Genomic DNA, 92834 nt, shown 5'->3' with positions numbered 1-92834 from the left:
AGTTCGTCCAGCAGTTCCTTGGAAATCGTCATCGTCCTTGCTCCTCTCAGGAAGCATGAACCAAAACCAAGTTACACAGAAGATCGGACACTCTCAAATTTCACCACCACCTTATAGTGAACTTGGAAGTGAACAATCCACTTTATAGAGGACGACACTCAAACTATAAACTCATGAACAACTTAATAGCAGAGTATAAGTATGAAGTACGATGATTTCTCCGAAGCTTCACCAGGACAGCTTGTACCCACAGTCTATGGTGCGCGAGCTTTTGTACCAACCAAACTACCACCGAAAATTGACTTGGCTTCGGTTGCCCTTCGCCTTGCCGACGCATCCGGCAGCATTGGCGAGCTAAAAGGTGCCTGCAGACGACTAACAAACCCGTATATCATCATTAGACCACTCCAGCGCCTAGAAGCACAAACATCTTCGGCAATGGAAGGGACGCACACGACCGCTAACAAACTCGCGCTTGCCGAAGCTGGTGTAGACAGTGACAGAGACCCAGAAACGCGAGAAGTTACCAACTATATTCATGCACTACAAAACGCCATTTCTTCACTGGATGAGCTTCCAATAACGCATCGTACACTCAAGACAGCACACGAAACCCTTCTAAAAGATGCTGGAAGGGAGCGCGGTGAGGACAAGTTACCCGGAGAGTTCAAGCGCAATCAAAACATGATCGGTGGGCGAACGCTAGAAACTGCTCGTTTCATACCGGCGACTCCTGCGGCTACGCCTGACTGCATCAGCGATCTTGAAGCATTCATAAATGCAGAGCGCGATCCCAAGCTAGCACTGATAGATCTGGCCCTAGCCCATTACCAGTTCGAAACTATCCACCCATTTGCAGATGGTAACGGTCGTGTTGGCAGAATGCTGATATCTCTTATGGCTGTTTCTAAAGGTCTACTTGATATTCCCGCTCTATTTGTCAGCCCCGCTTTGGAAGGCGTCAAAGATGAATACATTGATCGAATGTATAGAGTAAGCGCGTTCGGTGAATGGACAGAGTGGTTAAACTTCTTTCTTGAGGCCGTAAGTAGGACGGCCCAACAAACCATCGGTACGATTGACCGCATCATTCAATTGCAAGACGACTACAAAGCGCGAGCAGCAGGAGCTTCGACATCAACCAATTTGTTAACCGCCATTGACATGCTCTTTGAAGTACCGGTCCTCAGACCAAAGAACTTAGTACAAAGGGCGGGGATCACTGATGCGGCGGCGAGAGGGATACTATCGAAACTCGTGGAATTAGACATATTGGTGGAAATCGATATTTACCCCAAAGCATGGCTAGCTCAAGAACTCATGAGCTTATCCGAGCCAAGTAGATAGAGTCGGCTAGTTATCCATCTTCAACGCGCTAATAAACGCCTCTTGCGGAATATCCACTTTCCCGAACTGGCGCATCCGCTTCTTCCCCGCCTTCTGCTTCTCCAGCAGCTTTTTCTTCCGCGACGCGTCGCCGCCGTAGCATTTGGCGGTCACGTCCTTGCGCATGGCGGCCAGCGTTTCGCGGGCGATGATGCGGCCCCCGATGGCGGCCTGGATCGGGATTTTGAACATGTGGCGCGGGATCAGGTCTTTGAGCTTCTCGACCATGGCGCGGCCACGGGCCTCGGCACGATCATGGTGGACCATGATGGACAGCGCGTCGACCGGCTCGTCATTTACCAAGATCTGCATCTTGACCAAGCGGTCCTCGCGGTAGCCGGTCATCTGGTAATCGAAGCTGGCGTAACCCTTTGTTACCGATTTCAGGCGATCATAGAAGTCGAATACAACTTCATTGAGCGGGAGGTCATAGACAACCATCGCGCGGCTGCCGGCATAGGTCAGGTCCAACTGGATGCCGCGGCGGTCCTGGCAGAGTTTCAGCACGTCGCCCAAGTATTCGTCCGGCACAAGGATCGTCGCCTTGATGCGCGGCTCCTCCAAGTGATCCACATGGGTCAGGTCGGGCATGTCGGCTGGGTTGTGCAGGTCGATCTTCTCGCCGTCGCGCATGTAGACGTGGTAAATAACCGAAGGTGCAGTGGTGATCAGGTCGATGTCATACTCGCGCTCGATCCGGTCGCGGATCACCTCGAGGTGCAGCAGGCCAAGGAAGCCGCAGCGGAAGCCGAAGCCAAGCGCGGCGGAGGTTTCCATTTCGTAGGAGAAGGACGCGTCGTTCAGGGCCAGCTTTTCGATGGCGTCGCGCAGGTCCTCGAACTCGGAACTGTCCACGGGGAACAGGCCACAGAATACCACGGGCTGCGACGGCTTGAAGCCGGGGAGTGCGTCTTCGGTGCCCTTCTTTTCGTGGGTGATGGTGTCGCCCACGCGGGTGTCGCGCACCTGCTTGATGGACGCGGTGAGGAAGCCAATTTCGCCGGGGCCAAGCTCGGGGATTTCGGTCAGGGCGGGTTTGAACACGCCGATACGGTCCACATGATGGGTGGAGCCGTTGGAGAGCATCTTGATCCGCTCGCCCTTTTTCAGCACGCCGTCGATGATGCGGACAAGGACGATGACGCCGAGATAGCTGTCATACCATGAGTCCACCAGCATCGCTTTCAGCGGCGCGTCGCGGGTGCCTTTGGGGGCCGGCAGGCGGGTGACGATGGCCTCCAATGTCTCGTGAATACCCTGCCCCGTTTTGGCGGACACGCGGATGGCGCCGGAGGCGTCGATGCCGATGACGTCCTCGATCTGCTCGGCCACGCGGTCGCAGTCCGACGCAGGCAGGTCGATCTTGTTCAGGACCGGCACAATGTCATGGTCCGCGTCGATGGCGTGGTAAACATTGGCCAGCGTCTGGGCCTCGACCCCTTGGGACGAGTCCACGACCAGCAGCGAGCCTTCGACGGCGCGCATGGAGCGGGAGACCTCGTAGGCGAAATCCACGTGACCGGGGGTGTCGATGAGGTTGAGGACATAGGCCTCGCCGTCATCGGCCACATAGTCGATCCGCACGGTCTGGGCCTTGATAGTGATGCCCCGCTCGCGCTCGATATCCATGCTGTCGAGCATCTGCTCTTTCATGTCGCGCGCGGCAACTGTGTTCGTCTCTTGGATGAGGCGATCAGCAAGGGTCGATTTACCGTGGTCAATATGCGCCACGATGGAGAAATTGCGGATTTTTGAAAGCTCGGTCATGGAGGAGGATATGATTTGCTTTGAGGGGTTGGTCAAGGTGCCTGTTACATAAGGCACGCTTTCGATGGCCCTGCTTTGACTGATGTTTGACGGGGTTTGGCAGGGCCCGCGAGGCAGATGCCCCTTCCGGTCCGGAATTGCCCAAAATACTGCCCGGCTGGCACCGTGTCAGAGGGGTGAAAACCGGCCAATACAGCCATGTCGATCCGGCTCGGAACGCCAAGCCGGATTAGCGCAGATCAGGCAGAATCACTCCCCCTTCAAATCATGGCAACAATGTGGCGGTGGTTGCCGTGACGGAAACAATGGTGCCTCCCCTAGCGGTTTAGCTCATGTATCACACCAGATATAGCCCGTAACATACTGAAAAATGGCGAAAACTTGACGACATCAAGGCATTAATGGACAGTTAACGTCTCTGTTCTGCTGCCCCTCCATAAGGATGTTTTCAATGTTCCGAATTGCCCTTGCCAGCCTCTGTCTCGTGACTGCCGCCCCTGCGTTCGCCGGTGACCAGTCGCTTTATCCGCATGTTCACACCAACACGCCGATCGTTGGCAGCTACACCAACCCGATCAACTACCGCCCCCACAACGCCACTGGCGACAACAAAGGGCGCGGTTTCGTTGAAGCCGAAATCGTGCGGTCGGGAGGCTATTCCGAAAGCAACACCAAGTATCTGGCGTCTACCCGGTCGGGTGCCGGCTCCATTCTGGAAAATGGCCCCGTGACCGAGGTTTTCGTCGAGAACCTGCCAGCGCTGAACGGCACCTACGCGCCACGTCGTGTTTTGCTGGGGTCGAACCTGCCCAGCAACTAAGCGATCAGGTCTTACAAAATGTGAACGCCGTGGTGATTGAATTTGCCACGGCGTTCGTCATATAGTCCCCGAAACAAACGAGCGCGAGACACATTGCGCCGTAGGTCATGGAGCGGGACTATGGGTTTCAAACTAGCAACACTTGCCATCGTGATGGGACTGACATCAGGGGCAGCACTCGCGGGTCCGATTGAACGCGCCTGCCTGAAAGCGGACCGAAAAGCCGCGTCACGCCCGTTGTGCAACTGCGTGCAGCAGGTAGCGGACCTGACGCTGGATAACAGCGATCAACGCCTTGCCGCCAGCTTCTTTGCCGATCCGCACCGCGCGCAGGTGATCCGCCAGTCGGACAACAACAGCCACGAGAAGTTCTGGAAACGCTACAAGCAGTTTGGCGCGAACGCCGAAAGCTACTGCCGCGCCGCCAGAAGCTGAGACACCAGCGCGTCTGCGCAAGTTTCCAGCATCGCGATGACCGGCTCGAACTTGCCAGTGTAATAGGGATCAGGCACCTCGACAGACACTTGTTCTCGCGCGAAGGACGACATCAGAACAACCGGAACCGTCGACCCTGACGGGCGCAGCGCTTCGATATCCTGACGATTGGTCTCGTCCATTGCGACGATCAGATCGAAGGCGTCGAAATCACCAGCCCCGATCTTTCGCGATATCTGGTTTTCGATGTTGTATCCCTTGAGCCGCGCCGCCACCACAGCCCGCGCATCGGCAGGATCGCCGACATGCCAACCGCCGGTTCCGGCGCTATCAAGTTCAAGTTCAAGTCCGGCGTTTTGCGCCTTCAACCGTACAATGCCTTCCGCCAACGGCGAACGACATATGTTGCCCAAACAGGCAAACAATATTTTATTCGTCACTACAATAGCTCCCCAGCTAAGCTTCTGTAGTGCGACAATTGTCAGTTCTGATCAAGTACCAAGCGGGAATTAATCCAAACAAGCGGAGAGTGGCAGCCCTTTGATCAGGGCTGCCTCCGGTTCTTTAGCTGTCGCTGGCGTTTCCGTGGCCCGCACCCTGTCCAGCGCCATTGCCCTTCTTGCCATGTTTCATCATGCCATGGCCTTTCATCGGCTTGCGCTCCAGATCAACCGGCACCATCACTTCCATGTCGCCGGCCTTCTCGAAGGTCAGCGTCACGGGAACCATGGCGCCCTGCTCCAACGACCCGTTCAGGCCCATCATCATCACGTGTTTGCCGCCGCGCTGCATCTCGATCATCTCGCCAGCCGCGACGGGGAAGCCTTCTTCGACATGGACCATCTTCATCACGCCGTCATTTTCCAAGTGGGTGTGCAGCTCCACGCGCTTGGCCGCCGGAGACGCGGCACCGATGAGCCGGTCATCGCTGTCGCTCATATTCATCAGCGTGATAAAAGCCGCGCCGGTCTTGGCGTTGGCACTGGCGCTACGTGCGTAGGAATCGGTGACCTTGAAGGCCATGTCGCCTGCGAAGGCGGCAGTGGAAAGCGTGGCGGCAAGCACGGCCGCAGAGATAAGTTTCAAAGACATGGGATATGCCCTTTCGATTGAATGAGTGTCTGTAGGTTTGAAAGTTTTAGGTCAGATCACCCAACAGGCGGGGCGCGGGCTTTCAGCGCGTCCTTGTCCATCCGGACATAGGACTGGCTGGCCTCGGTCAGCACCATCTCGATCTTTTGCGCAGACCCGAGCAGCACCAAAAGCGGCGCCGGCCCTTCGGCCAGCACAACCATTGTGCAATCGGGGCAAACCGGCGCGGGGTCGACCTGCTCGCCATTGGCATCAAGCAGGATCGTTTGCAGGCCGGAGCCGTTGCAGATCACCATCGCCTGCGTGCCTGCATCGCGATCGCGCATCACGGCCATGGCACCGGTGGTGGCAACCATGGTGAGCACAAGAAATGCTGCAAAGAGACGGCGAACGAAGATCATAAGGCTTTCAATACGATGCGTGAGCGACAGAGCCAATATGCCAAATCGCCCCTCACGCAACGTTGTCCCAGATCAAACGAAAACGGCCCCGCCCGTAGGGGCGAGGCCGCTTCGAAAGCGATGTGCGTTGGCCTTAAGCTTCTGCTTGGGCTTTCGCGATATCTTTTTTGACTTTGAGCGCCTTGGTGGACAGCTCGGCGTCTTTGGCTTTTGCCATGAACGCGTCGAGGCCACCACGGTGGTCAACTGTGCGCAGGGCAGCAGCAGAAATGCGGAACTTGAAGCCGCGACCAAGAGTCTCGGACATCAGGGTGACGTCGTTCAGGTTCGGCAGAAAGCGACGCTTGGTCCGGTTTTTAGCATGGCTGACATTGTTGCCAGACATCGGGCCTTTGGCGGTGAGATCACATACGCGCGACATGTGCGTTTCCTTCCGGGTCTTAAACAGATGAAGGCACCGCCCTTGCGATGCCCTGAATTCGGTCTGCGTGGAATAGGCGGAGATTCTTAGGGGGTCAAGTGGAGAATAGGTGTTTTGACGCGGGAAACACCCTGTTTCTGACGGTTGCGCGGCAAGAACCGCGACTCATCCGCCATAAAGCTGCATTTTATGGCCAGAACACCCTTCTAAGTCAGGCTGTCGAGCATTTTGGCAGCCGCACGATCAGGGGACAACGCGCCGTCAGCGACCTCTTGCGCAAGGGTTTTCATCGTCGCCGCTGCGGACTTGTCAGAACTGATCCGCGCCAAAAGCCCAGCGCGCACGGCCTCCTCGAACCAATGCACCCCTTGGGCCTTGCGGCGCGTATCCCAATGACTGTGCTCTTTGCGCCAGTCGCTGAGCGTCCGCATGTCCTGCCATGCTTCCTCCAGCCCTAGCCCCGTCAACGCCGACACGATCCGCGCTTTGGGAAAGCCTTCAGGGTCTTGCGCGCGCTTGCGCAAAAGTCGCAACGCACCGGTATAGTCGGCCTGCGTGCGCACCGCGGCGGGCTTCAGGTCGCCATCGGCCTTGTTCACTAGGATCAGGTCGGCGATTTCCATGATGCCACGTTTGACGCCCTGCAACTCGTCCCCGCCCGCGGGGGCCAGCAACAGGATGAACAGATCGGACATCTCCGCCACCATGGTCTCGGACTGGCCGACACCCACCGTTTCGATCAACACCACGTCGAAGCCAGCCGCCTCGCACAAGGTCACCGCCTCACGGGTGCGCCGCGCCACGCCACCCAGATGGGACTGCGACGGCGAGGGCCGGATAAAGGCATTCGGGTCGCGCGACAGCAGGTCCATACGGGTCTTATCACCAAGAATTGATCCGCCGGATCGGGTCGAACTTGGGTCCACCGCCAGCACCGCGACCCGAAGCCCCTGCCCCGTTAGATGCAGCCCGAACCCTTCGATAAAGGTCGATTTCCCCACACCCGGCGTGCCGGACAACCCGATGCGCAATGCCTGCGGCGCATCTACGCGCAAGGTATCAATAAGGGCCAAAGCCTCCGCCCGATGGTCGGCGCGACCGCTTTCCACAAGGGTGATTGCACGGGCCAAGGCCCGTCTGTCGCCGCCTCGTATCTTTGCGGCCATGTCTTCAATATGTTTCAAGGATGGGCGATCTTTCGCTTGTTTTCCCCGCAACTTGGGGTGTTATCCGGTGGTTTGAGGACCAATATGCCCTGAGAGGCATAAGTGATGCAACGAGGCTAGAATATGAAGCAGTTTTTGAAAATCTTGGGTGTTTGCGCCCTCCCCCTGGCAATGACCGCGCCCCAAATGGCTGCGGCTGACGGAACGACGGATGCCGTGTTCTCCGTCGCCATTCGCGGGATCACCGCTGGCACCCTGACGGTAAAAGGCGCTGAGAACGGCGGCGCGTATAATGCCTCCGGCGTCTTGCAAAGCGGCGGGCTCGTCGGGTTGGTGGCCAAGGTGAAATACACCGCCAGTTCCAGCGGACGGGTCAGTGGCAACAATTTCAGCCCCTCCCGCTATGACGAGAAGGCCGATACCGGCAAACGCAAATCCTCCGCCTCGATGACCTACAAGGGCGGCGTGCCGTCTGTGTCGGATTATGTGGCGGGGCCGAACGTGGTCAAACCGTCTACCCAAAAGGGCACCGTGGACCCGATGACGGCGCTCTATGCGGCATTTCGCGACGTCAACAAAGACGAGGTCTGCGAGCTGGACGTGAAGATGTATGACGGCAAGCGCCGCTCGCAGGTGAAGCTGGCCACCCCGCGCGCCGAAGGCGACATGATCAAATGCGACGGCGAGTACCGCCGCTTGGCCGGATTTTCGCCCGAAGACATGGCGGAAAAAGCACGCTTCCCGTTCAACTTGTTCTACGCCAAGACCGCCGATGGCCGTTACCGCGTGGAAAAGGTCGTGACCCACACGCTATATGGCAACGCGGTGATGAAGCGGAAATAGACCTTCGCGCCAAGGCGCTGTATGCGGGGGCATGAGCCTTCCGATTGAAGATGTAGTAGACGCCCTTGTCGGTCACATGACCGCTAATGACTCGGGCGGGGGCGTTTGCGTTTTACAGGCCCCGCCCGGCGCGGGGAAAACCACGCGGGTGCCACTGGCCTTACTAGAGGCGGGTGCGTTTGACGGGCGGCTGATCATGCTGGAGCCACGACGGCTGGCCACCCGCGCCGCCGCCGAACGCATGGCGCAAACCTTGGGCGAACCTGTGGGCCAAACCGTCGGCTACCGGATGCGCGGCGAGGCGAAAGTGTCGAAAGCCACGCGGATCGAAGTGGTGACCGAAGGCATCCTGACGCGGATGATCCAGAGCGACCCTGAACTGGCGGGCGTGGGCTGTGTGGTGTTCGACGAATTCCACGAGCGGTCCTTGAATGGCGACCTGGGATTGGCTTTGACGTGGGAAGCGCGCGGCGCTTTGCGGCCTGACCTGAAACTGATGGTCATGTCGGCCACCTTGGACGCGGAACCCGTGGCGGAATTGTTGGGCGGCGCACCCGTGGTCACCTCCGACGGGCGCGCACATTCGGTGGAGACGCGCTGGCTGGAACGACCGCTGCACAAGGACACGCGGTTCGAGACGGCAGCCGCCGACCTGGTGAACCACGCGGTGAATGAGACCACAGGCGGTGTCTTGGTGTTCCTCCCCGGCGAAGGCGAAATCCGGCGCGTGATGGGGATGCTCAATGTGCCGAACGGTGCCGTGGTGCGACCGCTGTTCGGCGCATTGCCGTTCAAAGAGCAACGCGCAGCGATTGCGCTAGAGGACGGCGTGCGCAAAATCGTACTGGCGACCTCGATTGCCGAAACCTCTTTAACCATCGAAGACGTGCGGGTCGTGGTGGACGCGGGCCGCGCGCGGCGGGCGCGGTTCGACCCCGGCTCCGGCATGTCGCGGCTGGTGACGGAGAAAGTATCGCGCGCCGAAGCCACCCAGCGCCAAGGCCGCGCGGGGCGGGTTCAGGCAGGCGTTTGCTACCGCATGTGGACGCGGGCCGAGGAAGGCGCGCTGCCTGCCTTCCCGCCTGCCGAAATCGAAGCCGCCGACCTGACGGGGCTGGCGCTGGAACTGGCAAACTGGGGCGCAGCACCGGAAGATCTGGCGTTCCTGACGCCACCGCCGGAGGGCGCATTTGCCGAAGCGAAAGCCTTATTGCAAATGCTCGGCGCACTGGACGCAGACCGGATCACCGACCACGGGCGCAGCTTGGCGGCAATGCCGTTGCATCCGCGTCTGGGCCATATGCTGGCAATGTCTGGTGAGCGCGGGCCTGCACTGGCGGCTCTGTTAGCGGAACGCGATCCTCTGGGGCGCAACTCGGGAACAGACATCGCAACACGCATGAAGTTGCTCAGCGGCGCAGTGCCACCGCACGCCAATCGCGGCGTCATCGAGCGAGTGCGTGCGGAGGCCAAACGCCTCAAGCGCTTCGCAGGCAGCACCGACCGCAGCTTGGGCGAGATGGCGGCCCTCGCCTACCCCGACCGCATCGGGTTGCGGCGTGCGGGTAAGGACGCGCGCTATGTTTTGTCAGGCGGCAAAGGCGCGATAATCGACGGGAGCGACGCCTTGGCAGGGCAACGGCTGATCGTGGCCCTTGATCTGGACGGCGACGCGCGGGAAGCCAAAGTCCGGCTGGCCTGTGCTTTAAGCGACGCGGAACTCCGCGACCTATATGCGGACCAAATCAAATGGGTCGACCTGTGCGAATGGTCCAAACGGGACCGCAAAGTGCTGGCCCGCAGGCAGGAATGCTTCGGGGCGTTGGTGCTCGACGACCGCGCATGGAAAGACGCCGACCCTGACCACCTCGCTCAAGCGATGCTGGACGGAATACGCCAACTGGGCCTCACCGCATTGAACTGGTCGAAGCCCGCCCGCTACCTACGGGCGCGGGTTCTGTATATGCGTGACGGCATGCCGGACTGGTCGGACGAAGGACTGTTGAACAGCCTAGAAGACTGGTTGCTGCCCTACCTGTCAGGCGTCCGCTCGGCGGAGGATTTGAAAGGCGTCAACGTCGCAGAAGCCCTGCGCGCGGCGCTGAACTGGGACCAGATGCAGGCGCTGGACGCAGGTGCACCCGCGAAGTTCACCACGCCTTTGGGGCGTGATCTGGCGCTGGACTATGCGCATGGAACCCCTGCCCTAGAGGTGCGCCTGCAAGAGATGTTCGGCGTCACGCAACACCCGCGCACGGGGCCAGACCGCTTGCCGCTGAAAATCACGCTCCTGTCGCCCGCCTCGAAGCCCGTTCAGGTCACGACCGATTTGCCGGGCTTCTGGGCGGGGTCTTACGCCGACGTCCGCAAGGATATGCGGGCGCGCTACCCGCGCCACCCGTGGCCCGAAGACCCGACTGTCGCAGACCCCACCTTGCGCGCCAAACCGCGCGGAACGTAAGCGGGCTGGACAGTTCGGCCCCTACCGCTAGTGTTTGAGGCGACCCAAATTCGGAGGCCCGCGTCATGACACTCGCCAACAGCAAATTCGGCACCGCCCAACCTGTAAAACGTCTTGAGGATTCGCGCTTCCTGACCGGCCATGGCCGCTATCTGGACGACACGGTGCCCAGCGGCGCGCTGTTCGGCTTCGTGTTCCGCTCCTCCGTCGCACATGCCGAAATCACCGAGCTGGATATCACCGAAGCGGAAGCCGCAGAGGGCGTGCATCTGGTCCTGACGGCTGACAGTTTCGTGGCAGCCGGCGGCACCAACAAGATGGGCGCGTCGATCATTTCCAACCGCGACGGCACCCAAGGCGCGGCCCCCGTGCGGCCCATTCTGGCGACGGGGCGCGTGCGTTTTGTGGGCGAGGCGATTGCGATGGTCGTGGCGGATACTCTGGAGCAGGCCAAGGACGCCGCCGAGCTGATCGGATTCGAGTATGACGATCTCCCCGTGCATATGGACGTCTCCGAAGGCGGCGCAGCGATCCACCCCGAGGCCCCCGGCAACGTCGCCTACGATTGGGGCATCGGCGACGCCGACAAAACCGACGCCGCGTTCAAAGCCGCAGCCTTCACCACCAAGGTCGAGATCGGTGACAACCGGATCATCGCCAACTCCATGGAGCCACGCGGCTGTTGGGCCGCGATCGAGGACGACCGTCTGCACATGGAATATTCCGGCCAAGGGGTCTGGGGGCTGAAAGGCTCGCTCTCGTCCACGCTGGGGATCGACAAGACAGACGTGCATGTGACCACGCCCGATGTGGGTGGCGGGTTCGGCATGAAGGCCTTCGACTACCCCGAATATTTCATGGTCGCCCAAGCCGCCCGCACCCTTGGCCGCCCCGTGCGCTGGCAGGCCGACCGCACGGAATCGATGCTGACCGACAACGCGGGCCGCGATCTGGTCTCCACGGCGGAGCTGGCCTTCGACAAGGACCACAAGATCACCGCCTACCGCGTCAACACCGTCAGCAACATGGGCGCGTATAATTCAACCTTCGCGCAGTTCATCCAAAGCGATCTCGCGTCCAAGGTTTTGATGGGCGGCTATGACGTGCAGGCGGCGTATTTTTCCAATCAGGGCATCTACACTAACACCACCCAAGTCGACGCCTATCGCGGCGCAGGCCGCCCCGAGGCGATCTATGTGCTGGAGCGCGCCATCGACTACGCCGCCCGCGAGTTGGGCATCGACGCGATGGAGCTGCGGCGCAAGAACTTCATTGCGGCGGACAAATTCCCCTACACCTCGGTCACCGGCGAACTCTATGACGTGGGCGACTTCCACAAGGTCCTGAACCGCACCGAGGTTGAGGCCGACATGGCAGGCTTCACCGCACGCAAAGCCACCTCAGCCAAGGCAGGCAAGCTGCGCGGGCTTGGGGTGTGTTACTACATCGAAAGCATTCTCGGCAGCCCCGACGAGACCGCCCATGTGGAGTTCGCAAACACAGGCCGCGTTAACCTTTACGTCGGCACCCAAAGCAACGGTCAGGGCCACGAGACCGTCTACGCCCAGATGTTGCACGAATATACCGGCATCGACATCGACCTGATCGACATCATCCAAGGCGACAGTGACCGGATCGCCAACGGCGGCGGCACGGGCGGCTCCCGCTCGGTCACCACGCAAGGCACCGCGAACAAGGCGGTGGCGGAGAAGACCATCGACACGTTCCGTCATTTCGTCGCGGAGCAGTTGGGTGCACACGAAGTCGCGTTCGAAGACGGGGCCTTCCGCGCCGAAAGTTCCAACACCGTGATGACCCTGATCGAGGCCGCAGACGCCGCCCGCAACGAGGGCCGCGACGACTTGCTGAACATCACGGCCAGCACGACCTTGCCGGGACGTTCCTACCCCAATGGCTGCCACGTGGCGGAGGTCGAGATCGACCCCGACACTGGCCTGACAGAGGTGGTCAAATACACCGTGGTCGACGATTTTGGCGTGCTGATGAACCCGATGATGGCCGAAGGCCAGGTCCATGGTGGCGTCGTGCAAGGCATTGGCCAAGCAATCAGCGAGCATGTGATCTACGACGAGGACGGCCAGCTTCTAACGGCGACCTTTATGGACTACGGCATGCCCCGCGCGGCGGACATGCCGATGATCGACTTCCACTCGGAGCCGGTGCCATCCACTGCCAACGTGCTTGGCATGAAAGGCTGCGGCGAGGCGGGAACCGTCGGGGCCTTGGCCGCCGTAGCCAACGCGGCGCTCGATGCGATGTGGGAGCGTGGCGTACGCCAAGCGGACATGCCGTTCACCCCGCAGCGTGTCTGGCAAATGCTGGGCAGCACATAAATGTGTGACGCGTCAGGCACCGCAATCGGCACCGTCCAGATCGAAAACGCCCGCACCCGCGTGACGGAATGGCGGTTCAAAAAATGCGGCGACAACACGGGCTGGCATCGGCACGACTATGATTATGTGGTGGTGCCACTGTTCGACGGCGCTTTGGAAATCAGGCTGCCGGATGGCGAGGTAATCACTGCGCCCATGCAGAACGGGGTTCCATACTTCCGCGAGTTGGGCATGGAGCATGACGTGCTCAGCGCCAATGACTTCGAATGCGCATTCATCGAGATCGAGTTTCTGGAAGCCCGCCGCAATGACACGTGACCCGAACGGCAAACCCGACCTAGACGCCGCCTACGCGCTGGAAACGCCAGACGATAACCGTAAGCTCTATGGCGATTGGGCCGAGACCTACGACAAAAGCTTTGCGCAAAACATGGACTACCAACTGCCCGCCCATGTGGCGCGGGTGTTTGCGGAGCTTGGTGGGACCGGTCCCGTACTGGATGTCGGCGCAGGCACAGGGCTGCTGGCCGAGGCTCTAAGCACATGCAGTGACGTCGTGATCGACGCGCTGGATCTATCCGCGGATATGCTGGCTGTGGCGGGTCAGAAGGGAATTTACCGCACTCTGATCGAAGCCGACCTGACCAAGACCCTGCCGATTGAGCCCGCACAATATAACGGCATCGTCAGCTCCGGCACCTTCACCCACGGGCATGTCGGGCCGGACGCTTTGGACAAGCTGATCGCCCTCGCGCGCCCTGATGCGCTGTTCGTTCTGTCGGTCAACGCGGAACATTTCGAGGCGCGCGGGTTCGCGGCAAAGTTCGAAGCGCTCGCACCCAAGATCACCGACTACCATATCCAAACTGTTTCGATCTACGGAGCGAGCGGAGACCGCGCCCACACACATGACAAAGGCCATCTGGCTGTGTTCCGTCGGGCGTAACATCCATGAATAATATGTGAAGCACCTTGACTGGAAGCCGTTCTCGGTTCCTCCTAGGGTTATTAAAAGGTTCCAATTGGAGTGAGTAACGTGCGCTGGTATAAGGGAATGGAAAGGCTTGGCGGATATGTCCGCCCCATGTCTGACCGTCTCAAATCCCTCGTAGGCTTCGGCCCGGAACCGCGTTCGGTTCACCCCAAGGCCACACGAGGGCCTGTCACCCACGTGATCATCCTCGACGGAACCATGTCCACCTTGGAAAGCGGCTTCGAGACCCACGCGGGCATGACCTTCCGGCTGTTGTCCGAAATGGCCCCGAACAAAGCGCTGTCGCTGAAATACGAAGCCGGCCTTCAGTGGCAGGGATTGCGCCGCGCGATAGACATTATGGCGGGCGTCGGCATTAACCGTCAGATCCGCAACGCGTATGGCTTCATCGCCTCGCGCTACCGTCCCGGTGACCGCATTTTCCTGTTCGGTTATTCGCGCGGGGCCTATGCCGTGCGCAGCCTTGCGGGCGTCATTGATCAGGTCGGCCTGCTGCGCGCCGACTGCGCCACCGAACGCAACGTGCGCCAAGCCTACCGCCATTACCGCAGAAGCCCGACCTCGAAGGCCTGCAAGGCGTTTCACGAACAGCATTGTCACAAGGAAGCCAATATCGAGATGATCGGCATCTGGGACACCGTCCGCGCCTTGGGCTTCCGCGCGCCGTTCCTGTGGCGGTTTTCTCCGGTGGAGCATGAATTCCACAACCACTCGCTTGGCTGTGCTGTCAAGCACGGCTTCCACGCGTTGGCCCTCAACGAAACCCGCCGCGTGTTCGAGCCGGTGATGTGGGAAAGCCGCGAAGGTTTTGAAGGCGTGTTGGAACAGGTCTGGTTCAAAGGCGCGCATGGCGATGTCGGCGGTCACCTGATGGGCTATGACAAGGCACGGCCTTTGGCCAATATCTCGCTCGTCTGGATGCTGGAGAAAGCCGAAACCTGCGGCCTGCCCCTGCCCGATGACTGGCGCGCACGCTTCCCGCGCGACGTCGAAGCCCCGTCCGTGGGCACGTGGCGGCACTGGGGCAAGCTGTTTTGGCAAAGACGCGCCCGCGTCGTCGGCCGCGACCCGTCGGAGCGGTTGCACCCAAGCGTCGTGAACAGCCCGCAAGGCTTTGTCCCCGCCAGCAAATCGCAAATCAAAGCCGCCTCGCGGGGCTAGAGCTCGGTGCGCACGCGCCACAACTCCGGAAACAGCTCCACCTCCAGCATGCGTTTGAGGTAGCTGACACCCCCCGTCCCGCCAGTCCCACGCTTGAAGCCGATCACGCGCTCCACCGTGGTGACATGGTTAAATCGCCAGCGGCGGAAATAGTCCTCGAAATCCACCAGCTTCTCGGCCAGCTCATAAAGCGCCCAATGCGCCTGCGGGTCGCGATACACCACCGCCCAAGCCGCCATCACCCCGTCGCTAAAAAAATGCGTGCCAGACACATCGCGCTCCAGCACCTCCTGCGGCACCGCAAGCCCCGCCCGCGCCAAAGCCCGCACCGCCTCGTCATAAAGCGATGGCTGCGCCAGTTCCGCCGTGATCTTCTCCATGATATCCGCACGGTGCGCATGCGGCTTGATCATCGCAGGGTTGCGGTTGCCCACGGCAAACTCGATCAACCGATACTGCCAAGACTGAAACCCCGACGACTGCCCCAGATCATCCCGAAACGCCGTATATTCGCTGGGCGTCATGGTCCGCAGCACGTCCCACGCGTTGTTCAGCTGCTCGAATATCTTCGCCACACGGCTCAGCATCTTGAACGCCGGTTGTAACTGATCGCCGCGAATGGCCGCCCGCGCAGCACCAATTTCATGCAAGGCCAGCCGCATCCACAATTCAGACGTCTGGTGCTGGATGATAAACAGCATCTCGTCATGCGTCTCCGTCAGGCACGCCTGCGCCCCCAACACCATGTCCAGCTTAAGGTAGTCGTTATACGACATCCGCCCGTCAAAACGCATCTGCGCGCCGTCCTCGGCGGGGTCATACGGCGTGTCCGTGGTCATGGCGGCGTGCTCCTGAATGTGACGATCACCGCATGGTATCGCCCCCCGCGCCCGACGCAACCAAAGCCGCCCGCGCCAAAACACCCGATCAGCCCTTTTCCACCCCGCCCCGTCGCGGTATGACCTCGGTAACTCCAAAAGGGGACCGATATCATGGCCATGGAAAAGACATTCAACGCAGCCGAAGCCGAAAGCCGGCTCTATGATGCTTGGGACAAGGCGGGCTGCTTCACCGCAGGTGCCAACGCCAAGCGCGCCGAAACCTTCAGCATCATGATTCCGCCCCCCAACGTCACCGGCGTCCTGCATATGGGTCACGCGTTCAACAACACGTTGCAGGACATCCTGATCCGCTGGAAGCGCATGCAAGGCTACGACACGCTCTGGCAGGCAGGCACGGACCACGCAGGCATCGCCACCCAGATGGTGGTGGAGCGTGAATTGGCCAAAGAGGGCAAGAAACGCACCGACATGACCCGCCCCGAATTTCTCGAACACGTCTGGGCGTGGAAGGAACAATCGGGCGGCACCATCCGTGACCAGCTCAAACGCCTCGGCGCGTCGTGTGATTGGTCGCGCGAAGCCTTCACCATGTCCGGCAACTTCCCCGACGCGGTGATCAAAGTCTTCGTCGAGATGTATAACAAAGGCCTGATCTATCGCGGCAAACGCCTCGTCAACTGGGACCCGCATTTCGAGACCGCGATCTCCGATCTGGAGGTCGAGAATATCGAAACCCCCGGTCATATGTGGCACTTCAAATACCCGCTGGCGGGCGGCGAAACCTATGAATATGTCGAGAAAGACGAGGACGGAAACGTCACCCTGCGCGAGACCCGCGACTACATCTCCATCGCCACGACCCGCCCCGAAACCATGCTGGGCGACGGCGCAGTTGCGGTTCACCCAACGGATGAGCGTTACGCGTCAATCGTTGGAAAACTCTGCGAAATTCCGGTTGGACCAAAAGAATATCGCCGCCAGATCCCGATCATCACCGACGAATATCCTGACAAGGATTTCGGCTCCGGTGCGGTGAAAATCACCGGCGCGCATGACTTCAATGACTATCAGGTCGCCAAACGTGCCGGCATCCCGATGTACAATCTGATGGACAGCAAGGGTGCCATGCGCTCCGACGGCAGGCTCTACGTGGATGAAGCCGCCACGGCCCAAGCGATTGCCAAGGGCGAGCAGGAGTTCGACGAGCGCATGGTCGCCGCGATGAACATGGTACCGGTCGCCTATCGCGGCTTGGACCGGTTCGAGGCGCGCAAAGCGGTGGTGCAAGACATCACCGACGAGGGGCTGGCCGTCATGGTCTCCGTCCCCGTGATCGACGAAGAAGACGGTCAGGAAAGCTCCAAGCTGGTCCCGTACGTCGAGAACAAGCCGATCATGCAGCCCTTCGGCGACCGCTCCAAGGTGGTGATCGAGCCGATGCTGACAGACCAATGGTTCGTCGAGACCGACAAAATCGTCGGCCCCGCACTGGACGCGGTGCGCAATGGCGACGTGAAGATCATGCCCGACAGCGGTGAGAAGGTCTATTTCCACTGGCTGGAAAACATCGAGCCTTGGTGCATTTCCCGCCAGCTTTGGTGGGGTCATCAAATCCCCGTCTGGTACGGCTTCGATTTGAACGCCGCAGGCTTCAAAGATGACGAAAGCGACGGCGATCTGGATTCGGTAGAGATTGGCCGTTTGCTGACCAACGACGCCATCGCCGCCAATCCTGACGTGCATCACTGCGCGACGGAATTCGGCGGTGTCACCGGCCAGTTCGAGGATATTCTGGCGAAACTGCCGACGCCCCTGAACCACGCCCGCCCCGTCGAAGTCGAGGACCGCGCCGAGGCGCTGCACCAATTCGCCGCCGGGCTGGCGGAATACAACGTCACGCAAGACCCGACCAAGCTGGTCTACCCGATCTGGCGCGACGCGGATGTTCTGGACACGTGGTTCTCGTCGGGCCTCTGGCCCATCGGCACGCTCGGCTGGCCCGAGCAGACGCCGGAACTGGCGAAGTATTTCCCGACCTCCACCTTGGTCACAGGGCAGGACATCCTGTTCTTCTGGGTCGCCCGCATGATGATGATGCAACTTGCGGTGGTGGACCAGATCCCGTTCGACACGGTCTACCTGCATGGCCTCGTGCGCGACGCCAAGGGCAAGAAGATGTCGAAATCCACCGGCAACGTGGTCGACCCGCTGGAGATCATCGACGAATACGGCGCCGACGCCCTGCGCTTCACCAACGCGGCCATGGCGTCGCTCGGCGGCGTGCTGAAAATGGACATGCAGCGCATCGCGGGCTACCGCAATTTCGGCACCAAACTGTGGAACGCCGTCCGCTTCGCCGAGATGAACGAGGCATACGGTTTGCCCGACACAAAGCCGACGCAAAGCCGACGCCCCGCAGACCTCGAATTTACGGTCAATAAATGGATCGTCGGCGAGACCGCCAAGGTCCGGATGGAGGTCGACCAAGCGCTGGAAAGCTACCGCTTCAACGACGCCGCCGACGCTCTTTACCGCTTCGTCTGGGGCAAGGTCTGCGATTGGTATGTGGAGTTCTCCAAGCCCCTCCTGCTCGACGGAACCGACGCCGAGAAGGTCGAGACCCGCGCGACAATGGCGTGGGTGCTGGACCAGTGCATGATCCTGCTGCACCCGATCATGCCGTTCATCACCGAAGAGCTTTGGGGCGTCACCGCCAAGCGCGACACGATGCTGGTCCATCAGGACTGGCCCACCTACGGCGCTGAATTGGTTGATAAAAATGCCGACGCGGAAATGAACTGGGTGATCGCCTTGATTGACACAGTCCGCTCCGCCCGCGGCGAAATGCACGTGCCCGCAGGCCTCAAGGTGCCGCTGGTTCAGGTCGATCTGGACGCCGCAGGCCGCACCGCCTTCGCCAATAACGAGGCCCTGATCCTCAAGCTCGCCCGCATCGAAGGCGTCACCGAAGGCGCGGTGCCAAAAGGCTCCGTCACCATCCCGGTCGCAGGCGGCAGCTTCGCCTTGCCGCTGGCAGGCATCATCGACATCGACGAGGAAAAAGCGCGGCTGGAGAAAACTTTAGGCAAACTGGCCAAGGAGTTAGGCGGTCTGCGAGGTCGCTTAAACAACCCCAAATTCGCCGAAAGCGCCCCCGCCGACGTGGTCGAAGAAGCCCGCGAAAACCTCACAGCGCGTGAGGAAGAAGAGGGCAAACTGAAAGCTGCTCTCGCAAGGTTGGCTGAATTGGGATGACGCCCCGTCTCCATTTGGTCTCAAATACTCAAACTCCATCGCCCGCAAAGTGCGTTGCGATTTGAGTATTTTTAACCAAATGGAAACAGGAATCGTGTTTCACTGAAGGTCCGGTACAGGCTGGAGAGCCGATGACCGGACCGGATGGAGACCGCCATGCGCGATCTTCGGAGCGTGGTCGGGGGCAACCCCGGCCGCCTCTTTCTAAGTTTTCTTGGACATGCCACGCATGACGGCGGCCATCTGGTCAGGCTTGCCGATCAGGGCGGCCTGCTCAACAGACTCTGCCATTAGAACGCTGGATGTCGTACCCGTTTGCGCTTCCGCGATCAGCCGTTTCGCGGCGCGAACGGCGCTTGGGCTTTGCGCGGCGATTTGCTTTGCCAGCTCCATCGCTCGGGCCAGCGGGTCTTCGGAGACCTCCGTGACCAGCCCGAAAGCAAGCGCCTGCTCTGCCTCCACGATCTCGGCTGTGTAGGTGAGCCTGCGTAACACATCGTCGCGCAGCACCTGTGGGAACAGCGTCATGCCGCCCATGTCGGGCACCAGACCCCACTTCATTTCCATGATCGACAGCTTGGTCTCGGGGGCAGCGACACGGATATCGGCCCCAATCGCCAATTGCATCCCGGCACCAAAGCAAACCCCATGAAGTGCTGCGATGACCGGTACCTCCAGCTTGCGCCACGCGAGAGAAAATTCCTGAAACCGGTTGGCATCCCCATGGGTGCGGCGGATAATGACCTCGTCCATGTCCTGCCCCAGAAGGCTGGAGAGAGACGTGATGTCAATCCCCGCACAAAACGCGCGCCCCTCTCCCGACAGCACTACGCAATTCACATCTGCACCGCGCAGAGCCTCGGCAGCTGCAAGAACCTCGTCCAGCATGTCCAGAGAAATGGCGTTCATCTTCTCGGGACGATTCAACGTGACCCGTGCGATGCCGTCGGCGATATCAGTTGTAACCAAGCTCATGGCGCAAAGCGTAGCCACAAGGTTTGGCGCAGGCCAGTGTTACCTAACGATACGCTCCACGGCGCGCATCATGCCCAGTGCCTTGTCATAGACAAGCTCCAGAAGGACCCGTGGTTTGCGGGCTTTGATAGCGATCGGCACCGCGCGGCTAGCACCGGTGGCCAGAGTTGCGGCCATGAAGCCGCGGCGTGTGAGGTGTGGCATGGATAATCCCTCCGTCCGTCTTAAATGGGGGTACGCGCGCCCACTTGCAAGCAATGCAAAAACACGGTCAAACTCTGACGCATGAATAGACCGCCCCTTACCCCGCTTACCGACAGCCTTCCTGCCTCCGTTCCATTCGTGGGGCCTGAAGCCCTGGAGCGGGCCAGCAGGACCGCCTTTAAAGCCCGTCTTGGAGCGAATGAGAGCGTTTTTGGCCCCTCGCCCAAAGCCATCGCGGCGATGAAGGTCGCCGCATCGGAGGTTTGGCAATATGGCGACCCCGAGAGCTATGACCTGCGCCAAGCGCTGGCGGCGCATCACAGCGTCGCGCCCGAAAACGTCATGGTTGGCGAGGGCATTGACGCTCTGTTGGGGTATCTGGTGCGGCTTTATGTGGAACGAGGGACGGCTGTCGTGACCTCGGAAGGGGCATATCCGACCTTTAACTACCATGTAGCGGGGTTCGGTGGCGATCTGCATATGGTCCCCTACCGCGACGACCATGAAGACCCTGACGCGCTGCTGGCGAAAGCCCGCGAGACCAGCGCGCGGCTGATCTATTTCGCCAATCCTGACAACCCAATGGGCAGCTGGCATGACTCAGTGGCGGTGCAACGGATGATCGACGCCGTGCCGGGCAATTGCCTGCTGATTCTGGACGAGGCCTATATCGAGCTCGCCCCCGACGGCACCGCGCCTGATCTGGACATGTCCAACCCCAACGTGATCCGCATGCGCACCTTCTCCAAGGGGCACGGCATGGCAGGTGCGCGGGTGGGCTATGCGTTGGGCGAAGCCGAAAACATCATTGCCTTCAACAAGATACGCAACCATTTCGGTATGTGCCGGATCAGCCAAGCGGGCGCTTTGGCGGCCTTGCGAGATCAGGACTACCTGTCCGACATCTGTGCCAAGGTGGCCGCGTCCCGTGACCGGATTGCGAAAATCGCGCGCGACAACGGGCTGACGCCCCTGCCCTCGGCCACCAATTTCGTCGCTGTGGATTGCGGCAAGGACGGTGACTATGCCCGCAAGGTGCTCGCCGGATTGCTGGATCAGGGCTTGTTCGTCAGGATGCCCTTCGTTGCCCCGCAAGACCGCGCCATCCGCATCAGTTGCGGCAGCGATCAGGACATGAAGCTGCTGGAAACCGCCCTGCCGAAAGCGCTGACCGCCGCCGGATAACGCAAACGCGACTGTTCTTTGCCAAAAGCCACGCTAGGCTAAGGGAGGAGAAAGGACGCGCCCATGTCACAGCCACCCGGTCGGGTCGAGGATTACACCAAGCCGTTTCTGGTCATGGCCTATGTGGTCCTGTTCTCAGGGCTGTTCATCCTCTGGGCCGCGTTCGGCTACGCGATATCGCTGCTCACCAGCCTGTTTTTGCATGTGATTTTGCAGAGAATTCCAAGGCGCGACTAGCTACTTCCCCGCGCAAATCCGAGCCGCCGCCGCCAAAGCCCCATCCCCATGTGGGATATTCAGCGCCTTCAGCCCAGCATCAATCGAGCCCAGCGTACCCATCAGCATATGCATATTCACATGGCCCATATGGCCGATGCGGAAGAAGCCGTCGGACATCGGGTCATCTTCGGTCGCCATGCCAAGGCCGATGCCCAGCGTGAGGCCAGCCTGTTCGATCAACCAGTTGCGCAAATCGGTGCCATGGGGGGCGCCGATCCGCAGTGACGTCACCGCGTTGCTGCGCGCCGCCGGATCAGTGATGTTCAACTCCAGCGGGCCACCTTGTCCCCAAACGTCACATGCCGCCCACAAGGCCCGCGCCAGCGTCGCGTGGCGGGCCAGCACATTCTCCAGACCTTCTTCATGGACGATCATGTCGAGTGCCACGCGCAAGCCGTAAAGATGGTGGGTTGGCGCTGTGCCACAGGACATCTGGTAATAGCCCTCGGGATTGGCCCGCGGATGCCAGTCCCAGTAGCCCGAAACCCGCTCCATCTTTTGGCGCATGGCGGCGGCCTTGTCGTTGAAGAACACAAAGCACATGCCGGGCGGCACCATCAGCCCTTTTTGGCTTCCGGTAACCACGACATCAATTCCCCACGCATCCATCTGCATGTCGTCGCAGCCAAGGCAAGCAATGCTATCGACGATCATCAAGGCCGGATGCCCCGCTGCGTCCATAGCCGTGCGAATAGCCGCGAGGTCGGACTTGGCAGAGCTGGCGGTGTCGGTTTGCACCACCAGAACGGCCTTGATCTCGTGGCCGCTGTCAGCCCGCAACGCGTCTTCGACCCCTTGCGGGTCAATCGGCGCACGGCGACCGAAATCAAGTTGCTCCACCACCAGCCCGCGTTTGCGCGCGGTCTCGGCCCATCCATTGGAAAACTGCGCGGCCCCCGGCACCAGAACCTTGTCACCAATCGCCAGCACATTGGCCAGCGACGCCTCCCACGCGGCATGGCCATTGCCGACATACATCGCGACATGGCCACTGGTCTTCGCCACGGCTTTCAGGTCGGGAACCAGCGAATAGGTCATGTCAATCAGCTCGCCCGTATAGATGTTCGGCGCGGGGCGGTGCATCGCCTGCAACACCCGCTCCGGCATTACGGAGGGACCGGGAATGGCCAGCGTATGACGACCATGGGACAGGTTGGGCAGATTGGACATGAATCAGGCCTTTTGGAAACCAGAGCAACGACTTGACCCCAAGAGGTAGAGCCGTCCGCAGGGGCCGTCAATTCGCTATCAGTTATGCAGCAGATCAGCCTTTGTGATAGCGCTTGGACAACTTTTCAGGATCAGCCCCGAAACTGTAGCGCGTCAAAGTGCCAAAATTACGCAGGCTTTGGCGCAGCCAGCCGTTGCGCTCATACCGCTCCGCACCTGTCGCGGCATAGGTATCCAGCAACCGGATACGGCCTTTCAAGGCCCGCGCCATGGCGACGTCTTCCATCAAGGGCTGATCAGGGTAGCCGCCAGAATAGTCGTATAACTCGCGCGACATCAGAAAGCCTTGGTCGCCGTAAGGCAGGTTCAGCGCAGCGCTGCGCAGGTTCGCCCAGGACGCCACGACTCGAGGGGCCAGACCCTTAGCGCGAAATCGCAAGCGGAACGCTGCCGCAAGATTAGGATGCTCTGCGCGGTGAACGGCGGCGGCCCCGACCCAATCGGGGGCCAGATGCGTGTCGGCGTGCAGAAACAACAACCACTCACCCCTCGCGGCTTCGGCCCCGCGGTGCAGCTGCCCGCCACGCCCCTTGGCGCCGCTCACCACGACCGCCCCCGCAGCTTCGGCAATCTCAAGCGTCGCGTCCGTGCTGCCTCCGTCCGAGACGATCAAGTCCCGGATCATTCCCCTCTCCAACCCCGGCATCAGGGCGTTCAGGGTCTCCGGCAGCTGGGCCGCCGCATTCAGGGTCGGGATCACGATGGAAAACGGTGCAGACATATCAGGGCTGTTATACCCACCCCCGCCTCCTATATGACAGGGCAAAGAATACACGGAGAACCAAATGCCAGACAGCACACGCATGTTGATCGAAGTTAGCGGCAGCGACCGCGAGGATTTCCTGCAAGGGCTGGTCACCAATGATCTGTCCAAACTGTCGGACGGCATCGTCTACGCGGCGCTGCTCACCCCGCAAGGCAAGTTTCAGGTGGATTTCTTTCTGGTCCCTTGGAAGGACGCGATCCTGATCGACGTCGCGGCCCCCTATGGCGACGCGCTGATGCGGCGGCTGACCTTCTACAAGCTGCGCGCCGATGTGAAGCTGCACGAATTGAAGGTCGATGTGACACGCGGTGTGGGCAACATGCCGGACGGGGCCTATCCCGATCCGCGCCACGAAGCCCTTGGCTGGCGCGCCTACGGGCCGGGCTTTGCGTTTGAAGAACAGGCCGATGTGGATTGGGACGCGATTCGCGTGGCGCATTGCATTCCCGAGATGGGCATAGAGTTGGTCGCCGATGATAGTTTCATTCTGGAAATGGGGTTCGAGCGGCTAAACGGCGTCGATTTTCGCAAAGGCTGCTATGTCGGTCAGGAAGTCACCGCGCGTATGAAGCACAAGACTGAGCTGCGCAAAGGTCTGGCCTTGGTCAACATCGACGGCGAAGCCCCTGTCGGCACGCCAATTGACGCCCATAACAAGGCGGTCGGCACGCTCTATACCCAATCCGGCGGGCGGGCGATTGCCTATCTGCGGTTTGATCGCGCTACCGAGGGCATGACAGCCGGCGATGTCCGTGTGGACTACGTGCGGGACTGACGCGGCGCCGCGCTTGCCACCGGACGCGGCCGCTATGAGTCTTGGATTTTCAGGATCCTGACGTGCTTTTTGACCTCTTCACGAACCTCGCCAAAGCTGCGCAAACCCCGCGCTTCCAGTATCGGCATCAATGCCACCAGAACCTGCGCGGTGGCCATCGCGTCACCCAGCGCCGTGTGCCGCAACTCTGGTGGAATTTCGACCGATAGCCGGTCGCAGATAGCATCCAACGTGTGCTCGGAAGACCCGCCGAACACCACTGCCGACAGATGCACGGTATCAAGGACCGGATTGTCGAACCGAGGCGCATCCTTAGCCGCGTCGCGATGCAAAAACGCCATATCAAACGGCGCGTTATGGGCGACAATCACGGCCCCTTGAGCAAAGCGGTGAAACGCTGCGCGCGCCTGGGGGAAAGCTGGCGCATCGGCGACCATCGCATCGTCGACATGATGCACCTTGGTCGAGCCTGGCGGGATCGGGCGGCCCGGATTAACCAAAGTCTCGAACCTCTCGGTCGCAACGATCTTGCCGTTCACAACACGCACCGCGCCCAATTGCACGACATCATCTTTGGCGGGGTCAAGGCCCGTCGTTTCGCTGTCAAACACCACGAAAGTCAAATCGCGCATCGCGGTGTCATTCGGATCGGTGGACTGCGTTTTCTCAAACAAGTCAAAGTCATAGACCAACGGGCGCTCGGCATGTGGCGCAAGCGGCTCCAGCATCAACGTGTAGCTTTCATCGGCTTCGAACAGGCGGATATGGCCGGAATAAATCGCGCCGCAATGGCCTTTGATCGCAATCTCGCGCCGAATGGCCCCATCGGCTTTCATCTGCGATAAGGTTTCAAGAAGCGACGGCTTCTCAAGGTAGTCAAAGACAGAGCCGTTCAGGCGAACCGGTGCTTCGCGCTCCATCAGTTCGGCCGCCTGCCCGTCATACAACACGATCTGGTGGTCGCGCGTCGCAACAATCACGGCGACGGGAATATCAGACAAGATACGCAACAGCTGCGCACGCTGATATTCCAGCCGCGCCGTTTTCTGCGCGACGGTCTCAGCGGTCGCCTTGCTGGCCTGTCCAAGCTTTTGCTGAATGGCCGAGGCCGCAGGGGCCAGATCGCCCAGATACTGCGCCGTGCGGGCGTCTATTTCAGCGACCACATCCGCATTGGCCCGCACGCGGAACTGCGCGGCCAGATGCTCGATCGGCTTGCTGACATTCTCGTCGAACAACCGCCAGACAAAGGTCGCCAGCGCCAGAAACCCGAACCCCGAGACAATAGCCACCGTCGCGAAAGCCGACATCGCGGACGGGTCGCCCAATTGCCGATACCCCAGCCAGACTGCGCCCAGAACCACTGCCAACCCGCCGAAGCCGATCAGACAGAAGAACAAGAAGATGCGCAGTCGGAGGCTGAGATGGGTCATGTCATGAGACCTCGCACGCGGCTTTCAAAACGGGATCATCCTGCTCGACCGACCGCCATTGGGCGTTCAAAACATCGCCATCCGCCCCGAACTCGATACCGTCCAACACATCGGCGCGTTTGCCATTGGCACAATCGAACAGCATCGGCACCTTGGCCGTCCGCGTCCAGCGGCCATAGAACACCAAATCAACGATCCGTTGATCAGGTTGCGCCGGATGGGTGCGTACCGACACCTGATCGACCGCAACAAAACGCGCCACGAAGGGTTTGATGTAGGTCCACGGGCGGTAGAACGTAGTTTCTTCTATGGTCTGAGCGACGACCATGCCTTGCGGCATATTCGCCGATGTCCGCGCGAACCATCCGTATTCGCTCGATATTGTCGCCAAAAGCATCGCAGCACCCGCAGCAACGGGCACCAGCCAATTGGGCAAGCGCCCTTTCAGTGTCCGGTTTATCGCCCACACAAGAAGGGCCGCAGCTGCGCCCGCCACGATCGTGCCGATGAGTTCAAAGAACATATGCCCCTCCCTTGTTTCGTTACCCTAGCACGCCGCGCCCCTGCATCAGAGCGGATTGCATCGTTTTGATGACCACAAACGCATCACGCAAATGGCTGCGCTCGAACGCCGACAACTCCGCCGGTGGCAGGAAGTTGTCCGGTGCCTTGCCGTGTTTGATTTGTGCCGCCTGATGTTCCAGACGGCTTTGCGCCACCAGATCATAGGCATCCAGCAAATCCTGCCCGCCACTTTGCGAGACAGCCTTCGCCGCAATAGCCCCCTCCAGCCGGGCGCGGGTGTTGACCACGTCCAGCTTACCTTGCAGCGCGTACATCCGGCCCAGATCAACCACAGGAACAACGCCGTTCAGCTTCATGTCGATGGTGTTGCGGTGCTCGCCGGACCGGATCGTCGCCAGCCCTTTCAACAACCCCAAGGGCGTTGCGTGCGTCAGCGCGTTGCTCGCCATATGGGCGGTAAAAATCGAATTGGCCGCAGCCGCCTCAAGCGTTTGGGTTTGCAGCCCTTCGAACAGGCTCGCGTCACCGCCAATGGGCCGCAGGTCAAACATGACCGAGGCCAGCATCTGCGCCTCTTTGCTGGGGCTTTTGATCCAGTGTTGGAAATAGTCACGCCAGACCGACAAAGGCTGCCGCCAGCGCGGGTTCGTCGCCATCATGTCGCCGGGGCAATAGACGTAGCCGCAGGCATTCAGACCATCGCTCACGTATTGCGCGAAGGGCTCGAAATAAGCCAGTGCCGCCTCGCTCAAATCGTCCTCAAGGATCAGGCAATTGTCCTGATCGGACACGCCGGTTTGTTCTTGCCGCCCTTGGCTGCCGCAGGCCAGCCAGACGTAGCGCGCGGGGGGCGGCCCGAATTTTGCTTCGGCCAGCGCCAGCAAACGGCGCGTTACAACATCGGCTATATCGGTGATCATGCGGGTCACCACATCATGCCGGTTGCCTGCCGCAACCAATTGCACCAGCAGGTTGGGAATGCGTTTGGTCACCTCCGCCAAGCCCTCAGCGGTCTGCGCCTCGGCGGCTTCGGCAACAAAGCCCGCGGTGTTCGACGCCTGAAAGCGGGTCAGGTCGGTTTGCGTCACGATGCCCACCAACTTCTGGCCGGAGACAATCGGCAAATGGCCCAGCCGGTGTTCCATCATCATGTGCAGCACGTCCGACCCGATGGCCGACGGCGGCAAAGTACGGGGCGCGTTGGTCATAACCTCGGCCACGGGTGTGCCGTAGTCCAAGCCCTCTGCCAATGCCTTGCCCGACAGGTCACGCAGCGTGAGGATGCCGACAAGCGTATCATCCTCGGTCACGCACAGGCACGAAATCCGGTGGTCCCGCATCAGTTTGGCGGCGTCCTGAATGGTCATCGACGGTGCGCAGGTCATCGGATCGGGTACCATCAACGTCTCGACCCGCACGCTGGTCAGGTCAAACGCAAGTGCGGCGTCGTTGGTCGTATCCGCGCGGGTCCGGTCAAAGAACCGGCGGTAAGGGTCATGCTCGGCGCGCAGCTGGTGAAAAACGACCGGCGGGATGCAAATCAGCTGGCTGTCTTCCTCCGCACGGGCGGAGGTCACTGCCACCCCGTTGCGCAGCAGCCCACGCTCCCCAAAGGAGTTCTCGCTTTGCAAAAGTGAAATCTCGTGGCCCGCGTCATCGCGCACGCAAACGCTGCCACTGACAACAATATACAGGCCATCCAGCGTATCACCGACATCGTAGACGGTCGCCCCTTTGGCCACGTCAACCAGTTTGACCCGCTTTGCGATCGCGCCAAGCGTCGCCTTCGGCAGCGCATCATACGGGTGGAGGGTGGAGAGGAAAAAGAGGGCGGTGTCAGTCATAAGATGTCCCGCTGTCAGAGCGTTCTTGTCGCTCTCAATGTGCATAGATCGTGAAAAGGGGCCAGCGGGCTAAATGCCGCTGGCCCCGATTGTTTTAGTGGTCGACCGCACCGCCTGCACCAGCTGGTACACGCACGCTTTCGACAAGGTCCTTGATCTCTTGCGGGGTGTCCGCAGTCGACATCGAGACGATGTAGGCCACCGCAAAGTTGATCATCGCACCCACAGCACCGATCGCTGTCGACTGAATACCCAAGAGCGAGCCGTCAACAGTGTCGGGGAAGGAGTTGGTGCCCGCAATGAACAGCCAGCCCTTGTGCAGGAAGATGTAGACCAGCGTGAAGCCAAGGCCCGCCAGCATCCCCGACACAGCGCCCACGTTGTTTACGCGCTTGGAGAAAATGCCCATCATCAAGGCCGGGAAGATCGACGCCGCAGCCAGACCGAAGGCCAGGGCCACGGTTTGCGCCGCAAATCCCGGAGGATTGAGCCCGAGGATCGTCGCCACACCAATGGCAACCGCCATGGCAATCCGCGCCGACAACAGCTCCGACTTCTCGGACATGTTCGGCGTCAGCTGACCTTTCATAAGGTCGTGGCTCACCGCAGACGAGATCGCCAGAAGCAGACCCGCCGCTGTCGACAACGCAGCCGCCAGACCACCTGCCGCCACAAGACCAATAACCCAACTTGGGAGGCTTGCGATTTCAGGGTTCGCCAACACAAGGATGTCGCGGTTAAACTTGGTCAGCTCGTTGCCTTCCCAGCCATTTTCCGCAGCTTTAGCAGCCATCGCGTCGGATTGGTCGTTGTAGTACTGGATCTTGCCGTCGCCGTTTTTGTCTTCCCAATCAAGAAGACCGGTTTTCTGCCACGTCAGCATCCAGTTGTATTCGCTATCGTTTTGGATGGCCTCGACCGAAACGGCCTCATTGCTTGTGCCGTTTGGCCACATCAGGTTGGTGATGTTCAGACGCGCCATGGCACCCACAGCCGGAGCTGTCAGATAGAGCAGCGCGATGAAAACCAACGCCCAGCCAGCGGACCAACGTGCGTCAGACACTTTTGGAACTGTGAAGAAGCGCATGATGACGTGTGGCAAACCGGCTGTACCAATCATGAGCGACAGCGTGAAGAGAACCATGTTCAGGTTGTCTTTATGCGCCTCTGTATAGCTGGCAAAGCCAAGCTCGGTGACGACTTGGTCAAGCTTTTGCAGCAGGTAAACAGACCCTTCACCGCCCGCAGCCGCGGTTTCACCAAACAGGCCAAGCGCCGGGATAGGATTGCCCGTCAGTTGCAGCGAGATGAACACAGCTGGAATTGTGTAGGCCATGATCAGCACGACATATTGCGCCACTTGGGTGTATGTCACGCCCTTCATGCCGCCGAACACCGCATATGCGAACACCACACAAGCACCGATCAACAGACCGGAGGTGTTGGAGATCTCTAAGAACCGGCCAAAAGCCACGCCCACGCCTGTCATCTGCCCGATCACATATGTGGTCGATGCCACGATCAGACAGATCACAGCCACGATGCGCGCGGTCGGCGAATAGAAACGGTCACCGATAAACTCGGACACGGTGAATTTGCCAAACTTGCGCAGATAAGGGGCAAGCAGAAGCGCCAGCAGAACGTAGCCACCCGTCCAACCCATCAGGAAGGTCGAGTTGTCATAGCCGGTGAACGCGATAAGACCGGCCATACCGATAAAGGACGCCGCCGACATCCAGTCCGCCGCGGTTGCCATACCGTTGGTGACAGGGTGAACACCCCGACCAGCGGCGTAGAATTCAGATGTGGAACCCGCGCGGGCCCAGATCGCGATGCCGATATAAAGCGCGAATGACGCGCCCACAAACAGCAGGTTAATTGTAAACTGGTCCATCAGATCAGTCCTCCTCTACGCCGTATTCACGGTCGAGTTTGTTCATCCGCCACGCGTAGAAAAAGATCAGCGCAAGAAAGACGAGGATCGAACCCTGTTGGGCAAACCAGAAGCCCAGATCAGTGCCGCCAACGGAAATGCCCGAGATCATCGGGCGCAGCAGGATGCCGAAGCCGAAGGACACCAGCGCCCAGATGATAAGGCTGATGACGATGATACGGATGTTGGCTGTCCAATAGCCAGCCCCGTCCGCCGCAACCTTTGTATGTGTTGATTGATCCGCCATGGTGGCGCTCCTCCTTAGTTGATGTTCAAATTCGAAACGCCTGACCCGCGGTCCCGGCGTGGTGTCTTCTACGTCGCGCGGTACTCGGCAATCCGGCCCTGATCACACGCAGTACCGTGCGGCAAAAGAAGAGCCCTGCAGTAATCAGACATTTTCACGGGTTCCATCACGGCCTCCTCAAACCAGTGTCGGAAGAGGAAGGTTGATCGCGACGTCAATTTTCCTCGGGGTAATCCCCATAACGCTACGTCATTACGTGTAAAATTTGGACTATCTTACTGGTGTAACTATATTTTTTTGTAAATTAATTTTCAGATAACTTTTCAGGTTGTAAAGATGACCTGCGGCAAGCCGCCAAATTCGAACAAACTCAAAGCGATGCCTGTTAGTCGGTCCAGCCGGATATTGATGTTAGCGCCCAAACAGTTTGGCCGTTTGGCGCAACCCTCCGAAGACCCGCGCCAAACCACGCGTCCTCAGCAGCCTCATCAGAGGGAGCAAAGCTGAAAATGCTCGAATCGAGGCGACCGTTCGCTCCCGCTCAGCAGTGCAGCAAAGCCCTCATCCAGCAGTTGCACAGCCCTGACCTCAGGGTTTCAAGCAGCCGCTACCTGACTGAGACTACCCTTGATCGCGCTCGCGGATCGTCTTCGCAAAGGCTGGAAAAATATCGGGATTCGCGGCGATCATCTGGCCGCCCTCCAGCAGGCTTTGATCCTCGCGGATCGGCTCGATAAAGCCGCCTGCTTCTTTGACCAGCAAGACACCACCCGCGATATCCCAGATGTTCAGGCCCCGCTCCCAATAGCCGTCATACCGCCCAGCGGCCACATAGGCCAAATCAAGCGCAGCGGCCCCCCAACGGCGCACGCCCGCACATTGCGGCAGCAACCGCGCAAGGTCTTGCAGGGCAGCTGGCAAATGTTTGCTGCCGCCAAATGGCAAGCCTGTCGCGAACACGCTTTCGATCATCTTGTGGCGACCTGACACCCGCAGGCGCTGCTCGTTCATAAACGCGCCCTCGCCCTTTTCTGCCACGAACATCTCGTCCTTGGCGGGGTCATACACCACGGCGGAAACGATCTCGCCCTTATGCTCCAAAGCAATCGACACCGCAAAATGTGGCATACCATGCAGGAAGTTGGTGGTGCCATCCAGCGGGTCTACGATCCAGCGCCGCGTCGGATCCGTACCCTCGATCGGGTCGCTTTCCTCACCAACCCAGCCATAGGTCGGGCGCGCATCCATCAGTTGTTCCTTGATGATGGCCTCGGCGGCGGTATCGGCACGGGACACAAAATCCCCCGCACCCTTCATCGAGACCTGAAGGTTCTCGACTTCGCGAAAGTCTTTTACCAGCGACCGGCCAGCCACGCGTGCGGCTTTGATCATTACGTTAAGGTTTGCGCTGCCTTGCATAGGTCATCATCCTGTGGAGAGGTTTGGAGGCGCGTATAGACCCATCCACCGCATAGGGAAAGCCCTTGCGGATACCGCGCTTTTGAACGAGCGTCGCGTCATGTCCGCTGACCGTCCCCTTCTCGGCATCATGCTCATGATCGGCTTTTGCATCCTCGCGCCCATGGGCGACGCGCTGGCGAAGCTGTTAGGCGAGACGATCCCGCTGGGCCAGCTGCTGCTGACCCGCTTCGGCGTGCAAACGGCGGTGCTGGTCCCGCTCGCGCTGCTCACAGGCCGCACGTTGCTGATGTCGGGACGGGTGTTGCGGCTCACCGTGCTGCGCTCGGTGCTGCATATCATCGGCATCGGCGCGATGTTTTCGTCCCTGCGCTTCCTGCCCTTGGCTGACGCAGTCGCGATCGCCTTCGTCATGCCGTTCATCATGCTGTTGCTCGGAAAATACGTGCTGGACGAGGAAGTCGGCATGCGCCGCCTACTCGCCTGCGTCGTCGGTTTCATCGGCACGTTATTCGTGATCCAGCCCAGCTTCGCCGCCGTCGGCGCCCCTGCCCTTTTGCCCTTGGTGGTCGCCGTGGTCTTTGCCCTGTTCATGCTGGTGACGCGGCAGGTTGCAAAACACGCGGACCCGATCAGCCTTCAGGCCGTCAGCGGGGTAGTCGCGTCCTTCATCCTGGCTGCGCTCTATCTCATCCCCGGCACCGAGGTGATCGAGCAGTTCCAATTTGTCACGCCCCAAGGCACCGACGTCTGGTCCATGCTCGTCGCCATCGGCCTGCTTGGCACCTTCGCGCATCTGGTTATGACGTGGAGTCTACGCTTCGCGCCCTCCGCCACCGTCGCCCCGATCCAGTATCTGGAAATCCCCATCGCCACGATGGTCGGCTTCGCGGTCTTCGGCGACTGGCCCAACAGTTTGGCGATGCTCGGTATTTGCATCACCATGGCCGCGGGCCTTTACATCCTGATGCGGGAGCGGAACATGGCCAAGCTTGTGCCCCCCGCCGCCTAAACCTTCTCCGGTGCGCGTTGCAGTTTCAACGGCTCGGTACGCGCCAACCGGATCACATTCGCCATAAACGGCTTCGACGTGTCCTCGCTGCGCGTCGCCGCATAAAGCCGCTTGGTGCGCCCGCCCTTGGTCAATGGCCGCGTGACGTAGTCCGAATTATAGCGCACCTCGCGCACCACCCAGTCCGGCAGCACCGCCACGCCACGGTTGGACGCGACCAGCAGCAAGATCACCGCCGTCAGTTCCACCTGTCGCATGGCTTTCGGCTCCACCCCCGCAGGGGCCAGCAACTCGGTGAACACATCGAGCCGCGTGCGGTCTACAGGATAGGTGATCAGCAACTGGTCGCGGAAGTCCTCTGCCTCGATATAGTCCTTTTGCGCCAACGGGTTCTGTGACGACGCAACAAACACCGGCTCGTAGTCAAACAGCGGTGTAAAATCCACGCCCGGCAGGTCTTCGGGGTCCGACGACACCACCAAGTCCACCTCTTCCCGCATCAATGCCGGCAGCCCGTCAAAGGACAGTCCGGGGCGGATATCGACATCCACATCCGGCCAGTTCTTGCGGAAGCCCTCCAACACCGGAAACAACCATTCAAAACAGGCATGGCACTCAATCGCGATATGCAAACGCCCCGTCTTGCCGACGCGCAGCCCTTCGAAATCCGCCTGCATCGCCTCGACCTCTGGCAAAATCCGCTCCGCCAACCGCAGCAGCTTCATCCCCGCCGAGGTCAATTTCATCGGCTTGGCGCGGCGGATGAACAGCTCCACCCCCGCCTGATCCTCAAGCCCCTTGATCTGATGGCTCAGCGCGCTTTGGGTTATATTCAGCCGGTCAGCGGCCTTGGCCAGACCGCCCGCCTCGTGAATGGCACGCACGGTCCGGAGGTGGCGAAACTCGATATGCATACGATCCTCATAATGATGGTGAAAGTTATGAATTTGTCTCACATGGCACGGCATGGCACAAGGCATCAACCCCAATAGGATACCCGCTATGACCCGCCCCAACGTCTCGTTCGAATTCTTCCCGCCCAAATCCGTCGAAGCCAGCTTCCGCCTTTGGGACACCATCCAGATGCTTGCCCCCTTGGACCCGACCTTCGTCTCCGTCACCTATGGTGCAGGTGGGACGACACGCGAACTGACCCATGAAGCCGTCACCGCCCTGCACAAAGCCACCGACCTGCGCGTCGCGGCGCACCTGACCTGCGTGGACGCCACCCGCGAGGAAACCCTTGCCATCGCCCGCGATTATATCAAGTCGGGCGTGACCGACATTGTCGCCCTGCGCGGCGATGCGCCCAAGGGTCAGGACTTCACGGCCACCAAAGATGGCTTTGCCTCTTCCATCGAGTTGATCGAGGCGCTGAAAACCGAGACCGAAGCCACGATCCGCGTCGGCGCCTACCCTGACAGCCACCCCGAGGCGGGCTCCATGGAGGCCAACATCGCCTACCTGAAGCGCAAGTTCGATGCGGGCGCGGATGCGGCGATCACCCAGTTCTTCTTCGAGGCGGACACCTTCTTCCGTTTCCGTGACGCCTGTGTGAAGGCCGGTATCGACAAGCCGATCCTGCCGGGCATCTTCCCGATCGAGGACTGGACCCGCGCCAGCAACTTCGCCAAACGCTGCGGCACCGTAGTGCCCGCATGGCTGGAGGAGGCCTTCACCACCGCAATCCGCGACGACCGCCACGACCTGCTGGCGCAATCCGTGGTGACCGAGCTGTGCTCCGACCTCGTGGACGGCGGCGTGGACCACCTGCACTTCTACACCCTGAACCGCCCAGAGCTGACCCGCGACATCTGCGCAGCCCTCGGCGTGACCCAGAAAGTGGCTTTGGCGCAAGTGGCGTAACGCTGCCGGTTGCACCTGTCGGGCCTGTCTCCTACCGTCTCCCCGACATCCCCTAGGAGACAGGCCCGACCCTATGCCCGAACAATTTCTGCCAGATAATCCGGATCAGTTGCCAACCCGCGAGACGACCCTGTCGATGTCGGGGCTCGAGTTCATGCAGAAAATCCTTGGCGGCGAGCTGCCGCTGGCCCCCATCGCAAACGGGCTGAACTACCAACTCCATAGCGTGAAACCCGACGAGGTAATCTTTCGCGGCGCACCCGGATTTGACCAAATGAACCCCACCGGCACCATTCACGGCGGCTGGTACGGCACCCTTCTGGACAGCGCCATGGCCTGCGCGGTGATGACCCGTGTTGCGAAGGGATCGGTATATACGACTTTGGAATATAAGGTAAATATCATCCGCCCGATCCCGTCGGGCATGACGGTAGATTGCGTCGGCACGGTCGAGCACGCGGGCCGCTCCACAGGCGTCGCAACGGGTAAAATCATCGGCGTGGACGACGGCAAGCTCTACGCCACGGGCTCCACGACCTGCATCATCATGACGCCAAAGTAGATCGGGTTTAAGCGCATGATTGTCCGCGCAGAAGCAATTGTCAGCTTTGCGGCCTTTTCTGACCTTCGCTGCAAAGGTATCAATGTCCGGTTTGATGAACCGTGCAACAAACGGCGCGGACTGTGTGGATTATGGAAAGTGGAATGGTGTTAAAACAGTCCGCAAGGATCGTTTGACACGGCTACAGATCAAAATTCGTTGGCATCATCACAACGTCACGGATTGTCATGCCGCGTGGTCGCGTAAGCATGAAAAGCACAACCTCCGCGACGTCTGCTGGTTCGAGCAGACTTCCATCCTGTCGCGCCTTCTCCAACTTTTCAGCTGGCCAGTCGTCCAGCAGTGCGCTGACAACCGGACCCGGCGAGATCGAACCTACTCGGATACCGTGCTTGAAAACCTGTCTGCGCACAGTCTGGACAAAGCAGTTTATCGCCCATTTCGATGAGGCGTAAACCGGTTCCCAAGGCGTCGGGAAATGGGCGGCGAGAGAGCTGGTCACAATGATGTCGCCTGTGCCGCGTGCAATCATGTGTGGCAGCACATCATGCACGTTCTTCATCACGACGTTAACATTCAGGTTCAGCATCATATCGATGGCTTTTGTGTCAGCGTCGACAAGATCACCGCCCACGTAAGTTCCTGCGTTCGCGTGAAAAATGTCGATGCTGCCCGCAACGTCTATAATACGATCTACCATCGAAGCGCACATTTCTGGATCAAGCAGGTCCACTTCAAGCGGTATGATGTTGCCGCCCAGCCTTTCCTTTGCCACGTTCAACGCTTTAACATCGCGGTCAATCATCACGACCCGCGCGCCGGCCGCCAGGAGTGCTTCTGTGCTGGCTAAACCGATACCCGATGCGGCACCCGTTACAGCCGCGACTTTATCGGTGAGATTCTCTGCCATTTGTGACGTCCATAAAATCTGAATGCACGACTATCGTAATAAGGCAGAGACCTTTTGTGAACCGGTCTTACGAAGCTCAAACCGGACTCTCGACACACATGCCCGTCGGTCAAGAATGCTCTCCCGCCCTGGGCATGAAGGTGGCTTTCATCACGCGGTTATGAGCATTGGTAACCATTCCTTGAGGCTGATACGCGCAAAGCATGTTCACCCATGCGCCTACTCTTTTGCAGCCCGATCCCCTACCTATGAGACGTACTCCACTGCACAGCAGGGAGGCAGACAGGGCCGTAAGCGGCTTGCCTATTATGGCTCTGAAACTGTCTAGCAGGCACTCGCCAAGTCGCGGGTGCCTGCGGACAACTTACCCCTCCAGACACCACCGCATAACGGCCTTCTGCGCATGCAAGCGGTTCTCGGCCTCGTCAAAGATCACCGAGTTTGGCCCGTCCATCACTTCAGACGTCGCCTCGTCATCGCGGTGCGCAGGCAGGCAATGCATGAACAAGGCGTCCGGTTTGGCGTGGTCCATCAACTTCTTGTTGACCTGATATCCGCGCAATTGGTTATGCCGACGCTCCCGCGCCGATTGAGGATCGTGCATGGACACCCATGTGTCTGTGACCACCAGATCCGCGCCTTCCACGGCCGTCTGCGGGTTGCGTTCAATGGAATACAAGCCGTCCAAAGACGCCTCCGGATCCAGCGGCGGCGGGCCAGAGAACACCAGATCGAACTCGAACTGCTTGGCCGCATGCGCGAAGCTGGCAAAGACGTTGTTCCCGTCACCGGCCCACACGACCTTCTTGCCTTTGATTGGCCCGTTAAGCTCCTCAAATGTCAGGATATCAGCCATGATCTGGCAGGGATGCGTGCGGTCCGTCAGCCCGTTGATCACAGGCACAGTCGCGTATTCGGCCATCTCCAGCAGCGTGTCTTCCTCGAAGGTCCGCATCATGATCAGGTCGACATAGCGCGACAACACGCGGGCGGTATCGGCAATCGTCTCGCCATGGCCCAATTGCATGTCGGAGCCGGACAGAACCATCGTTTGCCCCCCCATCTGCCGCACGCCCACATCAAACGACACCCGCGTCCGTGTCGAGGGCTTCTCGAAGATCAACGCGACCATGTGGTCCTTTAGCGGCAGGTCATCATCCAACGCCCCTTTGGGACGGCCGGCGCGGGATTTCTTCACCGTCAACGCCGTGTCGATAATCTGCCGCAGGTCGGCAGGGTCGGTTTTGTGGATATCCAGAAAATGCTTCACGCCGCGCCCTCCAGGGCTGTCGCCGCCCGATCAAGACGCGCCACGGCCTCTTTGGTTTCATCGTCGGAAATGGTCATCGCAGGCAACAGCCGGATCACGTTGTCGCCACCCGGAACAGTCAGCAGGTGCTGCTCATAACCCGCTGCCACCACATCCGTATTCGGCACCACGCACTTCACCCCGATCATCAAACCAGCCCCACGCACCAGCTCGAAAATCGTCGGGTGAGACGCCACCAGCCCCTCAAGGCTTTGCCGCAGCAGGCCGGATTTGCGCGACACTTCGGCCAGAAAATCATGATCCGCGACAATATCCATCACCGCAGACCCGACCGCGCAGGCCAACGGGTTTCCCCCATAGGTCGAGCCATGGGTACCAGCCGTCATCCCGCTCGCAGCATCTTCAGTGGCCAGGCACGCGCCCAGCGGGAAGCCGTTGCCGATACCCTTGGCCACCGCCATGATATCCGGCGTGATGCCCGCCCATTCATGCGCGAACAGCTTGCCCGTCCGGCCCATACCACATTGAATTTCATCGAAAATCAGCAACACGCCCGTGCTGTCACACATATCGCGCAGGCCTTTCAGGCAGGCATCGGGCAGCGGAATAATCCCGCCCTCGCCCTGCACCGGCTCCACGATCACCGCGGCAATCGTGTCGTCCAACGCCTCTTGCAACGCATCGTGGTCACCCGCGGTCAGGTTCACAAACCCCGGCAACAACGGCCCGAACCCCTTGGTCAGCTTCTCCGATCCCGCCGCCGAGATCGTCGCCAAGGTCCGCCCGTGGAAGGAGCCCGTAAAGGTGATGATATTCACCCGCTCCGGCTGGCCTTTGTCATACCAGTATTTCCGCGCCATCTTGATCGCGCATTCCATCGCCTCCGCACCGGAATTGGTGAAGAACATGGTATCCGCAAACGTGGCTTCACGCAGCTTCTCGGCCAGTTCTTCTTGATGCGGGATGTGATACAGGTTCGACGTATGCCACAGCTTCGCCGCCTGATCTTGCACCACCTTTACCAAGGTCGGATGCGCGTGGCCCAAGCCCGTCACCGCGATGCCGCCGGCCATGTCCAGATATCGGGTGCCGTCACGATCTATCAGCCAGCTTCCTTCGCCAGTCTCAAAGCTCATTTTCGCCCGTGAATAGGTCGGCAGTACGGCAGGTATCATCGCGTGGGTATCCTTTACGCAGAGGAAATCCAGATATTCAGGAAGTTCCGGAGCAAGTCAATTTGAATGAGGGTAGAGAGGTGCGCCATGCGCACAGATGATCAGACGCTGGATTAGCGTCGGCGTCGCAGCAAAATGATATATGCGGTCTTGATCATGGAACCGCACCTAAGCCCCGCCGCGCACGCTGTCCAGATTTTTCTCATGCCCCGCCAAATACCACTCCGCCGGATTCTCGACACACAGCATGTAGAGTTCAGCTATGCGGACAAAGGTACGGTCGCCATTCCCTGACTTAAAGGCCGCTTTACACATCATCGTGCGAGTTGTCGTTCCTTATCGCAATGTCCGCCATCATGTGTGACGCTATTCTCTGAAAACCTAGGGAAGAAGTGTGATGAAAAATAAGCTACTTGCGTTGGGATTGGGCGGGACTTTGCTTGCTGCACTTTGCTGCTTCACACCATTTTTACCGATTGTTCTGACAGCGTTTGGCCTGACAGGGTTGCTTGGCGTGGTCTATAACGACACTGTTTTATTACCGGTTTTGGCCGGATTTCTCCTACTAACGGGATACGCGATATGGCGACAGAAGCAGCACAAGTAAATTTGCAATCGACGCTTACCTGTCCGTTGTGCGGGCATGTTGAAACTGAAACCATGCCGACAGATGCATGCCAATGGTTCTACGAATGCAAGTCGTGTCAGACAGTTTTGAAGCCGCTGGAAGGTGACTGTTGCGTCTATTGTTCTTACGCGACGGTGCCATGTCCACCGATCCAAGAAGGTAAGTCTTGTTGCGCTTAGCGGACATGCGACGTTAGGCATCAACTAGGTTACTTCGGGCTCAAACCGTCATTTCCCGCACGAAACTCGAAGACCTTTGTTGGTTCATTTGTCAGCCTGAAGGCCCAACTATCTGACTCCCTCAACATCCCTCCAGCCCGCATCGCGCCCCTTTCGCACCGCCCCCGCAAGACACGGACTGATCCAAACTTGTATCCCGACGCATTGGCCTCTAAATTAGGGGCAACTGGAAAAGAATAAGCCGCCCTCGCAGCATCTCGGGGCGGTTTGTCGTTTGAAGAGGCTACACCGCATGTCATGGACCGATGATCGCGTCGAAGTGTTGAAAAAGATGTGGGGCGAAGGAAAATCCGCCTCGCAAATCGCCAAGGAATTGGGCGGCGTGACCCGCAACGCGGTGATCGGCAAGGTGCACCGTCTGGGCCTGTCGAACCGCTCTGGCGGGGCAAGCCCGGCCAAAGCTGCCGCCACACCCAAGGCAAAGCCAGCAGCCAAGCCCAAACCGGCCGAGAAACCCAAGGCCGCAGCCGAAGCCGAGGCGAAACCCGCCGCGCCGGTCAACCGCCCCCTGGGCCGCCCGAAACTGGTCGTGACCGCGGGCCAGCCCCTGCCACCACAGCCATCCGCCAACGAAATCAGCCCCGAGGCACTGGCCTCCGTGCGCGAGGTCGAAAAGAAGGCCAAACGCCTCTCCGTGATGGAGCTGACCGAGCGGACCTGCAAATGGCCCGTAGGCGACCCCGCGACCGAGGATTTCTGGTTCTGCGGCCTGCCCGCGCAACAAGGCAAACCCTACTGCGAGGCCCATGTCGGTGTGGCGTTCCAGCCAATGTCCGCACGTCGCGACCGCCGCCGGTAATCTTCACGGGCAACCTTGCCAAAAAAGATCAAGCGTCATAGCCTAAATGCTATGGCGCTTTTTTCGTGCTATATTGTTTAATGAATTTTCAGGTGCACCATGGGCAACGAGCGCGTTTCTTTGAAATGGAAAGTAGAAGGCGGCATTCACTATTCGATGCTGCAAAACCCCACGTCATCGGCCTATGTTCCGGGCGAAGACATCAAGTTTTTCAGTGAGCAGGACACCTGCCCCAACGGCCCGACCGGCAAAAGTTCCGACAAGAAGTTCGAGACGATGCCGCGTGGCAAACGCGCCAACAAAAATATCGCCAACATGAAAAGCCCGTTCTCCAGACCCAGTAGCGCCGCGACACGCCCCGCCGTTCAGCGTCGCGCAGGGATTGGCCAAGGTGCGAAGTCAGGTCTGGCCGAGGTCGCCTTGATCGCCACCTCACGCATGTATCTCGCCTCGCTGGACAACCGTTTCTGGGAGGCCATCCAGGACATGTCCCGCGACATTGTCGACGGCATCAAAAAACATGGCGGCGTGCTGATCGTCGGGCGCGTCTCGATGATGCCGACCCCCAATCCCGACACGGGTATCCGGCAAACATTCTTCTACGACGCCTATATCAAGGACGGCGCCAAATCCATTGACGAGCTGTTCACTCCGACCGTCAAATCCGACGCCACACCGGCCTTTGTCGGCCCGCAACCTTGGGCCGGTCTCAGCAAGACCAAACCCGCCTCCATGGGCCCGCGCGAGACGGCGTTTATCGGGGCTGCAAAATACGGACCACCCAAAGCGTGGGTGCCGCCAAGGGGCTATATGGTGCTTGGGGAATACAAGGTCTTCGCCACCTCGACCACCAACGCCAAGCGCTAACCTGCCGCGCTAGTTCCCGCCCAGCAAGCCCCGAAGCGCGTCTTTGGCCTTGTTCTCAAGGCCTTCCTTCAACGCATCCTCCACGCTCTGCCCGTCCTTACGGACCACACCCAGCTCGTCCTCCAGCTTCGCTGCGGCCTTCTCCTTCAACTCGGCCTCTCTGGCTTTCGCCTTGGCCCGCAGCTCGTCCTCTTTCGCTTTGGCCTGCGCTTTCAGCTTCTCTTTTTCCGCCTCAAGTTCGGTGTCGAGTAACGCCTTCAGGTCAGGCCGGAACCGGATATTGCTCCACGGTCCTTCAATGATCACAGGAACGCGGATGCCGTCTTTCAGCCGTCCCGCCAAGGCCACAGGAGCCAGCCGGTATTTGATCGTCTGCCCGCCAAGATCAACGACCCCGTTGCCCGTCGCGGTCAGCAGTTCAGCGGCAAAATTCAGGTCCGAGTTGCTCAGCACCCCGCCCTCGATCGTGAAGCTGGCGGTGATGTCGTCAAACACCGTCTTCGAGCCTTCCCCTTGGTAGGACGCATCAAGGTTCTTGATCATCCCCGCAATATCCAGCCCCAGCAATTCCCCGCTGCCCACATCCAGACGGCCAGAGCCTTTCAGCCCGTTCATAATCTCGTTCATGGTGCTGCCGACGCCAAGAAATTGCAGCGACATCGACGCGTCACCCACTAGGCGGTCAAACCCCGCAAAATCGTTCAGCAAGCGCTGCATGGCCACGCTGGACGCTTTCAGATCACCGCCCACCGACAGCCCGCCGCGCCCGTTCACCACAAACTGCCCCGACACGCCGCCGTCAAAAACGCCGACATTGGCCAGATCCAGCACCAGTCGTGCGCGGTCCAGCGAGCCGCTTAGATCCGTGCGCGCCAACTGGATGGAGCCCAGATCAATCGCATTCGCCTTCAGCGAAAACTCCCCGTTCACGCCCGACAGCCCCGACACGTCAATCCGCGCATCCGACCAGCCGCCCGCGCCCGCGTTGGCGGCGCCGTCACCCTCGGACGTATCCGTGCTCATGGCCGAGAAATCCAGACTGTCACCTTGCAAACGCGCCGTCACATGAGGCGTGTCTTTCAGCGTCACATCCAGCGCACCCGTCAAGCGGTTCTGGTCCAGATCAATCGTCGCCCCGCGCAAAAATACCTGATTATCCGCGGTCAGCGTCAGCTCTCCCGACACCTTGACCTTCTGCCCCAGCCCTTCCGGTATCCGCGGTGCCGCCTGATCCATCAGCGCAAACAACGCGGTCTGGTCGACCACTGATCCGGTCATGGCCCCTTTGGCCTGCACAGGGTCCAGCCCCGCGCTGCCCTCAAAACTCACGCTGTTGCCGCCCGCGCTTGCCGTCATATCCACGCCTTGCACGCCGCCATCCAGCAGTTGCTGCACGCCGTTGATCGTGGCCGCAAGCTTGACCGACTGGCCCTTATACAGGCCCGACATCTCGACCCGCCCCGCGCCTTTCAAATCCAGCAGCTTCACCGTCGCGTCCAGTGCCGTCAGCACATAGGACTGCCCCGCCTGCGCGTCGACATACTCGACCGAGCCATTGGTGATCTGCGCCAAAGGCAGTGACACATCCGCCGAGCCGCCACCGTCCTCGCCGCCGCCCAACTCGGTCACGAAATCCCAGTTGGCTTTGCCGTCTTTGGATTTCTCCAGCCGGATCACCGGCGACTGGATGTCGAACGCTTCCACCACAATGTCGCCGCCCAAAAGGGCCGAGAACCCCACGCCCATCTCCATCGACGCGGCTTCCAGCATCGGCCCCTTGCCCGACCACTCCGCGTTGGAGATCGCCACGTCCTCCAGCTTCACGCCCAAGCGCGGAAATATCTGCGGCGACACATCCCCCGCAATACTGAGCGCGCGGCCCGTGTTCTTCTCGAACTGCCCTTCCGCAAACCGCGCGATCTTGGCCGTGGGTATCAAAAACAACCCCGCCACGGCGAGCACCACAAGGGTGATCAACGTAATCGCAATCCGGATAATCCAACGCATAGGGCCTGCTCCTCTTATGGGTTTTTCCACAAGGTAGGCCGTCACGGGGCGGGCTACAACGATTTAGCGCAGGTGATCTTAGACTGCGTCTTACAGTGTCAAATTCGATCCTCCCAAACGGTTGCTTTGCTAACGACGCTGGTTCAATCTGATCAAAATTACTTAAGGATATTTGGATGCGCCCAGATTATTTGAAGCAGGGAGAAATCGCCCGCCTTTTTCCTGTCCTAGCGACAACGTCCAAAGAAGGCCGAACAACCTCAATTGTCCTTTCCTGCCTTTCGCGCGTTCAAGAATTCGGCAACGAGATGCTGACTTCGGTTGGAGTGAAAATTGGCAAGCGCTCACAAATCGAATGTTACACAGAGATTGTTTTCCAAGCCGAGAAAATCAAACCCAATGATCGGCCCGATGGTTTAATCGTTGTCAAAAACGGCTCGCGGGAATGGCGTGCCCTAGTTGAAGCCAAAGTTGGTAACGCGACACTCGGAGCTGAACAAATTGAGAAATACCGCGCAATAGCGAAAGAACAGGGCTGCGACGCAGTTATAACTATTTCCAACGAGTTCACTTCAGCAATAAAAAACCATCCGATCGCAGACGTGCGCAAAAGCAGATCAAAGATCCCTGTCTTTCATTGGTCATGGATGTTCATCCTGACGAATGTAGGCTTACTACTTGCCAATGAAGAAATCGAAGACACTGATCAAGCGTTGTTACTCAACGAGTTACGCCGTTTCCTAAGCGACGATAGCGCGGGAGTTAAGGGGTTTGAGCGGATGCCGCCAGAATGGTCTGACATCAACAAACTGGTTTCCACAGGCGGAAAAATACTAGCCAAGTCCGACGAAGCGACAAGCGTGATAGAAGCATGGCATCAGGAAACCAAAGACCTCTCTTTGATACTGACACGAATGACCGAAACATATGTGCATGAACGCCTACCGCGAAAGCACATCGCAGACCCCGTGCAGCGACAAAAAGACGAGTTGGCATTGTTGCGTGAAGACAACCAACTTCAAAGCACACTGGACATTCCCGATGCGGCAGCACCATTAGAAATCATTGCAGATATCTCTCGTCGAACAATAGACGTTGGCATGTTGCTAAAAGCGCCCGAGGATAAAAAATCCTCGAAGGCACGCCTGAATTGGCTCTTACGTCAAATTCCCAATGACGCTTTAGAAGGCCTCACAGTTCGCTGCAATTGGCCGGGTCGAAGTGAAGCCACACAGTTTTCCTACGCTGATCTTCTTACCGCGCCGGAGCTGATCGAAGAAGGTAAATCAGGGCTGCAAGTTATCTCCTTTAACATCTTCCTTTCCAAGCGGCTCGGTGCCCGCTTCACGCAACAAACCAACTTCATAGTTGATCTCGAAGACATCGTTCCCCGCTTCTACCGCGAGATCGGCCAAAACCTCGTCGCATGGCGAAAGAGCGCCCCCAAAATCAAAGCAGACCGCGACGACAGCGAAGACGTCTCCGTCGCCAGCATATCGGAGGACGCCGAAAAGGACGCAATCTAAACCGCGTCCTCCCACTTCCCCCCACCACCAGTCCGTCGTATACGCCCCGTCATGGCCCAGAACCCCCCAAACCTCCGCCCCGACCTTGCCCCCAAACTCAAGCTCGCCGAGGCCCCCCGCGACGACCAGCCGAAAATCGGCATGGTCTCCCTCGGCTGCCCCAAGGCGCTGGTGGATAGCGAGCGCATCCTCACAAGGCTCCGCGCCGAAGGCTACGCCATCTCCCCCGACTACGCGGGCGCGGAGGCGGTGATCGTCAACACCTGCGGCTTCCTCGACAGCGCCAAGGCGGAATCCCTCGACGCCATCGGCGAGGCCCTCAAGGAAAACGGCAAGGTCATCGTCACCGGCTGCCTCGGGGCGGAGCCCGACTACATCCGCGAGCACCACCCCGCCATCCTCGCCGTCACCGGCCCGCACCAGTACGAGCAGGTGCTCGACGCCGTGCACATGGCCGTGCCGCCCTCCCCCGATCCCTTCATCGACCTGCTGCCCGCCACCGGCGTCACCCTCACGCCGCGCCACTACAGCTACCTCAAGATCTCCGAGGGCTGTAACCACAAGTGCAAGTTCTGCATCATCCCCGACATGCGCGGCCGCCTCGCCTCCCGCCCGCAAAAGGCGGTGATCCGCGAGGCCGAAAAGCTGGTCGAGGCCGGCGTCAGGGAACTCCTCGTCATCTCCCAGGACACCTCCGCCTACGGCACCGACTGGAAGGACCGCCCCTCCAAAGCCCCGATCCTCGATCTGGCCCGCGAGTTGGGCCAGCTAGGCGCGCAAAAGGACCTGTGGGTCCGGCTGCACTACGTCTACCCCTACCCCCATGTGCGCGAGCTGATCCCGCTGATGGCCGATCCCGCGAACGCGATCCTCCCCTATCTCGACATCCCGTTCCAGCACGCCCACCCCGACACGCTCAAACGCATGGCCCGCCCGGCCGCCGCGTCCCGCACGCTCGACGAGATCCGCGCATGGCGCACCGACTGCCCCGACATCACGCTGCGCTCCACCTTCATCGTCGGCTACCCCGGCGAGACGGAGGCCGAGTTCCAGCACCTCCTCGACTGGCTGGACGAGGCGCAGTTGGACCGCGTCGGCTGCTTCCAATACGAAAACGTCGACGGCGCCCGCTCCAACGCCCTGCCCGATCACGTCGCGCCCGAGGTCAAACAAGACCGCTGGGACCGCTTCATGGAGAAAGCCCAAGCGATATCCGAGGCCAAACTGGCCGCCAAAGTCGGCACGACGCTACAGGTGATCGTGGACGAGGTGGAGGACGACGGAGCCACCTGCCGCACCACGGCGGACGCGCCCGAGATCGACGGGAACCTGTTCATCGACGAAGGGTTCGAGGGCCTGAAAGCTGGCGATATGGTCGACGTGCTGGTCGATGAGGCTGGTGAGTATGATTTGTGGGGTCGAATGACCTCCTAGGAAACGATCTGGGGGATCGTTTCGGTCATTCGACGGGCGGAGCCCCGGGGCCAGCGCTTGAGAAACGAAAACGCAATATGAGGTCATATGAAAGCTGGTTGGATATACGCGCTCTATTCCGAAGCAGCTCCACTTCATAAAATCGGCCTTACCACCACGTCGCCCGCGCAACGCATTCGCGAGATCAACCACAGTGTAAACTATGGCCCCTTTGGACCGTGGAAGGAACTTGATGTCAGACGCGTGCGTGACACCTCAAAAGTCGAAGCTGCCCTGCACCGTCGCCTCGCAGCTAAAAAGTCTAATGATATTCCGAATACACGAGAGCTTTTTCATCTTAGTCGGGACGAAGCCCGTGCGGCACTCGACAGCATTCCCGATTCTGACCTTTCTGAAGCCGTGCCCATTCACAACCTACGCGTTGAGCCGGACTTCCTAGAATACTTAATGTTGCTGTTCCAAAATTCAGGTTTGGAAAACTTTCGCGACATTCAAGAAAGCTGGACTTTCTCCCTTTTCCCATCAACCAATGGTTTACGCTTCTTCACACTAAACATTGATAGGCACGAGGTCGCCTTTTCCATTCCGCTTGAAAATGGGGTTCATCAGCATGTGCTTGTCGTAGACAAGCTCATTCGTCGCGACAAAGCCTTCATGCGTCAGCTAAAGGCGATGGGAGCAATTGTGCGGACCTCTCCATACGCGTCGAACTGGGGGGATGCTGTTCTAATCAATATTGAGGCTACATTCATAGATGCCTCCAACCTATTGGACAGCACCACATTTCGGCGCGCGATTTTAGCCTACTGGTATGATGCTCTCCTTCGCATGAAAGAAAAAGGAACACGCAGCTTGCATGCACGCCACCATAACTACGACGCTGTTTCAGAAGTGTTTAGGCACATGGAAGAAAGAAAGCGCTTTCGCGCTCCGGCCTAAGACCCCGATCCCCAAAAAAGGAGCCAGCCCACATGCCAACCCCAAACATCGCGCAAAAAGCCCCCTTCCCCGTCGAGGTCGAAGCAGGAAAATCCTATTTCTGGTGCGCCTGCGGCCAGTCCGCCAAGCAGCCGTTTTGCGATGGCTCGCACAAAGGCTCCGAATTCACCCCCGTGAAGTTCGAGGCCACGGAATCCAAGAAAATCTTCTTCTGCGGCTGCAAGCATTCCGCCGCTCCCGTCACCTGCGACGGCACCCACAACAAGCTCTAGAACAGACGCTCGGCTGAACTCACGCCACAAACCCGCTATTTTGTGCTATATTCTTGTGTCCCGCGCCTTCATGCTCGCGGGGCATACGTCTCTAATGTTCATTCGCATGACAAAGGAAGACACCATGTATGCACGTATTACCCCGTACAAAATGAAGCCCGGCTCGCAGGCCGCAGCGACCAAGGTCATGAATGCCCTCAAGGACAAGATCATGGCGCTGGAAGGCCAGCAAAGCTTTCTGAATGTCTCCAATGACGAAGACGGCACCGGCTATGTGATCTCCACCACGGAGAACGCCGAGACAGCGCCCGAGACCGCCGAGAAGATCAAAGCCCTCTGGGGCGCGTTCTCGGAGTTTTTGGTGGAGCAACCAACGGTCCACAGCTATGACATCGTCGCCGACTGGCGCTCATAGACGGTAGGGCGGGGTTCACCCCGCCACACCCGCAAACCTTAATGCCCCCGAACAATCCGAAACCCTGCCCGACAAAAAGCCGACACTTCGCAGACGCTTTGCCGACCCTCCGCGCGGTGAGTTAACCACCCCGCGCGTCCAGATACATCCGCACGCAATCCTGCACCCGCCGGAACCGGTCCCCGCCCAATTTGACCCCGCCAAACCAGCGCGTGACCACCACAACCTCGCCCAAAATCTCCTCGCGCTCCAGCATCCGCAGGATCACAATTCCCGCCCCCGCCTCGCCGTCGTCGTTCTTCACAGGCGTGCCGTCAGGCAGGATCACAGCCCATGTGTTATGCGTGGCCTTGGAATATTTCTTGTTCCGTTTCAGCATCTTAACAAACGCTGCCGCGTCCTCTCGCGTGGTCACAGAACCACCCGACACGGCGTATTTGGAGCCCCGATCTGTCAGAATATTTTCAAGCTGGATCATGTCAGCACCCTAGGCGCAAAGGTTTTGCGACGGAACCCCGATGCTGCTGCGTTCAAAGAGTATTCGACAGCATCAAGGACAGCAAAAAACCATGTCTCTCAAAGCCTTAGCCCTCAGCCTCGCCATAACCCTCACCGCCGCCACAGCCGTGTATTCGCTAACCAACCGCATCGCGATAGACCATGAATCCCCGCAGATTTGCGTCCTGTCCGACAGTGCAGCCGACCAAGATCTCAAGACCTGCACGGCACCGCCAGCCGAACACCAGACACCCGGTTAAGCGATTGGAAAATTACGATTTTAGAGGCTATCGCTGCACGCCGGACCTTGCCAACCAGTTCCACATGTTCCGGTTTTCGCACTGCTCCGGAGCCGCAACAGGATCGCCCCATTGCCTGTCCAGCCACGCCTTGCACTCCGCCGCAAACCCGCATTTCCGGCAGCTTGTCACCATCCCCGCATAGTCTGACTGGCTCAGCAATCCTTCATGCATTGCAGCGGGCATATCCACGCCCACCGCCCGGGCCATGCCGGTGGTCAGCCATAGATGCGTGCGGGTGTCCCCCATGGGGTGAATTGTATCTGTCATAGCAGCGACTTAGCGCGGGGTGCGGATCAAGACGTTGATCTGCGTCAAACCTGTTATATCAGGCCAACGATCAAAATCACCCAAGCGACTCCGGCCGCAATCGCGCTCAACGCAACTCCCGCGCTGGCCGCATCCTTGGCGTATTTTCCCAAAGCGTCATGCTCGATACCGGACCGGTCCACCGCCGCTTCGACGCCCGTGTTCAACGCCTCGGCAGCCAGTAAAACAAGACCAAGCGCCACAATCAGCGCCCGCCCCTCGGCACTCAACGGCAACCAGAATGCCAGCCCTACGGAGCAGATGTTCAAGACAAACCAGAACCGGAAACTCGGCTCTCCCCGCCAGATCGCGACGACGCCCTCCCACGACCAAAGGCAGCGGTTCATCAACCGCCGCCACTCGCGCGGGACAAAGTCGCTCAAAGCTGGGAATTCACCTTGCGCACCGTCTCGATGCGGCTGGCGTTGGGCGGGTGCGTCCCAAGGAAGCGGTCGCCCGGATCAGGAATGCGGGTAAAGAACTCCGCGCCACGCACAGGGTCATACCCTGCCCGCTTGGCGATAACCGTGCCCAAGGCGTCGGCCTCCAGCTCGTTGTTCTTCGAGTAGGCCCGCGCGCCCACGGTGCCGCCCAGTTGCTGGCCCGCATTCACATCGAGGCCAACCGAGGCGGCGATAATCCCACCGATAATTGCCCCGCCCATCGCCGTTTGCTGTTGCTTGGCAAGGTGTTTGGAAATGTGGTGCGCCGCTTCATGGCCCATCACAAAGGCCACTTCGTCACGGTTCCGCGCATCGGCAATCAGCGCGATGGTGAACCCCAAAATCGGGCGGCCGGATTTATCGAGCGTTTGGAACGCGTTGGGGGGTTGATTGGTCCGCTCGTCCACCACGATCTTGAAGTCGCAGTTTAAGTCGGGGGCCCGCGCACGGCACTCCTGTTCGGCCACGGGTTCGACCTGACGGACAACGGCTTTGAAATTCGCAACCGCCGTGCGCGAAGATACTTTGGGCGGCGAGCCCGCCTTGGTCGTCGTTGTCGGGGCTGGTGCCGGTTTGGAGGCCGGTGTTTCCGCCGTTTCGACAGTACACGCCCCCAGCGCCGCAGCAGCTATGAAAGAAAACACTAAACGCATCGATGAGCCTCTTCTGGTTTTTTTAGAATGTAGCCTCGCAACACCCGCGCGCCAAGCCCGCAGATGATCATTTGCAATTTTGCGCCGTCCAGCCCTACGGTGACACCAGACCAAACGCTGCCGGAGGCCAAATGTTCACCATCGAGCACGAGTTCGACGCCACCTTGATCACTCTCATCGACGAGGGAGAGACGCATTTACAAGGCGACGTGTCGATCAACGCCTTTGATGACTGTATCACGGTAGAGCAACTGGACCCCCACACCGACCGGGTTCAAAAAATCACCTTCTCGTTGCAACAAATCCGCGATCTGGCCGCAGCACTTGATTTGCCCGAGGGTAGCTACCGCTTAGAGGGAAAGCCATGAGCAAAACAGGTTTCTTCTGGGACGAGAAGTGCTTTTGGCACGCAGGCGGCGACTTCGCGTTCACCGTTCCAATTGGCGGCTTGGTGCAACCACTGGCCGCAGGCGGCCTGCCCGAAAATCCGGAAACCAAGCGGCGGTTGAAGAACCTGCTTGATGTCACGAGGTTGATCAACGACCTCCATCCCCACTCCGCCGCAGAGGTGTCGTGGGACGATCTTGTGCGTGTCCACCCCGAAGCGTTTTTGCACAAGTTCAAGGAGAAGTCCGACACAGGAGGCGGCTCCATGGGGCTGCGCACCCCGTTCGCCCAAGGCGGGTACGAGCTTGCAACACTGTCTGCTGGCCTTGCCAAAGGCGCGTTGTTCTCGGTTCTGCAAGGCGACATGACCAACGCTTATGCGCTATCGCGGCCACCGGGGCACCACTGCCTGCCTGATTTCCCCAACGGGTTCTGCCTGCTCGCCAACATCGCCATCGCCGTCGAGGCCGCATTGGAACATCGCCTGACAGACCGCGTTGCGGTCATTGATTGGGACGTTCATCACGGCAACGGAACCGAAGCCATTTTCTATGACCGCGACGAAGTGCTGACCATCTCGCTGCATCAGGAACGCAACTACCCTATGGACACTGGCGACGCGGAAGATCGCGGGGTGGGCGCTGGAGAGGGCTACAACATCAACATCCCGCTGCCACCCGGTGGCGGCCACGCGCTTTACATGGAGGCAATGGAACGCATCGTTCTGCCTGCCCTGACCGAGTATCAGCCGGACGTCATCATTGTTGCTTGCGGCTATGACGCGGCGGCCATTGACCCCTTGTCACGGATGATGGCAACGGCAGAAACCTTTCGCGCAATGACCGAGATGGTTATGGAAGCCGCGTCCGACCTGTGCGAGGACCGTTTGGTTCTGGTCCATGAAGGCGGCTACTCCGAAGTCTATGTCCCGTTTTGTGGCCACCACGTCTTGCAGCAGCTTTCCGGTAGCACCATCACGGCGACCGATCCTTTGGGCGAGACGTTCGACTTGCGCCAACCCTCGGAGCGCCTTCGCAGGATGCACAGCGAATTCATCACCGATCTAGAGGCGGCTTTCCGGTAACCCCGCCCAAATTCATATGATTGCGCCTCCCAATTCTCTGTGCGATGCTGAATAAATTGATAAGTGCGGATCGCACTAAATGTTTTTTTACAGCAGGTTGGCGTATTGCAGTCAAATTCCTTGGACAACATTCCGACGGGCGGTGTAAGCGCCGGTCCCGCCTCGGCAAATTCCGCACTCCCAAACCCATCGGCTGGGTTGCAGATTGCTCCACTTGAGCCATTCAAACCGCTTGATGCCCAGTTTGCAGCCGACCCCCCGAAAACCGCACCCGACCCGATATTCGACGAACTCTTCGGACAACCCGCAAGGGACACCACACCGAAAGACGCCCCGCCACTGAACACCTTCGCAATCTTGGACGCGGCCAAGGTGACCAACCTTCCGGAACTTCTACAAACGTCGGGCTTGGAGCATCATTGCCTGTTTAAGGGCGATGCATTCGAAGAGCTCAGCCATGTGGCTCCGTGGATCGTGAAGCTTGAACCCGACAACCGCTTTTCGCGTAACCTGTTCACCGAGGGCCGCGCCCCTTGGCAGCTTTGGGATAAGAGCCCCGGATGTTTTCTGCGTGCACGAGCAACCTGCGAGGAGATACGCAAGCATTTTCGCAAGATCCTTCGTGTTCAGGATGACACAGGAAAGTGGTACTTTTTCCGCTTTTGGGAAGGGACAGCGCTGCAAACCGTGGCGTCAACCGCTGATCTTCAAGGTCAGCAACGTCTGTATCACCCCACCATGGCCGTCTACGCGCGGCAATCGACACCCGATGGCGATATGCTGATAAAAAGCTGGGTCAACGCAGGACCAGAGGCCCCTAAATCATGAGCTTCGTAATTTCCGCCCCCTCCGTGTCTGATCTGCGTTTCGACAATCTCTATAAACGCATTCTAGCCTACCTTATGGAGCTGGATTCCGCGCGCTTTCGGGCTTTGGGCGATGCAAACTGCAGGGCTTTTGTCCGCAAAGGGGTCTCGTTTTGTGACGCCCGCAATCTGGGGTTTGTCGAGCACATCGAATACGTCCATTTCCTGATGTATTTCATCGGCACGGATTTCGACCGCGACCCGCGCTACTCCGCTCTCACTCAAGCCCTGAGTGATCAAGATCACGTCGCCAACGAGCGCGTCGAGACCGCACACCGGCTGTTTCGACCCGTGGCGGAGCGGTTTATCGGCGTCGGGCTTGCACAGGCACATGTGGCCTTGTCTCGGTTCTACGAGACGATGGAACACACCAACGATGACCAGCTCACCCCGCGACTGGTGTTTGACGCGTTCTATGCGGCCTATGATTTCGCCCCGACCGAGCGGGACCGCTTCCCCGAAGCGGCGCTTGTCGACGCCGCCGTGCAGGGAGCGCAGGCGCTCGGCATCGAAACAGCACTTGGTCGCGGTGTCTGCTTGTCGCTGGCGCTCTGGCTCGGCACAGGTTTCACCAATGACCCGCTGTTTCCTTGGGTCCGCGATGTGACCGCTCAAGCGCCCAATAACGCAAACGAGCGCGCCCTCGCTCTAAAAGCCTACGCCCAAAAGCGCATGATAAAAATGCGACCCAAAGAGGAGAGCTGACATGTGTAGCACAACCATGATCAACCCCGCAGCAAGCCCGACCACGGGGGCCACCGATAGCGGCGCGTCCGCTGCTTGCTGTGGCCCTACTCCATGGATGACGATCGGTTTGGGCGAGTTGGGGGTACATGAATACGCAGGTCTCAACAACGCCAACCCGCGGGTCATGGAATTTCACCGCTCAGCCGGTTTTACGTGGACTGATGACGACTCGACCGAAGACAATGCGTGGTGCGCGTCGTTTGTGACCTGGTCGTTACGCCAGGCCGGTTACACACCTGCCCAAAACGGGTTCCGGGCCAATTCCTATTCGCAAGCTACGCTCAATGCGGCTGGGAACGGATGGCCAGATGGCAAGGTCATTCCGCGCCCGGTTTATGGCGCAACCGCACGGAAAAAGCGTGATGGCGGCGGGCATGTCGGTTTGTTGCCGGGACCGTGCCGGGCCAGCCGGATCGCATCGCGATCTTAGGTGGCAACCAAGGCGGTCGGCGCGGCACGGCAGCAGCAGGTGGCGAAGTGAACGTCAAATCCTATCCTCGCTACACGGGCGGCGGAGAAACCTTCACTTTTATGGTGCCGTTAGACTATAATTGGCAATGCTGTGTGCTGCAGGATTACACGGGGCAAATCGGCCCGGCCAGTACCGAAGGATAAGTGGTAAGATGAAGCTTTTTCTTTTGCTCGCATGTTTGATCTGCACATCAACAACAGCTTCTGCCGTTGCCCTTATGCCATTTGGCAAAGATCCTGAACGCGACACCGCAAATCGCGTCGGCGGCTGGATGGTTTGTGGTCTCAAAGGGTCGGATAGCTTTCTGTCCTTGAGGCGCAAACCAAAAACTGGCTCCGGTGAGATGATGAAACTAAGCCCATATACACTGGTAGCGACGACCGGCAAAACCAGTAGTAACGGTACATGGGCTGAAATTCACCAATACCGGGTCCTCTACACATCCGATGGTGTCTTTATGTCAGAACCCGAATTCGCCATGACCAAGGTGAAGGGCTGGGTCGCGACGCGCTTTCTATGCCATTACGGTCCGCTGCCGAACGGCGACTAAGCGGTGCACCACTTCATATGCAGTTTGCTCTGGCTTGGTGCCTTGTCTAGCCAAGCAAATGAGACCGACCTCGGCAATATGGGGCGTGGCGAGAACGACGTTCAACTCTTTGGCAACATAACTAAGAAAATTTCTCGAATGCTCGTTACTACGCAATAGTCCAGTTCACGGGACACTTTAGTGCCGACCGCAGATGGGTCGAGATCGACAATGTTTACCACCGCGTCGATGTTAACGGGCTTTTTCTTGAAACTTCAGAACAAAAAAGCATCGAAATTAAGGGCTGGGTTAGCCTAAGATATCTTTGTGACTACGAGATGTGAGCACCACCGTCGAACGGTCTGCCTGCAACGGCTCCGTTCACGTCACCGTAGTCCCCATGAAGCTTATCGCTCAAAATAATTCACTTTGACGCTCTGGTTCAAATCGTTGCGGCTGCCGTTCAAGGCAAGCGCCACTGCACCCCTTATCTTCAAATCATCAACAGCGGGACAGCACGTCGCCTACCGCAACAATCACTGAAATAAGGAACCAAAGTCATGAAACTTCTTACCCTCACAACCGCCATCGCCCTCGCTGCTGCACCCGTTTTCGCAGAAACACCCGCCGAGAGATTCGGCATCATCCATGCAGGGTCCGGCGCATCCCAAGCCGCTCAAACAACTGCGGTGGAAAAACTGTCCGGCGACAATGTCGATGATCGCATCGTTATCGCAGCACCTGCACAAACGACCCGCAACTCGCAAGGTCACTTGCAGCTTGCCAAGAACATGGGCGTATCCCCCGACGCTTACACAAACGCTGAACTGGCAAAAATGTTCATCGGCGCATACGACTGATCACCTTCCCCAGCACTACGCGAGTAGCACACGGTCAGTCGAAAAAACCCCGGTTGGTTCACATCAACCGGGGTTTATTTATGCGTGTGCGTGGTCCGTGCGAAACTGGCTGGGGGAGACGCCCAGATGCTGTTTGAAGCTGCGCGACAGATGCGCCTGATCGGCAAAGCCGCACTGCGCCGCGATTTGCGCCAGCGACTGCACACCCTCCCCCAACAAGCGGCTCGCGACCTCAAGGCGGACTTGCGTCACAAAGCGCATGGGCGTTTCACCGACAGTGGCTTTGAATTTACGCGAGAACGCGGCCTCGCTCATTCCCAGCTCTGAGGCCAGTTGCGCCGGATTTATCTTCTCGGCCAGATGGTCCTCAACAAAGGTGACCACCTGCGCGTATTGCTCCGGGCCAAAGCGCTGATCAAAAGCCGCGTCGGTGTTGTCCTTTTTGCAGTAGCGTTTGACCATCAGCACAAGAAACATCCGCGCCAAAGCGTCAAACACGACGCTGGAGCCCAACTCGTCAGCCTCCAAAGTGTCCTTCATGCGCTCGGCGGCATATCTGACGTCAGCGTCATGAAAAAAGATCGTATTTTCCAGGCGATGCCCGTTTGGCACGACTTTCAGCTCGGTTTGCACAAAGCGTCGCATCACAGTCGGATTCACATGGATTATGATCACCTTCGCAGGGTCAAGCCATTGCCAGGCAGTCAGCGATCCAGCCAGTGCCACAGCAATATGACCCGCCTCCATGGTGAAGCGTTCGGTACGCCCGTCACGATCCGCAATGACCCGAATCGGCGTGTCCTGTACGGAAATGATCAGGCTGTTATGCGCATGCACCTGCGGTGGCAAAGAGCCCGGTTCGTCTTCGCGATATTCAAAGCGCAACAGCCCGTCGAGGCTGGAATGCGCAAGCAAGGCTGGCGTCTTTGTTTCCAGCTCGGGATTTAGCCAGAATCGCTCGGTTTGCTTGCCCATCTAAAGTCCCTCGGCTCAAAATTGAACTATTCGGTTTAGATATGAGTGGCCATCCTCATGGTCAAGGGAGGGAATTTCAAAAACAAGTGAACGCCGGAAATTGAACCCCTGTACGTTACCCGTCGCGCTCAACCGGCCCGCCCTGTGCTTCCCACGTGGAAAACCCCTCGCGCAGATGCGCCGCCTCAAACCCCATGTCATTCAGTGTCGCCACGGTCAAAGCCGACCGCCAGCCGGACGCACAGTGGAACACGAATTTCTTGTCCAGCGCGAACACCTCTTTGAAATAGGGACTGTCAGGGTCCACCCAGAACTCCGCCATCCCGCGCGGGCAGTGAAAGCTGCCCGGCACATAACCGCTACGATGCCGCTCCCGCACGTCACGCAAATCCACAATCACCACGTTCGGGTCGTCCACCATGGCAATCGCGTCCACGGTCTCGACCTCCTCGATCCGCGCCCGTGCGTTCGCTACCATTTGCGCCGCTGTTACCTTCAATGCCATGTCCCGTCCTCCGCTATAGTGCCGCAATCAGCACCAGAATGCTGACCACGATCAACGCGATCCCTGCAAGCTCCTTAGGCGTGCTGCGCTCCTTGAAGATGAAGTAGGACGCCAGAAAGGTGAACACCAATTCCACCTGCCCCACCGCTTTCACATAGGCTGCGTTTTGCAACGCAAACGCCACGAACCACCCGAAAGAGCCACACATCGACGTCACCCCCACCAGCGACGACACCCGCCACGAGGCAACAACGCGCCCGATCTCGCCTTTGTCGCGCCAAGCCAACCACGCGGCCATGATCAACGTCTGGAACGCCGTGGCGACGGCCAGGCTGACACCCGCCCGCACAATTACGTCCGGGCTGTCAATTTGTAACGCGGCCCCACGATAGCCCACGGCCGAGACTCCGAACAACAGCCCCGAGCCCAACCCGAACCCTGCTGCCTTGTTGAAAAACCGCGCGCCGCCCTTTGGCGGGTCCGACAACAACACAACGCCAGCAAACCCGATGGCAATCGCCACCACGCCAAGGGGCGACACACCTTCACCCAGCACCACCAGCCCCAACAGCGCCGTCAGCACGACTTCGGTTTTCTTGAACACGATGCCCACGGCAAAGTTGCGCTCCGCAAACAATGCCACAACGCACGCGGTCGCAAGAATTTGGCCGACCCCGCCAGACAGCGCATAGGCCCAGAACTTCCCGCTCAAGGCCGGAAAAGGCTCATCCGCCGCGCTCATATACGCCCAGATGCCAAGCGCCACCAAAGGGCTTGAGAACAGGAACCGCGAGAACGTCGCCCCGCCGGTCGACAGCTTCGTCGCCTTAAGGTGCTTTTGCAGCATGAACCGCAGGTTTTGCATGAAGGCCGCAAACACCGAGACGTATATCCACAGGGCCATAGGTCTCTCCAGTTGCGACGTATGGCGTGTCTACGCGGGCGGCGTGCGGTCGTCCAGCGCGCGATGCATCAAAGGGTGCTCGACAGGGTCCTTGGCCCGCACCAGATGCCGCGCGAAGATCGTACCGTAGGAGGGATAGACATAGCTGTCATTGCAGGCCAGAAACCTGTCCTTCTCGCCACGATAGAGCATCGGGAGGTCATACCACGGCACCTGCGGGTGCATGTGATGAACGGCGTGCAGGTTGTTGTTCAAAAACAAAAACGCCAATGGCCCGCGATCCTCGACAATTACCGAGCGCGCGCGGCTCTGCTCATGCGCGCGATGCTCCAGAAAGGTGCGTATTTTCAGCAACGACAGGCCAAGATAGGCCGCGATCAGATACGCCCATAGCGGCATAGGTGATTGGAGCACCAACCAGACCACCGGCACCGCAGTGATCCCATGGGCCAGCCAGCTTATCATAATCCGGCGACAAGGGGTCTTCATGTCACCACGCATAAAGGCCCATTGCCCTATCGCTGGACCAAGCACCATCCGCCCCGCCAGCGTGTTGTTGAAGCGGTAGACCAACTTGACCCAGCCCGGCAGCGCGGCCCAGTCACGCCCTGCCAGAAAGTTGCTTTCGGGGTCGTCATAGGGATCAGTTAGATTGGCATCGCGGTGATGCGCCAGATGGGTATCGCGAAAGCGCCCGTAGGGGATTAACAGGTTCAACGACGGCCTTACCATCAGTTCATTCAGCCACTGCCAACGCAGCGGGTGACCGTGCAATATCTCGTGCTGCAACGACGACTGCTGCGCAATGGCCAGCGCTGCGATCACTACAGCCAAAGGGACCGACCAACCCGCAACCCAGAGCACCGCCCCGCCCCAGACGACGTAGGTGGCGACCAGCAAGGCCAGCGTGGGCCACTCGACCCTCAATGTGTTTGATTTCATAAGCGCACCATTCCCCTGCACATTGATTAACGCCTCGGCGGGGTTTGGGGCATTCTGTAGATAGTTCACATTTTCCTGCAATGATGATATAATTCATCAAATGACAGAAATTCTTGACAAACGAGACCGCGCAGAGCTGTTCCGCACCCGCCTCGCCACCGCGATGGACACGGGCGACATCACCCAAAGCGCGCTTGCCCGCGCCATTGGCGTGGACCGTTCGACGGTGTCGCAACTGCTGAAATCGGAGGCCGCCCGCCTGCCCAACGCGCAGGTCGTTGGCGAAAGCGCCCGCGTGCTGGGCGTGTCGGCGGACTGGCTTCTGGGTCTCACCGATCGGCCTGAACTGGCTGCCGACCTGATGGCCTCCGCCCTGACCTTCACCGAAGCGCCCCGCGCCTTGGTTGACGAACAGATATTCAATTGGCACCGCGAGTCGGAAGGATACAAAATCCGGCACGTCCCCGCAGGTCTGCCTGACATGCTCAAGACCCGCGAGTTTCTGGAATGGGAGTATTCGCCGCATTTGGGTCGGACCACCGCGCAAGCCATTGGCGCATCCGAAGATCGGTTGGAATGGATGCGCGGCGCAGGATCGGACTACGAAATCGCCGTGCCGCTGCACGAGCTTCACGCCATGGCCAAAGGGCATGGATATTACGAAGGTCTGCCGTCTCAAATCCGCCACGCTCAACTCACCCGTTTGCTAGAACTCCACGACCAACTTTATCCGACCCTCCGGCTGCATGCCTTCGACGCGCGCAAGCTCTATTCCGCGCCGGTGACCATCTTCGGGCCGAAGCTGGCGGTGATCTATCTGGGGCGCAACTACCTTGCGTTTCGCGACCGCGAGCGGGTGCAGGCCATCACCTTGCACTTCGACGGGCTGGTGCGCGAAGCAGAGCTGTCGTCGCGGGATATGCCGGCGCTGTTGGAAAAATTAGTTAACTCAATAGATGAAAAATGATCTACAATAGATTGCAATAATTCACTTATTTTAATTTTGAAATCTTAAAAACTCTTAACAAACTCTGAACGGTTCCCCGCGGGGAACCTCCGCACCTACAGCTTCGGGTCGGGGTTTTCCGTGTGTCCGTCCACCGCAATGACCTGCCCCGACACCAGCCGCGCCGCGTCAGAGCCGAGGAACACAGCCATGTTCGCCACGTCCCGCGCCTCGACAAAGGACCGCATGGAGGTGCCCTTGGCGTAGCCCTCATAAACCTCGTCGCGGGTCATGCCTTTGGCCGTCGCTTCGCGCTCCAAAACACCCTCCATCCGTGGCCCTTCCACCGCTCCCGGACAGATGGCGTTGGCGCGGATACCGTTCGGGCCAAGCTCCATAGCCAAAGTTTTCATCAACCCGATGATCCCCCATTTCGCAGCGGCATAGGGCGCGCGGTTGGGGTAGCCGTAGATGCCTGCGGTGGAGGAGGTCAGCACAATCGCGCCAGAGCCTTGCCGCTTCATCATTGGTGCCGCAAATTTCGCCGCCAGAAACGCGCCTTCGAGGTTTACGGAGACGCAGGTTTTCCAGTCCTCTAGCGCCACGTCTTCAACCGCTGCGGTCGGCCCCGCGATCCCTGCATTGGCGCAGAGCACATCGACCCCGCCCCATGTGGTTTCGACCTCTTTGAACAATTCAGCCATGGCGCTCTCACTGCTCACGTCCACAGTGCTGGCCCGCCAGCCATCCGGCACGGCACTGACGTCCAGATCGGTGATCCAAACATCCGCCCCCGCCTCGGCAAACGCCTGCCCCATAGCGAACCCGATGCCAGAGCCGCCTGCGGTGATCAGAACCCTCATCGCTTGCCGACAGCTGCGCCCGCACCTTCTGGCGTGGGCAGAGACGCATGGGCCGCCGCGATCTCGCCCAACTTTGCGGCGATGGTGGCGGACGGCTCGGACGCCCGGCGGGTCTCCAGTGAGACGTGGATCAGCATATGCTCCCCCGTCGCCAGCAATCGCCCGCCTTCATACATGCGGTGGAACAGGTGCATCTTCTTGCCCTGCCCCAAAAGCACTTGCGTCTCGACGCGGATAACGGCACCAGCATGGACCTCGTCCAAGTGGCGCAAATGGGTCTCGGCGGTGAAGTAGCTGCCGCCCGACGCGATATAATCCGCGTCACAGCCGACCATTTCCATGAAGCGGTCGGTGGCGTCGCCGAAGGCCTGCAAATACCGCGCCTCGTTCATGTGGCCGTTATAGTCGGTCCAGTCCAAAGGCACCGCGCGTTGCACAGTGACGATGGGCAGCGCGCTGTCCTCCAGCGCGGGTTTGGCGGCCTGCGCACGGTTCAACACCGCGCCTGCCCCCCAATCCTGCGCCTTGAGCGCGCGCATCATGGCCACAAGGTTCGTGTCGCGGATACGCTCCAACTCGCGGATCGAGTGCATGCCGGATTGCGCGTCGGATTGGCTGGCGATCTGGTCGACCAGCTCGTCGGTCAGCTCCGGCACGTCCATCAGCTTGGTCCATGGCCACGACAGGCAGGGGCCAAACTGCTCGATAAAGTGCTTCATCCCAGCCTCGCCACCGGCGATGCGGTAGGTCTCGAACAGCCCCATCTGCGCCCAGCGCAGGCCAAACCCCATGCGGATTGCCTCGTCGATTTCCTCGGTGGTGGCGATGCCATCTTTGATCAGCCACAAGGCCTCGCGCCAGACGGCTTCAAGGAAGCGGTCGGCGATGTGGGCGTCGATCTCCTTGCGGACATGCAGCGGGAAGCATCCGATAGAGGTCAGGATATCCTTGGCTTTTTGCACCGTGTCGGCATCGTTCGCAGGGCTTGGCACCAGCTCGATCAGCGGCAACAGATAGACGGGGTTGAACGGGTGCGTCACCACGATTTGCGCAGGGCGCGCGGCGTTTTCTTGCAACTCGGACGGCTTGAAGCCGGAGGTCGAGGAGCCGATGATTGCGTCCTCGCGACACGCGGCCTGCACTTGTGCGAAGACTTTGTGCTTGACCTGCAACCGCTCCGGCACGCTTTCCTGTATCCAGTCGGCGGGACCAACGGCCTCGGCCAAATCGGCGTGGAAGCTCAGAGCGCCCTCGGCGGGCATGGCGGTGTCTGAAAGACCAGGCAGCGAGCGCCGGGCGTTACCCAGCACTTCGTTAATCTTGCGTTCAGCCTCGGTGTCGGGGTCGAACACCCGCACGTCCCAACCCATGAGCAGGAACCGCGCGGCCCAGCCGCCGCCAATCACGCCCCCACCAAGAATTGCTGCTGTTTGCGTCATGGCGACACCTTTCTGAGTTTGCTGATGTCGTAGCCGTTGAAGGCCAGAATTTCGCGGGCCGCCTTCAGGCGATCGGAGCGTAGGTTTGCGGTGCGGTTGACGATCATTCCGAAGCGGCCCGAGGGTGTTCCAAGTGCTGCCGTGCGGTGGTCTTCATCGACCCAGATGACCCAGATCGGATCGCCCCTCTCAGCTGACAGCCTCCCAAATTGACCGATGCGATAGAGCGGCCATACAGCGCCTTCGGCATCCGCCGCTAACGGAGAAATTGCGGCTTGGGGGATGTAGCGATATCCGCCCGCCTCGGGCCGGAAGGTCACGCGACTTATCGCGACTTCGCGCGGAGTTTGCTCAAAGCTTTCGATCACCCGCCAATCGCCTGCAAAGCGTTTAGGATCGAACCGCGTGGAGGATGTGATCGGGATGTTGGTGTCGCGAAAGCCATCTGGCACGAATGCAGGTTTTGGCTCGCAGGCCGCGAGTGCCAGAAGCCCTATGGCAACGACCCAAGTCTTCACCCGCGTGGCGCCCGCTTCACCAGCCCCAGTTTTTCGCGCACCGCGTCTGGCCCGATCACCTTCGCGCCCAAGCGTTCGGTGATCTCAACGGCGCGGGCAACCAATGCTTCATTGGTGGCCAATACACCTCGGTCGAGCATGAGATTGTCCTCCAGCCCCACGCGCACGTTGCCACCTGCAAGGATGCTTGCGGCTGCCAGCGGCATCTGGTTGCGACCCAACCCGAAGGCCGAAAACGTCCAGTCGTCCGGCACGTTATTCACCATGGCCATGAAGGTGTTCAGATCGTCCGGCGCGCCCCACGGGACACCCATGCACAGCTGCACCAAAGCGGGGCTGTCCAGCACGCCCTCCTTCACCAGCTGCTTGGCGTACCACAGATGGCCTGTGTCGAACGCCTCGATCTCGGGCTTCACGCCAAGCTCGGTCATCATCCGGCCCATGGCGGTCAGCATACCGGGGGTGTTGGTCATGACGTAGTCGGCCTCGGCGAAATTCATCGTGCCGCAGTCGAGCGTACATATCTCAGGCAGGCATTCTGCGACATGCGCCACGCGTTCTTCTGCGCTGACCATGTCGGTGCCGGCTTGCGTCGGCAGCGGGCTTGGGGAACCGAAGACAATATCGCCCCCCATCCCTGCGGTCAGGTTCAACACCACATCCATCTCGGCATCGCGGATGCGGTCTGTGACTTCCCGGTAGAGCTTCAAATCCCGCGACGGCGCACCCGTCTCAGGATCACGCACATGGCAATGCACCACCGCCGCACCCGCCTTGGCCGCCGCAATCGCACTGTCGGCGATCTGCTCGGGCGAGTGTGGCACATGCGGGCTCTTGTCCTGCGTCGAGCCGGAGCCCGTCACGGCGCAGGTGATAAACACCTCACGGTTCATTTCCAGTGGCATGGTGTTCTCCCTTTTGGTGCAGCGGACGTTATGTTGGTCGGGTTTGGCAACCCTCTTTACGCGCTTTCATGGCCTGTATGCGTCATTGCTTCATCTTGGCTCAAATATTCCCGCCGGAGGCTCCGACCAAGTATCAATACGGCATCGGGTTGGATTTGTGCGCCGCGTCTATCTCAGCCATGATCTCCTCGCCCAGAATCAGGTCCTTGCCCGCCAGCACATGCTCAAGCTGCGCCATCGTGGTCGCCCCAAAAATCGGAATCACAGGGAACGGGCGCTGGCAACACCACGCCAGCGACATGTGGACCGGTTCCAGCCCGTGCTTGGACGCGATGTTCAGATACACTTGCGCCACATCCAACACGCGGTCCGATGCGCGCCCACCCATCTTCTCGTTGATCGACATGCGAGAGCCTTCGGGGATTTCACCGCCTTGGTATTTGCCAGTCAGGAACCCCACGGCCAAGGGCGAGAAGGCCAGCAGCGAGACATCTTCATTATGGCCCAGCTCTGCCAGATCGGTGTCATAGAGGCGGCACAACAGCGAGTATTCGTTCTGGATACTCTGCACCCGCGGCGCCCCCATGCGCTCCGCAATTTGCAGCCACATCATGGTGCCCCACGCGCTTTCATTGCTCAGGCCGAAATGGCGAATTTTGCCTTCAGCGACCAGCGATTGAAGCGCGCCAAGCACATCTTCCATATGGGCCACCGTGGCGGCACGATCCTGACCCGACGGGTCGTAGGACCAGTTCTGGCGAAACATGTAGCTGCCGCGATTGGGCCAATGCAGCTGGTAGAGGTCGATCACATCAGTTTGCAGGCGCTTCAGCGAGCCTTCTACAGCCTCGCGAATAGTCTTGGCGGAAATTTTCTCTCCGTCGCGAATATAATTCCCCGCACCCGCCACCTTGGTCGCCAGCACCACGTCATTGCGACGCCCTGACTTGGCGAACCAATTGCCGATGATTTCCTCGGTCTTGCCCGCATTCTCCTTGTTCATCGGGTTTACCGGATAGGCTTCCGCGGTGTCGATGAAGTTGATCCCTGCATCCAGACTGGCGTCGATCTGCTGATGCCCATCTGCCTCGGAGGTTTGCGTGCCCCAGGTCATGGAGCCAAGACAAAATTGGGAGACCATCAGGTCGGTGCGGCCAAGGCGGGTTTTTTTCATGTCGGGCTTCTCTGTCATTAAGGTCGAAGGCTGGGGGCGAAGCCTACTTCGCTGTGAAATGGTGGCAACCGCAAAATCCCCCCGCGCACTCGTCACGATGATTTGACGCCATGCAGCATCAAGCCATGTATAGGTTGAGGTGATCATTCAGGACACCCGATGACACAGCTGACCCGCCGCGCCGTCACAACAGCCCTTACCTTGATGCCGCTCGCGCTCGCGGCCCATGCGGGTGCGGTCCCATATGAGTTACAAGCAAAGCGCTCCACGGTTGGGTTCATTTATCGCCTGTCGGGGAAGGCATCCAAAGGCAGCATGCCAGTCAAACGCGCTGCGGTGGTGATTGACTTTGACGCCTTGCAACGCTCCTCGATTGATGTGGAGGTTGACGTGCGGCGGGCCAGAACCGGGTTCATCTTCGCCACCGAAGCGTTGAAGGCCGCGACGGTGCTGGACGCCAAAGCACATCCCACAATCCGGTTCCGCTCGACCGCAATCCGCTTGAACGGCAAAGGGCGCTTATCGGACGGCGCCCGGATTGACGGCCTTCTGACAATCAAAGGCATCACTAAACCGGTCACTTTGCAGGCCGCATTGTTCCGGCAAGCTGGCACGCAAGCAGGTGATCTCAGCCAGCTCAGCTTTCAGCTCAAAGGCCGCATCAGCCGCGCGGCATTCGGGGCCGCAGGCTTTGCCGATCTGGTTGCGGACGAGATTGACCTCGACATCATCGCCCGTGTGAAGCGCGCTTAAAGGTTTTTCGGATCAACCAGCGACATATTGCTTTGGGTCAACTCGCGAAGCGGGCGGATGTAGCTCGTCACCACGGCCCAGCCGCGCTCCATATCCGTGAGGCGCGATAAAAACGCATGGGGTGAGCCCGTCGTCATGTTGCGCACCTTTTGCGCCATGGCCTGATGGCTCTCGTCATCATTCCAGCCGCGGTTCGACGTCCCGCTGATCCGCCCCAAAGCAAGGAAATCCGCCCCGCCCCCCTTCGAGCGCGGCAGCAAATGGTCGACATCCTGCCCGTCCGAGCTGCGCGGCATCACCGCGTCAAACGCAGCGCGGTAACTGGTATAGGCCGGGTTCACATAGACCGTCGCCCAATTTTTGCGCACCAGCACAAAAGCATTGGACAACCCCCGCCCGCCGATCTTGTAGATGGCAACTTCCGGCAGCTTCATGTCGTCAGTACCAATGGCCGGCGCGGGCCAAAGTACGCCCTGCTGGCGCATCATGGCGCCATACTGTCTTGCGGTAATCATGGTCGACCTCTTGGAAATCAATTCAAATAATGACGCCAGTATTCCGGAATTTCCGTTCACAATCCAGCACATATTGCGCACATGCGACAAGGATATGACGCGAAATCACTTGCGGTCAGCTTTCTGGAGGGCGAGCGTAGGGCAACCCGAAGGGCAGTCCTATGCGCCTCATGATTTCTTTCGCCGCCCTGTTTTTGTCGGTGGTGCTGTTGCAGCTTTCCTCTGGCGGGGTTGGCCCCCTCGACGCGTTGTCGGGGCTTACGCTGGACTTCACGAAATCCGAGGTCGGCCTGCTCGGCTCGGCACATTTCCTTGGCTTCTTCATTGGCTGCTGGTGGGCGCCGCGTGCGATGGGTTCGGTCGGGCATTCCCGCGCGTTCGCAGCATTCACAGCGACGGGTGCCATCGGGTTGCTGGCGCATATGCTGATCATCGACCCCTACGCCTGGGCCTTGATGCGCGTTGCCTCCGGGCTTTGCGTGGCAGGGTGCTACACGGTGATCGAGGCATGGCTTCAATCCAAAGTCACCAATGAGACGCGGGGCCGCGCCATGGGCACCTACCGCTCGGTGGATATGGGGGCGTCCTTGGTCGCGCAACTGATGATCGGCGTCCTAGAGCCCGCCTCCTACGTCTCCTACAACCTGCTGGCCTTGCTTTGTTGCGCCTCGATTATCCCCTTGACCCTGACCACCGCACGCCCGCCTGACACCCCCTCCGCGCCGCGGCTGCGTCCGATGCTGGCGATAACCCGCTCCCCTCTGGCTGCGGCCGGGGTCATCGTGGCGGGGCTCAACAGCGCCGCGTTCCGGATGGTCGGCCCCGTTTATGGCCAGGAGGTTGGCCTGCGTCCCGACCAGATCGGTATTTTTCTGGCCGCTTTCGTCGCGGGGGGCGCTCTGGCCCAAGTGCCGTCCGGCTGGCTGGCGGATAAATACGACCGCCGCTGGGTGCTGATCTGGCTCTCCGTCGCGGCCATCATCTCCAGCGTGTTCACCGTGTTCTCGGCCACGGGCGGCACTACCATGGTTTTGCTGGGCGCTGCGGTCTTCGGGTTCACCACCTTCCCGATCTATTCCGTCGCCGCCGCCCATGCCCATGATTTCGCCTCCTCGGAAGAGCGGGTGGAACTGTCGGCAGCCTTGATGTTCTGGTACGCAGTCGGCGCCATCGCATCGCCACTTGGCGCGTCAAAGCTGATGGAGGCGTTCGGGCCCACCGCCCTGTTCATGCTGATGGCGGTCGGGCACGCTGTCCTTGTGGTCTTCGGTCTGACCCGGATGCGCGCCCGCTCCACCCCGAAAAAGCGCACGTCTTATGTCTACGCGCCACGCACCTCGTTCACCATCGGGCGGCTCCTGAGACGGCACAGAGACCGCAAATAGGTCTTCATCTTGGCAAAAATATTCAAAATCCGTCACTGGCAGGACACGCAGGCTTAGGCTAAACCAACCCGACACCTGCCAAGGACGACCAAATGAACCGTATCCTCATCACCTCTGCCATTCCGTATATCAACGGGATCAAGCATCTCGGGAACCTTGTGGGCTCGCAACTGCCTGCGGATCTCTTCGCCCGCTACAATCGCGCACGCGGGGCCGAGGTCATGTTCATTTGCGCAACCGACGAGCACGGCACTCCGGCCGAGCTGGCCGCCGCAAAAGCGGGCAAGCCGGTCGCGGAGTTCTGCGCCGAGATGTATGATGTCCAAGCCGACATCGCCAAGCGGTTCGGGTTGTCGTTTGACCACTTTGGCCGTTCCTCCAGCCCCCAGAACCGAAAGCTGACCCAGCACTTCGCCGGACGCCTGAAGGCCGAAGGCTATATCGAGGAAGTGTCTGAAAAGCAGGTCTATTCCAACGCCGATGGCCGCTTTCTTCCAGACCGCTATATCGAGGGCACCTGCCCCAATTGCGGCTATGACAGCGCGCGTGGCGACCAGTGCGAAAACTGCACCAAGCAGCTGGACCCGACCGATCTGATCGAGCCCCGGTCTGCCATCTCGGGCTCGACCGATCTGGAAATACGCGAGACCAAGCATCTGTATCTGCGCCAATCCAAGCTGAAGGATCAGCTGGACGCGTGGATCAGTTCCAAAACCGACTGGCCTGTGCTGACCACGTCCATCGCCAAGAAATGGCTGCATGACGGCGACGGGCTGCGGGACCGCGGGATCACCCGTGATCTGGAATGGGGCGTGCCGGTCAAGGACGGCGAGAACGACTGGCCCGGCATGGAGGGCAAGGTCTTCTACGTCTGGTTCGACGCCCCGATCGAGTACATCGCCGCGACCAAGGAATGGGCTGATGCGCGTGGCCTAGACGACAGCGCATGGGAAAGCTGGTGGCGCACCGACAAGGGCGCAGATGACGTGCGCTATGTGCAGTTCATGGGCAAGGACAACGTGCCATTCCACACGCTGAGCTTCCCTGCCACCATCATGGGCTCGGGCGAGCCTTGGAAGCTGGTCGATTACATCAAATCGTTCAACTACCTGAACTATGACGGCGGCCAGTTCTCGACCTCGAAGGGCCGCGGCGTGTTCATGGATCAGGCGTTGGACATTCTACCCGCCGATTACTGGCGCTGGTGGTTGCTGTCCCATGCACCGGAGACGTCAGATTCCGAATTCACATGGGAGAACTTCCAAGCGTCGGTTAACAAAGACCTCGCCGACGTGCTGGGCAATTTCGTGTCCCGCGTCACCAAGTTTTGCAACTCCAAGTTTAGCCCCGCCGTGCCCGAAGGTGGCGCATATGGCGAACGCGAACAGATGTTGATCGCCGACCTCACCACCAAAATCCGCGCCTATGAGGGCCACATGGCCGCGATGGATGTGCGCAAATCTGCGGCAGAGTTGCGCTCGATCTGGGTGGCGGGCAACGAATACCTGCAAGAGGTCGCTCCATGGACGACCTTCAAGGAAAACCCCGACCAAGCCGCCGCGCAAATCCGCTTGGCATTGAACCTGATCCGCGTCTACGCGGTGCTGTCTGCGCCGTTTATACCAACGGCTTCGGCGCAAATGCTGTCTGGCATGAACACGCTGGATATGAGTTGGCCGGATGACGTGGAAGCTGCACTTGCTGCGTTGCCTGTAGGGCATGAATTTACTGTGCCGGAAGTCCTGTTTGCCAAGATCACCGACGACCAACGCGAAGAATGGGCAGAGAAATTCTCAGGCGTGCGCGACTAAACCCACGCGAGCGTCGCCATCGCCAGCACAAGATAACGCCCGAACTTAGCGACGGTGACCAGCACTAGAAACGGACCGATCGGCTCACGCAGGACACCTGCGACCACGGTCAGCGGATCGCCGACAATCGGCAACCAGCTTCCCAACAGCGACCAGCGGCCATAACGGTGATACCACGCTTCCGCACGGGCAAGCTGGTCTTGCGACACCGGAAACCACCGCCGGTCTTGGAACATTAGCAAAAAGCGCCCCAGAGCCCAGTTGATCACCGCCCCTAACACGTTGCCCGCCGTGGCGACCGCCAAAAGGCCGGTAACGGGGTAGTCACCCGTTGCCAGCAACCCGACCAGAACGGCCTCCGACTGCATCGGCAGGATCGTCGCCGCAATCAACGCCGACGCGAACAGCCCGAAATACGCGATCAACTGCCCCGCGCCCGTGACGCCATAACCGGAATAAGGATGCTCAGGACCACCAAGCGGCCCACATGGCAAGCCGCCACAAAGCCCGGATTGGCCCCGAGAACGGCCCCCATCACGATCATCGTCTCCAACCCGCCCGGTGCAAACGCGACAAGGACGTGGGGCAAGGGCATGTCCAGAAACATCGACACCGGTACCGCGAACCCGATGGCCAGCACTGTGGTCAGAGCAGTAATCGCCACACCACCGCCCGCATAGCGGAACAGCGTCATCGGGCTGGTCCCGCTGAAGCGAGACCCGATGAGCGTTCCCATCAGCACGAGGCACGCCAAGGTGATTTTCGGTTCCAGCACACCGGGCGAAAGGTCCGACAGATGCCCGATCGAAGACACCAGCATCGCACCGATCAGAAGCGGTGCGGGCACGCGCAGGCGCTCCAGCACCCAACCGGTGAACAGCGACAACACGACCAATACGGCAATGTAGCCCGCGCCCAGAATATCACCGCTCGGCGCCATGCCTTGGGACATATCCAACCCCATAAGCGCCGCCAACGCCGGAACGGTCAGGGTCAACAGCAGCACCCGCACGGATTGTGCGACAGTGACACGGGTCAGGTTAACGCCGTAGGTTTCGCCCAATGCGATGACAAAGCTTAGATGACCCGGCGCAGATGCCAGAACGGCGCTGAGGCGGTCAAAACCAAACCCCTTCACCAGCAATACACGACACAAGATCATGGCGATAACCAGCATGACGGCCAAGGCAACAAACGCCAAAGGCCAACGCAACATCGCGGCGGCAGCCTCCGCGTTTACGCCCGCGCCGATGCCAATGCCGATAAACAGGAACGCGATGTCGCGCAGCAGCGGCGCGATCCCAAGCCGCATTCCGAGCAGCGACAAAACCGAAACCAGGACCGCCGGACCCGTCAGCATATAAAGCGGCAGGTGAACCAGATATCCCAGCGCAGCGCCAGCGGCCCCGACCGCTAGGGAGACGAGCGAAAGCCCGAGGGCAGGCAAGGTTGGCGGCGTCAGCATAGGCAATGGCTATCACCCCTCGGTGCGGATGTGGAGAGATTGAATGCACCCATTTCGTGCAATGCCTGTGGGGGAAACGGAGCGCAAATGCACGGTGTTAACAATAAACTTACCAGCGGAAGGCTTGACGTAGAGTGTTTCTGCGGCACCATTCAGACATGCGTCTTATTTATCTTCTTCCGCTCCTCTTCCCGTTCGCGTCTCTGGCTGATTGCCCACCGATGCCTGAGCGCAGCACCCGTCATACCGAATTGATGGATTTGGTTGCCACAGCCTCGAACGAGATGATCGCGAGGGACTATACCAACGAGCTTTGGGGTATCTGGGCAACCGCCCCTAACGACACCGCGCAGGAAATTCTGGACCGCGGGATGACGCGACGGGCCTCCTATGACTTCGCCGGTGCGATTGAAGACTTTGACAAGCTGATCGCCTACTGCCCCGATTACGCCGAAGGGTATAATCAACGGGCATTCGTGAATTTCATACGCGAGGACTACAATGCCGCGTTGGTGGACCTGGATCGCGCCGTTGAACTGACGCCCGATCACATCGGCGCAATCGTGGGGCGGGCGCTGGCATTGATGCAGCTGGGGCAAGTGCGGCGCGGGCAGATTGCGTTGCGAAAAGCGCTCCTGCTCAACCCGTGGTTGCCGGAACGCAATCGCATCATTCCCCTGCCTCACAACAAAGAAAACGACATCGAAACCGACCTTTGATCTTTAAGCCCCTGCGGCACCTCGCTATGGTCTCGCGACCCCTCGTGCCCGCGTGGTGGAATGGTAGACACATGGGACTTAAAATCCCTGGACCTAACGGTCGTGCCGGTTCAAGTCCGGCCGCGGGTACCAATTGTTCCTCTGGTTCTTAACGCAAACACGAAAAAAACGCGCCCCGACGGGACGCGTTTCAATATCTTGCTTCGGGCCAGCCTTATGCAGCTTCGGCTTGGCTCCGGCGTTCGCTTTCTTCGCGAGACAGGGCGACGGAAGTCCGAACGCCATTTCCAACAAAGGCCATCAAACCGGACACAACACGTTCGTTGGGGTCGATGCCAGCGCAGCTCAGCACTTCGCGGCCATCGCGAGAGCGCGCCCAGCGGGCGATCTGCTCGGGACCATTTCCATATTTCTTGTCATCCGCAATCGCGTCATCGAGTGCAGCGAGGACCACCGCAGCGAAGAGTTTCCGCGCACGTTGTCCTTGTTCAAAGTTGAAAGCGTTGCCATCAACGAAATCAGCAGCCATTTCGTTTCCTTTGTTTTTGCTCTTGTATCTTCGGGCGTGAAGACGGTTGTGACAGAAACTATCCGATTCGTCATTGCATTTCTGGAATACCACCTATGCGCTTGACGCATGACTTAGCGTCACACCCGTCCGTATTTAGTCTCCTTGCCACCCCATAACTCCCCAGATATAGAATTGTTCCGAAATCTATCAACCTTTTGCCAAGGAAATGACACAATGCCCAAGATTAACGGAAACGAAATCCGAGGTGGCAATGTATTGGAGCATAACGGCGGCCTCTGGGTCGCTGTGAAAGTGGACCATGTAAAGCCGGGTAAAGGCGGCGCTTTCGCTCAAGTGGAGATGAAAAACCTGCGCAACGGCTCAAAATTGAACGAGCGTTTTCGTAGCGCCGACAAGGTAGAGCGCGTCAGGCTGGAACAAAAAGACCAGCAGTTTCTGTATGAAACCGACGGCATGCTGACCTTTATGGACACCGAAACCTATGAGCAGATCGAGCTGCCGGCTGACCTTCTGGGCGACCGCCGCCCCTTCTTGCAAGATGGTATGATTGCCGTGGTCGAATTCCACGAAGCCGAAGCCTTGAACGCGTCCCTTCCTCAGAAAGTCACCTGCAAGGTCGTCGAAACCGAGCCGGTGATCAAAGGTCAGACCGCCTCCAAAAGCTTTAAGCCAGCTGTTCTGGACAACGGCGTGCGCATCATGGTGCCACCGTTTGTTGGCGTTGACGAAGATATCATCGTCGACACCGAGTCGATGGAATATTCCGAGCGCGCCTAAGCGCTTAGACGGCGATCCACCGATCCGGAAGAATATCCGGATTGGCCAGCTTGGGATCGTTGAACCAATGCGCAGGCCCGACCACACGTGCGTCCGGCCTGCGATCGAGCCAACCACCCCACCACGAAAAAGTGGAGTTGGCGATCACATGATCTGAGCAACACGACATGAGCCGCAAGTCCTCATAGTGCTTGTCGGGGCCATTATGGCCCACGGCCGTCATGTCATAAGGCAATTTCAGGTTGTCACGCACCCAAACGGGATCGTCGGAGAAGACGAACACCTTCAGGTCGCGTTGCCCTTCTGACAGCCGCTCTAATGCCCGCAGATAATAAGCCTCGTCGCACGTGGCATAGGTCGCGTTAGACTTCGGCGTACCGAGGTAATCCCCGCGACGCATGTGCAGCGAAACTGTGTGGCCTGCGTTGGCGATGCGCTCGGCGAATTCGGCATTCTGGGTGTCTGGTGGCGTGATGATCCGCAACTCGTCACCAAGCCTGTCCATCACGTCTGCAAAGTAGCGTTCGGACTGGAAGTACCCGTGCAGATAGGTGCCGTCGGGCGCGTCGGCGATGCGATCCTGATAGCCCAGCCCCTTCTCGCGCATGAATTTCGGATTGCGCCCGAACGCGCGCCATAGGGCATATTTGACAGGTTTGTCTTTGGTTGGCGGAAGCTCGGACGGCTCTGCAATGCGGGCGTTGATGTTGAAATGGTCGAGCGCAAAGGCCCAATGTGAGCCGGGTGGGGCGAGGCGGGCGTCAAGTACAAGCTCAGTCCCCAGTCGCAGCGAAACAGCCCGCGCGGCGGCGTATTGGAACAACTGGTTACCCAAGCCACCAAAAATTCTGCTGTAGATCATATCCCGCCCTTACTGCTGCAAGGCTTGCCCTGCCCGACCGCGTTTGTCATAGCTATGCGACCCAATAGCCCAAATGCGAACGGACCTGAAATGCGAATTTCCCTCAAGCACTGGCTTCGCCTGCGTCGCGATCCTTGGCGTAAGATTTTCTATGACGCCTACCGTCAATGGAAACGCGACAAGATGGAAGCCAAGCGTTACCTGTTCGCGGGCCTGAATGCCGACAGTGTTGTGTTCGACGTGGGTGGGTTCGAGGGGAACTGGGCGCAGGATATCTATGACCGGTACGGATCGACCATCCATGTGTTCGAGCCGCATCCAACCTTTGCAGCCGCGCTTGAAAAGCGGTTTGCAGAAAACCCCAAGATTGTGGTTCACGCCTTTGCCTTAGGCAGTGAGGCGGGTCAGCTACACCTGTCCGATGACGGGGACGCGTCCTCTGCGGTGAATGATGTTGCGGGGTCTGTGTCCGGCGAAGTGCGCCCAGTGGCCGAGTTCATGAAAGAATTTGAGCCGCCAGCGATTGACCTGATGAAGATCAACATCGAAGGCGGAGAATACGATCTGCTGCCTGCGCTTGCTGCGTCCGGCGATCTGGGCAGGTTCGGGATCGTTCAGGTTCAATTTCACCAGTTTCGCGAAAGCGACGGGGCGTTGCGCGACGCTGTGCGTGCTGACTTGGCAAAAACGCACTCGGAGAAATGGTGTTATCCGTTTGTCTGGGAAGAATGGCACCGCACCTAATCGTAGGTGCACGGCTTTCCACTTTGCACGGTGAGTGCCGCGCGCCGAAGATAGTCGGCGTAAAATTTTGCGCGTGCCGCATTTTCCATTATGGCTGCCCTACGCGCCGCGTAGTCTTCCGCACTGACGCGCTTTAGGGCGTCGCGTATCTCTGCCTCGGACTTGCATATCAACATGCCTGCGGGGTTGAAGAAGGTTTCGATATTCGGGCATCCCCAATAGATCGGAACTGTTTCGCACAATGCGGCGTCGACCATCTTCTCGGTAAAGTAATCCCGCTCGCGAATATTTTCGATGACCACCGAATACCGATATGGCGCCAAGCCATCTTGTTTGCGCTCAAACGGCTTGTAGCCTCGCCCCATCACATCGACCGCAAGACCGGCCTCGCGGACGTGATCCACGATTTGATGTCGCAGCTTGTGCCCTTCCAGATCGCGTTTTGCGGATGCAATCAGGGACGTCATTTGGGTTTTGTCGACCACGATTCTGTCAATACCGTCGATGAAGGTAAAGCCGAACACGTAATGCAAAGCGTTTGGCGCGGCCGCCAGCAGATCCCTGTTCTTGGTCAGAATGCGGTGGAACCGCCAGCGCAACCGCTTTGCATTCTTTAGGTGGTGGCCGTGAACGACATCGGGCTCCACGATCATCACCGATACCTTTGCCCTGACACCCGGCCATGGCAGATAGAACATTGGCTTGCGCGGGAAGGTGATCAGGTGATCATTCGGTCCCAGATCAGAGACCGTGCCTTGGGACAGGCGATCAGGGCGACCAAGCGGCCAGACCAGTTCATCCAAGGACATTTTCGCAATGCCCCAGGTTGGCCAGCAGCCATAGGGCACCACCGCAACGGCTGATACAGCGTCGGTCATTTGCGTCGCGTCACAAGTGGAAGGGTCGACTTGTATTTCGCCTCCGGATGCGGCGGATGGCCTTCTGTGGCCTGCCAGTAGGCCGCCCCGCCCCGCTTGAGCCATAGCGGCAGGCACAGCAACAAGCCGATCAGGAAGCCCCCTGCATGCGCCCAGTAGGCGACGCCCACTCCGTTACCACCCAAGTTCACCACGCCATTGAAAAGCTGCAAGGCAAACCAAACCCCAAGCATGACCCATGCCGGCACCGGAAAGATTTTGAAGAAGATCACAAATATCAAAATGATATCGACCCGAGCCCGTGGAAACAGCAGCAAATAACCACCCATCACCCCTGCAATCGCACCCGACGCTCCGACCACCGGAACCTGACTACTTGGGTCCGCTAACAACTGCCCGACATCTGCGCCAATACCAGCCGTAAGGTAGAACAAGGCAAATCCGACATGCCCCATTTGGTCTTCCAGATTGTCGCCAAAAATCCAAAGAAACAGCATGTTACCAGCAAGATGCATCAATCCGCCATGCAGGAACATGGAGGTCAGCAAAGTATGCGTTTTTGCGCCTGAACTCACTTCAAACGGCTGCATACCCCACGTCTGGAAGAATGCGCCCAAGACGGGTTCATCGTTAAACAACGGCCAATAGCTGGCAAAGATCACGACGTTTAGCGCGATCAGCGCATAGGTCACATATGGCGTGCGTTCCGACGGGTTGTGGTCACGGATTGGAAACATGACGCGACGCTGACGGATTGAACGAGGAGGGTCAAGCGCCCACCTCGGCCAACAATGCCGCATTGCCGCCCGAGGCGGTGGTGTCGATGCAAACATGCCGTTCAGCCAGCGTGTCGCATGGGCGCGGCACCTCTGTGATCAGCTGCAAAATCGGACCGTCGCGGCTTGCCAATACCTGCCTTAAATCGCGCGCTGTCTCGGCATCTCCCCACCACAAGACACCTGCAATATCGCCAGCGGAGGCGACATTTTTGACGTCCCCGTGCAAGCCCATTCCACCAGCTTGTGCGACCGCCTTGAGTTGTGCCGCATGATCCGGCCCCAAACATAGGAACGGGGCCCGTGGTGCCATGGACAGGCGGTTGGTCTCTCCGGTTGGCCCTGGCATATCTAGGGTGTCTGGCAATGCTGGTGCGCCGTTGCTTCGGGTGAATTTCGTCAGGTAAAGCGGGCCTCCGGCCTTGGGGCCTGTTCCGGACAACCCTTCGCCACCGAATGGCTGGGAGCCCACGACCGCGCCAATCTGGTTGCGGTTGACGTAGACATTGCCCGCGTGAACACGGTCGACCACAGATTGCACACGGTCATCAATCCGTGAGTGAAGGCCGAACGTGAGCCCGTAGCCTGTGGCATTGATCTGGTCGATTACATCATCAAGTTGATGCGCCTTAAACGTCGCCACATGAAGAACAGGGCCGAAAATCTCCTCTTTCATCTGCGCGATGCCGTCCACCCGCAGCATCGTCGGGGCGATGAAAGTGCCGTTGGACGGGGCCTGTCCCTCGTGAAGCACCCGGCCCTCCGCGCGCGCAGCCTCGATATATCCGGCAATCTTCTCGCGGGCAGCAGCGTCAATGATGGGGCCGACATCGGTGCTGACGTCCCATGGGTCGCCAACCTGCAGCGCGTCCATTGCCCCGCGCACCATCTCGATCAGACCCTCGGCCACATCCTCTTGCACATAGACGCAGCGCAGTGCTGAACAGCGCTGCCCCGCAGACTGGAAAGCCGACGCAACGATGTCGCGCGTGACTTGTTCCGGTAGCGCGGTGCTGTCGACGATCATGGCATTCAGGCCGCCAGTTTCCGCGACCAGCGGAGCGGCGGCATTGCCATGTTGCGCAAGGCTCTGGTGAATGCGCATCGCAGTCGCGGTCGATCCGGTGAAGCAAACGCCATCCACCAGTTGTTGCGCGGTCAGTTCCGCCCCGACGTCACCCCCGCCCGGTAGCAATTGAAGCACCTCTTGTGGGACCCCCGCCTCGTGAAGGAGCGATGTCGCCAAATGGGCAATGAGCGGAGTTTGCTCGGCGGGCTTGGCCAGCACAGCGTTGCCAGCGGCCAAGGCGGCGGCGATTTGGCCAGTAAAGATAGCCAACGGGAAGTTCCACGGCGAGATGCATACAAACCGGCCGCGTGCCTCGCCTGTCAGCTTGCCAGCCTCGCCAGCATAATACCGCAAGAAATCGACGGCTTCGCGCACCTCACCGATGCAATCGGGCATTGTCTTTCCAGCCTCGCGGGCCAGCAGTGCGAAGATTTGACCTATATTGGCCTCATACAGGTCGGCGGCTTTCAGTAGCACTGCGGCGCGATCGGGTGCGGGCGCGCTCCATGGGAGCGCGGCTTTCACCGCTGCGACCGCGTCCTCGGCGGAGGCGAGGTGCACGGTGCCGACATGATCTTCCGGCGCTGCGGGGGCGTGAATGTTGCGTTGGTCTGTGCCTGCTTTAGTCGACACGATCAATGGCGCGGCCTTGCTCTGGCCCTCGCGGAAATTGTTGCGGGCGGTGTTGATTTCATCCATGTCGCGTGGATCGGTCCAGTCCCAACCTTGCGAGTTCCTCCGGCCCGGAAAGATATCGCAGGGCAAGGTTACAGCCGGGAATGTCAGCCCTTGAATTTCCTCGAACGGATCAGAGGCCACTTCAGAGGCCGGAACATCTTCGTCAACAATCTGGTTCACGAACGAACTGTTCGCACCGTTTTCCAACAACCTGCGCACCAGATAAGCCAGCAAATCACGGTGTGCGCCCACTGGGGCGTAAATCCGGCAGCGGGTCTTTTCGCGACGCAGGACAATGTCGTGCAAACGCTCGCCCATCCCGTGGAGGCGCTGGAATTCGAACGTGTCTTTGTCGCCCGCCATATCAAGGATAGCAGCGACGGTGTGCGCGTTATGTGTGGCGAATTGAGGATAAATGCGATCCGTCAAACTCAGCAGCTTGCGTGCGTTGGCGATGTAAGACACATCGGTCGCCTGCTTGTGGGTGAAAACGGGGAAACCGTTGAGGCCCATGACCTGCGCGCGCTTGATCTCCGTATCCCAATACGCACCCTTGACGAGGCGCACCATGATGCGTCGATCAAGACGGGTCGCCAACGCATAGAGCCAATCGATCACAAAGCTCGCGCGTGGACCGTAGGCTTGCACCACAACGCCGAAACCGTCCCACCCTTGCAGGGCCTCATCGGACAGTGCCGCCTCGATCACGTCAAGCGACAGATCAAGGCGATCTGCCTCCTCCGCGTCGATGTTGAGGCCAACACCGCCCTTGGCCGCCAATCGGCAAAGCTGGGACAGACGTGGTAGCAGAACTTGCATCACCCCGTCCTTTTGTGGCGCTTCGTACCGCGGATAAAGCGCGGAAAGCTTCACCGAAATGCCGGGGTTGGAACGGATGTCGCCATGGGTCGCGGCTTTGGTGATAGCCTCGATCGCATTGTGATAAGCATCGAAATACCCCATCGCATCTGCGTCGGTGCGCGCGGCTTCTCCCAGCATGTCGTAAGAATAGGTATAGCCCTCGTCCTGACGCGTTTCAGCGCGGGTCATCGCCTTGGAGATGGTTTCCCCCAGCACAAACTGCCGGCCCATTTCCTTCATTACGCGCGCCACAGCAGTGCGGATCACCGGCTCGCCCAAACGCTTGACCATTCCGCGCACCTGCCCTGCGATGCCGCGTGTGTCCTCTTCAAGCACCTTGCCTGTGAGCATCAACGCCCATGTCGAGGCATTGACCAAAGGCGAGGCGGAATGGCCCAAGTGACGCCCCCAATCAGACGGCGCGATCTTGTCTTCGATCAGGGCGTCCATGGTGTCCGCATCAGGGACGCGCAACAACGCTTCGGCAAGGCACATTAGCGCGACGCCTTCATCGGTGGATAGCCCGTACTCGGCGAGGAAAACCTCCATCAAGCCCGGCTTGGCGGAGCTGCGGATTTTTTCGACAAGCTGCGAGCCCGAAGCCGCGATCCGGTCGCGGTCAGCCTTCGACAGGTTCGCCGTGAGAACCAGTTGGTCCAATACGTCGCGTTCGTCTGGAAGCATATGCGCACGCATTTCGCGGCGTAGATCAACGGCAGTTTCACGGGGCATTGCGGTGTCCTCCCAGCAGGCTATTTAGCAAGCTTACGCGCCCTATTGCCAAAATGAACCCCGTCCTACAGATTTAGAATAGATTCTGTCCCGTAGTTTCGAGAAAAAACAGGCAAAATGACTGACGAGTTAGACACCTACGACACCGCCATTCTGAAAGCCGTATCCGCCAATGGCCGGATTACAGTCACAGACTTGGCCGAGCGGATAAACCTGTCCAAATCTCCAACCCAAACGCGGCTTCGGCGACTGGAGAAAGCCGGATATATCAGAGGCTACACCGCCCAGCTTAATCCGATCAAACTCGGGCTGGCGCATATCGCTTTTGTCGAGGTCAAATTGGACGACACCCGCGAGAAGGCGTTGAAATCGTTTAACGAAGCGGTCTTATTAGTGCCCGAAATCGAGCAATGCCACATGATCGCGGGGAAGTTTGACTATTTATTGAAGGTCCGCACATCGGACATGCAGACCTATCGCCGCATTTTGGGCGAGCGCGTGAGCGCGTTGCCCCATGTCGCCCATACCTCCACCCATGTGGTCATGGAGGCCGTGAAGGAGGAGGCGATCTAAGGCGCGCTCTTTACTTCTCCGCCCTTTCGCGGCACCTCGGTCAGACGGCTGATCGGAGAGACCAAGTGACCAAGGCAATCATGATACAAGGCGCAGGCTCCAACGTCGGCAAGTCGATGGTTGTCGCGGGGCTTTGTCGCCTGTTCACAAAGCGCGGTCTCACGGTACGGCCTTTCAAACCCCAGAACATGTCGAACAACGCGGCCGTGACGTCGGATGGCGGCGAAATCGGGCGCGCGCAGGCGTTGCAGGCCTTGGCTTGCGGGGTTGCGCCGCACACGGATATGAACCCCGTACTCCTGAAGCCGGAAAGCGATGTCGGGGCGCAGGTGATCGTTCACGGAAAGCGGTTCGCCACGTTGAAAGCGCGCGACTACGCAAAAGCCAAACCCGAACTATTGACGAAGACCCTAGAGAGTTTTCATCGCCTTGCAGAAAGCGCCGACTTGATCATCATCGAAGGGGCCGGCAGCCCTGCCGAAATCAACCTGCGCAAAGGCGACATTGCGAATATGGGCTTCGCCGAGGCAGCCGATGTTCCCGTAATCCTGGTCGGTGACATCGACCGTGGTGGCGTCATCGCGCAGATCGTCGGGACGCATTGCGTATTGCCCGAAAGTGACCAGCGCCGGATTAAAGCCTTCATGATCAACAAATTCCGGGGCGACGTTACCCTGTTTGATGAAGGTATGAGTGAGATCACGGACCGCACCGACTGGGCACCTCTTGGGGTGTTACCGTGGTTTTCAGACGCGTGGCGACTTCCGGCGGAGGATGTGATGGACATCACCTCCACGGCGCGCGCGGGAGATGTGTTGAAGATTGCAGTTCCCAAGCTGTCTCGTATCGCGAACTTCGACGACCTCGACCCCTTGGCTATGGAACCCGGTGTGTCGGTCGAAATCATCGAGCCCGGACGTCCCCTCCCCGCCGATGCGGATTTGGTGCTCATTCCCGGATCAAAGTCGACCATGGGCGATCTGGCCTATCTTCGCGCGCAGGGATGGGACATCGACATCCTTGCCCATGTGCGACGGGGTGGGCATGTGCTGGGCATTTGCGGCGGGTATCAAATGCTGGGGCACACGGTGTCCGATCCGGACGGCATCGAGGGTGCAAAAGGGTCTGTTCCGGGTTTGGGGTTGCTGGACGTCGAAACCACCATGGCCCCGCTGAAAAGACTTGCTGACGTGCAGGGTGTTCACTTGGCCTCTGGTGCAGTGGTCACTGGATATGAGATCCATATAGGGTCGACAATTGGCGCCGACACCGACCGGCCATGGCTTCAGATCGACGGAGCATCGGCTGGCGCGTCCTCCCGAGACGGCAAGGTCCAAGGATGTTATATTCACGGATTGTTTACCTCAGATGCGTTCCGGCGCAGCTATCTGGAAAAACTAGGCGGCGCTTCTCAGGTCACAGATTATGGCGCATCCGTCGAGGCTGCATTGGATGCACTTGCCGACCATCTGGCAGCCCATTTGGATATAGAAAAACTGTTCGAACTGGCGGAAGAGGTCGCAGCCAAATAGGCTTTATTCGAACTCGCGGGTCATCAGGGCACGATGAATTTCGCGGCGCACCAGTTTGCGGACATTGCGTGTGATCCGCTCGCCCAGTTCTCCGGTCAGTTCCTGACGCACGATATCCGCCACGAGGTCGCGCAGAGCATCTTCGTCGATCACACTCTCGTCGAAATCCGCTAGGTCCGCGTCTTTTTCGGCCTCTTCGTTGTCCATGTTGCCATCAACAACCGAAGCAGAGGCTGCGGAAACAAATTCGATCTCGTCAGCGAATACAGTTTTCTCAGCGTCTACTGCATCTTCAACAGTGTGCAAGCCATCCGCGTTCTCGTCTTGCCCGCCGTCATTGTGGTCGACCGTTTCGTCGTCTGCTTCAGTAATCTCTGAGGTTTCATCCGCTTGCGCTTCGGCCTCGTCGTCTTCATCGGCAGGCATTTCAACCGCTTCAGGCTCATCATCGACCCAGTCTTCCACCGGATCGGTTTGCTCTGCGTTCTCACCCTCAGACGTGCTATCTACAAATTCCGGCTCCCAAGCCTCCTCCGCATCGGACAGCTCGCCAGTCGCGGGTTCCGATTCAGTACCCTTACCGTGACGGATAAAATCTATGACCGGAGCAGTTTCCGGCTGCATGTCGTCCTCGTAGTAATCATCATCGGCCAAAGTCCATTTGCCTTGATCCGTAGATGCAGCAGAAGCGTCATCCTCGATTTCAACAGGTGCATCTTCGGACAGAGTGTGACGGAAGTTTGGCATGGTCGCGTGGCTGAACTCCGGCACCGAATCCTGATCGGTGGTTTTCACGCGCAGGGCTGAGGTCAGAATCAAAGCGTCCGGTGCCTTCGGCTGTTCTTCTGCCGTCTCGGCCAGAATATCGCTCGAAGCTTCGGGTGCTTTAGTTTCTTGGTGATCATCACCTTTTGTGTCTGACACGAGCCTTCTGATGGATGACAGAACATCCTCCACGTCTACGTTGGTCACCGGATCAGACATATACTCAGCCTCTACACTTTTGATGCAAGATACCTGCCGCGTGTCGGCCTGACAACCGATCGTTAGACTCTTCAGTTCTTTTGATAACGGTTCAGAATACGATCCAGCTTCTTGCCCGCCTTCGAGCTGGGCACCGGAGCGTTCTTAACTGCGTTGTAATACTCTGACGGATCATAACGCTGAACTTTTAGCTTCAGATTGTCGGCGGTGAGCAAACCCATGGCAGCCAAAAGCCCGTAAGCCGCTGAATATACTTGCGTTTCCGAGACAACCCGTGTTGTGCGTGCGTCAGACAACACCTGCTCCGCATCCAAGACGTCGAGTGTCGTACGCGCCCCCAGCTTGGCCTCTTCACGCACACCGTCAAAAGCAATTTGAGCGGCTCTTATCTGACGATCCGAAGATGTCACTTGAGCGTTGGCGACCGCGAGGCGCGACCACGCATTCGCAACATTTTGTTCCAGCACAATTGCGGTTTGGTTCAGCGCCGCCTTGGACCCGTGGACCGCCGCCAGTGATTTGCGTACCAGTGCGGAAAGCTGCCCGCCCTGATAGATCGGGACGTTCATTTCCAAGCCAATGCTGGACGAATTGTTGGTAACCGAGGAGTGCGACAGAGCGCTATTGAACGTGATCCGTGGCCGTGTACCCGCTTTCGCAGCCGCGTAATTCAGCTCATTGGCCTTGATCTGATGCTGCACTTGCTCAATCAGCGGGCTGACCCGTTTGGCCGTCGCCTTCGCCGCATTTGCAGATGCTGGCAGTTTCGGCAAACGCGAAATGCCTTTCAAGCCGACCGGAGCGCGGCCAACTGCAACTTTGTAAAGCTCGCGGGTAATTTGCAAGTTCCCCTGTGCCTCGACCAACGAGCCACGCGCTTGGGCTAGTCGCGCTTCGGCTTGGGCCACATCCGTGCGGGTCACTTCCCCGACTTCAAACCGGTCACGCGCGGCACGCAGCTCTTGCGTGATCAGGCGAAGATTGCTGTCACGCAATTGCGCAACACGTTGATCCCGCAGCACTTGAACATAGGCATTCACCGCGTCCAAAAGCACCGCTTGCTCCTGCTGAACCAGTTCTGCACGCACCGCCAAGACGGTTTCCTTGGCAGACTCGACAGCCAGCTGGGTTCGTCCGGCATCCCACAACAACAACTCCAAGGTCAGCGCAACAGTCGACGACAGGTTGTCGCGCGCAAGGGATGGATCGCTTAGCGTGATGGTTGATCGCGCATTGATGCTGGGAAGCAGCGCAGACAAGGCAATGGCAACATCTTCATCTTCGGCACGCAATAGCGCGCGGCTTTGCTCCAGAAGGTTGGAATTGTCGTAGGCCGCCGTCAAAGCGCCCGCGAGCGTTTCAGCCGACAGCTGAACCGGAGCAAAACTCATCACGACACCGACGAGCGCACTATTCAGAAAACGGTATTTCATGCGAACTTACCTCTATACCAAAGCCTTCTAACAAGGCTCGTGGGCTGTGATCTTGTGCCACAAAAGCGACGACTAAAGCGCGAAGACAGCCTCGGACTCAAAGCCGGACAGGATCGGCGCTGTCGCGTTGAACGCGAGGCTCCAGCTCACCTTGCCGTTGACCTTGCGGCCCAATCGCGCTTCGCCAAGGACGCCAACCGCGAATATCGCAAGGATACGGCCCCCTTCTTTCAATTGCTCCAGCACTTCGGCAGGCACGTCTGACACGGCACCCTCGATGCAAATGACATCATAGGGGCCATGTTTAGCAGCTCCATTAGCCAGCGCATTCGTAAGCACCACAGCGTTGTCCACGCCTTCCTCAGCAAGCGCCATTTCAGCGTCACGGGCCAAATCCTCGATTTCTTCAACCGCCACGACCGCATCCGCCATATGCGCCAGAATGGCAGACGAGTACCCAAGTCCGCACCCTATATCTAGCACAACATCGTCGGGTTGGATATTCAGCGCATCCAGCATCTTCGCAAAGGTACGTGGGTCCAGAAGGACACGTCCGCCGCCAAGATCAATGTCCCCGCCTGCATAGGCCACATTGCGTTTGCTTTCAGGGACAAACGCCTCTCGGCGCACCCGCAACATAGCGTCAATAATGGGAAACTTTGTGACGTCAGAGGGGCGCACTTGCGTGTCGACCATCATCGTCCGGCTTTTGGTATTGTCGAGCATACTAAACTCATTAGTCTAGTTTCAGTTAAAGCTGGTTTGACACAGATCGGCGGATGCGGCAACGCCGAAGTAAACCAAGCAGAAGATCGTTTGCGAAATTTGACTACAATTCTACAAGAAATCGACAGTTTTTGCACCCCTTGCTGCGACTCTTTGCGTTTGCATATTGTATTGGCGCAAAAGGATAACGGACTTTTGTGTAGCCTATTGCACGCCCCATAAGCTTGGTCTAGAGAACCGGAACACCATCGAGGCGAGTTGGCGGAGTGGTTACGCAGCGGATTGCAAATCCGTGTACAGGAGTTCGATTCTCCTACTCGCCTCCAGATTTTCCAGCATGAAACGCCGTTCCAGACCCTTAGGTCCAGTTTGGCGCGTCCCCACCCGGAAGCATCTGGCGCGCGATCATGGGTTGGCGGTAGTCGAGCGAATTTGCATCGCAAAAGCCAGCGACCCAAGCGTCGTCCATAAGCAAAAAATCCAGAACCGACCCCAGAAATGCCGGATCAGAAGCCTGCGCGCGCACGGTATCAAGAGTCGATCCGGTGGCCCCCAAGAACACCCCTATCAGGTCGTCTGATGCCGCGATCCAGCCCAGTGCCGATAGCGCCAGTTCTTCAGCTTTCTGAGGGGTCATGGGTGCACTCCAACATGGTAAATATTTCTTAACTCTTGGCAGAACACACTGGGCGCGATCAAGGGCCGATTCCCGTTTTCAGGAGAAGAACCACATATGGCTGGCCGCATACTCATCATTGACCCCGTCCCGACAAACCGGATGGTTCTGAAGGCCAAGCTCGCGCTGGCCCATTACGATGTCAGCCTTGCGGACAGCGTCCAGCAGGCCCGAAAACTTGCCAGCACACATGTATTCGAGGCCGTCTTGGCATCTACCGCTCTCGTCAACCACTCTGCGGATTGCATATTGGAATGGGTTCGCGGCCTTCGGGGCAGTTGCGGGTCAGCCACCACCTTCATTTTCATGCGAGATCGACCCAACTCAACCTCTGACTGTGACGTGTTGAACCAATGCCTAAGTGCAGGTGCCGATGACGTCCTTAATCGCCCATTCTCAGAAGATGTCTTGCTGGCACGCATCAGAAACCTGATGAGAAGCCATGCGCTAGATCGGGAGTTAGGCCTGCCACGTGGTCACCACAACGTGCAGCATGAAACGAAAACCGCAAAGGCTTTGCCCCCCATAAACATTGCAATCGCGCATGTGAGCTCCAACACACTTTCGCTTCAGGCCAATCGATTGCTCGGATGCCTTGAAGAGGCCTTTCAAGGGAGCCCTCGTACACAAAGCATAAAAACAATCCCGCTCACGGTCCTCACCCAACCGGATTCGGCCCCGAGTGAGCCTGACGCGGTCTTGCTGGTGGCCGGACGCAGCGACGCGGAGCGGGCCTTGTCCATTACATCGCAACTGCGCTCCCGCGCACGCACGCAAGATTTGCGGGTGGTTCTGATCGCGGAAGACCTTGCACACTTTCAAATTGCCCGCGCCTTTGATCTGGGGGCACATGACGTCGTTCCGCTAAACGTTCAGACCTCGGATTTGGTCGCGCGTCTTCGCAATCAGGGGAAAATCCATCACGTCATTCGCAGCAAAAAACACCGCGTTCGCGAAAGCCTTTTGCAGGCCATTACCGACCCGTTGACCGGTTTATACAACCGCCGCTACGCAGCCAACCGGTTGGTCGAAATGCAGCGGGACTGTCTTGCCACCGGAAAGCACTTCGCGATCCTCGCTTTCGATGTGGACCACTTCAAAAACGTCAACGACCGATATGGGCACGCCATCGGGGATGCCGTCCTGACGAAATTGGCCGACACGTTACGCAAGAACTTGCGGGACGGGGATTTGATCTGCCGGACGGGGGGCGAGGAATTCCTGGTAGCCTTGCCGCACACCGACCTCGCTCGCGCCACAACCACCGCAAACCGGTTGCGCAAAGCAGTGGGTGCGCTGGACATCACGGTTAAAAATCATGCAACCCCGTTGCGTGTGACTGTGAGCATTGGCCTGTCGCTGCAGGACGGGAAGATGCCAATTCCGGAGATGCTGGATCAAGCGGATCGGGCTCTATATCAAGCCAAGGCGCGCGGGCGGAATGTGGTCGCGATGGCTGCCGCCGCTTAAGCTGATCACGAGGCAGCTTTATTCGCGATCTGGTTTGCCCCGACGCCCTCCGCGCTCCAAAAGCTCTTCCAGCCGCTCGGCGTACTCAGCCCGCTGCTCTGGCGACATGGCGGCGATTTGCTCCACCAATGCGTCTTGCATGGAATCCGAGCGCCCTTTGATCAGGCCCTGTTGGCGCAGCAGCACGTCAGAAAAAGCGCCCTCATCAAACGGCATCTGCTTCAGCAAGCCGGACGCCTCGCGCACCATTTCACCCAACTCGGCGCGGATTTCCTGGCCGCGCGCCGCGCGTCCGTCACGCAACCGCTGACCAATTGCACGCCGATCCGGTTTCTCCAGCGCACGGCCGTAAATTCCGATCGCGGCGGTATCACCACCGCGTTTGTCAAAACTGCTCCGGTCGCGATCCCCCCCGTGCAGAACTGCACCGGCAATTGCCCCCGCAACCAATACGTTGATCGCAAGCGAAATCGCTAACGCGACTTTTACGCGCTTAGGGGTGCGTGTTTTAATATCGTCCATCCCCGTCACCCTTCCTCAATCCAATATAAATCGCCCAGCAGCGCATGGCTCATGACGCCTTCGGCTTCAACCATGGCCTCTGTATCCGCAGCGCCCCAATTTGTTGCAAAATCAGGGTTCACAAAGCCCAAGTAGATGCCGGTGCAGGCCGACGCCACCAGTCCGCCCATCGCAGGCAAGCCGCCGATATCGTCAAAAAGCTGCCGCCACCAAGGCACAGAGGCCTCGCGCAGAATTTGATCACGCCGACCAAACCCCGCCTGTGTTGCGTTCGCGTCTTCCGATACCCGCGCCAACAAACCAGACGACGGGACCGGCGCCTCGTCACGCGCTTGCGCGAAAAAACTTTCCAGTTCCGCATCCACGTCCGGGTTCATATTCTGTCTATCGGTCATGACGACAACTCTTCCTTCTGAGAGGCTAGCAATTTTGCCAGCGTCCGTTTCCCGCGCGCCGTCAAACTTTCGACGGCTTCCACGCTAATATCCATTATCTGCGCTATCTCGGGGTTTGGTTGCCCCTCGATATGTCTCAAAATCACGGCCTGTCTTTGCCGCTCTGGCAGTTGAGCGAATGCGGCATCCAGTGCTGCCATCCTGTCTTCTTGTATCAAACGCGCTTCAACCGACGGTGTTGGATCCATCGGCTCGGCCATGTCATCCAGACCCACATTGATCCGTTGGCGTTTTCGCAACCGGTCGATGCACAGGTTGTTTACGACGCGATAAAGCCAAGTCGCCGGTTTCGCCTCGCCGGGGCGCCAATCCGGGGCGACGCGCCAAAGCCGCAGCATCGCTTCCTGCACAACATCCTCGGCCTCTGCCAAATCACCCAACATACGTTTCGCAAAACTCAGCGCTTGGGGGGACAGGCGCAGGGTCAAGACCTCCGCTGCCGCACCATCGCCATTGGCGAACAGCACGATCAACGCGTCATCGTCGAGTTGATCCGATTGATCCAGAGCCATACCCATCCTGCGTAATACTATCCCATTCAGGGCAGCGGGGCGACCGCCTAAGGTCGCCCCCCGTAACTTAGTTCTTGTGGTTGCGACCACCGCGACGTTTTTTGCCCATATCGTCAAATTCCGCTTTGGAGATGGCACCGTCCCCATCTTTGTCCATCCGCGAGAATCCTTTGCCTTTGCGCTCGCTACCGACATTGGCCAGCTCGTCTTGGCTCAAGACCCCGTTACCGTCAGCGTCCACGCGCTCCATCATTTTGTCCAGGCGACGCGTCATCCGGTCTTCCTTGCCGGATTTCATTTGTGCCTCAAGCTCCGCACGCGACAAGGAGCCATCCCCGTCCGTGTCAGCAGTTGTGAACTGTGCGGCTCGGTGTGCCTGCATTTCCGCCTCGGTCACGCTGCCGTCACCGTTTGCATCCAGTTCTTCAAAGGTGACCCGTGGTCCGTGCCCGCCTTTGGCTTGCGCCATCATAGGGCTCATCGCCAATGCAAGGCCAAGCCCGGCCAGCGCCAGTTTCGTTTTCAGGTTTCCTGCCAATATTGCCATTTTATAACTCCGTTAATGGTTCATTCGTCGACCTGTCTTGATCGCCGATATGCACCTTTAACGAGCACCGGCGCCCACTCCGTCGCGGCTTGTTAAAAAAAATTCAATTTTCTCCAGCCGAGACATCCTGTCACCCTGCATTTGCCTGCGTCCCCTATTAAGGTGACCGTCTGCGAAGAAGGTAATGTTAAATGGCGAGAGATATTTTGGCTGAAGAACTAGAACGCGAACTCAAACCGGCTCTCTTGCGCGGATGGCGTCGTCGCTGTCCATCTTGCGGTCAGGGCCCGTTGTTTTCCAGCTACCTGAAGGTACGTGATGAATGCGCCGTCTGCCACGAGCATATGAGTCACCATCGCGCAGATGACGGCCCAGCTTACCTGACCATCCTGATCGTTGGCCACCTTATGGCGCCGTTGCTGCTGTGGACGTTCTTCGAGTTCGAGCCTGACCCGTTGGTCGTGGCGACCATCTTCACCATCGGGTGCGTCGCCCTATCGCTATACCTTTTGCCCCGATTGAAGGGGGCAATTGTCGCGCTGCAATGGGCCAAACGCATGCACGGGTTCGGTGGGCGCACCGCCTAACTCAGTCGAGCGTTTGCAGTTGAAGCTGAACAGCACTCAGGTCACAGTGCCCGCATGACAGATACACCGATCAGAGACGCGGCCAGCGTCGTCCTTTTGCGCGACGCCGATACCGCGCCAAAGGTGCTTATGGGTCAACGCGGCCAAAACGCTGCCTTCATGCCCAACAAATTCGTATTTCCGGGGGGTGCGGTCGATCCCGAAGACGCCACGGCCGTCTTGCCAGGCATACCATCAGGGATGTGTCTATCGCGGCTGGGCGATGTCGGCCCTGCCTTGCTTGCCGCCGCCTTGCGCGAGACATGGGAAGAAACCGGCCTGACATTGAGCAAATGCGAAGGTCTGCACTACTTCTTCCGCGCCATCACACCGCCGGGCCGACCGCGTCGCTTCGATGCACGTTTTTTTCTCGCCGATGCCAACTCCATGACCGACGCCGATCTTGACGATTTTTCGAAAGCCAGTGACGAGTTGCGCCATCTGCACTGGGTCCCGCTTCCCGAAGCACGGGCGCTAAACTTGCCGTTCATCACTGAAGTTGTGCTGGCCGAAGTCGAAGCGCTCGCCAAAACCAAGGCACCGCCCGCAAGTGTTCCCTTCTTCGACAACAGCACTGGCAGCTCCCGTTTCTTAAGGATTCAGTAGTGCGAACAGCACTGGTGTTTTCTATCTAGAAACAGTTTCATAATCCTGCCCTATTTTGTCGCTAGCGCAAGGGGGATATGAATTTGGCCGACAGCATTCCAACCCACCCCGCAGCGTTATCGGGGAAAGCCCCGCGCGCCCTGCGTGACCGGATGCTGTTCTGGGGGCTGATCGCATTGTTCATCTTCGGATTGTTCGGCCTTATCGGCGCGACGGGTTGGCAGGAGACATGGGACGAGCTGCGCAAATTGTCAGCTTGGCAGGTTGGCGTGCTTCTGGCCTTGTCGATGATCAACTACCTGTTGCGTGGCCTGCGCTGGCACATCTTGGCATGCCGTCTCGGCATTTGCCTCCCGCTGCGCTACTCGCTTTTGCACTTCATTGGCGGCTTTGCGATGACCATCACCCCCGCGCGTGTAGGTGAATTTGTGCGATTGCGGTGGCTCACGCGCATGACGGGATGGAGCATAGAACGTGTTACCCCCCTCCCCCTTGCCGATCGCGCTTTTGACATGGCGGCGATGGGATTGGTTCTAGGCGTCGCATTACTTATATCCGGCCAAGGCAACATCAGCGCGGGCGTCGTCGCAATTACCGCCATCGCTTCGGCGATTGTGGTGACGCGTCCAAAACTGCTGATCAAACTGGTGGAAGCCCTTTTTGGCGCAATTGGTCGCTGGCCGCGCCCGTTTGCCAGATTGCGCCAAGCAGCCCGCTCTATGGGGTTGTTCAGTAATGCCCCTACCACCGGCCCTGCTCTCTTCCTAAGTGTCGTGGGATGGATGGCGGAAGGCTATGCGCTCTACCTTCTACTTCAATGGATGGGGGCCGAAGTCAGCATCGCAACCGCGACCTTTATCTTTGTATTCGCCACATTGGCAGGTGGCCTGACAGGTGCGCCGGGTGGACTGGGTGGTGCCGAGGCCACAATGATGGTTCTATTGGCGATGAACGGGGCCCCACTTCATGTCGCCCTTGCCGCAACGACCGTTATCCGCATCACCACGCTCTGGTTTGCGATCGCCCTTGGCGCGATCGTCTTTCCGTTCTCCGAAGCCCTTTCACACAAGTCGAAAACAGCATGATCTGGAATACTCTCACTTATACCGGCTGGGGTCGGGTTCGTAGCGCGACCGCACAAGTCGCACGCCCCGAACGCAGCTCCTCACTTGCAGCACTGCAAGCAGAGACCACTGCACCCGCAATTGGCATGTGCCGGTCCTACGGGGACTCCTGCCTGAATGACGGCGGCCATGCCGTGGACATGACCCGCATGGATCGACTGCTCGGATTTGATCCCGAAACCGGAATCCTAAAGGTCGAAGCAGGTGCACGTATAGGCGACATCGCGCGCCGCTTTGCGCCTGTCGGCTGGCTGCCCAGCGTGATGCCCGGAACCGGCTTTGCCACGGTTGGTGGCTGCATCGCCCATGATGTGCACGGGAAGAACCATCACGGCGCGGGATCTTTCGGCCAGCATGTGGTCGAGATCAGCCTGATGAATGATGGCAAGCTGCAAAAGGTCAGCCAGTCCAAGGGTATGAAACTGTTCCGCGCCACCATTGGTGGCATGGGCCAAACCGGAGTTATCGTCTCTGCCAAGCTTCAGCTGCTCCCCTGCAAGGGCGACATCATGACCGTCACCGAGCGCAGGATCGAAAATCTTGACCACTTCCTAGAGGCTTTGGACGCTTCACAATCCACCTACACCGTCGGCTGGATCGATGCGACGGCGCAGGGCGAAGCGCTTGGGCGCGGGATTTTGGAAGAAGCCGAGACCGGATATGGTTTGGTGCCGGACGCCAAACCGTCGCGCGCTGTCCCGTTCAACGCCCCCAGCTGGGCCTTGGCCAGTCCCGTGGTGCGCTTGTTTAATGCAGCCTATTTCCGCCGTGTGCCGGAACGCGGCAGGACCAGCGTAAAGCCGATCACCGAGTTCTTCTTCCCACTCGACAAACTTCTTGAGTGGAACCGCCTCTACGGCAAACGCGGCTTTCACCAGTTCCAATGCGTGGTCCCTGTGTCAGAGGCGGCTGTGTTGCGGTTGATGCTGGACAAGATCGGCTCTGCCGGTCTCGCCTCCCCCTTGGCCGTGCTCAAACGCATGGGGCCGGGCCGCGCGGGGCTTATGTCTTTCCCAATGGAAGGCTATACTCTCGCAATCGACTTCCCGAACCGCTCAGGCGCCGAAGCCCTGATCGCCGAGCTGGAAGAAATCACGGAAAAAGCGGGCGGACGGGTTTATCTGGCCAAAGACGCTACGCTAGATCCGTCCCATCTGGCGAAAATGTACCCAGACGTCACCAAATTCGCAAAACTTGTAAGCAGCATTGATCCGGACGGACAATACGAGACCGATCAAACCCGCCGCCTCAACATCCGGAGCCACGCATGACCGAAACATGGATCATCCTCGGGGCCACGTCCTCAATGGCCCGCGCATTTGCGCGCGCTGTCTCCAAAAACGGCGATCAGGTCATTCTTGCGGGCCGTGACATTCCCGATTTGGAAGCCAGTGCGTCCGATTGCGCGTTGCAAGGCGCCCCGATTGCCGAGGCCATACAGTTCGACGCAAGGGATGCAGCCACTTTCGCGCCAATCATCGAACGCGCATCCGAACTGGAGGGCATGATCAACGTCGCGGTGTTTGTTGGCTCGATGCCGTCGCAGGATCAAATCGACGCCGACCCGTCGCTAATAGCCGGCACCGTGACTGACAATTACGCAGGACCCGCAACCTTTCTTCAGCTTATCGCGCCAGAAATGGAGGAACGCGGCGGCGGGACCGTCGTGGGTGTCGGCTCGGTTGCGGGCGATCGTGGCCGGATCGGCAACTATGTCTACGGCTCGGCCAAAGCGGGGTTTCACACTTATCTTAGTGGATTACGCAACCGCCTGACCCGCTCGGGTGGGCATGTCGTCACCGTGAAACCGGGCTTCGTGGATACCGCGATGACTTGGGGGATCGAGGGGATGTTCCTTGTCGCCACTCCGGACAAGATTGCAGCTGACATCCTCAAAGCTGTCGAAAAGCGCAAAGACGTGATCTATACTCCGGGGTTCTGGCGGCTGATCATGGGGATCATCACGGCCATTCCTGAACGCATGTTCAAAAAACTCAGCGTTTAGAAACCAAACGCGTTCTGAAAAAGCCCTGCCGCGT

Annotated in this window: 101 protein-coding genes and 2 tRNA genes; 50 read left to right on the top strand and 53 right to left on the bottom strand. The window is 59.1% G+C overall.

Annotated elements, in window-relative coordinates; all coding sequences use genetic code 11:
* Positions 1 to 201: 201 nt before the first annotated feature.
* Positions 202 to 1347: a Fic family protein gene (locus BUB72_RS08885; protein ID WP_073142917.1), complete on the top strand. Its 1146-nt coding sequence runs from the start codon at positions 202 to 204 to the stop codon at positions 1345 to 1347.
* Positions 1348 to 1353: 6 nt separating this feature from the next.
* On the opposite strand, the gene lepA is transcribed toward BUB72_RS08885, so the two are convergent.
* Entirely contained in the window at positions 1354 to 3153 is a 1800-nt protein-coding gene (gene lepA / locus BUB72_RS08880) for a translation elongation factor 4 (protein ID WP_073142915.1), read from the bottom strand.
* 451 nt (positions 3154 to 3604) lie between these two features.
* Here lepA and BUB72_RS08875 point away from each other — a divergent pair, with 451 nt between their 5' ends.
* Both BUB72_RS08875 and BUB72_RS08870 read left to right on the top strand, forming a co-directional pair.
* Complete coding sequence (locus BUB72_RS08875) at positions 3605 to 3973, top strand: hypothetical protein (protein WP_073142913.1); 369 nt, start codon at positions 3605 to 3607, stop codon at positions 3971 to 3973.
* A 153-nt stretch (positions 3974 to 4126) separates the two neighbouring features.
* Positions 4127 to 4408 (top strand): hypothetical protein, encoded by a 282-nt coding sequence (locus BUB72_RS08870; RefSeq protein WP_245814780.1) that lies wholly within the window; start codon positions 4127 to 4129, stop codon positions 4406 to 4408.
* Here BUB72_RS08870 and BUB72_RS08865 read toward each other — a convergent pair.
* From BUB72_RS08865 to meaB, 5 genes are all read right to left on the bottom strand, one after another.
* Positions 4384 to 4848, bottom strand: coding sequence for a low molecular weight protein-tyrosine-phosphatase (locus BUB72_RS08865; protein ID WP_073142909.1), 465 nt, complete (start codon positions 4846 to 4848; stop codon positions 4384 to 4386). The genes BUB72_RS08870 and BUB72_RS08865 overlap by 25 nt on opposite strands.
* Before the next feature lie 124 nt (positions 4849 to 4972).
* A complete protein-coding gene (locus BUB72_RS08860; RefSeq protein ID WP_073142907.1) occupies positions 4973 to 5500 on the bottom strand; it encodes a copper chaperone PCu(A)C in 528 nt (175 codons plus the stop codon).
* A gap of 56 nt (positions 5501 to 5556) precedes the next feature.
* Positions 5557 to 5901 carry a hypothetical protein gene (locus tag BUB72_RS08855; RefSeq protein ID WP_073142905.1) on the bottom strand — a complete coding sequence of 115 codons (345 nt, stop codon included), beginning with the start codon at positions 5899 to 5901 and terminating at the stop codon, positions 5557 to 5559.
* Positions 5902 to 6034: 133 nt separating this feature from the next.
* Positions 6035 to 6322 (bottom strand): 50S ribosomal protein L28, encoded by a 288-nt coding sequence (rpmB, locus tag BUB72_RS08850; RefSeq protein ID WP_073142903.1) that lies wholly within the window; start codon positions 6320 to 6322, stop codon positions 6035 to 6037.
* Between the two features lie 206 nt (positions 6323 to 6528).
* Positions 6529 to 7488 (bottom strand): methylmalonyl Co-A mutase-associated GTPase MeaB, encoded by a 960-nt coding sequence (gene meaB, locus BUB72_RS08845; protein WP_073142901.1) that lies wholly within the window; start codon positions 7486 to 7488, stop codon positions 6529 to 6531.
* Between the two features lie 171 nt (positions 7489 to 7659).
* Here meaB and BUB72_RS08840 point away from each other — a divergent pair, with 171 nt between their 5' ends.
* The 6 genes from BUB72_RS08840 (at position 7660) to BUB72_RS08815 (ending at position 15301) form a co-directional block, all read left to right on the top strand.
* A complete protein-coding gene (locus BUB72_RS08840; RefSeq protein WP_245814776.1) occupies positions 7660 to 8331 on the top strand; it encodes a DUF3108 domain-containing protein in 672 nt (223 codons plus the stop codon).
* Between the two features lie 31 nt (positions 8332 to 8362).
* Complete coding sequence (gene hrpB, locus BUB72_RS08835) at positions 8363 to 10792, top strand: ATP-dependent helicase HrpB (RefSeq protein WP_073142899.1); 2430 nt, start codon at positions 8363 to 8365, stop codon at positions 10790 to 10792.
* A gap of 65 nt (positions 10793 to 10857) precedes the next feature.
* A complete protein-coding gene (locus BUB72_RS08830; RefSeq protein WP_073142897.1) occupies positions 10858 to 13146 on the top strand; it encodes a xanthine dehydrogenase family protein molybdopterin-binding subunit in 2289 nt (762 codons plus the stop codon).
* Positions 13147 to 13464, top strand: a complete 318-nt coding sequence (locus BUB72_RS08825) for a cupin domain-containing protein (protein WP_073142895.1) — start codon at positions 13147 to 13149, stop codon at positions 13462 to 13464.
* Positions 13454 to 14092 (top strand): class I SAM-dependent DNA methyltransferase, encoded by a 639-nt coding sequence (locus BUB72_RS08820; RefSeq protein WP_073142892.1) that lies wholly within the window; start codon positions 13454 to 13456, stop codon positions 14090 to 14092. Before BUB72_RS08825 ends, BUB72_RS08820 begins: the two co-directional genes overlap by 11 nt.
* Before the next feature lie 138 nt (positions 14093 to 14230).
* A complete protein-coding gene (locus tag BUB72_RS08815) occupies positions 14231 to 15301 on the top strand; it encodes a DUF2235 domain-containing protein (RefSeq protein WP_083588621.1) in 1071 nt (356 codons plus the stop codon).
* On the opposite strand, the gene kynA is transcribed toward BUB72_RS08815, so the two are convergent.
* Positions 15298 to 16140: a tryptophan 2,3-dioxygenase gene (gene kynA, locus BUB72_RS08810; RefSeq protein WP_073142888.1), complete on the bottom strand. Its 843-nt coding sequence runs from the start codon at positions 16138 to 16140 to the stop codon at positions 15298 to 15300. The genes BUB72_RS08815 and kynA overlap by 4 nt on opposite strands.
* Before the next feature lie 153 nt (positions 16141 to 16293).
* On the opposite strand from kynA, the gene BUB72_RS08805 reads away from it, so the two are divergent.
* Positions 16294 to 19398, top strand: a complete 3105-nt coding sequence (locus BUB72_RS08805; protein ID WP_073142886.1) for a valine--tRNA ligase — start codon at positions 16294 to 16296, stop codon at positions 19396 to 19398.
* A gap of 204 nt (positions 19399 to 19602) precedes the next feature.
* On the opposite strand, the gene BUB72_RS08800 is transcribed toward BUB72_RS08805, so the two are convergent.
* Together BUB72_RS08800 and BUB72_RS08795 are read right to left on the bottom strand one after the other, a co-directional pair.
* Entirely contained in the window at positions 19603 to 20373 is a 771-nt protein-coding gene (locus BUB72_RS08800) for a crotonase/enoyl-CoA hydratase family protein (RefSeq protein WP_073142883.1), read from the bottom strand.
* 39 nt (positions 20374 to 20412) lie between these two features.
* Positions 20413 to 20577, bottom strand: a complete 165-nt coding sequence (locus tag BUB72_RS08795; protein WP_073142881.1) for a Tat pathway signal protein — start codon at positions 20575 to 20577, stop codon at positions 20413 to 20415.
* 81 nt (positions 20578 to 20658) lie between these two features.
* Here BUB72_RS08795 and BUB72_RS08790 point away from each other — a divergent pair, with 81 nt between their 5' ends.
* Positions 20659 to 21762 carry a pyridoxal phosphate-dependent aminotransferase gene (locus BUB72_RS08790; protein ID WP_073142879.1) on the top strand — a complete coding sequence of 368 codons (1104 nt, stop codon included), beginning with the start codon at positions 20659 to 20661 and terminating at the stop codon, positions 21760 to 21762.
* A 63-nt stretch (positions 21763 to 21825) separates the two neighbouring features.
* Positions 21826 to 21999, top strand: a complete 174-nt coding sequence (locus BUB72_RS18805; protein WP_175549140.1) for a hypothetical protein — start codon at positions 21826 to 21828, stop codon at positions 21997 to 21999.
* On the opposite strand, the gene BUB72_RS08785 is transcribed toward BUB72_RS18805, so the two are convergent.
* Together BUB72_RS08785 and BUB72_RS08780 are read right to left on the bottom strand one after the other, a co-directional pair.
* The gene (locus BUB72_RS08785) at positions 22000 to 23211 is read right to left on the bottom strand and encodes a pyridoxal-phosphate-dependent aminotransferase family protein (protein WP_073142877.1); all 1212 of its coding nucleotides are present in this window, start codon (positions 23209 to 23211) and stop codon (positions 22000 to 22002) included. It lies immediately after the preceding gene.
* Between the two features lie 94 nt (positions 23212 to 23305).
* Positions 23306 to 23992 (bottom strand): TIGR04283 family arsenosugar biosynthesis glycosyltransferase, encoded by a 687-nt coding sequence (locus BUB72_RS08780; RefSeq protein ID WP_073142872.1) that lies wholly within the window; start codon positions 23990 to 23992, stop codon positions 23306 to 23308.
* A 64-nt stretch (positions 23993 to 24056) separates the two neighbouring features.
* Between BUB72_RS08780 and ygfZ the strand changes: the two genes are divergently transcribed.
* Complete coding sequence (gene ygfZ, locus BUB72_RS08775) at positions 24057 to 24812, top strand: CAF17-like 4Fe-4S cluster assembly/insertion protein YgfZ (protein ID WP_073142869.1); 756 nt, start codon at positions 24057 to 24059, stop codon at positions 24810 to 24812.
* A 32-nt stretch (positions 24813 to 24844) separates the two neighbouring features.
* Here the strand turns inward: ygfZ and BUB72_RS08770 are convergent, their stop codons facing one another.
* The 6 genes from BUB72_RS08770 to BUB72_RS08745 form a co-directional block, all read right to left on the bottom strand.
* Positions 24845 to 26245: an exonuclease domain-containing protein gene (locus BUB72_RS08770; RefSeq protein WP_073142867.1), complete on the bottom strand. Its 1401-nt coding sequence runs from the start codon at positions 26243 to 26245 to the stop codon at positions 24845 to 24847.
* A 1-nt stretch (position 26246) separates the two neighbouring features.
* A complete protein-coding gene (locus BUB72_RS08765; RefSeq protein WP_073142865.1) occupies positions 26247 to 26768 on the bottom strand; it encodes a hypothetical protein in 522 nt (173 codons plus the stop codon).
* A 19-nt stretch (positions 26769 to 26787) separates the two neighbouring features.
* Positions 26788 to 28614, bottom strand: a complete 1827-nt coding sequence (locus BUB72_RS08760; RefSeq protein WP_073142863.1) for a DUF294 nucleotidyltransferase-like domain-containing protein — start codon at positions 28612 to 28614, stop codon at positions 26788 to 26790.
* Between the two features lie 94 nt (positions 28615 to 28708).
* Positions 28709 to 30508: a sodium:solute symporter family protein gene (locus BUB72_RS08755; RefSeq protein WP_073142861.1), complete on the bottom strand. Its 1800-nt coding sequence runs from the start codon at positions 30506 to 30508 to the stop codon at positions 28709 to 28711.
* Positions 30509 to 30512: 4 nt separating this feature from the next.
* Positions 30513 to 30794, bottom strand: coding sequence for a DUF4212 domain-containing protein (locus BUB72_RS08750; RefSeq protein ID WP_073142858.1), 282 nt, complete (start codon positions 30792 to 30794; stop codon positions 30513 to 30515).
* A 621-nt stretch (positions 30795 to 31415) separates the two neighbouring features.
* Positions 31416 to 32213, bottom strand: coding sequence for an inositol monophosphatase family protein (locus BUB72_RS08745; RefSeq protein ID WP_073142855.1), 798 nt, complete (start codon positions 32211 to 32213; stop codon positions 31416 to 31418).
* A 100-nt stretch (positions 32214 to 32313) separates the two neighbouring features.
* Here BUB72_RS08745 and BUB72_RS08740 point away from each other — a divergent pair, with 100 nt between their 5' ends.
* Positions 32314 to 33225 carry a DMT family transporter gene (locus tag BUB72_RS08740; RefSeq protein ID WP_073142854.1) on the top strand — a complete coding sequence of 304 codons (912 nt, stop codon included), beginning with the start codon at positions 32314 to 32316 and terminating at the stop codon, positions 33223 to 33225.
* On the opposite strand, the gene BUB72_RS08735 is transcribed toward BUB72_RS08740, so the two are convergent.
* Entirely contained in the window at positions 33222 to 34139 is a 918-nt protein-coding gene (locus tag BUB72_RS08735) for a LysR family transcriptional regulator (protein ID WP_073142853.1), read from the bottom strand. The genes BUB72_RS08740 and BUB72_RS08735 overlap by 4 nt on opposite strands.
* Before the next feature lie 88 nt (positions 34140 to 34227).
* Here BUB72_RS08735 and metF point away from each other — a divergent pair, with 88 nt between their 5' ends.
* Positions 34228 to 35091: a methylenetetrahydrofolate reductase [NAD(P)H] gene (gene metF / locus BUB72_RS08730; RefSeq protein WP_073142844.1), complete on the top strand. Its 864-nt coding sequence runs from the start codon at positions 34228 to 34230 to the stop codon at positions 35089 to 35091.
* Positions 35092 to 35164: 73 nt separating this feature from the next.
* A complete protein-coding gene (locus BUB72_RS08725; RefSeq protein WP_073142843.1) occupies positions 35165 to 35653 on the top strand; it encodes a PaaI family thioesterase in 489 nt (162 codons plus the stop codon).
* Positions 35654 to 35834: 181 nt separating this feature from the next.
* Here BUB72_RS08725 and BUB72_RS08720 read toward each other — a convergent pair whose 3' ends face one another.
* The 4 genes from BUB72_RS08720 to BUB72_RS18800 all read right to left on the bottom strand — a co-directional run bounded on the left by BUB72_RS08720 (position 35835) and on the right by BUB72_RS18800 (position 39326).
* On the bottom strand, positions 35835 to 36563 hold the full coding sequence (locus tag BUB72_RS08720) for an SDR family oxidoreductase (RefSeq protein WP_073142842.1): 729 nt from the start codon (positions 36561 to 36563) through the stop codon (positions 35835 to 35837).
* A gap of 364 nt (positions 36564 to 36927) precedes the next feature.
* A complete protein-coding gene (argF, locus tag BUB72_RS08715) occupies positions 36928 to 37833 on the bottom strand; it encodes an ornithine carbamoyltransferase (protein WP_073142841.1) in 906 nt (301 codons plus the stop codon).
* Positions 37830 to 39008, bottom strand: coding sequence for an aspartate aminotransferase family protein (locus BUB72_RS08710; protein ID WP_073142840.1), 1179 nt, complete (start codon positions 39006 to 39008; stop codon positions 37830 to 37832). The genes argF and BUB72_RS08710 overlap by 4 nt, the downstream gene beginning before the upstream one ends.
* A gap of 168 nt (positions 39009 to 39176) precedes the next feature.
* Entirely contained in the window at positions 39177 to 39326 is a 150-nt protein-coding gene (locus tag BUB72_RS18800; protein ID WP_175549139.1) for a hypothetical protein, read from the bottom strand.
* Positions 39327 to 39405: 79 nt separating this feature from the next.
* Between BUB72_RS18800 and merF the strand changes: the two genes are divergently transcribed.
* The 4 genes from merF (at position 39406) to BUB72_RS08690 (ending at position 41541) form a co-directional block, all read left to right on the top strand.
* Entirely contained in the window at positions 39406 to 39615 is a 210-nt protein-coding gene (merF, locus tag BUB72_RS08705) for a mercury resistance system transport protein MerF (RefSeq protein WP_073142839.1), read from the top strand.
* Positions 39591 to 39815, top strand: a complete 225-nt coding sequence (locus BUB72_RS19080) for a GDCCVxC domain-containing (seleno)protein (RefSeq protein ID WP_073142838.1) — start codon at positions 39591 to 39593, stop codon at positions 39813 to 39815. Before merF ends, BUB72_RS19080 begins: the two co-directional genes overlap by 25 nt.
* Positions 39816 to 40107: 292 nt before the next feature.
* The gene (locus BUB72_RS08695; RefSeq protein ID WP_073142837.1) at positions 40108 to 40674 is read left to right on the top strand and encodes a GcrA family cell cycle regulator; all 567 of its coding nucleotides are present in this window, start codon (positions 40108 to 40110) and stop codon (positions 40672 to 40674) included.
* A gap of 120 nt (positions 40675 to 40794) precedes the next feature.
* Positions 40795 to 41541 (top strand): hypothetical protein, encoded by a 747-nt coding sequence (locus BUB72_RS08690; protein WP_134014263.1) that lies wholly within the window; start codon positions 40795 to 40797, stop codon positions 41539 to 41541.
* Between the two features lie 9 nt (positions 41542 to 41550).
* Here the strand turns inward: BUB72_RS08690 and BUB72_RS08685 are convergent, their stop codons facing one another.
* Positions 41551 to 43548 (bottom strand): AsmA family protein, encoded by a 1998-nt coding sequence (locus BUB72_RS08685; RefSeq protein WP_073142835.1) that lies wholly within the window; start codon positions 43546 to 43548, stop codon positions 41551 to 41553.
* Positions 43549 to 43724: 176 nt separating this feature from the next.
* Here BUB72_RS08685 and BUB72_RS08680 point away from each other — a divergent pair, with 176 nt between their 5' ends.
* The 5 genes from BUB72_RS08680 (at position 43725) to BUB72_RS08660 (ending at position 48134) form a co-directional block, all read left to right on the top strand.
* Positions 43725 to 45074, top strand: a complete 1350-nt coding sequence (locus BUB72_RS08680; RefSeq protein WP_073142833.1) for a hypothetical protein — start codon at positions 43725 to 43727, stop codon at positions 45072 to 45074.
* A 51-nt stretch (positions 45075 to 45125) separates the two neighbouring features.
* Positions 45126 to 46508 (top strand): 30S ribosomal protein S12 methylthiotransferase RimO, encoded by a 1383-nt coding sequence (gene rimO, locus BUB72_RS08675; protein ID WP_073142831.1) that lies wholly within the window; start codon positions 45126 to 45128, stop codon positions 46506 to 46508.
* Between the two features lie 87 nt (positions 46509 to 46595).
* Positions 46596 to 47447, top strand: coding sequence for a GIY-YIG nuclease family protein (locus BUB72_RS08670; protein WP_073142830.1), 852 nt, complete (start codon positions 46596 to 46598; stop codon positions 47445 to 47447).
* Between the two features lie 32 nt (positions 47448 to 47479).
* Positions 47480 to 47719: a CDGSH iron-sulfur domain-containing protein gene (locus tag BUB72_RS08665; RefSeq protein WP_073142829.1), complete on the top strand. Its 240-nt coding sequence runs from the start codon at positions 47480 to 47482 to the stop codon at positions 47717 to 47719.
* A gap of 124 nt (positions 47720 to 47843) precedes the next feature.
* Positions 47844 to 48134, top strand: a complete 291-nt coding sequence (locus tag BUB72_RS08660; RefSeq protein ID WP_073142828.1) for a hypothetical protein — start codon at positions 47844 to 47846, stop codon at positions 48132 to 48134.
* Between the two features lie 121 nt (positions 48135 to 48255).
* Here BUB72_RS08660 and BUB72_RS08655 read toward each other — a convergent pair whose 3' ends face one another.
* Complete coding sequence (locus BUB72_RS08655) at positions 48256 to 48612, bottom strand: YigZ family protein (protein ID WP_073142827.1); 357 nt, start codon at positions 48610 to 48612, stop codon at positions 48256 to 48258.
* 91 nt (positions 48613 to 48703) lie between these two features.
* Here BUB72_RS08655 and BUB72_RS08650 point away from each other — a divergent pair, with 91 nt between their 5' ends.
* On the top strand, positions 48704 to 48892 hold the full coding sequence (locus tag BUB72_RS08650; RefSeq protein ID WP_139250636.1) for a hypothetical protein: 189 nt from the start codon (positions 48704 to 48706) through the stop codon (positions 48890 to 48892).
* A gap of 27 nt (positions 48893 to 48919) precedes the next feature.
* Here BUB72_RS08650 and BUB72_RS08645 read toward each other — a convergent pair whose 3' ends face one another.
* The 3 genes from BUB72_RS08645 to BUB72_RS08635 are packed head-to-tail and all read right to left on the bottom strand — an operon-like array spanning position 48920 to position 50336.
* The gene (locus BUB72_RS08645; protein ID WP_073142825.1) at positions 48920 to 49201 is read right to left on the bottom strand and encodes a DUF6455 family protein; all 282 of its coding nucleotides are present in this window, start codon (positions 49199 to 49201) and stop codon (positions 48920 to 48922) included.
* 53 nt (positions 49202 to 49254) lie between these two features.
* A complete protein-coding gene (locus tag BUB72_RS08640; RefSeq protein WP_073142824.1) occupies positions 49255 to 49587 on the bottom strand; it encodes a diacylglycerol kinase in 333 nt (110 codons plus the stop codon).
* A 32-nt stretch (positions 49588 to 49619) separates the two neighbouring features.
* Positions 49620 to 50336, bottom strand: a complete 717-nt coding sequence (locus BUB72_RS08635; RefSeq protein ID WP_073142823.1) for a M48 family metallopeptidase — start codon at positions 50334 to 50336, stop codon at positions 49620 to 49622.
* Positions 50337 to 50467: 131 nt separating this feature from the next.
* Here BUB72_RS08635 and BUB72_RS08630 point away from each other — a divergent pair, with 131 nt between their 5' ends.
* From BUB72_RS08630 to BUB72_RS08595, 7 genes are all read left to right on the top strand, one after another.
* A complete protein-coding gene (locus tag BUB72_RS08630; RefSeq protein WP_073142822.1) occupies positions 50468 to 50704 on the top strand; it encodes a hypothetical protein in 237 nt (78 codons plus the stop codon).
* Positions 50701 to 51807 (top strand): class II histone deacetylase, encoded by a 1107-nt coding sequence (locus BUB72_RS08625; protein ID WP_073142821.1) that lies wholly within the window; start codon positions 50701 to 50703, stop codon positions 51805 to 51807. Before BUB72_RS08630 ends, BUB72_RS08625 begins: the two co-directional genes overlap by 4 nt.
* 105 nt (positions 51808 to 51912) lie before the next feature.
* Positions 51913 to 52635 carry a DUF4123 domain-containing protein gene (locus BUB72_RS08620; protein ID WP_217653847.1) on the top strand — a complete coding sequence of 241 codons (723 nt, stop codon included), beginning with the start codon at positions 51913 to 51915 and terminating at the stop codon, positions 52633 to 52635.
* Complete coding sequence (locus tag BUB72_RS08615) at positions 52632 to 53378, top strand: hypothetical protein (RefSeq protein WP_073142819.1); 747 nt, start codon at positions 52632 to 52634, stop codon at positions 53376 to 53378. Before BUB72_RS08620 ends, BUB72_RS08615 begins: the two co-directional genes overlap by 4 nt.
* 1 nt (position 53379) lies before the next feature.
* Positions 53380 to 53850, top strand: a complete 471-nt coding sequence (locus BUB72_RS08610) for a C40 family peptidase (RefSeq protein WP_073142813.1) — start codon at positions 53380 to 53382, stop codon at positions 53848 to 53850.
* A gap of 193 nt (positions 53851 to 54043) precedes the next feature.
* Positions 54044 to 54442 (top strand): hypothetical protein, encoded by a 399-nt coding sequence (locus tag BUB72_RS08600; RefSeq protein WP_073142808.1) that lies wholly within the window; start codon positions 54044 to 54046, stop codon positions 54440 to 54442.
* A gap of 539 nt (positions 54443 to 54981) precedes the next feature.
* On the top strand, positions 54982 to 55281 hold the full coding sequence (locus BUB72_RS08595; protein WP_073142806.1) for a hypothetical protein: 300 nt from the start codon (positions 54982 to 54984) through the stop codon (positions 55279 to 55281).
* 78 nt (positions 55282 to 55359) lie between these two features.
* Here the strand turns inward: BUB72_RS08595 and BUB72_RS08590 are convergent, their stop codons facing one another.
* The 4 genes from BUB72_RS08590 to BUB72_RS08575 form a co-directional block, all read right to left on the bottom strand.
* Entirely contained in the window at positions 55360 to 56256 is an 897-nt protein-coding gene (locus tag BUB72_RS08590) for a helix-turn-helix domain-containing protein (protein WP_073142805.1), read from the bottom strand.
* A 115-nt stretch (positions 56257 to 56371) separates the two neighbouring features.
* Complete coding sequence (locus BUB72_RS08585) at positions 56372 to 56761, bottom strand: rhodanese-like domain-containing protein (RefSeq protein ID WP_073142804.1); 390 nt, start codon at positions 56759 to 56761, stop codon at positions 56372 to 56374.
* A 13-nt stretch (positions 56762 to 56774) separates the two neighbouring features.
* Entirely contained in the window at positions 56775 to 57665 is an 891-nt protein-coding gene (locus BUB72_RS08580) for a DMT family transporter (RefSeq protein WP_073142803.1), read from the bottom strand.
* A gap of 30 nt (positions 57666 to 57695) precedes the next feature.
* On the bottom strand, positions 57696 to 58607 hold the full coding sequence (locus BUB72_RS08575; RefSeq protein WP_073142802.1) for a fatty acid desaturase: 912 nt from the start codon (positions 58605 to 58607) through the stop codon (positions 57696 to 57698).
* A 100-nt stretch (positions 58608 to 58707) separates the two neighbouring features.
* On the opposite strand from BUB72_RS08575, the gene BUB72_RS08570 reads away from it, so the two are divergent.
* A complete protein-coding gene (locus BUB72_RS08570; protein WP_073142801.1) occupies positions 58708 to 59574 on the top strand; it encodes a helix-turn-helix domain-containing protein in 867 nt (288 codons plus the stop codon).
* Between the two features lie 95 nt (positions 59575 to 59669).
* On the opposite strand, the gene BUB72_RS08565 is transcribed toward BUB72_RS08570, so the two are convergent.
* From BUB72_RS08565 to BUB72_RS08545, 5 genes are all read right to left on the bottom strand, one after another.
* A complete protein-coding gene (locus BUB72_RS08565; protein WP_073142800.1) occupies positions 59670 to 60416 on the bottom strand; it encodes an SDR family oxidoreductase in 747 nt (248 codons plus the stop codon).
* Positions 60413 to 61855, bottom strand: coding sequence for a carnitine 3-dehydrogenase (locus BUB72_RS08560; protein ID WP_073142799.1), 1443 nt, complete (start codon positions 61853 to 61855; stop codon positions 60413 to 60415). The genes BUB72_RS08565 and BUB72_RS08560 overlap by 4 nt, the downstream gene beginning before the upstream one ends.
* Positions 61852 to 62373, bottom strand: a complete 522-nt coding sequence (locus BUB72_RS08555; protein ID WP_073142798.1) for a lipocalin family protein — start codon at positions 62371 to 62373, stop codon at positions 61852 to 61854. Before BUB72_RS08555 ends, BUB72_RS08560 begins: the two co-directional genes overlap by 4 nt.
* A complete protein-coding gene (gene bcoG, locus BUB72_RS08550; protein WP_073142797.1) occupies positions 62370 to 63278 on the bottom strand; it encodes a 3-dehydrocarnitine:acetyl-CoA trimethylamine transferase BcoG in 909 nt (302 codons plus the stop codon). Before bcoG ends, BUB72_RS08555 begins: the two co-directional genes overlap by 4 nt.
* Positions 63279 to 63411: 133 nt before the next feature.
* The gene (locus BUB72_RS08545) at positions 63412 to 64452 is read right to left on the bottom strand and encodes an aldo/keto reductase (protein ID WP_073142796.1); all 1041 of its coding nucleotides are present in this window, start codon (positions 64450 to 64452) and stop codon (positions 63412 to 63414) included.
* A gap of 159 nt (positions 64453 to 64611) precedes the next feature.
* Between BUB72_RS08545 and BUB72_RS08540 the strand changes: the two genes are divergently transcribed.
* Complete coding sequence (locus tag BUB72_RS08540; RefSeq protein WP_073142795.1) at positions 64612 to 65205, top strand: YceI family protein; 594 nt, start codon at positions 64612 to 64614, stop codon at positions 65203 to 65205.
* On the opposite strand, the gene BUB72_RS08535 is transcribed toward BUB72_RS08540, so the two are convergent.
* A complete protein-coding gene (locus tag BUB72_RS08535) occupies positions 65202 to 65720 on the bottom strand; it encodes a hypothetical protein (RefSeq protein ID WP_073142794.1) in 519 nt (172 codons plus the stop codon). The two genes, BUB72_RS08540 and BUB72_RS08535, sit on opposite strands and share 4 nt — an antisense overlap.
* A gap of 161 nt (positions 65721 to 65881) precedes the next feature.
* Between BUB72_RS08535 and BUB72_RS08530 the strand changes: the two genes are divergently transcribed.
* Both BUB72_RS08530 and metG read left to right on the top strand, forming a co-directional pair.
* Positions 65882 to 67105 carry an MFS transporter gene (locus BUB72_RS08530; protein ID WP_073142785.1) on the top strand — a complete coding sequence of 408 codons (1224 nt, stop codon included), beginning with the start codon at positions 65882 to 65884 and terminating at the stop codon, positions 67103 to 67105.
* Between the two features lie 92 nt (positions 67106 to 67197).
* Positions 67198 to 68916: a methionine--tRNA ligase gene (metG, locus tag BUB72_RS08525; RefSeq protein ID WP_073142784.1), complete on the top strand. Its 1719-nt coding sequence runs from the start codon at positions 67198 to 67200 to the stop codon at positions 68914 to 68916.
* Here the strand turns inward: metG and BUB72_RS08520 are convergent.
* The gene (locus BUB72_RS08520) at positions 68913 to 69341 is read right to left on the bottom strand and encodes a YqaA family protein (RefSeq protein WP_073142783.1); all 429 of its coding nucleotides are present in this window, start codon (positions 69339 to 69341) and stop codon (positions 68913 to 68915) included. The genes metG and BUB72_RS08520 overlap by 4 nt on opposite strands.
* On the bottom strand, positions 69338 to 70381 hold the full coding sequence (locus BUB72_RS08515; RefSeq protein ID WP_073142782.1) for an AbrB family transcriptional regulator: 1044 nt from the start codon (positions 70379 to 70381) through the stop codon (positions 69338 to 69340). The genes BUB72_RS08520 and BUB72_RS08515 overlap by 4 nt, the downstream gene beginning before the upstream one ends.
* A 221-nt stretch (positions 70382 to 70602) precedes the next feature.
* Between BUB72_RS08515 and BUB72_RS08510 the strand changes: the two genes are divergently transcribed.
* Both BUB72_RS08510 and BUB72_RS08505 read left to right on the top strand, forming a co-directional pair.
* Positions 70603 to 71100 carry a tetratricopeptide repeat protein gene (locus tag BUB72_RS08510; protein ID WP_342742154.1) on the top strand — a complete coding sequence of 166 codons (498 nt, stop codon included), beginning with the start codon at positions 70603 to 70605 and terminating at the stop codon, positions 71098 to 71100.
* Positions 71101 to 71146: 46 nt separating this feature from the next.
* Positions 71147 to 71232, top strand: a tRNA-Leu gene (locus BUB72_RS08505).
* Positions 71233 to 71314: 82 nt separating this feature from the next.
* On the opposite strand, the gene BUB72_RS08500 is transcribed toward BUB72_RS08505, so the two are convergent.
* Positions 71315 to 71629, bottom strand: coding sequence for a DUF6280 family protein (locus BUB72_RS08500; protein WP_021099617.1), 315 nt, complete (start codon positions 71627 to 71629; stop codon positions 71315 to 71317).
* A 216-nt stretch (positions 71630 to 71845) separates the two neighbouring features.
* On the opposite strand from BUB72_RS08500, the gene efp reads away from it, so the two are divergent.
* Positions 71846 to 72409 (top strand): elongation factor P, encoded by a 564-nt coding sequence (efp, locus tag BUB72_RS08495; RefSeq protein ID WP_073142780.1) that lies wholly within the window; start codon positions 71846 to 71848, stop codon positions 72407 to 72409.
* 4 nt (positions 72410 to 72413) lie between these two features.
* On the opposite strand, the gene BUB72_RS08490 is transcribed toward efp, so the two are convergent.
* Entirely contained in the window at positions 72414 to 73271 is an 858-nt protein-coding gene (locus BUB72_RS08490; protein WP_073142778.1) for an alpha-1,2-fucosyltransferase, read from the bottom strand.
* Between the two features lie 90 nt (positions 73272 to 73361).
* On the opposite strand from BUB72_RS08490, the gene BUB72_RS08485 reads away from it, so the two are divergent.
* The gene (locus BUB72_RS08485; RefSeq protein WP_073142777.1) at positions 73362 to 74015 is read left to right on the top strand and encodes an FkbM family methyltransferase; all 654 of its coding nucleotides are present in this window, start codon (positions 73362 to 73364) and stop codon (positions 74013 to 74015) included.
* Here the strand turns inward: BUB72_RS08485 and BUB72_RS08480 are convergent.
* Genes BUB72_RS08480 through putA form a run of 3 tightly spaced genes read right to left on the bottom strand, consistent with a single transcriptional unit; the run spans position 74012 to position 79009 of the window.
* Positions 74012 to 74893, bottom strand: coding sequence for a glycosyltransferase family 10 domain-containing protein (locus tag BUB72_RS08480; protein ID WP_073142776.1), 882 nt, complete (start codon positions 74891 to 74893; stop codon positions 74012 to 74014). The genes BUB72_RS08485 and BUB72_RS08480 overlap by 4 nt on opposite strands.
* Entirely contained in the window at positions 74890 to 75630 is a 741-nt protein-coding gene (locus tag BUB72_RS08475; protein WP_073142775.1) for a rhomboid family intramembrane serine protease, read from the bottom strand. The genes BUB72_RS08480 and BUB72_RS08475 overlap by 4 nt, the downstream gene beginning before the upstream one ends.
* 31 nt (positions 75631 to 75661) lie before the next feature.
* Complete coding sequence (gene putA / locus BUB72_RS08470) at positions 75662 to 79009, bottom strand: bifunctional proline dehydrogenase/L-glutamate gamma-semialdehyde dehydrogenase PutA (protein ID WP_073142773.1); 3348 nt, start codon at positions 79007 to 79009, stop codon at positions 75662 to 75664.
* A 117-nt stretch (positions 79010 to 79126) separates the two neighbouring features.
* Between putA and BUB72_RS08465 the strand changes: the two genes are divergently transcribed.
* Together BUB72_RS08465 and BUB72_RS08460 are read left to right on the top strand one after the other, a co-directional pair.
* Positions 79127 to 79582, top strand: a complete 456-nt coding sequence (locus tag BUB72_RS08465; RefSeq protein ID WP_073142772.1) for an Lrp/AsnC family transcriptional regulator — start codon at positions 79127 to 79129, stop codon at positions 79580 to 79582.
* A gap of 65 nt (positions 79583 to 79647) precedes the next feature.
* Positions 79648 to 81114, top strand: a complete 1467-nt coding sequence (locus tag BUB72_RS08460) for a cobyric acid synthase (RefSeq protein ID WP_073142771.1) — start codon at positions 79648 to 79650, stop codon at positions 81112 to 81114.
* A 3-nt stretch (positions 81115 to 81117) separates the two neighbouring features.
* Here the strand turns inward: BUB72_RS08460 and BUB72_RS08455 are convergent, their stop codons facing one another.
* From BUB72_RS08455 to BUB72_RS08445, 3 genes are all read right to left on the bottom strand, one after another.
* Positions 81118 to 82098 carry a hypothetical protein gene (locus BUB72_RS08455; RefSeq protein WP_073142765.1) on the bottom strand — a complete coding sequence of 327 codons (981 nt, stop codon included), beginning with the start codon at positions 82096 to 82098 and terminating at the stop codon, positions 81118 to 81120.
* Positions 82099 to 82169: 71 nt separating this feature from the next.
* Positions 82170 to 83531 carry a TolC family outer membrane protein gene (locus tag BUB72_RS08450; protein ID WP_083588611.1) on the bottom strand — a complete coding sequence of 454 codons (1362 nt, stop codon included), beginning with the start codon at positions 83529 to 83531 and terminating at the stop codon, positions 82170 to 82172.
* Positions 83532 to 83603: 72 nt separating this feature from the next.
* A complete protein-coding gene (locus tag BUB72_RS08445) occupies positions 83604 to 84257 on the bottom strand; it encodes a protein-L-isoaspartate O-methyltransferase family protein (protein WP_073142763.1) in 654 nt (217 codons plus the stop codon).
* 252 nt (positions 84258 to 84509) lie between these two features.
* Here BUB72_RS08445 and BUB72_RS08440 point away from each other — a divergent pair.
* A tRNA-Cys gene (locus tag BUB72_RS08440) sits at positions 84510 to 84583 on the top strand.
* 32 nt (positions 84584 to 84615) lie between these two features.
* On the opposite strand, the gene BUB72_RS08435 is transcribed toward BUB72_RS08440, so the two are convergent.
* Together BUB72_RS08435 and BUB72_RS18795 are read right to left on the bottom strand one after the other, a co-directional pair.
* Positions 84616 to 84894: a DUF3572 domain-containing protein gene (locus BUB72_RS08435; protein ID WP_073142761.1), complete on the bottom strand. Its 279-nt coding sequence runs from the start codon at positions 84892 to 84894 to the stop codon at positions 84616 to 84618.
* Positions 84895 to 84972: 78 nt separating this feature from the next.
* Positions 84973 to 85125 (bottom strand): hypothetical protein, encoded by a 153-nt coding sequence (locus tag BUB72_RS18795; RefSeq protein ID WP_217653846.1) that lies wholly within the window; start codon positions 85123 to 85125, stop codon positions 84973 to 84975.
* Positions 85126 to 85638: 513 nt separating this feature from the next.
* On the opposite strand from BUB72_RS18795, the gene BUB72_RS18790 reads away from it, so the two are divergent.
* Positions 85639 to 86403: a diguanylate cyclase gene (locus BUB72_RS18790; protein WP_175549136.1), complete on the top strand. Its 765-nt coding sequence runs from the start codon at positions 85639 to 85641 to the stop codon at positions 86401 to 86403.
* Positions 86404 to 86421: 18 nt separating this feature from the next.
* Here BUB72_RS18790 and BUB72_RS08425 read toward each other — a convergent pair whose 3' ends face one another.
* The 4 genes from BUB72_RS08425 to BUB72_RS08410 form a co-directional block, all read right to left on the bottom strand.
* Positions 86422 to 86925, bottom strand: coding sequence for a periplasmic heavy metal sensor (locus BUB72_RS08425; RefSeq protein ID WP_073142759.1), 504 nt, complete (start codon positions 86923 to 86925; stop codon positions 86422 to 86424).
* A 5-nt stretch (positions 86926 to 86930) separates the two neighbouring features.
* The gene (locus tag BUB72_RS08420) at positions 86931 to 87320 is read right to left on the bottom strand and encodes a hypothetical protein (RefSeq protein WP_073142758.1); all 390 of its coding nucleotides are present in this window, start codon (positions 87318 to 87320) and stop codon (positions 86931 to 86933) included.
* The gene (locus BUB72_RS08415) at positions 87317 to 87898 is read right to left on the bottom strand and encodes an RNA polymerase sigma factor (RefSeq protein WP_073142757.1); all 582 of its coding nucleotides are present in this window, start codon (positions 87896 to 87898) and stop codon (positions 87317 to 87319) included. Before BUB72_RS08415 ends, BUB72_RS08420 begins: the two co-directional genes overlap by 4 nt.
* Before the next feature lie 61 nt (positions 87899 to 87959).
* Positions 87960 to 88439 (bottom strand): EF-hand domain-containing protein, encoded by a 480-nt coding sequence (locus tag BUB72_RS08410; RefSeq protein ID WP_073142755.1) that lies wholly within the window; start codon positions 88437 to 88439, stop codon positions 87960 to 87962.
* A gap of 191 nt (positions 88440 to 88630) precedes the next feature.
* Between BUB72_RS08410 and BUB72_RS08405 the strand changes: the two genes are divergently transcribed.
* From BUB72_RS08405 to BUB72_RS08385, 5 genes are all read left to right on the top strand, one after another.
* Complete coding sequence (locus tag BUB72_RS08405; RefSeq protein ID WP_073142752.1) at positions 88631 to 89026, top strand: DUF983 domain-containing protein; 396 nt, start codon at positions 88631 to 88633, stop codon at positions 89024 to 89026.
* Between the two features lie 54 nt (positions 89027 to 89080).
* Positions 89081 to 89671 carry an NUDIX hydrolase gene (locus BUB72_RS08400; protein ID WP_073142750.1) on the top strand — a complete coding sequence of 197 codons (591 nt, stop codon included), beginning with the start codon at positions 89081 to 89083 and terminating at the stop codon, positions 89669 to 89671.
* 77 nt (positions 89672 to 89748) lie between these two features.
* Complete coding sequence (locus BUB72_RS08395; protein WP_073142748.1) at positions 89749 to 90756, top strand: lysylphosphatidylglycerol synthase transmembrane domain-containing protein; 1008 nt, start codon at positions 89749 to 89751, stop codon at positions 90754 to 90756.
* On the top strand, positions 90753 to 92066 hold the full coding sequence (locus BUB72_RS08390) for an FAD-binding oxidoreductase (RefSeq protein ID WP_073142746.1): 1314 nt from the start codon (positions 90753 to 90755) through the stop codon (positions 92064 to 92066). The genes BUB72_RS08395 and BUB72_RS08390 overlap by 4 nt, the downstream gene beginning before the upstream one ends.
* A complete protein-coding gene (locus BUB72_RS08385; protein ID WP_073142744.1) occupies positions 92063 to 92800 on the top strand; it encodes an SDR family NAD(P)-dependent oxidoreductase in 738 nt (245 codons plus the stop codon). The genes BUB72_RS08390 and BUB72_RS08385 overlap by 4 nt, the downstream gene beginning before the upstream one ends.
* The last annotated feature ends 34 nt before the right edge of the window (positions 92801 to 92834 follow it).

The organism is Litoreibacter ascidiaceicola, assembly GCF_900129235.1.
Taxonomy (GTDB): Bacteria; Pseudomonadota; Alphaproteobacteria; order Rhodobacterales; family Rhodobacteraceae; genus Litoreibacter; species Litoreibacter ascidiaceicola.
Note: the sequence above shows the minus strand (reverse complement) of the source record. Positions and strands in the feature narration are given on the sequence as shown.

What these genes read in the sequence shown, in the direction of transcription:
- BUB72_RS08885 (WP_073142917.1), top strand. Translation starts at nt 202, where the DNA reads ATGAAGTACGATGATTTCTCCGAAGCTTCACCAGGACAGCTTGTACCC.
- lepA (WP_073142915.1), bottom strand. Translation starts at nt 3,153, where the DNA reads ATGACCGAGCTTTCAAAAATCCGCAATTTCTCCATCGTGGCGCATATT.
- BUB72_RS08875 (WP_073142913.1), top strand. Translation starts at nt 3,605, where the DNA reads ATGTTCCGAATTGCCCTTGCCAGCCTCTGTCTCGTGACTGCCGCCCCT.
- BUB72_RS08870 (WP_245814780.1), top strand. Translation starts at nt 4,127, where the DNA reads ATGGGACTGACATCAGGGGCAGCACTCGCGGGTCCGATTGAACGCGCC.
- BUB72_RS08860 (WP_073142907.1), bottom strand. Translation starts at nt 5,500, where the DNA reads ATGTCTTTGAAACTTATCTCTGCGGCCGTGCTTGCCGCCACGCTTTCC.
- BUB72_RS08855 (WP_073142905.1), bottom strand. Translation starts at nt 5,901, where the DNA reads ATGATCTTCGTTCGCCGTCTCTTTGCAGCATTTCTTGTGCTCACCATG.
- rpmB (WP_073142903.1), bottom strand. Translation starts at nt 6,322, where the DNA reads ATGTCGCGCGTATGTGATCTCACCGCCAAAGGCCCGATGTCTGGCAAC.
- meaB (WP_073142901.1), bottom strand. Translation starts at nt 7,488, where the DNA reads ATGGCCGCAAAGATACGAGGCGGCGACAGACGGGCCTTGGCCCGTGCA.
- BUB72_RS08840 (WP_245814776.1), top strand. Translation starts at nt 7,660, where the DNA reads ATGACCGCGCCCCAAATGGCTGCGGCTGACGGAACGACGGATGCCGTG.
- hrpB (WP_073142899.1), top strand. Translation starts at nt 8,363, where the DNA reads ATGAGCCTTCCGATTGAAGATGTAGTAGACGCCCTTGTCGGTCACATG.
- BUB72_RS08830 (WP_073142897.1), top strand. Translation starts at nt 10,858, where the DNA reads ATGACACTCGCCAACAGCAAATTCGGCACCGCCCAACCTGTAAAACGT.
- BUB72_RS08825 (WP_073142895.1), top strand. Translation starts at nt 13,147, where the DNA reads ATGTGTGACGCGTCAGGCACCGCAATCGGCACCGTCCAGATCGAAAAC.
- BUB72_RS08820 (WP_073142892.1), top strand. Translation starts at nt 13,454, where the DNA reads ATGACACGTGACCCGAACGGCAAACCCGACCTAGACGCCGCCTACGCG.
- BUB72_RS08815 (WP_083588621.1), top strand. Translation starts at nt 14,231, where the DNA reads ATGTCTGACCGTCTCAAATCCCTCGTAGGCTTCGGCCCGGAACCGCGT.
- kynA (WP_073142888.1), bottom strand. Translation starts at nt 16,140, where the DNA reads ATGACCACGGACACGCCGTATGACCCCGCCGAGGACGGCGCGCAGATG.
- BUB72_RS08805 (WP_073142886.1), top strand. Translation starts at nt 16,294, where the DNA reads ATGGCCATGGAAAAGACATTCAACGCAGCCGAAGCCGAAAGCCGGCTC.
- BUB72_RS08800 (WP_073142883.1), bottom strand. Translation starts at nt 20,373, where the DNA reads ATGAGCTTGGTTACAACTGATATCGCCGACGGCATCGCACGGGTCACG.
- BUB72_RS08795 (WP_073142881.1), bottom strand. Translation starts at nt 20,577, where the DNA reads ATGCCACACCTCACACGCCGCGGCTTCATGGCCGCAACTCTGGCCACC.
- BUB72_RS08790 (WP_073142879.1), top strand. Translation starts at nt 20,659, where the DNA reads ATGAATAGACCGCCCCTTACCCCGCTTACCGACAGCCTTCCTGCCTCC.
- BUB72_RS18805 (WP_175549140.1), top strand. Translation starts at nt 21,826, where the DNA reads ATGTCACAGCCACCCGGTCGGGTCGAGGATTACACCAAGCCGTTTCTG.
- BUB72_RS08785 (WP_073142877.1), bottom strand. Translation starts at nt 23,211, where the DNA reads ATGTCCAATCTGCCCAACCTGTCCCATGGTCGTCATACGCTGGCCATT.
- BUB72_RS08780 (WP_073142872.1), bottom strand. Translation starts at nt 23,992, where the DNA reads ATGTCTGCACCGTTTTCCATCGTGATCCCGACCCTGAATGCGGCGGCC.
- ygfZ (WP_073142869.1), top strand. Translation starts at nt 24,057, where the DNA reads ATGCCAGACAGCACACGCATGTTGATCGAAGTTAGCGGCAGCGACCGC.
- BUB72_RS08770 (WP_073142867.1), bottom strand. Translation starts at nt 26,245, where the DNA reads ATGACCCATCTCAGCCTCCGACTGCGCATCTTCTTGTTCTTCTGTCTG.
- BUB72_RS08765 (WP_073142865.1), bottom strand. Translation starts at nt 26,768, where the DNA reads ATGTTCTTTGAACTCATCGGCACGATCGTGGCGGGCGCAGCTGCGGCC.
- BUB72_RS08760 (WP_073142863.1), bottom strand. Translation starts at nt 28,614, where the DNA reads ATGACTGACACCGCCCTCTTTTTCCTCTCCACCCTCCACCCGTATGAT.
- BUB72_RS08755 (WP_073142861.1), bottom strand. Translation starts at nt 30,508, where the DNA reads ATGGACCAGTTTACAATTAACCTGCTGTTTGTGGGCGCGTCATTCGCG.
- BUB72_RS08750 (WP_073142858.1), bottom strand. Translation starts at nt 30,794, where the DNA reads ATGGCGGATCAATCAACACATACAAAGGTTGCGGCGGACGGGGCTGGC.
- BUB72_RS08745 (WP_073142855.1), bottom strand. Translation starts at nt 32,213, where the DNA reads ATGCAAGGCAGCGCAAACCTTAACGTAATGATCAAAGCCGCACGCGTG.
- BUB72_RS08740 (WP_073142854.1), top strand. Translation starts at nt 32,314, where the DNA reads ATGTCCGCTGACCGTCCCCTTCTCGGCATCATGCTCATGATCGGCTTT.
- BUB72_RS08735 (WP_073142853.1), bottom strand. Translation starts at nt 34,139, where the DNA reads ATGCATATCGAGTTTCGCCACCTCCGGACCGTGCGTGCCATTCACGAG.
- metF (WP_073142844.1), top strand. Translation starts at nt 34,228, where the DNA reads ATGACCCGCCCCAACGTCTCGTTCGAATTCTTCCCGCCCAAATCCGTC.
- BUB72_RS08725 (WP_073142843.1), top strand. Translation starts at nt 35,165, where the DNA reads ATGCCCGAACAATTTCTGCCAGATAATCCGGATCAGTTGCCAACCCGC.
- BUB72_RS08720 (WP_073142842.1), bottom strand. Translation starts at nt 36,563, where the DNA reads ATGGCAGAGAATCTCACCGATAAAGTCGCGGCTGTAACGGGTGCCGCA.
- BUB72_RS08710 (WP_073142840.1), bottom strand. Translation starts at nt 39,008, where the DNA reads ATGATACCTGCCGTACTGCCGACCTATTCACGGGCGAAAATGAGCTTT.
- BUB72_RS18800 (WP_175549139.1), bottom strand. Translation starts at nt 39,326, where the DNA reads ATGATGTGTAAAGCGGCCTTTAAGTCAGGGAATGGCGACCGTACCTTT.
- merF (WP_073142839.1), top strand. Translation starts at nt 39,406, where the DNA reads ATGAAAAATAAGCTACTTGCGTTGGGATTGGGCGGGACTTTGCTTGCT.
- BUB72_RS19080 (WP_073142838.1), top strand. Translation starts at nt 39,591, where the DNA reads ATGGCGACAGAAGCAGCACAAGTAAATTTGCAATCGACGCTTACCTGT.
- BUB72_RS08695 (WP_073142837.1), top strand. Translation starts at nt 40,108, where the DNA reads ATGTCATGGACCGATGATCGCGTCGAAGTGTTGAAAAAGATGTGGGGC.
- BUB72_RS08685 (WP_073142835.1), bottom strand. Translation starts at nt 43,548, where the DNA reads ATGCGTTGGATTATCCGGATTGCGATTACGTTGATCACCCTTGTGGTG.
- BUB72_RS08680 (WP_073142833.1), top strand. Translation starts at nt 43,725, where the DNA reads ATGCGCCCAGATTATTTGAAGCAGGGAGAAATCGCCCGCCTTTTTCCT.
- rimO (WP_073142831.1), top strand. Translation starts at nt 45,126, where the DNA reads ATGGCCCAGAACCCCCCAAACCTCCGCCCCGACCTTGCCCCCAAACTC.
- BUB72_RS08670 (WP_073142830.1), top strand. Translation starts at nt 46,596, where the DNA reads ATGAAAGCTGGTTGGATATACGCGCTCTATTCCGAAGCAGCTCCACTT.
- BUB72_RS08665 (WP_073142829.1), top strand. Translation starts at nt 47,480, where the DNA reads ATGCCAACCCCAAACATCGCGCAAAAAGCCCCCTTCCCCGTCGAGGTC.
- BUB72_RS08660 (WP_073142828.1), top strand. Translation starts at nt 47,844, where the DNA reads ATGTATGCACGTATTACCCCGTACAAAATGAAGCCCGGCTCGCAGGCC.
- BUB72_RS08655 (WP_073142827.1), bottom strand. Translation starts at nt 48,612, where the DNA reads ATGATCCAGCTTGAAAATATTCTGACAGATCGGGGCTCCAAATACGCC.
- BUB72_RS08650 (WP_139250636.1), top strand. Translation starts at nt 48,704, where the DNA reads ATGTCTCTCAAAGCCTTAGCCCTCAGCCTCGCCATAACCCTCACCGCC.
- BUB72_RS08645 (WP_073142825.1), bottom strand. Translation starts at nt 49,201, where the DNA reads ATGACAGATACAATTCACCCCATGGGGGACACCCGCACGCATCTATGG.
- BUB72_RS08640 (WP_073142824.1), bottom strand. Translation starts at nt 49,587, where the DNA reads ATGAACCGCTGCCTTTGGTCGTGGGAGGGCGTCGTCGCGATCTGGCGG.
- BUB72_RS08635 (WP_073142823.1), bottom strand. Translation starts at nt 50,336, where the DNA reads ATGCGTTTAGTGTTTTCTTTCATAGCTGCTGCGGCGCTGGGGGCGTGT.
- BUB72_RS08630 (WP_073142822.1), top strand. Translation starts at nt 50,468, where the DNA reads ATGTTCACCATCGAGCACGAGTTCGACGCCACCTTGATCACTCTCATC.
- BUB72_RS08625 (WP_073142821.1), top strand. Translation starts at nt 50,701, where the DNA reads ATGAGCAAAACAGGTTTCTTCTGGGACGAGAAGTGCTTTTGGCACGCA.
- BUB72_RS08615 (WP_073142819.1), top strand. Translation starts at nt 52,632, where the DNA reads ATGAGCTTCGTAATTTCCGCCCCCTCCGTGTCTGATCTGCGTTTCGAC.
- BUB72_RS08610 (WP_073142813.1), top strand. Translation starts at nt 53,380, where the DNA reads ATGTGTAGCACAACCATGATCAACCCCGCAGCAAGCCCGACCACGGGG.
- BUB72_RS08600 (WP_073142808.1), top strand. Translation starts at nt 54,044, where the DNA reads ATGAAGCTTTTTCTTTTGCTCGCATGTTTGATCTGCACATCAACAACA.
- BUB72_RS08595 (WP_073142806.1), top strand. Translation starts at nt 54,982, where the DNA reads ATGAAACTTCTTACCCTCACAACCGCCATCGCCCTCGCTGCTGCACCC.
- BUB72_RS08590 (WP_073142805.1), bottom strand. Translation starts at nt 56,256, where the DNA reads ATGGGCAAGCAAACCGAGCGATTCTGGCTAAATCCCGAGCTGGAAACA.
- BUB72_RS08585 (WP_073142804.1), bottom strand. Translation starts at nt 56,761, where the DNA reads ATGGCATTGAAGGTAACAGCGGCGCAAATGGTAGCGAACGCACGGGCG.
- BUB72_RS08580 (WP_073142803.1), bottom strand. Translation starts at nt 57,665, where the DNA reads ATGGCCCTGTGGATATACGTCTCGGTGTTTGCGGCCTTCATGCAAAAC.
- BUB72_RS08575 (WP_073142802.1), bottom strand. Translation starts at nt 58,607, where the DNA reads ATGAAATCAAACACATTGAGGGTCGAGTGGCCCACGCTGGCCTTGCTG.
- BUB72_RS08570 (WP_073142801.1), top strand. Translation starts at nt 58,708, where the DNA reads ATGACAGAAATTCTTGACAAACGAGACCGCGCAGAGCTGTTCCGCACC.
- BUB72_RS08565 (WP_073142800.1), bottom strand. Translation starts at nt 60,416, where the DNA reads ATGAGGGTTCTGATCACCGCAGGCGGCTCTGGCATCGGGTTCGCTATG.
- BUB72_RS08560 (WP_073142799.1), bottom strand. Translation starts at nt 61,855, where the DNA reads ATGACGCAAACAGCAGCAATTCTTGGTGGGGGCGTGATTGGCGGCGGC.
- bcoG (WP_073142797.1), bottom strand. Translation starts at nt 63,278, where the DNA reads ATGCCACTGGAAATGAACCGTGAGGTGTTTATCACCTGCGCCGTGACG.
- BUB72_RS08545 (WP_073142796.1), bottom strand. Translation starts at nt 64,452, where the DNA reads ATGAAAAAAACCCGCCTTGGCCGCACCGACCTGATGGTCTCCCAATTT.
- BUB72_RS08540 (WP_073142795.1), top strand. Translation starts at nt 64,612, where the DNA reads ATGACACAGCTGACCCGCCGCGCCGTCACAACAGCCCTTACCTTGATG.
- BUB72_RS08535 (WP_073142794.1), bottom strand. Translation starts at nt 65,720, where the DNA reads ATGATTACCGCAAGACAGTATGGCGCCATGATGCGCCAGCAGGGCGTA.
- BUB72_RS08530 (WP_073142785.1), top strand. Translation starts at nt 65,882, where the DNA reads ATGCGCCTCATGATTTCTTTCGCCGCCCTGTTTTTGTCGGTGGTGCTG.
- metG (WP_073142784.1), top strand. Translation starts at nt 67,198, where the DNA reads ATGAACCGTATCCTCATCACCTCTGCCATTCCGTATATCAACGGGATC.
- BUB72_RS08515 (WP_073142782.1), bottom strand. Translation starts at nt 70,381, where the DNA reads ATGCTGACGCCGCCAACCTTGCCTGCCCTCGGGCTTTCGCTCGTCTCC.
- BUB72_RS08510 (WP_342742154.1), top strand. Translation starts at nt 70,603, where the DNA reads ATGCCTGAGCGCAGCACCCGTCATACCGAATTGATGGATTTGGTTGCC.
- BUB72_RS08500 (WP_021099617.1), bottom strand. Translation starts at nt 71,629, where the DNA reads ATGGCTGCTGATTTCGTTGATGGCAACGCTTTCAACTTTGAACAAGGA.
- efp (WP_073142780.1), top strand. Translation starts at nt 71,846, where the DNA reads ATGCCCAAGATTAACGGAAACGAAATCCGAGGTGGCAATGTATTGGAG.
- BUB72_RS08490 (WP_073142778.1), bottom strand. Translation starts at nt 73,271, where the DNA reads ATGATCTACAGCAGAATTTTTGGTGGCTTGGGTAACCAGTTGTTCCAA.
- BUB72_RS08485 (WP_073142777.1), top strand. Translation starts at nt 73,362, where the DNA reads ATGCGAATTTCCCTCAAGCACTGGCTTCGCCTGCGTCGCGATCCTTGG.
- BUB72_RS08480 (WP_073142776.1), bottom strand. Translation starts at nt 74,893, where the DNA reads ATGACCGACGCTGTATCAGCCGTTGCGGTGGTGCCCTATGGCTGCTGG.
- BUB72_RS08475 (WP_073142775.1), bottom strand. Translation starts at nt 75,630, where the DNA reads ATGTTTCCAATCCGTGACCACAACCCGTCGGAACGCACGCCATATGTG.
- putA (WP_073142773.1), bottom strand. Translation starts at nt 79,009, where the DNA reads ATGCCCCGTGAAACTGCCGTTGATCTACGCCGCGAAATGCGTGCGCAT.
- BUB72_RS08465 (WP_073142772.1), top strand. Translation starts at nt 79,127, where the DNA reads ATGACTGACGAGTTAGACACCTACGACACCGCCATTCTGAAAGCCGTA.
- BUB72_RS08455 (WP_073142765.1), bottom strand. Translation starts at nt 82,098, where the DNA reads ATGTCTGATCCGGTGACCAACGTAGACGTGGAGGATGTTCTGTCATCC.
- BUB72_RS08450 (WP_083588611.1), bottom strand. Translation starts at nt 83,531, where the DNA reads ATGAAATACCGTTTTCTGAATAGTGCGCTCGTCGGTGTCGTGATGAGT.
- BUB72_RS08445 (WP_073142763.1), bottom strand. Translation starts at nt 84,257, where the DNA reads ATGCTCGACAATACCAAAAGCCGGACGATGATGGTCGACACGCAAGTG.
- BUB72_RS08435 (WP_073142761.1), bottom strand. Translation starts at nt 84,894, where the DNA reads ATGACCCCTCAGAAAGCTGAAGAACTGGCGCTATCGGCACTGGGCTGG.
- BUB72_RS18795 (WP_217653846.1), bottom strand. Translation starts at nt 85,125, where the DNA reads ATGTGTGCTGGCAAGTTTTCGGGCCTGCTGGACGCTGTCCGCAAGGCT.
- BUB72_RS08425 (WP_073142759.1), bottom strand. Translation starts at nt 86,925, where the DNA reads ATGGACGATATTAAAACACGCACCCCTAAGCGCGTAAAAGTCGCGTTA.
- BUB72_RS08420 (WP_073142758.1), bottom strand. Translation starts at nt 87,320, where the DNA reads ATGACCGATAGACAGAATATGAACCCGGACGTGGATGCGGAACTGGAA.
- BUB72_RS08415 (WP_073142757.1), bottom strand. Translation starts at nt 87,898, where the DNA reads ATGGGTATGGCTCTGGATCAATCGGATCAACTCGACGATGACGCGTTG.
- BUB72_RS08410 (WP_073142755.1), bottom strand. Translation starts at nt 88,439, where the DNA reads ATGGCAATATTGGCAGGAAACCTGAAAACGAAACTGGCGCTGGCCGGG.
- BUB72_RS08405 (WP_073142752.1), top strand. Translation starts at nt 88,631, where the DNA reads ATGGCGAGAGATATTTTGGCTGAAGAACTAGAACGCGAACTCAAACCG.
- BUB72_RS08400 (WP_073142750.1), top strand. Translation starts at nt 89,081, where the DNA reads ATGACAGATACACCGATCAGAGACGCGGCCAGCGTCGTCCTTTTGCGC.
- BUB72_RS08395 (WP_073142748.1), top strand. Translation starts at nt 89,749, where the DNA reads ATGAATTTGGCCGACAGCATTCCAACCCACCCCGCAGCGTTATCGGGG.
- BUB72_RS08390 (WP_073142746.1), top strand. Translation starts at nt 90,753, where the DNA reads ATGATCTGGAATACTCTCACTTATACCGGCTGGGGTCGGGTTCGTAGC.
- BUB72_RS08385 (WP_073142744.1), top strand. Translation starts at nt 92,063, where the DNA reads ATGACCGAAACATGGATCATCCTCGGGGCCACGTCCTCAATGGCCCGC.